This window comes from Streptococcus huangxiaojuni, assembly GCF_040930515.1.
GTDB classification, from domain to species: Bacteria; Bacillota; Bacilli; order Lactobacillales; family Streptococcaceae; genus Streptococcus; species Streptococcus huangxiaojuni.
In genome coordinates, this window is the sequence record NZ_JBFQEG010000005.1 from 1 (window position 1) to 115,343 (window position 115,343).

General features: G+C 41.4%; 99 protein-coding genes, 4 tRNA genes, 2 other RNA genes, 2 pseudogenes and 1 riboswitch (1 of these 108 running past the window's edge). Of the genes and pseudogenes, 89 read left to right on the top strand and 18 right to left on the bottom strand.

Translation table 11 applies throughout. The features are described 5' to 3' along the window. A pseudogene (locus AB3329_RS04415) lies at positions 1–200 on the top strand (IS110 family transposase); the annotation flags it as partial. 302 nt (positions 201–502) lie between these two features. Here the strand turns inward: AB3329_RS04415 and AB3329_RS04420 are convergent. Next, complete coding sequence (locus AB3329_RS04420) at positions 503–943, bottom strand: LytTR family DNA-binding domain-containing protein (protein WP_368394537.1); 441 nt, start codon at positions 941–943, stop codon at positions 503–505. A gap of 263 nt (positions 944–1,206) precedes the next feature. Here AB3329_RS04420 and AB3329_RS04425 point away from each other — a divergent pair, with 263 nt between their 5' ends. The 8 genes from AB3329_RS04425 (at position 1,207) to nrdG (ending at position 8,936) form a co-directional block, all read left to right on the top strand. After that, positions 1,207–1,476 carry an IreB family regulatory phosphoprotein gene (locus AB3329_RS04425; RefSeq protein ID WP_067064526.1) on the top strand — a complete coding sequence of 90 codons (270 nt, stop codon included), beginning with the start codon at positions 1,207–1,209 and terminating at the stop codon, positions 1,474–1,476. Then, the gene (ruvX, locus tag AB3329_RS04430) at positions 1,473–1,892 is read left to right on the top strand and encodes a Holliday junction resolvase RuvX (protein WP_368394538.1); all 420 of its coding nucleotides are present in this window, start codon (positions 1,473–1,475) and stop codon (positions 1,890–1,892) included. Before AB3329_RS04425 ends, ruvX begins: the two co-directional genes overlap by 4 nt. 55 nt (positions 1,893–1,947) lie before the next feature. After that, the gene (locus AB3329_RS04435) at positions 1,948–2,247 is read left to right on the top strand and encodes a DUF1292 domain-containing protein (RefSeq protein WP_368394539.1); all 300 of its coding nucleotides are present in this window, start codon (positions 1,948–1,950) and stop codon (positions 2,245–2,247) included. Positions 2,248–2,393: 146 nt separating this feature from the next. Further along, positions 2,394–3,974: a glycosyltransferase family protein gene (locus AB3329_RS04440; RefSeq protein WP_368394540.1), complete on the top strand. Its 1,581-nt coding sequence runs from the start codon at positions 2,394–2,396 to the stop codon at positions 3,972–3,974. A gap of 97 nt (positions 3,975–4,071) precedes the next feature. After that, positions 4,072–6,270, top strand: a complete 2,199-nt coding sequence (nrdD, locus tag AB3329_RS04445) for an anaerobic ribonucleoside-triphosphate reductase (protein ID WP_368394541.1) — start codon at positions 4,072–4,074, stop codon at positions 6,268–6,270. Between the two features lie 386 nt (positions 6,271–6,656). Further along, on the top strand, positions 6,657–7,610 hold the full coding sequence (locus tag AB3329_RS04450) for a Gfo/Idh/MocA family protein (RefSeq protein WP_368394542.1): 954 nt from the start codon (positions 6,657–6,659) through the stop codon (positions 7,608–7,610). A gap of 11 nt (positions 7,611–7,621) precedes the next feature. Further along, positions 7,622–8,119, top strand: coding sequence for a GNAT family N-acetyltransferase (locus AB3329_RS04455; protein WP_368394543.1), 498 nt, complete (start codon positions 7,622–7,624; stop codon positions 8,117–8,119). Between the two features lie 202 nt (positions 8,120–8,321). Continuing rightward, positions 8,322–8,936: an anaerobic ribonucleoside-triphosphate reductase activating protein gene (gene nrdG / locus AB3329_RS04460; protein ID WP_368394653.1), complete on the top strand. Its 615-nt coding sequence runs from the start codon at positions 8,322–8,324 to the stop codon at positions 8,934–8,936. Positions 8,937–9,045: 109 nt separating this feature from the next. On the opposite strand, the gene yaaA is transcribed toward nrdG, so the two are convergent. Together yaaA and AB3329_RS04470 are read right to left on the bottom strand one after the other, a co-directional pair. Then, complete coding sequence (gene yaaA / locus AB3329_RS04465) at positions 9,046–9,792, bottom strand: peroxide stress protein YaaA (protein WP_438272893.1); 747 nt, start codon at positions 9,790–9,792, stop codon at positions 9,046–9,048. 68 nt (positions 9,793–9,860) lie between these two features. Continuing rightward, positions 9,861–10,817, bottom strand: a complete 957-nt coding sequence (locus AB3329_RS04470) for a LuxR C-terminal-related transcriptional regulator (RefSeq protein ID WP_368394544.1) — start codon at positions 10,815–10,817, stop codon at positions 9,861–9,863. Positions 10,818–11,041: 224 nt separating this feature from the next. Here AB3329_RS04470 and ptcA point away from each other — a divergent pair, with 224 nt between their 5' ends. From ptcA to AB3329_RS04520, 10 genes are all read left to right on the top strand, one after another. Continuing rightward, positions 11,042–12,055, top strand: a complete 1,014-nt coding sequence (gene ptcA, locus AB3329_RS04475; protein ID WP_368394655.1) for a putrescine carbamoyltransferase — start codon at positions 11,042–11,044, stop codon at positions 12,053–12,055. A 112-nt stretch (positions 12,056–12,167) separates the two neighbouring features. Further along, entirely contained in the window at positions 12,168–13,526 is a 1,359-nt protein-coding gene (locus AB3329_RS04480) for an APC family permease (RefSeq protein ID WP_368394545.1), read from the top strand. Between the two features lie 225 nt (positions 13,527–13,751). Beyond that, a complete protein-coding gene (aguA, locus tag AB3329_RS04485) occupies positions 13,752–14,849 on the top strand; it encodes an agmatine deiminase (protein ID WP_368394546.1) in 1,098 nt (365 codons plus the stop codon). Positions 14,850–14,997: 148 nt separating this feature from the next. Beyond that, positions 14,998–15,948: a carbamate kinase gene (arcC, locus tag AB3329_RS04490; RefSeq protein WP_368394656.1), complete on the top strand. Its 951-nt coding sequence runs from the start codon at positions 14,998–15,000 to the stop codon at positions 15,946–15,948. A gap of 352 nt (positions 15,949–16,300) precedes the next feature. Beyond that, positions 16,301–18,094 carry an Ig-like domain-containing protein gene (locus AB3329_RS04495; protein ID WP_368394547.1) on the top strand — a complete coding sequence of 598 codons (1,794 nt, stop codon included), beginning with the start codon at positions 16,301–16,303 and terminating at the stop codon, positions 18,092–18,094. 967 nt (positions 18,095–19,061) lie between these two features. After that, positions 19,062–23,393 (top strand): G5 domain-containing protein, encoded by a 4,332-nt coding sequence (locus tag AB3329_RS04500; RefSeq protein ID WP_368394548.1) that lies wholly within the window; start codon positions 19,062–19,064, stop codon positions 23,391–23,393. Positions 23,394–23,461: 68 nt separating this feature from the next. After that, positions 23,462–23,821, top strand: coding sequence for a PepSY domain-containing protein (locus AB3329_RS04505; RefSeq protein WP_368394549.1), 360 nt, complete (start codon positions 23,462–23,464; stop codon positions 23,819–23,821). 83 nt (positions 23,822–23,904) lie between these two features. Next, on the top strand, positions 23,905–26,523 hold the full coding sequence (locus tag AB3329_RS04510) for a Spy0128 family protein (RefSeq protein ID WP_368394550.1): 2,619 nt from the start codon (positions 23,905–23,907) through the stop codon (positions 26,521–26,523). Positions 26,524–27,225: 702 nt separating this feature from the next. Then, positions 27,226–28,464, top strand: a complete 1,239-nt coding sequence (locus AB3329_RS04515) for an Ig-like domain-containing protein (protein ID WP_368394551.1) — start codon at positions 27,226–27,228, stop codon at positions 28,462–28,464. A 955-nt stretch (positions 28,465–29,419) separates the two neighbouring features. Then, positions 29,420–29,524 (top strand): putative holin-like toxin, encoded by a 105-nt coding sequence (locus AB3329_RS04520; RefSeq protein WP_368394552.1) that lies wholly within the window; start codon positions 29,420–29,422, stop codon positions 29,522–29,524. A 380-nt stretch (positions 29,525–29,904) separates the two neighbouring features. Here the strand turns inward: AB3329_RS04520 and AB3329_RS04525 are convergent. The 3 genes from AB3329_RS04525 to AB3329_RS04535 all read right to left on the bottom strand — a co-directional run bounded on the left by AB3329_RS04525 (position 29,905) and on the right by AB3329_RS04535 (position 31,511). Further along, positions 29,905–29,977, bottom strand: a tRNA-Lys gene (locus AB3329_RS04525). Positions 29,978–29,980: 3 nt separating this feature from the next. After that, a non-coding RNA gene (ssrS, locus tag AB3329_RS04530) (6S RNA) lies at positions 29,981–30,176 on the bottom strand. A gap of 66 nt (positions 30,177–30,242) precedes the next feature. Continuing rightward, positions 30,243–31,511 (bottom strand): replication-associated recombination protein A, encoded by a 1,269-nt coding sequence (locus AB3329_RS04535; RefSeq protein WP_368394553.1) that lies wholly within the window; start codon positions 31,509–31,511, stop codon positions 30,243–30,245. 321 nt (positions 31,512–31,832) lie between these two features. Here AB3329_RS04535 and AB3329_RS04540 point away from each other — a divergent pair, with 321 nt between their 5' ends. The 6 genes from AB3329_RS04540 (at position 31,833) to AB3329_RS04565 (ending at position 39,612) form a co-directional block, all read left to right on the top strand. Further along, positions 31,833–32,264 (top strand): DUF3013 family protein, encoded by a 432-nt coding sequence (locus tag AB3329_RS04540; protein ID WP_368394554.1) that lies wholly within the window; start codon positions 31,833–31,835, stop codon positions 32,262–32,264. Positions 32,265–32,422: 158 nt separating this feature from the next. Then, on the top strand, positions 32,423–33,376 hold the full coding sequence (prmA, locus tag AB3329_RS04545; RefSeq protein WP_368394657.1) for a 50S ribosomal protein L11 methyltransferase: 954 nt from the start codon (positions 32,423–32,425) through the stop codon (positions 33,374–33,376). Beyond that, entirely contained in the window at positions 33,377–34,120 is a 744-nt protein-coding gene (locus AB3329_RS04550; RefSeq protein WP_368394555.1) for a 16S rRNA (uracil(1498)-N(3))-methyltransferase, read from the top strand. It abuts the gene before it with no gap. A gap of 911 nt (positions 34,121–35,031) precedes the next feature. After that, a complete protein-coding gene (locus AB3329_RS04555; protein ID WP_368394556.1) occupies positions 35,032–36,057 on the top strand; it encodes a LacI family DNA-binding transcriptional regulator in 1,026 nt (341 codons plus the stop codon). A 319-nt stretch (positions 36,058–36,376) separates the two neighbouring features. Then, positions 36,377–38,566, top strand: coding sequence for a PTS transporter subunit IIBC (locus AB3329_RS04560; RefSeq protein WP_368394557.1), 2,190 nt, complete (start codon positions 36,377–36,379; stop codon positions 38,564–38,566). Positions 38,567–38,781: 215 nt separating this feature from the next. Beyond that, positions 38,782–39,612 (top strand): endonuclease/exonuclease/phosphatase family protein, encoded by an 831-nt coding sequence (locus AB3329_RS04565; protein WP_368394558.1) that lies wholly within the window; start codon positions 38,782–38,784, stop codon positions 39,610–39,612. Between the two features lie 126 nt (positions 39,613–39,738). Here the strand turns inward: AB3329_RS04565 and AB3329_RS04570 are convergent, their stop codons facing one another. After that, positions 39,739–40,305, bottom strand: coding sequence for an STM3941 family protein (locus tag AB3329_RS04570; protein WP_368394559.1), 567 nt, complete (start codon positions 40,303–40,305; stop codon positions 39,739–39,741). 184 nt (positions 40,306–40,489) lie between these two features. Beyond that, entirely contained in the window at positions 40,490–40,945 is a 456-nt protein-coding gene (gene nrdI, locus AB3329_RS04575) for a class Ib ribonucleoside-diphosphate reductase assembly flavoprotein NrdI (RefSeq protein WP_368394560.1), read from the bottom strand. Between the two features lie 186 nt (positions 40,946–41,131). Here nrdI and AB3329_RS04580 point away from each other — a divergent pair, with 186 nt between their 5' ends. The 19 genes from AB3329_RS04580 (at position 41,132) to AB3329_RS04670 (ending at position 60,962) form a co-directional block, all read left to right on the top strand. Continuing rightward, entirely contained in the window at positions 41,132–43,354 is a 2,223-nt protein-coding gene (locus AB3329_RS04580) for a RelA/SpoT family protein (RefSeq protein WP_368394561.1), read from the top strand. A 5-nt stretch (positions 43,355–43,359) separates the two neighbouring features. Beyond that, positions 43,360–43,803 (top strand): D-aminoacyl-tRNA deacylase, encoded by a 444-nt coding sequence (gene dtd / locus AB3329_RS04585; RefSeq protein ID WP_368394562.1) that lies wholly within the window; start codon positions 43,360–43,362, stop codon positions 43,801–43,803. A 191-nt stretch (positions 43,804–43,994) separates the two neighbouring features. Next, positions 43,995–44,864: an Rgg/GadR/MutR family transcriptional regulator gene (locus tag AB3329_RS04590; protein ID WP_368394563.1), complete on the top strand. Its 870-nt coding sequence runs from the start codon at positions 43,995–43,997 to the stop codon at positions 44,862–44,864. 1,604 nt (positions 44,865–46,468) lie between these two features. Beyond that, entirely contained in the window at positions 46,469–49,369 is a 2,901-nt protein-coding gene (lanM, locus tag AB3329_RS04595) for a type 2 lanthipeptide synthetase LanM (protein ID WP_368394564.1), read from the top strand. A 12-nt stretch (positions 49,370–49,381) separates the two neighbouring features. After that, the gene (locus AB3329_RS04600; RefSeq protein ID WP_368394565.1) at positions 49,382–52,024 is read left to right on the top strand and encodes a DUF4135 domain-containing protein; all 2,643 of its coding nucleotides are present in this window, start codon (positions 49,382–49,384) and stop codon (positions 52,022–52,024) included. Positions 52,025–52,029: 5 nt separating this feature from the next. Further along, positions 52,030–54,174 carry a peptidase domain-containing ABC transporter gene (locus tag AB3329_RS04605; RefSeq protein ID WP_368394566.1) on the top strand — a complete coding sequence of 715 codons (2,145 nt, stop codon included), beginning with the start codon at positions 52,030–52,032 and terminating at the stop codon, positions 54,172–54,174. Beyond that, on the top strand, positions 54,171–54,884 hold the full coding sequence (locus tag AB3329_RS04610) for an NAD(P)H-dependent oxidoreductase (RefSeq protein WP_368394567.1): 714 nt from the start codon (positions 54,171–54,173) through the stop codon (positions 54,882–54,884). The genes AB3329_RS04605 and AB3329_RS04610 overlap by 4 nt, the downstream gene beginning before the upstream one ends. A gap of 111 nt (positions 54,885–54,995) precedes the next feature. Further along, positions 54,996–55,181, top strand: coding sequence for a hypothetical protein (locus AB3329_RS04615; protein WP_368394568.1), 186 nt, complete (start codon positions 54,996–54,998; stop codon positions 55,179–55,181). A 29-nt stretch (positions 55,182–55,210) separates the two neighbouring features. Beyond that, on the top strand, positions 55,211–55,393 hold the full coding sequence (locus AB3329_RS04620; protein ID WP_368394569.1) for a lichenicidin alpha family lanthipeptide: 183 nt from the start codon (positions 55,211–55,213) through the stop codon (positions 55,391–55,393). 193 nt (positions 55,394–55,586) lie between these two features. Then, positions 55,587–55,715 carry a hypothetical protein gene (locus AB3329_RS04625; protein ID WP_368394570.1) on the top strand — a complete coding sequence of 43 codons (129 nt, stop codon included), beginning with the start codon at positions 55,587–55,589 and terminating at the stop codon, positions 55,713–55,715. Positions 55,716–55,820: 105 nt separating this feature from the next. Then, positions 55,821–56,021: a lichenicidin alpha family lanthipeptide gene (locus AB3329_RS04630; protein WP_368394571.1), complete on the top strand. Its 201-nt coding sequence runs from the start codon at positions 55,821–55,823 to the stop codon at positions 56,019–56,021. Positions 56,022–56,184: 163 nt separating this feature from the next. Then, the gene (locus AB3329_RS04635) at positions 56,185–56,385 is read left to right on the top strand and encodes a hypothetical protein (RefSeq protein WP_368394572.1); all 201 of its coding nucleotides are present in this window, start codon (positions 56,185–56,187) and stop codon (positions 56,383–56,385) included. 61 nt (positions 56,386–56,446) lie between these two features. Then, positions 56,447–56,599 carry a hypothetical protein gene (locus tag AB3329_RS04640; protein ID WP_368394573.1) on the top strand — a complete coding sequence of 51 codons (153 nt, stop codon included), beginning with the start codon at positions 56,447–56,449 and terminating at the stop codon, positions 56,597–56,599. A gap of 214 nt (positions 56,600–56,813) precedes the next feature. Continuing rightward, positions 56,814–57,005 carry a hypothetical protein gene (locus tag AB3329_RS04645; protein WP_368394574.1) on the top strand — a complete coding sequence of 64 codons (192 nt, stop codon included), beginning with the start codon at positions 56,814–56,816 and terminating at the stop codon, positions 57,003–57,005. Between the two features lie 32 nt (positions 57,006–57,037). Further along, positions 57,038–57,193 carry a hypothetical protein gene (locus tag AB3329_RS04650; protein ID WP_368394575.1) on the top strand — a complete coding sequence of 52 codons (156 nt, stop codon included), beginning with the start codon at positions 57,038–57,040 and terminating at the stop codon, positions 57,191–57,193. 742 nt (positions 57,194–57,935) lie between these two features. After that, positions 57,936–58,085, top strand: coding sequence for a hypothetical protein (locus AB3329_RS04655; RefSeq protein ID WP_368394576.1), 150 nt, complete (start codon positions 57,936–57,938; stop codon positions 58,083–58,085). 47 nt (positions 58,086–58,132) lie between these two features. Continuing rightward, entirely contained in the window at positions 58,133–58,285 is a 153-nt protein-coding gene (locus AB3329_RS04660; RefSeq protein ID WP_368394577.1) for a hypothetical protein, read from the top strand. A 32-nt stretch (positions 58,286–58,317) separates the two neighbouring features. Continuing rightward, positions 58,318–58,473, top strand: a complete 156-nt coding sequence (locus tag AB3329_RS04665) for a hypothetical protein (protein ID WP_368394578.1) — start codon at positions 58,318–58,320, stop codon at positions 58,471–58,473. Between the two features lie 323 nt (positions 58,474–58,796). Continuing rightward, positions 58,797–60,962, top strand: coding sequence for a peptide cleavage/export ABC transporter (locus AB3329_RS04670; RefSeq protein ID WP_368394579.1), 2,166 nt, complete (start codon positions 58,797–58,799; stop codon positions 60,960–60,962). Between the two features lie 200 nt (positions 60,963–61,162). Here AB3329_RS04670 and treR read toward each other — a convergent pair whose 3' ends face one another. Further along, the gene (gene treR / locus AB3329_RS04675; RefSeq protein ID WP_067064417.1) at positions 61,163–61,873 is read right to left on the bottom strand and encodes a trehalose operon repressor; all 711 of its coding nucleotides are present in this window, start codon (positions 61,871–61,873) and stop codon (positions 61,163–61,165) included. 353 nt (positions 61,874–62,226) lie between these two features. On the opposite strand from treR, the gene treP reads away from it, so the two are divergent. From treP to AB3329_RS04695, 4 genes are all read left to right on the top strand, one after another. Next, complete coding sequence (gene treP / locus AB3329_RS04680) at positions 62,227–64,191, top strand: PTS system trehalose-specific EIIBC component (RefSeq protein ID WP_368394580.1); 1,965 nt, start codon at positions 62,227–62,229, stop codon at positions 64,189–64,191. A 144-nt stretch (positions 64,192–64,335) separates the two neighbouring features. Continuing rightward, positions 64,336–65,967 carry an alpha,alpha-phosphotrehalase gene (treC, locus tag AB3329_RS04685; protein WP_368394581.1) on the top strand — a complete coding sequence of 544 codons (1,632 nt, stop codon included), beginning with the start codon at positions 64,336–64,338 and terminating at the stop codon, positions 65,965–65,967. Between the two features lie 222 nt (positions 65,968–66,189). Continuing rightward, a complete protein-coding gene (locus tag AB3329_RS04690; protein WP_368394582.1) occupies positions 66,190–68,082 on the top strand; it encodes a M13 family metallopeptidase in 1,893 nt (630 codons plus the stop codon). Positions 68,083–68,261: 179 nt separating this feature from the next. Then, positions 68,262–69,386, top strand: a complete 1,125-nt coding sequence (locus AB3329_RS04695; protein WP_368394583.1) for a Fic family protein — start codon at positions 68,262–68,264, stop codon at positions 69,384–69,386. A gap of 209 nt (positions 69,387–69,595) precedes the next feature. On the opposite strand, the gene AB3329_RS04700 is transcribed toward AB3329_RS04695, so the two are convergent. Then, a tRNA-Cys gene (locus AB3329_RS04700) sits at positions 69,596–69,666 on the bottom strand. Positions 69,667–69,893: 227 nt separating this feature from the next. Between AB3329_RS04700 and rpsB the strand changes: the two genes are divergently transcribed. Both rpsB and tsf read left to right on the top strand, forming a co-directional pair. Beyond that, positions 69,894–70,670, top strand: a complete 777-nt coding sequence (gene rpsB / locus AB3329_RS04705) for a 30S ribosomal protein S2 (protein WP_368394584.1) — start codon at positions 69,894–69,896, stop codon at positions 70,668–70,670. A 99-nt stretch (positions 70,671–70,769) separates the two neighbouring features. Beyond that, positions 70,770–71,810: a translation elongation factor Ts gene (gene tsf / locus AB3329_RS04710; protein WP_067064399.1), complete on the top strand. Its 1,041-nt coding sequence runs from the start codon at positions 70,770–70,772 to the stop codon at positions 71,808–71,810. Between the two features lie 140 nt (positions 71,811–71,950). On the opposite strand, the gene AB3329_RS04715 is transcribed toward tsf, so the two are convergent. Continuing rightward, a complete protein-coding gene (locus AB3329_RS04715; RefSeq protein ID WP_368394658.1) occupies positions 71,951–72,415 on the bottom strand; it encodes a COG2426 family protein in 465 nt (154 codons plus the stop codon). A 217-nt stretch (positions 72,416–72,632) separates the two neighbouring features. On the opposite strand from AB3329_RS04715, the gene AB3329_RS04720 reads away from it, so the two are divergent. From AB3329_RS04720 to ffs, 5 genes are all read left to right on the top strand, one after another. Then, complete coding sequence (locus tag AB3329_RS04720) at positions 72,633–73,088, top strand: CtsR family transcriptional regulator (RefSeq protein WP_067064395.1); 456 nt, start codon at positions 72,633–72,635, stop codon at positions 73,086–73,088. Between the two features lie 4 nt (positions 73,089–73,092). After that, the gene (locus tag AB3329_RS04725) at positions 73,093–75,534 is read left to right on the top strand and encodes an ATP-dependent Clp protease ATP-binding subunit (protein ID WP_368394585.1); all 2,442 of its coding nucleotides are present in this window, start codon (positions 73,093–73,095) and stop codon (positions 75,532–75,534) included. A gap of 153 nt (positions 75,535–75,687) precedes the next feature. After that, on the top strand, positions 75,688–76,464 hold the full coding sequence (locus AB3329_RS04730; protein ID WP_368394586.1) for an MBL fold metallo-hydrolase: 777 nt from the start codon (positions 75,688–75,690) through the stop codon (positions 76,462–76,464). After that, positions 76,464–76,937 (top strand): tRNA adenosine(34) deaminase TadA, encoded by a 474-nt coding sequence (gene tadA / locus AB3329_RS04735; protein ID WP_368394587.1) that lies wholly within the window; start codon positions 76,464–76,466, stop codon positions 76,935–76,937. The genes AB3329_RS04730 and tadA overlap by 1 nt, the downstream gene beginning before the upstream one ends. 61 nt (positions 76,938–76,998) lie before the next feature. Continuing rightward, positions 76,999–77,095, top strand: an RNA gene (gene ffs / locus AB3329_RS04740) — signal recognition particle sRNA small type. Between the two features lie 116 nt (positions 77,096–77,211). On the opposite strand, the gene AB3329_RS04745 is transcribed toward ffs, so the two are convergent. Continuing rightward, on the bottom strand, positions 77,212–77,430 hold the full coding sequence (locus AB3329_RS04745) for a hypothetical protein (protein WP_368394588.1): 219 nt from the start codon (positions 77,428–77,430) through the stop codon (positions 77,212–77,214). A gap of 704 nt (positions 77,431–78,134) precedes the next feature. On the opposite strand from AB3329_RS04745, the gene AB3329_RS04750 reads away from it, so the two are divergent. The 28 genes and pseudogenes from AB3329_RS04750 (at position 78,135) to AB3329_RS04885 (ending at position 103,963) form a co-directional block, all read left to right on the top strand. After that, a complete protein-coding gene (locus AB3329_RS04750; protein WP_368394589.1) occupies positions 78,135–79,382 on the top strand; it encodes an NAD(P)H-dependent oxidoreductase in 1,248 nt (415 codons plus the stop codon). A 76-nt stretch (positions 79,383–79,458) separates the two neighbouring features. Beyond that, positions 79,459–79,830, top strand: coding sequence for a transcriptional regulator GutM (locus tag AB3329_RS04755; RefSeq protein WP_368394590.1), 372 nt, complete (start codon positions 79,459–79,461; stop codon positions 79,828–79,830). Between the two features lie 14 nt (positions 79,831–79,844). After that, complete coding sequence (locus AB3329_RS04760) at positions 79,845–80,204, top strand: PTS glucitol/sorbitol transporter subunit IIA (protein ID WP_368394591.1); 360 nt, start codon at positions 79,845–79,847, stop codon at positions 80,202–80,204. A 42-nt stretch (positions 80,205–80,246) separates the two neighbouring features. After that, complete coding sequence (locus AB3329_RS04765) at positions 80,247–81,200, top strand: sugar-binding transcriptional regulator (RefSeq protein WP_368394592.1); 954 nt, start codon at positions 80,247–80,249, stop codon at positions 81,198–81,200. Between the two features lie 110 nt (positions 81,201–81,310). Further along, positions 81,311–81,829: a PTS glucitol/sorbitol transporter subunit IIC gene (gene srlA, locus AB3329_RS04770; protein ID WP_368394593.1), complete on the top strand. Its 519-nt coding sequence runs from the start codon at positions 81,311–81,313 to the stop codon at positions 81,827–81,829. Positions 81,830–81,856: 27 nt separating this feature from the next. Then, a complete protein-coding gene (srlE, locus tag AB3329_RS04775) occupies positions 81,857–82,870 on the top strand; it encodes a PTS glucitol/sorbitol transporter subunit IIB (protein ID WP_368394594.1) in 1,014 nt (337 codons plus the stop codon). A 42-nt stretch (positions 82,871–82,912) separates the two neighbouring features. Next, complete coding sequence (locus AB3329_RS04780) at positions 82,913–83,746, top strand: class II fructose-bisphosphate aldolase (RefSeq protein WP_368394595.1); 834 nt, start codon at positions 82,913–82,915, stop codon at positions 83,744–83,746. Between the two features lie 9 nt (positions 83,747–83,755). After that, positions 83,756–84,463: a triose-phosphate isomerase gene (locus AB3329_RS04785; protein WP_368394596.1), complete on the top strand. Its 708-nt coding sequence runs from the start codon at positions 83,756–83,758 to the stop codon at positions 84,461–84,463. Beyond that, positions 84,460–84,981: a YjbQ family protein gene (locus AB3329_RS04790; protein ID WP_368394597.1), complete on the top strand. Its 522-nt coding sequence runs from the start codon at positions 84,460–84,462 to the stop codon at positions 84,979–84,981. The genes AB3329_RS04785 and AB3329_RS04790 overlap by 4 nt, the downstream gene beginning before the upstream one ends. 226 nt (positions 84,982–85,207) lie before the next feature. Beyond that, the gene (locus tag AB3329_RS04795) at positions 85,208–86,107 is read left to right on the top strand and encodes a helix-turn-helix domain-containing protein (RefSeq protein WP_368394598.1); all 900 of its coding nucleotides are present in this window, start codon (positions 85,208–85,210) and stop codon (positions 86,105–86,107) included. A gap of 161 nt (positions 86,108–86,268) precedes the next feature. Beyond that, on the top strand, positions 86,269–87,105 hold the full coding sequence (locus AB3329_RS04800; RefSeq protein WP_368394599.1) for an ABC transporter ATP-binding protein: 837 nt from the start codon (positions 86,269–86,271) through the stop codon (positions 87,103–87,105). After that, positions 87,098–87,817, top strand: coding sequence for an ABC transporter permease (locus AB3329_RS04805; protein ID WP_368394600.1), 720 nt, complete (start codon positions 87,098–87,100; stop codon positions 87,815–87,817). Before AB3329_RS04800 ends, AB3329_RS04805 begins: the two co-directional genes overlap by 8 nt. 183 nt (positions 87,818–88,000) lie before the next feature. After that, positions 88,001–88,302, top strand: a pseudogene (locus AB3329_RS04810) (IS4 family transposase); the annotation flags it as partial. Between the two features lie 70 nt (positions 88,303–88,372). After that, complete coding sequence (locus AB3329_RS04815; protein WP_368394601.1) at positions 88,373–89,275, top strand: helix-turn-helix domain-containing protein; 903 nt, start codon at positions 88,373–88,375, stop codon at positions 89,273–89,275. A 252-nt stretch (positions 89,276–89,527) separates the two neighbouring features. Beyond that, positions 89,528–90,871, top strand: coding sequence for a glucose-6-phosphate isomerase (locus AB3329_RS04820; protein WP_067064378.1), 1,344 nt, complete (start codon positions 89,528–89,530; stop codon positions 90,869–90,871). Positions 90,872–91,221: 350 nt separating this feature from the next. Further along, complete coding sequence (locus AB3329_RS04825; RefSeq protein WP_368394602.1) at positions 91,222–92,022, top strand: SDR family oxidoreductase; 801 nt, start codon at positions 91,222–91,224, stop codon at positions 92,020–92,022. A 678-nt stretch (positions 92,023–92,700) separates the two neighbouring features. After that, positions 92,701–94,563 carry a BglG family transcription antiterminator gene (locus AB3329_RS04830; protein WP_368394603.1) on the top strand — a complete coding sequence of 621 codons (1,863 nt, stop codon included), beginning with the start codon at positions 92,701–92,703 and terminating at the stop codon, positions 94,561–94,563. After that, the gene (locus AB3329_RS04835) at positions 94,563–95,054 is read left to right on the top strand and encodes a transcriptional regulator GutM (RefSeq protein ID WP_368394604.1); all 492 of its coding nucleotides are present in this window, start codon (positions 94,563–94,565) and stop codon (positions 95,052–95,054) included. Before AB3329_RS04830 ends, AB3329_RS04835 begins: the two co-directional genes overlap by 1 nt. Positions 95,055–95,077: 23 nt before the next feature. Further along, positions 95,078–95,623, top strand: a complete 546-nt coding sequence (gene srlA / locus AB3329_RS04840) for a PTS glucitol/sorbitol transporter subunit IIC (RefSeq protein WP_067064371.1) — start codon at positions 95,078–95,080, stop codon at positions 95,621–95,623. A gap of 35 nt (positions 95,624–95,658) precedes the next feature. Continuing rightward, positions 95,659–96,675 carry a PTS glucitol/sorbitol transporter subunit IIB gene (gene srlE / locus AB3329_RS04845; RefSeq protein ID WP_368394605.1) on the top strand — a complete coding sequence of 339 codons (1,017 nt, stop codon included), beginning with the start codon at positions 95,659–95,661 and terminating at the stop codon, positions 96,673–96,675. 33 nt (positions 96,676–96,708) lie between these two features. Further along, positions 96,709–97,074: a PTS glucitol/sorbitol transporter subunit IIA gene (locus AB3329_RS04850; protein WP_368394606.1), complete on the top strand. Its 366-nt coding sequence runs from the start codon at positions 96,709–96,711 to the stop codon at positions 97,072–97,074. Positions 97,075–97,566: 492 nt separating this feature from the next. Next, a complete protein-coding gene (locus AB3329_RS04855; protein ID WP_368394607.1) occupies positions 97,567–98,247 on the top strand; it encodes a fructose-6-phosphate aldolase in 681 nt (226 codons plus the stop codon). A 240-nt stretch (positions 98,248–98,487) separates the two neighbouring features. Continuing rightward, on the top strand, positions 98,488–99,519 hold the full coding sequence (locus AB3329_RS04860; protein WP_368394608.1) for a glycoside hydrolase family 3 N-terminal domain-containing protein: 1,032 nt from the start codon (positions 98,488–98,490) through the stop codon (positions 99,517–99,519). Between the two features lie 199 nt (positions 99,520–99,718). Then, positions 99,719–100,066, top strand: a complete 348-nt coding sequence (locus AB3329_RS04865; RefSeq protein ID WP_368394609.1) for a hypothetical protein — start codon at positions 99,719–99,721, stop codon at positions 100,064–100,066. Positions 100,067–100,510: 444 nt separating this feature from the next. Further along, positions 100,511–101,209, top strand: coding sequence for a 2,3,4,5-tetrahydropyridine-2,6-dicarboxylate N-acetyltransferase (dapD, locus tag AB3329_RS04870; RefSeq protein ID WP_368394610.1), 699 nt, complete (start codon positions 100,511–100,513; stop codon positions 101,207–101,209). A 90-nt stretch (positions 101,210–101,299) separates the two neighbouring features. Further along, a complete protein-coding gene (locus AB3329_RS04875) occupies positions 101,300–102,427 on the top strand; it encodes an N-acetyldiaminopimelate deacetylase (protein WP_368394611.1) in 1,128 nt (375 codons plus the stop codon). A 331-nt stretch (positions 102,428–102,758) separates the two neighbouring features. Beyond that, positions 102,759–103,289, top strand: a complete 531-nt coding sequence (locus AB3329_RS04880) for a 5-formyltetrahydrofolate cyclo-ligase (RefSeq protein ID WP_368394612.1) — start codon at positions 102,759–102,761, stop codon at positions 103,287–103,289. Next, complete coding sequence (locus tag AB3329_RS04885; RefSeq protein WP_368394613.1) at positions 103,286–103,963, top strand: rhomboid family intramembrane serine protease; 678 nt, start codon at positions 103,286–103,288, stop codon at positions 103,961–103,963. The genes AB3329_RS04880 and AB3329_RS04885 overlap by 4 nt, the downstream gene beginning before the upstream one ends. Before the next feature lie 79 nt (positions 103,964–104,042). Here the strand turns inward: AB3329_RS04885 and galU are convergent, their stop codons facing one another. Beyond that, the gene (galU, locus tag AB3329_RS04890) at positions 104,043–104,939 is read right to left on the bottom strand and encodes a UTP--glucose-1-phosphate uridylyltransferase GalU (RefSeq protein ID WP_368394614.1); all 897 of its coding nucleotides are present in this window, start codon (positions 104,937–104,939) and stop codon (positions 104,043–104,045) included. 69 nt (positions 104,940–105,008) lie between these two features. Further along, the gene (locus tag AB3329_RS04895; protein ID WP_368394615.1) at positions 105,009–106,025 is read right to left on the bottom strand and encodes an NAD(P)H-dependent glycerol-3-phosphate dehydrogenase; all 1,017 of its coding nucleotides are present in this window, start codon (positions 106,023–106,025) and stop codon (positions 105,009–105,011) included. 1,339 nt (positions 106,026–107,364) lie between these two features. Next, positions 107,365–107,568: riboswitch (FMN riboswitch) on the top strand. Between the two features lie 76 nt (positions 107,569–107,644). Between AB3329_RS04895 and AB3329_RS04900 the strand changes: the two genes are divergently transcribed. From AB3329_RS04900 to mnmM, 4 genes are all read left to right on the top strand, one after another. Beyond that, the gene (locus AB3329_RS04900) at positions 107,645–108,202 is read left to right on the top strand and encodes an ECF transporter S component (RefSeq protein ID WP_368394616.1); all 558 of its coding nucleotides are present in this window, start codon (positions 107,645–107,647) and stop codon (positions 108,200–108,202) included. A 23-nt stretch (positions 108,203–108,225) separates the two neighbouring features. Next, entirely contained in the window at positions 108,226–108,882 is a 657-nt protein-coding gene (locus tag AB3329_RS04905) for a phosphatase PAP2 family protein (RefSeq protein ID WP_368394617.1), read from the top strand. A 180-nt stretch (positions 108,883–109,062) separates the two neighbouring features. Continuing rightward, complete coding sequence (gene mnmL, locus AB3329_RS04910) at positions 109,063–109,980, top strand: tRNA modification radical SAM protein MnmL/YtqA (RefSeq protein WP_368394618.1); 918 nt, start codon at positions 109,063–109,065, stop codon at positions 109,978–109,980. Between the two features lie 68 nt (positions 109,981–110,048). After that, positions 110,049–110,594, top strand: a complete 546-nt coding sequence (mnmM, locus tag AB3329_RS04915) for a tRNA 5-(aminomethyl)-2-thiouridylate-methyltransferase MnmM (RefSeq protein ID WP_368394619.1) — start codon at positions 110,049–110,051, stop codon at positions 110,592–110,594. Positions 110,595–110,756: 162 nt separating this feature from the next. On the opposite strand, the gene AB3329_RS04920 is transcribed toward mnmM, so the two are convergent. Beyond that, positions 110,757–111,542, bottom strand: coding sequence for an ABC transporter ATP-binding protein (locus AB3329_RS04920; RefSeq protein WP_368394620.1), 786 nt, complete (start codon positions 111,540–111,542; stop codon positions 110,757–110,759). 582 nt (positions 111,543–112,124) lie between these two features. Between AB3329_RS04920 and AB3329_RS04925 the strand changes: the two genes are divergently transcribed. Continuing rightward, positions 112,125–113,459 carry a hemolysin family protein gene (locus AB3329_RS04925; protein WP_368394621.1) on the top strand — a complete coding sequence of 445 codons (1,335 nt, stop codon included), beginning with the start codon at positions 112,125–112,127 and terminating at the stop codon, positions 113,457–113,459. 69 nt (positions 113,460–113,528) lie between these two features. Then, positions 113,529–114,320 carry a pyruvate formate-lyase-activating protein gene (gene pflA / locus AB3329_RS04930; protein ID WP_368394659.1) on the top strand — a complete coding sequence of 264 codons (792 nt, stop codon included), beginning with the start codon at positions 113,529–113,531 and terminating at the stop codon, positions 114,318–114,320. A 144-nt stretch (positions 114,321–114,464) separates the two neighbouring features. On the opposite strand, the gene AB3329_RS04935 is transcribed toward pflA, so the two are convergent. The 3 genes from AB3329_RS04935 to AB3329_RS04945 form a co-directional block, all read right to left on the bottom strand. Then, positions 114,465–114,553 (bottom strand) — tRNA-Ser (locus AB3329_RS04935). Between the two features lie 60 nt (positions 114,554–114,613). Further along, positions 114,614–114,696: transfer RNA gene (locus tag AB3329_RS04940), tRNA-Leu, on the bottom strand. 183 nt (positions 114,697–114,879) lie between these two features. Next, positions 114,880–115,343, bottom strand: the 3' portion of a protein-coding gene (locus AB3329_RS04945) for an alpha/beta fold hydrolase (protein ID WP_368394622.1). 379 nt of this gene lie beyond the right edge of the window; the window shows 464 of its 843 coding nt (coding positions 380–843); its start codon lies off the right edge, out of view; its stop codon occupies positions 114,880–114,882.

Sequence of the window (115,343 nt, forward strand, 5' to 3'; positions counted from 1 at the left end):
GTGCTTCTAAAATCAAGAAGCAGATTCTTGAACTCAATGAAGTGTACGATTTTGAACGCATCGTCATTGGCATGGAAGCCACCAGCCTCTATAGCTTTCACCCTGCCATGTTCTTTCATGAAGACAGCGATTTAAAAGCTCTAAAGGTTGAAGTCTTGGTGGAACAGCCCAACAAAATCAAGAAGTACCGCGAAGCCTATTAAGATACAAAGTCCGTTAAAAAAGCGGGGCCCAACCGATGTGTTGTAAAACACGAGGGAAAGACAACTTTTTTCCGAGCTTTTAGGGCGTAATCAATTCATCAAGATACAAAGCCCGTGAAAAGAACAAAAGAAAAATGATGGTAAGCCAGAAATCTCTGATTTCGTCTGCGCACCCCTGCCAGGACGACAAAGCCTTCAGACGTGTAGGCCCGAAATCTTTGATTTCGCAGACGCCCCTCTGTCAGCCTGCAGCTCTTAGGGTGTGTTCAATTTAACAAAAATCGTGCAGTATTTTAGCATTAAAGTCCCAGTGCTTTTTTAAAGTTAGGGATAGAACGGCGGGAAACGAAAGTGTTTTGGCCAGTTTTAAAAATAACTTGTATGGTGCCTTTAAAACTGAGATTGAGTTCTTTAATCTGTTTGATATTGACAATTTCACTATAGGAGATTCTGATGAAATATTCAGGAAGCAGTTCTTCTAACTGATAAAGACGGTATTTAGACTGATAAATTGACTGCGCTGTTTCAATAAAGACTTTTTTATTTTCTGTGTAGAATCGGACAATCAGGTCAGGTTCCAGCAGATAAATTTTGCTGTTCCGGCTGCCATAAAGGTAATTACAGTCAGAATCTTGCTTTATAAAATCAATAATTCTCTGATTTTTAGGATTAATATGACTGAGATAGATTTTAATAAATGTCTCTTTGAGACTTAGATCTTTAATGATTTCAAGTTTCATTTTCAGTCCTCCTTTGTAATTAGTATAGTTGATTTTAGGAGGTTTTTCTAGGAACTTAGGACAAGTGGCCGTTTTAAGCGGCTAAGTGGCTTATTTTATGAGAAATGACACGGATATAAAGGGCTAAGGTGAGGAGGCTATCCTTTTTTTCATTTTTTTCCATTTTAGCTCGAAAAAGCCTGTATTTCAGTATTAAAATCTTGTTTAATTGCCGGGAATAAGTTATAATAAAGGATAAAGTTATTTAGAAAGAGGGTGTCAGTATGGGGTTTACAGATGAGACTGTCCGCTTTAACTTAGATGATAGTAATAAAAAAGAAATCAGTGAGACGCTGACAGCAGTTTACCGTTCTTTAGAAGAAAAGGGCTATAATCCGATTAACCAGATTGTTGGTTATGTATTGAGCGGCGATCCTGCTTATGTGCCGCGTTATAATGATGCCAGAAATCAGATTCGCAAGTATGAACGAGATGAAATTGTTGAGGAATTGGTTCGTTATTATCTCCAAGGAAATGGAATTGATCTGAAATGAGAATAATGGGTCTCGACGTGGGTTCGAAAACAGTTGGAGTCGCGGTCAGCGATCTTTTGGGCATGACAGCTCAAGGTCTGGAAATTATTAAAATCAATGAAGAAGCAGGGGAGTTTGGTTTTGACCGATTAAATGAGTTAGTAAAAGAATATAAGGTGGATAAATTTGTCATCGGTCTTCCCAAAAATATGAATAATACTAGCGGTCCGCGTGTTGCAGCCAGCAGAGCCTATGGTGATCAGCTAAAAAGCTTATTTAAGCTCCCGGTTGACTATCAAGATGAGCGTCTGACTACTATGCAGGCGGAACGGATGCTGGTTGAGGAAGCTGATCTTAGCCGCGGGAAACGAAAAAAAGTCATTGATAAAATTGCTGCTCAGCTGATTTTACAGAATTATCTTGATCGTAACTATTAAGACTGGAACCGGATGACTTTTAAATCTAAAAACAGATAGAATTGAGGAGAAATGAATGGCGCATAACCATAAGCATGAGCATGAAGTGATTACACTTGTTGATGAACAGGGAAATGAGACTTTATTTGAAATTTTGCTGACCATTGACGGACAGGAAGAGTTTGGAAAAAATTATGTTCTCTTAGTTCCGGCCGGTGCAGAAGAAGCTGATCAGGATGAAATTGAAATTCAGGCTTACTCCTACACCGAAAATGAGGATGGAACAGAAGGGGACCTGCAGCCGATTCCGGAAGATTCAGAGGCTGAATGGAATATGATTGAGGAAGTCTTTAACAGTTTTTTAGATGATAATTAATCGGTATTTTCAGCAGTTATCAATTTTGAGAAGAGCATAGCTCTTTTTTTATTGCTGAGAAGGATTGTGTCTCAGCTCTATGATAAATTGACTATACCGCATATTTTGATATACTGGAAGTAGACTAATCAAGGAGACATAGAGTAATGCCAAAAGAAAATGACTTGGCTAACAAGATATACAGCCGTGTTGAGCGTTATGATCAGAAAGAACCAGAGAAGAAGGTATCTGTTGCTAAATCTAAAAAGCCAAATACCAAGGTTTTAAACAAGTATAAATTTTCTATCTTGCTGTTCAGCCTCATTTTGGCTGTGTGTACAGTGGCTCTGCCCTTATTTGCTGATTTGGCAAACAATGTTCAGTCACAAAATCTTTACACTGGCCTAATGCTGACAAAGGGGGAACTTCCTTACACTGATATTTTTGCAACAGGTGGTTTCTTTTATTATGTCCTTATTGCTTTAGGCTATCTTTTAGGATCGACTGTCTGGTTAATTCCTGTACAGTTTTTAGCCATGTATATCTCAGGTATTTATCTTTATAAAATTATTAGATTTTTAACTGCCAGTGCGGAAGTAGCCTACAGTTTTATCTGTCTTTTTTACCTTTTAAACGGGACACTGGGTTTTGGAGGTTTGTACCCTGTACAGTGGGCGATGCCTTTTGTACTGATTGGTCTCTGGTTTCTGACTAAGTACTTTGCGGGAATAATTAGAGATGAAGCGTTTATTCTGTATGGCTTTGCCGGAGCACTCTCTATTTTATTTGAGCCTAGGACTTTGGTCTTCTGGGTTCTGTCCTTTTTGACTATTGCTGTCTATAATTTAGCACAGAGGCATATGGCCAGAGGCTTTTATCAGCTTTTATGCATTATTTTCGGTGTCATTTTAGTCATCTATTTTGCTGTCTATTTCCTTTTAAATCTTCAAATTTTATCAGCTTATATTGCACAGGCTGTTATCTATCAGTTTACTTTCTTTGCCAGCGGGAATGCCAACCTGTGGCTGTCTCTGCTTTTTCAGCTGTTTTTAGTTCTTGCTTCAGGTCTTCTTCTCGGAGTTTTTGCTCTGCCTAAAGAATTAGACAAGCAGTCAGAAGATAAGGTGATTAAATGGCTGATTTTGCTGGTCTTTTTGTGTGAAATCACAATGGCTTGTCTTGCTCAGGATTTTCAGTTTTATCATTTACTGAGTCTTCTGCCTTTTGGCCTTATCTTAACAGCTTTATGGATTAACAGAGCTTATCAGGCAAAGCGCAGACGCAGGTCGCACCGCCGTAAAAAAGCAACAGGTACCGGTAAAGTCTTTGGGCTTTTTTTCGCCCGCCATGCCTATTTGCCCCTGCTGGTTATTTTGCTGGCTTTTGCTCTGCCTTTAGGATCGTATGCGATCAGCTACCGTACGCATCAGGAGCGTCATACTGTTGCCAAATACCTTAAAAAAGCGGTATCTGATGATGGAACTGTCTATGTCTGGGATAGGACAGCCGGTATTTATTTGGCCGGAGAATTAAACAGCAGTTCGCAGTTTTCCTCACCGACCGTCTACACAGCAAAGGCATCCAATGCCAAAATTTTAGAAGATGAGCTGCTGCAAAATGGGGCCAGTTATGTCGTTGTCAATAACAGTCAGACCATATCTGAGACTTTGAGAAATCACCTGCTTGCTAATTATGAAGCCCTATCTATGGATGGTCTCTCTGCCTTTACTGTCTACCAGATAAAATAAGAAAAAAATCAATATGTTGTGTCTAAATAAAAAAATCGGCACAACATATTGATTTTTTTTTGCTGCGTGTTATAATAGACGAGTAAGGAGAAAAGATATGATTACACTGGAAAAAGAAAAAATTGTTACGCAGCCAAGTATTAAAGTCATCAAACGTGATGGCCGTCTGGTAGCTTTTGATGCTAATAAAATTTATAGTGCGCTTTTAAAAGCCAGCAATACTGTGACAAAAATTTCGCCGCTTGTAGAAGCTAAGTTAGAGGCAATATCAGATCGCATCATAGCTGAGATTTACGAGCGTTTTAGTGATGATATCAAAATCTATGAAATCCAGAATATTGTTGAGCATGAGCTTCTGGCTGCAGGTGAATATGCTATTGCCAAAGAGTATATCAATTACCGGACTCAGCGTGATTTTGAGCGTTCTCAGGCTACAGATATTAATTTTACGATTGATAAGCTGATTAATAAAGATCAAACTGTCGTTAATGAGAATGCCAATAAAGACAGCGATGTTTTCAATACCCAGCGTGACCTTACTGCCGGCATTGTCGGAAAGTCGCTCGGTCTGAAAATGCTGCCGCCTCATGTCTCCAATGCCCATCAAAAGGGGGACATTCATTATCATGATTTAGACTACAGTCCTTATACACCGATGACAAACTGCTGTCTGATTGATTTTAAGGGAATGCTGGCCAATGGTTTTAAAATCGGCAATGCAGAGGTGGAAAGTCCTAAATCTATCCAAACTGCGACAGCACAGATTTCGCAAATTATTGCCAATGTGGCTTCCAGCCAGTACGGCGGTTGTTCAGCTGACCGTATTGATGAAACGCTGGCTCCCTACGCTGAGCTCAATTATCAAAAACATCTTCGGGATGCAGAAGCATGGGTGCTGGAAGATAAGCGTCAAGAGTATGCGCGTGCCAAAACGAAAAAAGATATTTATGATGCTATGCAGTCCTTAGAATATGAAATTAATACTTTGTTTACTTCTAATGGTCAGACACCTTTCACTTCACTTGGTTTTGGTCTGGGGACATCCTGGTTTGAACGTGAAATCCAAAAAGCAATTCTCAATATTCGTATTAAAGGGCTTGGCAGCGAACACAGAACAGCTATTTTCCCTAAACTGATTTTTACCTTAAAACGCGGCCTGAATTTAGAGCCGGGAACGCCTAACTATGACATTAAAGAGTTAGCCATTGAATGTGCAACTAAGCGGATGTATCCGGATGTCCTTTCCTATGATAAAATTGTTGATTTAACAGGTTCTTTTAAGGTTCCTATGGGCTGCCGCTCTTTCCTGCAAGGCTGGAAAGATGAAGAGGGCAATGAAGTCAACTCCGGCCGTATGAATTTGGGTGTTGTGACTGTCAATCTGCCGCGTATTGCCATGGAAGCAAATGGTGATATGGACAAGTTCTGGGAAATCTTTAATGAACGGATGGGGATTGCCAAAGATGCTCTTGTTTACCGTGTTGAACGTGTAAAAGAAGCAACTCCTTCAAATGCCCCTATCCTTTACCAATATGGTGCTTTCGGTCAGCGTCTTGGCAAGTATGATAATGTTGATGAGCTCTTTAAACATCGTCGTGCGACCGTTTCTCTCGGTTATATCGGACTTTATGAAGTTGCTACGGTCTTTTACGGCGGTAATTGGGAAAATAATCCTGAGGCCAAAGCCTTTACGGTTAATATTGTCAAAGCTATGAAGAATTACTGTAATGACTGGTCAGATGAATATGATTACCATTTTTCTGTTTACTCTACGCCGTCAGAAAGTCTGACAGATCGCTTCTGTCGTCTGGATCTTGAGAAATTCGGTCCAGTGACTGACATTACAGATAAGGAATATTACACCAACTCTTTCCATTACGATGTGCGAAAAAATCCTACACCATTTGAAAAGTTAGATTTTGAAAAAGTGTATCCAGAAGCCGGAGCAACTGGCGGTTTCATCCATTACTGCGAGTACCCTGTGCTGCAGCAAAATCCTAAAGCGCTGGAAGCTGTCTGGGATTATGCCTATGATCGGGTAGGCTATCTTGGAACAAATACACCAATTGATAAATGTTATGAATGCGGTTTTGAAGGAGATTTTCAGCCAACTGAGCGCGGTTTTACCTGTCCTAACTGTGGAAACTGCGATCCCAAAACGGTCGATGTCGTTAAGCGCACCTGTGGTTATTTAGGCAACCCGCAGGCCCGTCCGATGGTTAACGGCCGTCATAAGGAAATTTCGGCACGAGTTAAACATATGAATGGCTCGACGATTAAAAATCCAGGCCAATAAACAAGCGATTTGGACATCCGGAAAAAGAGTATGAAGGCTTGGCTGGCATAAAAAATTGGCCTGCTGTCCTGTTTCTAAATTAAATACAGCTTGAAATTACCTGCCGGATGGGCTTCTCTGACTGGAGGAGGTTTCCTAACTTTTGCTTAGCAAGGGATGAGGGTTCCCAGTAAACTGCTGTGTTTTAATAAAGAATATCTTGTCAGAGTCTGGGAGATTTTTGTCCCAGACCCTTCTTATCTAGAAAAAGACAGAGAACAGAAGCGTGTAACCAGACAAAAAATCCTGCCCGGGTGTCTTTGCTGGAATTTCAACATATAGGTATATACAGCAAGCAAGGCCTAAGATTGTTTCAGGCGAAAGCACAAAAAGATGAGGAGACTGCGATGCTTAATATTGGAATTGTTGGTTTAGGCGGAATTGCACAGAAAGCTTATTTGCCTTATATGCGCCAGCTTTCCGGGATTTACTGGCATCTCTTTACCAGAAAGGAAAAGGTGTTAGAGGAGACCTCGGCTCTCTTTGGTCAGGCCAAAGGCTATGATTCCTTGGAGGAGCTGGCAAGGGCTCCCTTAGATGGTGTTTTTGTTCATGCGGCGACTGAGGCTCATAGGACAATAGCAGAGCTTTTTCTCAAACGCAGTATTCCGGTGTACATGGATAAACCCTTGACGGAGTCTTATGAGACCAGTAAAGCTCTTTATGATTTGGCAGCAAAAAATGGGACATTTTTGATGGCAGGCTTTAATCGGCGTTTTGCACCTAGAATTGCTGAAATGAAAACTGTTTCAAATAAAACTCAGATTATCGCTAGCAAAAACGATGTCAATGCACCGGCTGATTTCCAGTATAAGCTCTTTGATCTTTTTATTCATCCTTTGGATACAGTTCTTTTCCTTATGGATCAGCAGCCGGTAAGCGGTTATTTCAGTTGCAAGAAGCAAGATGACAAACTGATTCAAGTTAAGGTTATTCTTGAAAGTAAGGCCGAATTTGCGGAGGCTTCTATGAATTTGCAGGCAGGTTCTCGTAAAGAAAATATTGAAATACAATGTCCACAAGGGACATACAGCCTAGTTAACTTGACAGAGCTGTCAATCTACCAAGGTGATGAGATCTATAGCAAAGCTTTCGGGTCTTGGGCGTCAACTCTTTATAAAAGGGGGTTTGAGGGAGCTGTTGATAGCTTTTTACAAGTTCTCAAAGACTGTAAAGAAGGTGTCAAGGATTTTGACAATCCTGTAAAGGAGCAGTCAAGTTTACTCAGTCACTGGATCTGCGATCAAATTAATCGGTCTGCACATAATTCTGGAAATCTCAGTGTCATTTTACCAAAATAGAAAGGGTAGGTATGCAGCTCAGACGCCCCAATCAAGCAGATAAAGAAGCTGTTTTAGATTTAATGACAGAATTTAGCCAAACCGGATCAGTGCATGATGGCGGCTTTTGGGAGGCTGACAGCTTTGATTATGATAATTGGCTGGAAAATAACCTGCAAAGTGAGATGGGAATTAATATCCCAGAGCATTTTGTACCGGCTATCCAGTTTGTTTCTTTTGACGAAACTGGCAGAGCCTTAGGCTTTTTGCATTTACGTTTGCGGCTTAATGATTATTTGCTCAATCAGGGCGGCCATATTGGTTATTCGATTCGCCCGTCCGAGCGCGGCAAAGGATATGCTAAAGAGCAGCTGCGCTTAGGCCTGAAAGAAGCTGGAAAGAAAAATATCAATCCGGTACTCGTGACCTGTCATAAAACTAATGATGCCAGCCAAAAAATTATATTGGCTAACGGCGGCATTTACGAAGATACAAGAGAAGCGGTAGAACGTTTCTGGATTCATTTATAAGGCAGTAGCCATCCGGAGGTCAGTCTCCTATTTTTGCTGTGAGCTTTAGATGACCTTTGTATCTTGTTGGAATTGAACACGGCCTAAACGCTTCGGGAAAAAGATAGCCTGACCTCGAATCTTTATGATTCATCAGTCAGTCCCCTATTTTCCTTTTGCGTTCTTCACGGCCTTTGTATCTTGTTATAAGGAGGTGATGGTGGTGAGTGAGGCAACTTGGAATACTCCGAAGCCAAAAGAGTGGAAATCAGAAGAATTGAGTCAGGGGCGCATTATCGATTATAAGGCTTTTAACTTTGTCGATGGTGAAGGGGTTCGAAATTCATTGTATGTCTCTGGCTGTATGTTTCATTGTCAGGGCTGCTATAATGCGGCAACCTGGTCTTTTAAAGCCGGCATTCCTTATACGCAGGAGCTCGAAGAGCAGATTATGGAGGATTTGGCCCAGCCTTATGTTCAGGGGCTGACGCTTCTTGGCGGTGAACCCTTCTTAAATACTGGTATCCTTTTGCAGCTTATTAAGCGTGTCCGCAGAGAACTTCCTGCAAAGGATATCTGGTCTTGGACCGGTTATACCTGGGAAGAATTAATGGAAGAAACACCTGATAAGCTTGAAATGCTTCGTTTGGTTGATATCTTAGTCGATGGACGTTTTGATATAAAGAAAAAGAACCTGATGCTGCAGTTTCGTGGGTCATCTAATCAACGGATTATTGATGTTCAAAAGTCTCTGGAGGCTGGACAGGTTGTTATTTGGGACAAACTTAATGACGGTGAAGAAAACTTCGAACAGGTCAGCCGTGATAAGCTTATTTGATAGTATCCCATAGAATAAATTTCCACAGCCTGTTGACAATTCAGTTCTGTAAACGATATTTTTACTGAAATATAAAAACCACCTAAAATAAGGTTAAAATGGCCTTGTTTTAGGTGGTTTTTTGCATATTGGAAGCAGCTGCTGCTTTGATAAAAACCAGCTGTTTGTTTGTGGATAAATGGGGACAGTAAGAAAAGCCAAAAAAATTTAATCCTTTGAGTTCTTCTACAGTTTGGCAGTTTTTCTTAAGGGCCTGAGTTAAAAACTGTCCGCGTGCTTTTTTAGAAATGGTTGAATGCTTTTTTAAGTGCCCGCCCTTTTCTTCCATGAACTCAAGGCTGATAAACTGTTTTCTTTGCTCAGGTGAGAAAACAGCTGTAAATTCAGCTGAGATCAGAGAGATGATAATATCCTGTTTTTGAGCAAAATGGTCATATTCAGCGCGCCAATAATTTTTTAAAGAGGAGTCCTCAATCTTTAATTTCAGGTTAAAATCTAAGCGGTGGGGGACAATCGGCTGTTCAGCGGGAATTACCCCATATAAAGCTGAGGTAATATAAACACGGCTTAACCTCTCCTGCTTGGCAGTAAAGTCAGTTTTAATCTGACGGTACATGAGTCCATTGAATAATTCAATTGCAGGGTAGGCAGCAGCTTTCCCTGTTTGGGCAGCCTGCCAATGTTCAAATTCAAGAAGGGCAGCAGCCGGCTGGATTTGGTACAGCTCAGCCAGCTCTTCAGGGGATTTTTTGCTGAGATATGTAATGAGGGTTTGTGTTTTAACTGAAGCATGGTGTGGATAGGTCTGCTCAGGAGCAGCCATTTCTTTTGCTGTGGGGATTAAAAATGTCAACATAGCTCTATTATAAAAATCAGCGGTAAGGCTTGTCAAATAATTGCTTTCAGATATAAAGAACGGGCATGTCAGTCTTTTGTTTTTTGGCAGTACTGCTCATACAATTGGCTGATAGCCTCACGTCTGTTGACATTTAGTTTGACATAAATATTGTGAATATGGGTTTTTACTGTTCCTAAAGATAAAAATAAGGCATCTGCAATTTCCTGATTATGCCGATGTTCAAGGAGGAGCAGAAAAATTTCTTTTTCTCTTTTAGTCAGCTGGTAGTCTTGACAAAAAGCATCGATATAGCGCTTAGCTTGTTCTTCTTCAGAGAGTTTCCTTTTTTCTGTCTGCTTATAGAGAGGATAGTCTCTTATCAGATAGTAAATGGTAAAAACGCTGGCACAAACGGAAAAGAGAACTTCGGAAAAATTGCGGTTTTGAATGCGCATATCCAGACGATCGTAATTATCGATATTAAAAATCACAAAACTGTCCTCTAAGAAAATGAAAAAGGCAGACAGAGCCATCAGCAAAGCTATCTTCTTCAAATATTTTTGTCCGACTTGACTGACAGAGACTGTACTTTTTTGGGCAGCTAAAAATCCATAATAAGCTAAAAACAGCTGATTGGGCAGATAGTAGAGATAGACTTGTATTTGTGAACTAGGAAACAGAGGCATGATAAGCATCCAGACAGCATTTCCTGCCAATATGCTATAGTCAGCAGTCAGCGGTTTTTCCTGCCGCAAAAGCCTGATTATTAAGAGCATGCAATAGTTTCTTACAAGAAAAATGACGGTTTTAATAAAGGAAAGTCCTGAAAAGGTTTGATTATAATATTTTTCAAAGGAAGCAATCAGCTCTGTCATGGAAATGATCCAATTATCCAGAGTAAAAAAGATAAAGAATACGGCTAAGGCCAACAGTATTTTCTTGATACGCTGGTTCCGCTCAAAAAGGAAGTTATGGAAACACAGTGCCAGAGTGATAGCATACAGAATAGTCAGCAAAAGATTACAAATGTAAATCAAAGTCATACAGCATCACCTCCTATCCTTTACTACTACCTAAATTATATCACAGACAAATAAACTCTTTAGGTTGAACCTTATAAACCTTGGTCTAAACCTTTTGTAAACCCTTTCTTGGATTAGCCTTTTTCTGTATTTTGAGATTAGATCTCAAAGATTATTGTAAACGCTTTCTCATTAGCTGTATACTCTTGCTGAAAGTTGTCAATTGATGTAATAGGAGGGCAGTGATTATGACGAAAACAGATTATATTACAACAGAAAACTTCAGCAAAGAGGAGCTGCTGAGCATAGCTGATTTATCTCTTAAGATTAAGGTCTGCATTAAAAACGGTTATTATCCTCCCTTGCTCAGGCATAAAACGCTAGGCATGATTTTTCAGCAGTCTTCCACCCGAACGCGTGTTTCATTTGAAACAGCAATGACGCAGCTTGGAGGGCATGCCCAGTATCTGGCTCCCGGGCAGATTCAGCTCGGCGGCCATGAGACAATTGAAGATACAAGCACTGTTTTATCCCGTTTAGATGATATTTTAATGGCGCGTGTAGAGCGCCATCAAAGTGTTGTTGATTTAGCGCGCTGTGCCTCTGTTCCGGTGATTAACGGGATGTCAGACTATAATCATCCGACTCAAGAGCTCGGCGACTTATGTACGATACTGGAACATTTACCGGCCGGTAAAAAATTAGAAGACTGTAAGGTTGTCTTTGTAGGCGATGCGACTCAGGTCTGCTTTTCACTTGGCTTGATAACAACTAAAATGGGAATGGAATTCATTCATTTCGGCCCGAAAGGTTTCCAGCTAAACGAGAAGCATAGGGCTGTATTAGATGATATTTGTGCACAATCCGAAGGCCGGTATACTGTCACGGATAATGAAGAAGCCGTTACAGGAGCCGATTTTCTCTATACTGACGTGTGGTACGGCCTATATGAGGCTGAACTGTCAGAAGAGGAGCGTATGCAAATTTTTTATCCTAAGTATCAAGTCAATCAGACCCTCTTAAATAAAGCCGGCAGCCAGTGTCAATTTATGCACTGCCTGCCTGCCACTAGGGGTGAAGAAGTGACAGATCAAGTTATTGACGGTCCGCAGTCTATCTGCTTTGATCAGGCAGAAAACCGCCTGACTTCAATTCGCGGTTTATTGGTATATTTGATGCGGGATTTTGCACAGCGAAATCCTTATGATACAGCAAAACAGAATAAAGCTAAATTAGAGCTGGAAGAGCTGCTGTCATAAGCAGTCCAAACAGCTGTAAAGGAAAATAGCAGAGAATTTGCTGTTTTAACTACTGTTAAAAGTCAGCACATCCCCTGACCTTCTCCTTCAAGCTGCAGGAAAGGACAATTTTATGGGAAAAAAGAAAAAATTTAGTTTGTTCAGTGCGGTACTGTCTGTTATTTGTGTAGTTTTTGTTGCTGAGGCAGCTGCTCCGGTAGCTGCGATTGGAAATTCCCAGTTCTTTTGGTGGACTTTCCTTCTACTGGCTTTTCTCCTTCCTTACGGCTTAATTGCTGCTGAGTTAGGGACAAGCTATATTGGAGAAGGCGGTATCTACGATTGGGTAACGAAGGCTTTCGGTCATAAATGGGGATCGCGGGTTTCTTGGTATTACTGGATTAATTATCCTCTCTGGCTGGCTTCATTGGCTGTTATGACACCTGGTTTAGTGACCACTATTACTGGTTTTCAATTTACAGCATTATCAGCGCTGGTTTTAGAGCTGCTGTTTATTTGGCTTATTGTCTGGATTAGTTTTTATCCGGTGAGTGACAGTATCTGGATTTTAAACGGAGTGGCCCTCATCAAGATGATTTTAGCTTTATTGGTCGGTGGACTGGGACTTTATGTTGCTTTCACTAAAGGAATGGCAAATGAAATGACGCTTGCTTCTCTGATGCCTTCTTTTAATTTGAACAGTCTGTCTTATATCTCTGTTATCATTTTTAATCTGCTGGGCTTTGAAGTTATCTGCACCTTTGCAGATGATATGGAAAATCCTAAAAAACAAATTCCTCAGTCGATTATTGTAGCAGGTTTGGTGATTGCGGCTATCTATATCTTTTCTGCCTTTGGTATTGGTGTTGCTATTCCTGTAGAGGAAATTTCTACAAGCAGCGGCATGATGGATAGCTTTCAGTTGCTGACTGGTTCAAGTACAGGCTGGTTTATTATCCTGATGGCCTTTTTATTCCTGCTGACCCTTTTTGGCAATATGATTTCTTGGTCTCTGGGAGTTAACAATACAGCATCCTATGCAGCACAAAACGGAGATATGCCGGCTTTCTTTGCTAAAAGAAGTACAAAAAACAATATGCCTGTTGGCGCAGCAATTGCTAATGGTTTAGTTGCCAGTTTGGTTGTGGCTGTGGCTCCGCTGCTGCCTAATCAGGATTTATTCTGGTCCTTTTTCTCACTGAATTTAGTGATGTTTTTACTGTCTTACGTACCAGTCTTTCCGGCCTTTTATAAATTAAGAAGGATCGATCCCGATCATCCTCGTCCTTTTAAAGTTGGTGGCAGCAAACTTCTGTTAAAATTCTTGGTTATTGTGCCCATGCTGTTAATTATCATTTCTCTTATTTTTACAGCACTGCCTCTATCCTTTGATTCTGCCACCCTAGCTTCTCAGCTGCCGATTACCATCGGCTCGATTATTTTTATCCTCGCTGGAGAAGTCATTATCCTGATTAAAAAAATAAAAAAATAATGGACAAAATAAAGAAGCGGCCTGAAAACTTAAAAGAGCTGCCGTGCCACACTTGCCGGCTCATCTTATTATAAGGAACTTTGTATCTTATTTGAACTGAACACGCCCTAAGAGCTGTGCAAAAAAGACAGCCCTCCCTTGAGTCTTTAGTGACTCGGCGGTCAGGCTCCTATTTTTGCTTTGCTCTTTTGACGGGCTTTGTATCTTATTTGGAGGAAAATGATTATGGCAAAACGTGTATTAAATACAACTCCCAAGCAAGATGGCTTCCGGATGCCGGGAGAATTTGAAGAACAGCAGCAAGTCTGGATGATTTGGCCGGAACGGCCGGACAACTGGCGAAACGGTGCAAAGCCAGCTCAGAAAACCTTTGTTAATGTTGCTAAAGCAATCAGCCGCTTTGAACCGGTAACAATGTGTGTCAGTGCCGCCCAGTATCAAAATGCCCGAGTACAACTGCCGGCAGAGATACGTTTGGTTGAAATGGCTTCAGATGATTCTTGGGTGCGGGACTGTGGTCCAACCTTTCTGGTTGATGATAAAGGGGATTTGAGGGCTAATGACTGGGTTTTTAATGCCTGGGGCGGTTTAGTTGACGGACTTTATTTTCCTTGGGACAAGGATGATCAAGTGGCACAGAAAATTTGTGAAATTGAAGGTGTGGATTCCTATCGAACAGATAACTTTGTGCTGGAGGGCGGCTCTATTACTGTAGATGGCGAAGGAACACTTATTACGACTGAAATGTGCTTGCTGAGTGAAGGGCGCAATCCCCATATGAGTAAAGCTGCTATTGAAGATAAACTGAAAGAGCATCTAAATCTCGAAAAAATTATTTGGATCAAAGATGGCATAGACCCTGATGAAACAAATGGGCACATTGACGATGTGGCTTGTTTTATCAAACCTGGAGAAGTAGCTTGTATCTACACAGAAGATAAGAATCACCCTTTTTATGCAGAAGCTCAGGCAGCCTATCAAACTTTGATCAACGCCGTAGACGCTAAAGGCCGTCAGCTCAAAGTGCATAAACTGTGTGTTACTCAAAAACCGTGCTATCTTAAGGGAGCAGATACAATTGATTTTGTTGAGGGAACCCTGCCGCGCAAAGAAGGTGAGCTGTCCATTGCTTCCTATATGAACTTTTTGATTGTTAATGGCGGTATTATTTTACCTCAATATGGTGACGAAAATGATGGACTGGCTATGCAGCAAGTTGCGGCTATGTTTCCGGGCCGCAGTGTAGTCGGTGTCAGAACGGAAGAAATTGCTTATGGCGGCGGTAATATTCACTGTATTACTCAGCATCAGCCTAAAATTTGAGAAAAGGACAGTTTGCAAGCTTTTAAGGTCTCACTAATTCTTTACAATGTTTCTCATGACAATCAGCAGGCTATTTGATACCTAATCTCTAAAAATTTAGCATACCGCCTGCTTCCCTTACTTAAAAAATAAAAGAGAGAAGAAAATGATGGTAAAACGAAGAATTGTTATTGCTTTAGGGGGGAATGCGATTTTGTCTGCTGACAGCTCAGCTGAGGCACAGCAGCAGGCTTTGGCCAATACAGCAAAGCATCTGGTGGACTTTATTAAAAACGGGGATGACATTATTATCACTCATGGCAACGGACCGCAAGTCGGTAATCTTTTGCTGCAGCAGAAAGCTGCAGATTCCCCCGAAAATCCAGCCATGCCTTTAGATACTTTAGTCGCCATGACAGAAGGCAGCATCAGTTACTGGCTGCAAACAGCTCTTATTAATGAGTTAAACCGTCAGGGAATTGATAAAAATGTTGCCTCACTTGTTACCGAAATTGTTGTAGACCCTAATGATCCGGCTTTTACTGCCCCATCAAAACCAATTGGTCCTTTTTTAAGCAAAGAGGAGGCAGCTGAGCAGCAAGAGAAAACAAAAGATATTTTCAAGGAAGATGCCGGCAGAGGCTGGCGTAAAGTCGTTCCCTCACCCAAACCGATCAGCATTAAAGAAACGGCTACTATTAAAAAGCTTCTTGAAGCCGGTACCATTGTTATTACAGCCGGCGGCGGGGGAATACCGGTTGTTGAAGATCAAAAAACAGGGAATGTATCCGGTATTGAGGCCGTAGTAGATAAAGATTTTGCCAGCAGCTTGCTGTCTGATTTAATTGCTGCTGATTTATTTATTCTCTTGACTGGTGTAACGCATGTCTATGTTAATTTTAATACCCCCAAGCAAAAGAAACTGGAGACAGTAACAATCGATGAACTCCAAGACTATATTGCTGAAGGGCAGTTTGCATCAGGCAGTATGCTGCCTAAAGTAGAGGCTGCCATGGCCTTTGTTGAGTCACATCCCCAAGCACAGGCAATCATCACTTCCTTAGATAATCTAGCCAATATTTTTACAGGGTCAGGAACAGTCATTGTTAAGGGAGAATAACCGATTTCTCATTGATTTTTCCTATAATCCTTCAATCCTTCAAATTTAAACCTGTTGTCTCTATGAGATGTCATTTTTATCTAATAAATATCCGTTTTTTCTGTAAAGAAAGGGTTCAAAAGTCGCAACAAACATTAGGCATATAGCAAAGATATTCAGCTAATCCAGTGGCTAAAGAACTGATATCACTGCTGTTAGCTTTGTTTTCAAGTCAGATGAAGAGTTTTTACAATAATGGAAATAAAAGAACTCTGAGAATGTTGACAAAAACCTTTAATTGAGATATAATTTTAACGCTATATACGAAGTACAGAGCGGTATAATAGTAATAAACATTAATTAAAAGAGGTTTATGATGAAAAAAAGCAAGCTAATGACAGCAGTGGCATCTCTGCTATTTATGTCAGCACTTCTGCTTGCTGGCTTTTGGCTTAAAAGTCAGCAAGTCTCTGCTGCAGCTCAGGATAATGTCATTACATCCTTAAGTATTACTGATGAACGCGGGGTTGTTTTAGACCATGGCTTAAATCGTTATGAAAGATTTAGGATTAATGCTAATTTCAGCCTGCCGAACGGCCAAGTAAAAGCTGGAGACACCACAACGATGCATCTGCCGACGAACCTAGCCTTTGGTGACTCAAAAGCATTTGAAATTCGTGATACTGATGGCAATGTTGTAGCAAATGCAGTGATCGACCCTTCCAGCAGACAGGTTGTACTGACTTACACAGACTATGTGGAAACTCATTCAGACATAACAGGATCATTCTTTTTCTATGCTTATGTTAACCACAATGTGGTGACGCAAGCAGGGACAGTCCCGGTTGTGATGGATATAGAAGGCAAAACATTTGATGCAGGTTCTGTAGAGTATAACGGTGTCGGAGAGGCAAGGCAGACAACACTGACAAAATCTGGCTGGATCAGCTCTGACGATGTTATTCACTATCAAGTGCCGATTAACCGTGCCGGTGTTGGCCTTTTATCAGCTGTTGTGACGGACAGTTTACAGTCAGTCGGAGTCAGCTATCTGCCTGAGACATTAAAAATTGAAAAAGGAACCTGGGTAGCACAGAACGGAAGCTGGGTCTTTCAAAACGGAATTGATGTGACCAGTGACTTTACAGTTAATTATACTGAAGACGGCAGGGGATTCTCTATTGATTTTGGGAATATTAATCCAGAAGATGGATATTATCTCACTTATGATGTTGTACCGTCTTACAAGCCGGCAGATGGGGAAAACTTTTTCAACAGGGCCATTCTGGTAGCAAACGGGACTGAATTAGCCCGTGTCAATTACCGAGAAACTTATAAAGAAGCCGGCGGCAGTGCAGAAGGTTATGTTTATTCTATTAATCTGCGTAAAACAGCTGCTGATGGTTCTGCTCTTTCAGGCGCTATTTTCAGAGTAACACGCGATGCTAACGGTGAAGTCCTTGGTGATTATGGAACTGATTCAGAGGGCAATGTGACTATTACTGGTCTGCTAAAAGGGGACTATACGATCACAGAAATACAAGCCCCTGATGGTTACCAGCCCTTAGCTGAACCGATTAAAATTTCAGAAAATGATTTTGGCAGTGACAAATCTGTGTCGAGGGATATTGTTAACGAACCTGTTGTGACGACGACCACTACAGAAGCAACAACGACAGAAAGCCCTACTACGACCACTACCGCAGCATCAACAACAACGGCTGCAGCGACGACAACAGAAAGTCCGACGACAACTGCACAGTCTACAACAGAAAGTGCAACGACCACAGCTGTTCCGACTAGCACGACAACGACAACAACTACACAGTCTACAACGACTACTGTTCAGTCTACAACAGAAAGTACAACGACCACAGCTGATCCAACTAGCACGACGACTACAACGACCACGACAACAGAAAGTCCGACAACAACTAGCACAACGACTACGACTTCAGGAGAAACAACTACGCCTGCCGACAGCCAAGAATCGAGCACTAATACAACACCTGCCCCGGTTACAAGCACAAGTGCAGATAAAGGCGGCAAGGGTAAGAAAAAACTGCCAAGCACAGGTGAGCAGGAAAATACAGTTGTTATTTTAGCAGGCGTTGCTGTACTTTCCGTAGCAGGATTGTTCTTGGTCAATCGTAAAAAAGAAGCCTAAAATAAGAGAGAACAGCAGTTAAAGTATCTAATGAAGAAGAATCTGAGTTAAAAACTCGGATTCTTTTTTTATTAAGACACAAAGCCCGTCAAAAGAGCAAAAAAATGGCGGTAAGCCAGAAATCTATGATTTCGTTTGCGCCCCCTGCCAGAACGACTAGGGAGTGGGACAGAACCCCAGACCAGAAAGTTCGTTGTCCCACCCCCGCAAAGCCTAGTAGGCAATTTAAAGCTTTGAAAAAGTGAATAAAGTGCCACTAGGCTACTGCGTCTTGCACATAACACTATAACAAACATTAAGGCCTATTTTTAAAATCGCCCTTCAGACGTTTACGGCTGGCGGTAACTAGGTAACGATACTGATTTCCAGCCCCCTTACTCTCCCTTTTCTAGGTTCGGGCTGACATCATCCACTGGATGATGTCACTGCATAGCCCTTAGGGTGTATTCAATTATTAGAAAAAGCTTTAAAAAGAAAAGTGCTTGCATAAGCAGCCGTCTTGAAGGTCGAAGTCCTGATTAAAAAAGCAGCTGATGACTATTTTGAACAATAAATAAGATTTAAATGTTATTTCATTTGAAAAAAAGTTCAAATCCCTTGACTTTACAGGGGGGTATATAATATTGTTAGTCGTTTATGATGCTAAAGTGAAAAGCTAATAAGGAGTTGCACAGTTGAACAAATGTGTTTTTTGTTAATTTTAAATTAAGTTGTTGAAATTTTATAATGTTAATGATAGAATAATCTAGTAAGGTTAGATTGAAGACATTCTTTATAGAATTTTCTTTGTGAAGAGACAAAGATGTAAAGTTGCCTCTTTTCATGTTATACCGCCAAACTCAAGAAAATATGTTAGAGAATTTCTAACCCCTTGTCTTCAGTCTAATCTTTTTTTATGAGATAAAATGAAAAAATCAACTATCTAATTTTTTAATAGAGATTAAATGGGGAAAATTAGAGGGCAAAAGTGAAACTACTAAGAAAAGTTAAAAAATACTGGGTGGCTGTTTCTATCGGGGCAATTGCTGTAATCCTGCCTTCCAATGTAAGCACAGTCAGTGCTGAAGTGACCCAAAATCCAGAAAATATTCCGACTGATACTGTAGCATCTGCTGTCTATGCATCTGAGACCGAAAGAGCTGCCGAAAATTCGGAAACAATAACAGTTCCTGAAGTGTCTGACCTAGTATCTACAGATCAGAAAACAGCCGAAGCAGTGAGTGACAGCACTGCTGACACTGTCTCAGTGCTGCCTGCCTCTTTTAACACAGGATCTTCAGAAGTTTTGAACACCCACAATACAGCTGATGAAGCTGCTCTCCAAGAAAAGGCCGCTCCTGTTATTTCCGGGGAAAATACCTCTGTTAAACTCCTTAATGCTGTAACTGCTGATAATCGGACAGTTGTTAGTCAGCCTGCTTCCGAAAATGCTTATACTGTAAAATATGATGAAAACAACCAATGGTACTATATTGATGCTATCGATTTTGGTTTAAATGTCCAAGACAGCGGAGACGATACAGCAGCTATTAACAAAGCCTTAGCAGCTGCTAACGATATCATTATGGAGGATGCTGATGGGAACCACTATACAGGTGTTGCAGTTAAATTAACAGGTGTTGTCAATGTCGCTCGGGAACAAGGTGTGATTGATCACTATGAGCTGCGTACTTATGGCGACGGCATTTCCTATCTTGTAAACGGAGTAGCGATTTCCGGAATAAATGATACCAAGAGTATAACAGAATCGGAATACAAACAGCTGGCAGTGGACAGCGATGGTTTAATCTCCTATGTAGCGGCAGATGGTACTGTCCAAATGGGGGTTATCCTTCCAATTTATAAACAAGATGGGGGCTTCAATCAAATTAAGATTGATTCTGACTTTTCAAATGTAACGGCTCTATTTGGGGACGGAGCGGGAAGTACAGATATTCGTACCAATCTTGTTCAGCTTGGAGAACCTTGGAATTCTGATGACAATGATACTGACAGCCGTGACCATGCAGTCGTTTTAGTTGAAGGACTTGACGGTTTTATTATTAAAGATTTATCTGTAACAATTAAAGGTTTAGATGAAGCTTTTGGCAACGGCAATGATGGTTTTTATGTTAAAGGGATGCCTTACTATGGTAAAGTTAATGCCATTCAAATAGATGATTCCAGTAATGTTACAGTGGATAATGTTGAGGCATTCGGAGCAAATAAGGCCGGTATCTATTTCACATCATCCTATAATAGTGTATCGAATATTCAGCTGGATGCCGATACGTGGAATGGGAAAAATTTTGGGACGACTAAATTACGGTCAGTTAATTATTTAGTCAGCCATAATGCAGAAGGCTACAGTTTTGACAGCCTTCATTTAGGCGTTAATAATAAAGTCATCAATAGTAATTTACATACTAATCGAGTTGCCGGAGTCCAATTTGCCTACCAAACAAGTTTTCTTGTTGAAGGGACTACACTTTCAGAGAACGGTCATTATCTAAGCGGAAGTACAGGCTATGGTGTTGCATCTTCTGCCGGTTCTTATAACTCTCAAATTGTTTTCCGTGATAATGTGTCAACATATAATTACCGAAAAGGATTTGATATTCATGACGGTGATTATATCTTGATTGAAAATAACATTTCTTATGGGGACAGGCTGCTGGGGATATCAGTTTATAACAGGACCTATCCTATGGAAAATGTGATTATTCGAAACAATGTCGTGACTCAGGATAAGGACAACCGCTTAGCTCAAAATGATTTGACAGCTGATGGCAGTTTTTCATCAAATTCAGATTATAAACAATATGAAGCTATTCATCTTCAGACAAATGAAAAAGCCGGAGACTTAAGCAAAGACGGCAGTGTTGGTTACTTTGAGATCAGTAATAATATCATTCAAGGATTAGATGCATCGGGGACCTTGTCCAATGGGGAAAATTATGTGACTAATGCTGTCATGGTGCGGATGCAGGAGCCTTATTTAGATTACCTTCTTAATATTAATAATAATACGATTCAAGGCGACAGCGCATCCACCATTTTAAAAATTATTAGCAGTGCCAATGACAATCTTAATAATTCCGGCAGTCAGACTGACACTACTGCTTTTGCCAATGGTTTAGGCTACGGATCGGGAGCTGTGAATATCAGCGGCAACAAGGTGAATGTCGGGACAGTTACTGGTGAACCGGATAAAAGTCTTTCACCTATCCATATCTCAGAAGACATAATGAATACGCTTATCAGGGACATTGATGATAAGGATTATGCCTATCAGGATAAGTTCAGAGGTTCTCTGGTTATTGAAAATAATGAATTCAATTTTGGCAATACCAATGTTAGCGGCAACACTTATACGGTAGCTCCTGTCAGCATAGCAACAAATGCAGAAGGGATTGTCATAAAAGATAATACTTTTGATTTTGGCAGTGTTAATCAGTCTTATACTTCTAATGCAGGGATGCAAAAGCCCTTGATTCAAGTTTCAGGGTTAAACGGTCCGACTGTTCAGCCGGCGGTTAACCATCTGGCAATAAATACTTCTATTCAAGCATCGAATTTGCCAAGTACACTGCGTTATACTCAGCCGTTTGTCTTTCTGAATAACGATATCAGTATTACTGATATCAGTTACCATGCCAGAGGTCAAAATCTTCCGATGCGCGTTTTGACTTCGACTTCTGTGATTCGTTATATTGACAATAACACATTTACATCTCGGACAGAAATAAATGTCAATCCGGTCGAAGAAGCTTCGGATGCTAATGGTAATACAGTTTATGAGACAGCAAAAATAGAAAAAGCCAATCCTGCAGGCGAGTTAAACAGCAGAGTATATAATTTAGCTGTTGAACGCTTTTCAACAGAGGATCCGTCCCTGATTTCTTCAATAAGCGAAACGCTTGAGCGTGAGACAATCTATATTAATGACAGTAATTTAGCTGCCGGAGAAATGATTGTTGATGCTGAAGGGCAGGACGGGATAAAACAGGTTGATACATATGCTGTCGGTATTAATAACACAGTTTACGATGCCAGAGGTGATATTAATGTTTATGACCCTTATCCAAGTTTAAAAACAAGATTTTTTACTTTGGAGAATTTGGAAGATGCCAATGATAATAACCGGGTCTTAGGATTACAGCGCGGAGATTACATCACCACGAACGGAGAGAATCTCGTTGCCTCAAAGACTTACCACTATCTCTCCTCGGCAAATGAGACGCTGACTGCCGATATTTCCTATAGTTATGCTAATATGCCGGTAATGCTCGCAGATGATACTGTTTATACCTATACAGAAGAAACAGTTTTGGCACCGGCTTTCGCCCGAGTGGTTCGCATCGGCACAAATACAAGTACCGCTGTAGGTATCGTTGAGACAGAGATTATTCCATTTGAAACTGTCTACATTGAGTCTGATAGCCTTTTTGACGGAGAAACAGTGATGGATACAGCTGGTGTTGACGGTGAGAGAGTACTGATTTACCGCGAAATACGTGATACAGATGATGCCAGTGTTTTAGGTGACAGAGTTTTGGTTTCCACTACTGTTACACAGCAACCAGTCAATGAGATTATTCTTATTGGAGCTAAAGCCTTGATGTCAGCAGTTGAGCGTATCGAAACAAGGAGTCTTCCGTACACAAGTATTGTTCAAGAAACAGCTGAGCTGTTTCTTGGGGAAAGCAGGCTTCAGACTGCAGGTGCTTACGGAGTAGAAGTAACTGTTTACCGTGATGTGGTTGACAACCGTACAGGAGAAATTATTTCTACTGAAGTCATTAACTCTTCTGTTACAGTCGAACCTGTTGATGAAATCATTATGGTGGGAACTAGAAGCAGGCAGACCGCTCCTGTTGTGAGAACCGTGACTGAAACGATTCCATACGGCAGATACTTCATAGAAGATAGTAGCTTGCCTGCTGGTCAAGAGCTGGTTCAGGTAGTCGGCCAAAATGGGGTCCGTACCCTTGTTTATCACGAGATGTATGATGAACAAGGCAATCTGCTATCCTCAGTTCTTGTATCCAGTAAAATAACGGCCGAAGTCATTGATGAAGTGGTATTAATTGGCAGCAAAGCTGAACAGCAGGCAGTTCCTGCCGAGCAGATAGCTGAAACTGCTCAAAGGGAAGAGAAAGTATCTTATCAGATCTCATCAATCCAAACAGAAGGAGAAACAGCAGCCTTTGACAGGACCCTCCCTGCTACTGGAGACTCTTCAAATCCAGCTGCATTATTAGGCTTTTTAATAGCCGGTCTAGGCTTCTCTTATATTCCGCGTAAGAGGAAAAAGTAAAAATGAGGGAAGTCTGATAAACCGGGCATAAAAAGTTTATTAAATATAGAGAGAAAAGAGAGGGATTTATGGCGAAAAAACAAAAAATAGTTTCCTTTATTTTGTTAATTCTTGCTGTTGGTCTGCTGACTTCTTGTCAAAATAATACAGCATCTGCACCTGCCGGTTCTTCTTCGAGTCAAGTGACAACCGATAACAACAGTCCGACAGGAGAAGTAGCTGTTCCAGAGGATGAAGCTGTTGATATCGTTTTGGGTGAAGCGGGTGTCACAAAAGAGGAAGCAAAAGATATGCAGGTTAAATCGTCTGTTGCTGACAGCGGAGAAGCTGCATATGATATCAGTTTTATTTACAACTCAGCGACCTACAGATATCTCATTAGTGCAGAGACTGGCGGTATACTTGAGCAAACTATTCAAAAAGATTAATGTGATACAGATAACTGGTGAGTCAAGCACCAGAATTATAACCAAAATATTATTTATAAAATAACAATAGGAGTATATAGGAAATGAAAAAAATGCATCATTTAGGTGATTCTTTGAAAACATTCTTAGTTATCTTTGCTGCTGTATTTGGACTATCTTTTGTCTCATTGGGCTCAGCACGCACTGTTGAAGCTAAGGAACTGACAGATGTTATCACCAGTGTAGACTTATTAAATGCCAGCGATACAAGGCTGACAACAGACTCAGAGGGTGTTTATCAGCTGAGAACGTCCACTGCTTATAAACTGAGAGCTCTTTTTGACCTAAAAAATTATAATGGCAATCTTGAAAATGGTGATTATTTTACCTTTGATATCCCTGCTCCCTTGGATGTCTATGAAAGGACGCTGCAACTCACTGATACTGACACAGGAGTTACTATTGCAGAAGCAAGAATTACCAAAAACGGTAACGGCACCGGCGGTACTGTGACAGTTACTTTGAAAAATCTTGACATCTATCTAGAAGCAACTGGCGGCGATGTTGTTAAAGACGTTTCTGGGAATTTTGCAGCTTCTTTTAAAATAGACAGTGATATTACAAAGGAAGATGTGACCTATAATTCAGCAGGAATGGCATCTGCCGTGACACATACCTACACAACAACAACGAATTCAGGAACAGTGGAAGGTTATGAAAACTTTGCTAAGGCTGGCGGACAAGCAATCAGTGAAGCATGGAATTCTCCTCGTCTGGCCTCTATTGGATCGGTATCAAGCGGAAATTATGCTTCAGCCTGGCGCGTACGTGTCAACACTGGCGGACAAGATTATGGTTCTAATTTGGTTCTGACCGATACTATTCCAAGCAGTGAGTCCTATGCTGCTATTCAGTATATTCCGGAAAGTTTGGCGGTATACTCTGCGCCATCAATGACTTCCAGCACTTCTGCAACAGCTTCTGATTTTGTTTTATTGACGGAAGGCACAGACTATACTGTTCAATGGAATGCCAATTATACGAATTTTACCGTTACTTTTGCAGATGGGTCGCAAAAATATTGGGTAACTTATAAAACGACTACTCCAAACGACGGCAGCACAGTTGCTAACAGTGTATCTGTAGCAACAGCAGATGGGACTGATTTAACACAACGCAGCAACAATACAAGAACATCAATAACTGCTTCAGCTACTTCTTTGTATTCTGGGACGATTGTTGCTTCTACAGCTTACAGGATAAAAATTAATAAAACAGACTCATTTACACTTGCTCCTGTTACAGGCGCAGTTTATACAGTAACTGCACCAGATGGTTCAACACAAGATATTACAACCAATGATAACGGGATTGCCTTAACTGACGAATACGATGCTTCTTTAGTCGGACAAACATTTACAGTTAAAGAGAAAACAGCTCCTGCAGGCTACCAGACAGATGATACGGAGTATACTATCACTCTTGGAGCCGCTGGAAGTTCTATAAATCTTAAAGACAATCCTATTCCGGCTACAGTAGATATCACGGCAACTAAGGCACTTGCAGGCCGTACATTGGCTGATGGTGAATTTACATTTAATCTTTATGATACTAATGGGAATCTTATAGGCACAGCTAAAAATGACAGCAATGGTTCAATTGTATTTAAAGATGTTGAATTTTTAGGAATTGGAACCTATAATTATACTATTAAAGAAGATACCGGCACTGCGGCTTCTGGCATAACATTTGATGAGAATAGCTATCCTGTTACAGTTGAAGTCAAACGTGAAAATAATTTGCTGATGGCAAAAGTGACATCGGAAACAGCTACACTAACAAATCGTTATGAAGCAAATCCGGCAACAATTACGCTTTCAGCAACAAAAGTACTTACAGGCCGTACCCTAACAGCTGATGAATTTGAATTTGTACTGACTGGTCAAGATGGTACAGAGATTGAAACCGTTAAAAATGCTGCAGATGGTTCTATCACTTTCTCAGAACTGACTTTTAACACAGCCGGTACTTATACTTACACCATCAGTGAAGAATCAGGTTCAGCAGCTGGAATAACCTATGATGATTCGACGGTTGCAGTAACTGTCACAGTGACAGATAATGGGAAAGGACAATTAGAGGCGGAAGCTGTTTATGCAGACGGTGACCAAGCATTTGAAAATACTTATGTAGAACCGACAACGACCACCACAACCACTACAACTGAGGCTACGACGACTGCAAGTTCTTCAACGACTACAGAATCTGCTGCTACGACTGAGCCTGCTACCACAACCGAAGCTTCGACTACGACTGAAAGAGCTACCACGACGAACGCAGCAACTACAACTGAGAATGCAGGAACTACAGAAACGCCTGCTGTCACAGAAAGTACAACTGCTGCACAAGCTTCGACCACCACAGAAAATACAACTGTAACAACTGAAGCTGGAACGATTACGACAACTCCGACCTTAACGGACAGCACAAGTGCTGAAACTCCTACTACAGATCCTGCAACAACTTCGACGACTACTAGCACAAGCACCAGTACAACAGCTGATCCAAGCGGAAAAGGCTCTAATAATAAAAATGGCAAATCAAACTCTGGCAAAGGCTTGCCAAGTACAGGTGAACAAGCTGGCATGTTCTTAACAGTTATTGGTTTTGCGGTTCTTGCAGTAGCCGGCGGTTACCTATTTGTCTTAAAAAGACGCAGCTGATACTGATAAGGCAGAATAACTATCTAAAGATAAGTCTAGGACGAAAGTCCTAGGCTTTTTGCTGATCAAAATTTTGAAAAATATTACCATAGACAGGCTCTTCACTTAAAAGTTTGCTCAATTTGTGAATACGGACTAATAGATAGAGGTCAGTCCTAATCAAGAAGAATAGAAAAAAGCAGAGAGCAGAGGCTGGTAAACAAATTATAAAAAGATGATAATGACATCATTTTGTAAGAAGACATGGATGTTTATTACTTTATTGTCACTAAGAAATAACCTGTTCTTTATTGTAATATAAAGGCTTTTACAATAAAATAAAGGCAAATGCTACTGAGAGAGGTCTGAACCCGCAAGAGGAGCCAGTGTTTGCCTCCCAATGAAGAAATATCTTTTGAGATACTGGTCCACTTTTCTTTGCTTACCGTAAGCCGTAAACGACTGAAAGCTTTGTCGCCTTAACAGTCGACCGCACCTCTCTAGTCGTTCTGGCAGGGGTGCGCAGACAAAATCAAAGATTTCGGGCTTACCGCCTTTTGCTGTGGGCTTGAACGGCTTTTGTATTTTGTTGAGGCTGAGTATGGCCTGAAGGCTTGGGAAAGGGTCCTTCCCTCATGTTTTCAGCACACCGGTCGAGCTCTTGACTTTCAGTCGCTTTTTTAACTTTAACGGTCTTTATATTTTGGGAAAGGAGATGATAGTATGAAAGGTTTTGGACACAAATGCAGTTATTTGGCAATTACAGCAGGTCTCGCATTTACTTTGATAATGGGCTTTGCCAATCAAGGAATCCTGAAGGCAGAAACAGTCCATGCAGAAGAATCAGTGGAGTTTGAGGATAGGATTGAATCAGAGGCAGCAGACACTGTTACCCAAGTTGATACTTATTACTGGCTAATGCATACTGAAAATTTATCTGGGATAGTACAAACTCTTGGTCACATGTCGATTGATGATGGCGCTGGTATGACTTATATAATAAAAGAAGAGCGGCCAACGGGTGTTTCAGAAAATATTGCTGTTCCTACCATAGATGGGAAATGGGCTGTTCCTATAAATTTAAGAACAGAACCGACTGGTGACTATGATTCAGAAGCAGCAGAAGATGCTTTGAGGCGTGCTCAAACTTTTGCTGATGCAGGAAGTCAGCTGAAGTGGGACCCTGAGAGATGGCCGCCATTAAAAAATGTTATTGTCCACCAAGAATATACTTCACCTTACCCTATAACCTGTTCCTCTTTTGTGGGTCAGGTTCTCGCCGGCTTTGATTTTAGCCATACAACGTATGTAGAAGACGAAAATACTCTTGTTGGCGATTATGTTGACTTTGGGGCCCCGACTGACAGTTTTAGCTGGCAGGCTTGGCGCTTAGCTAAATGGCTGACCACTGAAAGCAGTCAGACAGATGTTTGGCTGAATGATCCTGATAATCCGCAGTATCAAAAAGGTGATATCCTTTTCTTTTCTAAACAGGATCCGGAGGGCAATGATACAACGGGTAAATATTATGGCAATATTTTTCATACCGCTATTTACCTTGGAGATGGAAAAATCATACATTCTCATGATAAGGAAAATGCTGAAAACTACCCGGGTGTGGTTGTAGAGGAGTTAAACAGTTATTTGCAGTCGAAACTGAGTTTTGTAGCGCGGCCAAAATATACAGATTATCAAAAGCCTACCCTTTCACCGGTGACAGCAGGAGACAGGACTGTTTCCGGCCAGGCTCAGCCGAATGTCAAAGTGACTGTATCTTTCGCTGATGACAGCACCGTTGAGACAGTCTCTGATAATGCTGGGCATTATAGGGCAGAGGTTCCAGAAACAGTTGCCATCAATGAGAATGATGAAATGACAGTCTACAGCACTAATACTGCACAAAACAAGTCAGAAAAAAATACTGTTCGAGCTGTTTCCAAAGCTGCAGCAGAAGCTTTTTGATTTCTTACCTGCCATAGCTGCAATGATAAATCAGCGGATTTCTGCTGTCATGCGTGCCATTGATCTTTAGTATAAAGAGTGGGACAAAAATCAGTAAATCGTCATAAAATGCCGATTTCGATTTTCTTGTCCCACCTCCGCACAGTTGATTAGGGAGGTCACTATCCCTTGCTCGACAAGGGATAAGAACTTCCAATCAACCACTGCGTCAAACGCATCCATCTAAAAAAGTTAAAGAGGCAGGAACTTTTGTCCCAGCCTCTTTTCATGTCTTTTATTCTAAATTCAATTCATTATTTAAAATATTATCTTTTGCAAAAAATTCCGCTGTCTCTTGATTTTTCTAAGCACTGACGAGCGGGCTGATAACCATTTCAGCTGATGCAGATTATTTAAACAATTATTTTATGATTTAAGCTAGGTTTAAGGTCTGATCTATATACTATGAATATCCCCAGTAAAGCTTATCAGTTAACTATCGTTTTCCTAGATAGGCTTTGCACCGATATCTGCTGCCTGCCCTGGCGGCAGATATCCCCCTAAAACTTTTCTTTTTCATAAATCTCCTAAAAACCAAGATTTTAAATCTTGGTTTTTTTGTACGGCAGTAAAAGCTGGTTTTCAGAAAAAATCAGATCAGAAGACAGCAAAAAAGCCTTAAAAATAAGGCTTTAGGCTCGTCTAAACATCCCCCCTACAACCTGAATGTTTAGATGTTTAAAGGTGGTATTTTTGATAAAAAGTATTAAAAAGTTTATTTTTTATTGAAGTGGGCAAAAGAGGGTAAATAAAAATTTATAAACTAAACTATAAATTATTTTTATTACTTTAGTTTATAAATTTTTATGTAATAAATCCGCAGAAAGTTAAGACGATGGCTGCTTTTATTTTTTAGAAGGGTGGTGGTGCTTATGAGAATGAGTGCTAAAATCTGGATAGAAAGGAGAGCAGTAAATTGTTAATTTATGAGGCATTACAGCTAATGTTAACATTTGGCAGCTTTGTTGTTGCTTTTGTTAGTTTAGTGGTACTACTCGTAAATTTGTACAATAAAAAATAACCGTTCTTAACTTTGGCGAGTTAACGGTTATTTTAATAATTGTTGACAGCCACCGTCTTAAACGGTCTGCACAAGGAGCTGTTAAACAGCTCCTTTTTATTTACACTATTATTCTATATTTTTTGGTGTATGTTGTCAAGAATTCATTTGGCTGTACAAAGACCAAATAAATAAAGGTTGACCAAAACAGCAAAAAAGCCTTAAACATAAGGCTTTAGGCTTATCTTATCATATCCTATATATAATATGTGCATTTGTTAGATGAAACACGTGATGAGTGGTTTGAGCGGGAGAAAAAAAGCATGGGCCAAAACATGGGCCAGAGGAAAAAAGCACAAAGAAAAGCCCGAAATGACGGGCTTTTTGGCGATAATATACCATACCCCCTACAGGGCTCGAACCTGTGACCCATGGATTAAGAGTCCACTGCTCTACCAACTGAGCTAAGGAGGCAATAAAAAAGCTGTATTGGTACCGGTGGTCCACGTTTTGTATTGAACCCGCATAATTAAAGCAGGTGGGCAACGCGCTTCTCACTTAGCTGCTTCCGCGTGAAACGGCTTGCATACTGTCAGAAAGACTTTTGTTTCCCAAAAATACAAAGATTTAGTCGGTCAACACATTGATGTGGACTCGTATACCACAGCATTTATTCTATGGTTTTATCATACCATTTTTTTAAAATTTTTCAAGTCTAAATGTTTTATTTTCCGATAACTTATTTTGACAGTCGGTCAATACGGTCTTTGTTGCTGGCTAAAGCCCGCTCATATTTACCAGTATCATTGGGAACGAAATAATTTTTGTTTTGGAGTTTATCAGGCAGATACTGCTGCTTGACCCATTTTTCAGGGTAGTTATGGGGATAAAGATAACCCTTGGCATTCCCCAGTTCTTTGCTGCCAGCATAATGTCCGTCCCGCAGATGGCGAGGAACCGGAAGAGTTCCTGATGTTCGTAAATCAGTCAGAGCTGCTTCTATAGCGGTGTAGGCAGAATTGGATTTTGGTGAAAGAGCCAAATCAATAACGACATTAGCAATGAGGATACGGGCTTCTGGGAAACCGACACGCTGAGCCGCTTCAAGGGCTGTGACTGTATGGATTTGTGCATCGGGATTAGCCAAGCCGATATCCTCGTAGGCGATGACCGTCAGCCTGCGGGCCAGACTGGGGAGGTCGCCTGCTTCAATAAGACGTGCAGCGTAATGGAGGCTTGCATTGACATCAGAGCCACGAATAGACTTTTGCAAAGCGGATAAAATATCATAGTGTCCATCTCCGTTCTTATCCATAGTCAGATAGCTGCGCTGGAGGCTGTTTTCCAAAATATCAAGAGTGATGTGGCGTGTACCGTTTTCCTCGGGCTGTGTTGACAGGACTGCCAGTTCTAGAGAATTAAAGGCTGATCGTAAATCTCCGTTGGTAGCTGCTGCGATGAAATCGAGTGCGTCATCATCTAAGCGGACATCAAAATCAAAACCGCGTTCTTTATCTGTCAATAGGTTTTGAATGGCCTGTTTGATTTCGGCATTCGTCAGTGGTTCTAATTCAAAAATCTGAACACGGGAACGAACTGCCGGAGTAACGGAAAAGAAAGGATTTTCAGTAGTTGCCCCAATCATGATAATATGGCCATTTTCCAGAAGAGGCAGCAAAAAATCCTGCTTAGTCTTATCCAAACGGTGGATTTCATCCAGCAGAAGGACCAGGCCGCCGGAAAATTTTGCTTCCTCTGCGATCTCCTGCAGGCGCTTTTTAGTATCTGTTGTTGCGTTAAAGGTACGGAAAGCGTATTTGCTTGTGCCGGCTATAGCTGAGGCGATAGATGTTTTTCCTATCCCTGGCGGTCCGTAAAGGATCATTGACGACAGCCTGTTGGCCTCTGTCATTCGCCGGATAATTTTTCCTGGACCGACCAGATGCGTTTGGCCGATGACTTGGTCAATAGTTTTTGGACGCATGCGCAAGGCGAGATTATCAGGCATTGGTTTCCTCCGATTTGTTTTCACTTTAACTAAGCAAAGTATTGAAATGGTTATCAAAATAAGCAGTCATTCTTTTGGATAAAATGTCAAACCATTAGCTGCTATGACTTGAAGCCGCCTGGACCTGAATACAGAAGCTTAATAAGACTCTTTGTGAAATTTTGTCAGTATCAACAGTTTTTGAGTTAAGGTAAAAGCTCTGTCGGCTTGATTTCCATGTTTTTCTTTGCTAAGTATGTTAAAATAATTGTAACATAAATGATGTAAGGAATTGATTTTTAAATGGCTGACTATGGTTTTTTATCTGTTCTTGAAGAATAAATGACGGTTAACTGCGATTACGATTTTGCCATAAACTGGGATAAGCGCCGCCATGCGGTAGAAGTCAGTTTTATTTTGCAGGCGCAGAATAAGGCAGGAATAAGAACAGTTGATACTAAAGGGAACAGTAGCGGTGATGATATCCTTTTTGAGGATTGTGTCTTGTTTTATAATCCTCAAAAAACAGTATTTAACAAAGAAGATTATTTAGCCGCCATCCCCTATGAGCCCAAAAAAGGACTGTCGCGGGAATTCTTAGCTTTTTTTGCCCGGTTTTTAAATGATACAGCAGACAAAGGTTTAGGTGCTCTTATTGATTTTCTGGAAAATCCGGAAACCCAAGAATTTTTCATTGTTTGGGACAGGCAGGCTTTTGCTGAAGGCAGAGCAGCACTGGAAGAAAAGGAATTTTACAGCTACCCCAGATATTAATAAGAAAGAGCGGTTCCTTTTACTGGAAAAGTACCGGCCTCATATTTACTCAAAATAGAAGGGAGAAAGGCTGATTTTGATGGTGAGAGAATGAGCTGATGGCTGACGGGACAGTCTCGGCTACGGAATCTGCTGTCAATCTGCGGCTCAATAGTATTATGAATATCTGGCAAGAATTAAACTTAGAAATTAATCGTGAGGCAGAAGAAGCAGCTGCTGATATTTTAGTGGAATCAGGCAGTCAGGGGGTTGCGATCAAAGACAGTGCCGACTATCTGGGAGCAGTCGGCAGATATGGGGAACTGTTCCCGGAAGTCGAGCAGCTTGATAAGGTAATCATTACTGCCTATTACCCTGAAACAGCGGATATGAATCATATCAGGCAGACTGTTAATGAGCGTTTGGCTAAGTTAGCAGACTTTGGCCTGCAGACGGGACAGTTTGTCCTGACTACTCGGCTTTTAGCTGAAGAAGACTGGGCAGAAAACTGGAAGAAATATTATCAGCCGGTTCGTATCACCCATGATTTGACAATCGTACCAAGCTGGACGGACTATAAAGCTGGAGAAAGGGAAAAAGTCATTAAACTGGATCCTGGCATGGCTTTTGGTACCGGCACACACCCGACAACCAAAATGAGTCTTTTTGCCTTGGAGCAGGTGCTGCGTGGAGGAGAGACAGTTATAGACGTTGGTACCGGCTCAGGCGTGCTGTCGATTGCCAGCTCTCTTCTTGGTGCTCAGGCGGTCTTTGCCTACGATTTAGATGATACGGCAGTGCGGGTAGCCCGAGAAAATATTGCCTTAAATAAGGGGACAACAGCTATCCGGGTTGCCTCAGGAGACCTGCTGAAAGGCGTTGAGATCGCTGCTGATGTTATTGTAGCCAATATTTTGGCCGATATTTTGCTACATGTGGTTGAGGATGCTTACCGTCTGGTTAAGAATGAAGGCTATCTTATTATGTCCGGTATTATCTCAGAAAAACTCAATCTCGTGCTGGAAGCATCTGAAGATGCCGGCTTTTTCCTCGAGACCCATATGATTCAAGGAGAGTGGCATACACTAGTCTTTAGGAAAACAAATACCCCAGAAGGGGTTATAGGAGGGTAAATGCAGCAGTATTTTGTGAGCGGTAAGGCTGAACACTTTGTGACGATCAAAGATGAAGCCAGTATTAAACATATGTTTTCTGTTATGCGTCTGCAGGATAATGATAAAGCAGTCTTAGTATTTGATGACAAAGTTAAGCGCCTGGCAAGAGTTGCTGATCGCTTGACACACACATTTGAAATTCTTGAAAAACTGCCTGATAATGCTGAACTGCCGGTTGATGTAACAATTGCTTCAGGATTCCTGAAAGGAGATAAGCTAGAATTTTTAGTTCAGAAGACCAGTGAGCTGGGTGTCCATACTGTTTGGGGATTTCCGGCAGACTATTCAGTTGTTAAATGGGCGGGCACAAAACTTGCCAAAAAAACGGATAAGTTAAACAAAATTGCTCAGGGTGCTGCTGAGCAGAGCAAGCGCAATCGGATTCCCACTGTTAAGCTTTTTGAGAAAAAAAAGGATTTTCTTAGCTCTTTAAGTGGTTTTGACCGGATTTTTATAGCCTATGAGGAAGCTGCTAAAGCAGGAGAAAATTCGGCTCTGGCGCAGGAATTGGCTCTGCTTTCTAAAGGGTGTAAAATTCTCTTTATCTTTGGCCCGGAAGGAGGAATCAGTCCTTCAGAACTAGCTGCTTTAGAATCAAATGGCGGTTTGAAGGTTGGTCTCGGTCCGCGAATCATGAGGGCTGAAACAGCACCTCTATTTGCTTTGAGCAGTGTAGCTTATGTTTTTGAATTGATGTCATAAAACTGTTTATCAGAAAAAAGCACCTCTATTAAGATACAAAGCCTGTTAAGAACGCAAAAGGAAGGAAAATAGGTAAGTCCGAAATCTCTGATTTCGCAGACGCACCCCCGCCAGAACGACTAGAAGGGTGCGGCAGGCTGTAAAGACTGCAAACCCTTCAGACGTTTACGGCTGGATAGTAATGAAAACAGCACTCAGCTTGACTAGTCTTTTCCCGCAGCGTTTAGGACGTGTTCAATTCCAACAAGATACAAAGCCCGTTAAAAGAGCAAAGCAAAAATAGGAGCCTAACCGATGAGTCACTAAAGACTCAAGGGAAGGCTATCTTTTTTGCACAGCTCTTAGGGCGTGTTCAATTCCAACAAGATACAAAGCCCGTTAAGAACGCAAAAGGAAGGAAAATAGGTAAGTCCGAAATCTCTGATTTCGCAGACGCACCCCCGCCAGAACGACTAGAAGGGTGCGGCAGGCTGTAAAGACTGCAAACCCTTCAGACGTTTACGGCTGGATAGTAATGAAAACAGCACTCAGCTTGACTAGTCTTTTCCCGCAGCGTTTAGGACGTGTTCAATTCCAACAAGATACAAAGCCCGTTAAAAGCTCACAGCAAAAATGACGGTAAGCCAGAAATCTTTGATTTCGTCTACGCACCCCCGCCAGAACGACTAGAAAGGTGCGGTCGGCTGTAAAGACTGCAAAGCCTTCAGACGGCTACGGCTGGCGGTAACTAGGTAACGATACAGATTTCCAGCCCCCTCACTCTCCCTTTTCTGGGTTCGGGCTGAAATCATCCACTGGATGATTTCACTGCACAGCTCTTAGGGTGTGTTCAGTTAATCTGAAAAACAGTTGACAGAAACTTGTAAAATGGTATGCTAAAGACAAATAGAAGAGCTGGGAAGGACAAAATAATGGCAACCATCAAAGATGTCGCAAAATTAGCAGGGGTTTCTGCATCAACAGCTTCGCGGGCTCTGCATGACAGCAGCATGATTAGCGAGGCGACTAAGGAGCGGGTCCGCCAAGCCATGGCTGAATTGGATTATTCTCCTAATTATTCTGCTCGGAATTTAGTCAACAGACAGACAAATACTGTTGGAATTGTTTTACCAGTTCGTGAGAGCCAGGATTCTCTTGGCAACAACCCTTTTTTTATGCAGATTATTCAGGGGATCTCCAGTATTTGCAGTGAAAACAATTATATGGTCAGTTTGGCCAGCGGACGAACCAATGAGGAGCTGAAAAAAAATATTGAGACTTTAATACGCAGCGGAAATATCCGCAAAATTATTTTTCTGTACTCCAAAAAAGGCGACCCTGTTTTTCACTATGTCAAAAAGCAACAGAATGTGACCTGTGTTGTGGTGGGTGAGGCTTATGAAAAATCAGGCAGCAATATTCGCTATGTCGATAATAATAATATCCAGGCGGGTCAAGATGCTGGAGACTTTTTAATAGCTAAGGGCTATCGTGAAATTGTTTTTGCCTCTACAGATATGGCTGAGCTGGTTCAGGCACAGCGCTATCAGGGGTATTGTCAAAGTCTTGCGGCACTTGGTCTAAAAGAAGAAAATCTGACACTTTCACGCATTGATGCACAGGGCAACATCCGCCACCTGCAGAAATTTTTAGCTGTTTATCCCAATGTTCAGGCTTTTGTAGCATGCGATGATATTATGGCCATTCGCCTGCAGCGTCTCTTTAAAGAGACTGACCAATCTGCAGCAGACTATGCCATTATAGGTTTCAACAATTCATGGGTGGCAGAAATAGCCAGTCCTGCACTGACTTCTGTGGATATTTTTCCCTATGAATTAGGAGAAAAAGCAGCCAACCTGCTGCTAAAACCGCTAAAAAAAGAAAATAAAGAAAAAGAACCGGTCATCATTCCCCATCAAATTGTTGAAAGAGAATCCACACCGACAAGAGTGGAATAAGCATCCACATGCAAAGCTCTTAATCACTTAAATCCCATTCCAACAAACGAAGCTGAAACACTTTTTGTGTCTCAGCTTCATTTTTGATAATGGCCGAAAAGAAGAACACAAGGCACAGCCTGATGAAAGCACAAGCTGCTTAATCCAGAGGAAGGCACTGGTCGGCTTGCATTTGCTGGCATGTCAGGGTGTCCGAGTAATATTGGCCCCTCTGTAAAATATTTTTTTGAGAAAACGCTTTACAAACTCAAAATAAGTGCTATAATAGGATTGTTGAAACGCAAACGTTTGCGTAAATTTTATACTCAGGAGGCTTCAAATGAAAAAAACAGTTAAACAATTTTTCAGTTTTGAGTTCTGGCAAAAATTTGGAAAATGTTTGATGGTTGTTATTGCAGTCATGCCGGCAGCCGGCTTGATGGTCAGCATCGGGAACTCTATTCCTTTGATCAATCCGGATTCTGCTGTGCTGACAACTATCGGTACGGTCGTTGCTCAGATTGGCTGGGCAGTTATTGGCAATCTCCATTTGTTTTTTGCTTTAGCTATTGGCGGGAGCTGGGCTAAGGAACGTGCCGGGGGCGCTTTTGCGGCCGGTCTATCCTTCTTGCTGATTAATCGCATTACCGGCGCCGTTTATGGAATTTCGAGCGAAATGCTGGCCGATTCTGATGCGGTTGTCAAAAGCTTTTTAGGAACAAAAATGGTGGTTGCTGACTATTTTACCAGTGTTTTGGAGTATCCAGCTCTTAATATGGGGGTTTTTGTCGGAATTATTGCCGGATTTGTCGGGGCAACGGCTTATAATAAATACTACAATTACAGAAAGCTTCCAGAGGTTTTGTCATTCTTCAACGGTAAACGCTTTGTACCTTTTGTTGTTATGGTGCGTTCGGCTGCTGTAGCACTTACCTTGGCACTTATTTGGCCAGTCATACAGTCTGGTATTAATGGTTTTGGAATGTGGATTGCCAGTTCACAGGACACAGCACCGATTTTAGCACCGTTCTTATACGGCACACTGGAACGTCTCCTGCTGCCTTTTGGTTTGCACCATATGCTGACTATCCCTATGAATTATACTTCTTTAGGAGGAACTTATGAAGTGCTGACTGGTTCCGGTGCCGGTTCGCAGGTCTTCGGTCAAGATCCGCTGTGGCTGGCTTGGGTAACGGACCTGATTAATCTTAAAGGCGCCGGGGATACTGCAGCTTATCAGGAACTGTTTACCAGCATTACTCCGGCCCGCTTCAAAGTAGGGCAAATGATTGGCGCAACCGGTATCTTGATGGGCGTAACCTTTGCTATGTACCGTAATGTTGATGCCGACAAGAAGAAAAAATACAGAGCGATGTTTATTTCAGCGGCAGTAGCTGTCTTCTTAACGGGTGTAACCGAACCTTTAGAGTATATGTTTATGTTTGCTGCTATGCCGCTTTATATTGTTTATGCTTTGGTACAGGGTGCGGCTTTTGCTATGGCTGATGTCGTTAATCTGCGTATCCATTCTTTTGGCAATATTGAGCTTTTGACACGTACTCCTATGGCAGTCAAAGCCGGTCTCGGCTGGGATTTGATTAACTTTATCTGGGTATCGCTTCTTTTTGCTGTTATCATGTACTTTATTACTGATTTCATGATTAGAAAAATGAATCTGGCAACAGCTGGGCGTAATGGCAATTATGATTCTGACCTTTTGGAAGATGGCGGAGCCGTATCCGCTGGAGCTGGCAGCAGCCCTTCTACAAATTCACAAATTGTACAGATTATCAGCCTGCTTGGGGGCCGTGATAATATTGAAGATGTTGATGCCTGTATGACGCGTTTGCGTGTCACGGTGAAAGATCCTGCACAGGTTGGCAGTGAAGATTTATGGAAAAAAGCAGGAGCCATGGGCTTAATTACCAAGGGGACAGGTGTTCAGGCCGTTTATGGCCCTAAGGCTGATATCCTGAAGTCCGATATCCAGGACTTGCTGGATTCGGGCGCTGAAATTCCGCAGGTTGATATAAAAGCAGCCAATCATGATCAGCAAGCAGTGTCATTTAAAGATATTACCGCCAGTGTTCGTTCTGCTGCTGCGGGGACCCTTATACCAATTACAGCTGTTAAAGATCCTGTCTTTTCACAAAAAATGATGGGGGATGGCTTTGCTCTAGAGCCGGAAGACGGAAAAGTTTATGCACCAGTTTCCGGCATTGTCACAAGTGTCTTTCCGACCAAACATGCACTTGGATTACTAACAGATGACGGACTGGAAGTTTTAATTCATGTTGGTTTAGACACTGTTGCTCTTAATGGTGTGCCGTTCTCCATAAAAGTTTCTGAAGGGCAGCGTGTTCAGGCCGGAGACTTGCTGCTGGTTGCGGATTTAGCAGCTATTGAATCTGCCGGCAGAGAAAAAACCATCATTGTCGCTTTCACAAATACAGCAGATATTCGAGAAGTTCGTCTGCTGAAAACAGGGCAAGTTTCAGCTGACAGCCTTGTGGCAGAAGTCGACCTTTAAGTATTTGCTGATGCTTAGCTGATTAAGCTAACTGGCAGCCTGATTGATCTACCAAATGTCTGTTGAGAAGCATGGTGAAACAAAAAAATGAGTTTTATGGGCAAGCAGACCGATATACTTAGGGCTGTTTACAGGAGGGAGTATAAAATGCCAATTTTGGCTAGCCTCAAGGGCCGTTATACCTGTTTTTGGACCTTTAATTTAATGGAGGGCAAATGGCAAAGTATTTGACACTTAACACACATTCATGGCTTGAGAATAAGGCCTTAACAAAATTGTCCGACTTGGCGGAACACATTGCCAATGAAAATTATGATCTCATCAGTCTGCAGGAGGTTAATCAGAGCTTAGAGGCTCCTTTAGCTGACAAAGCTCTTGGTTACGTAAAATTGAGAAAAAGCCCTGAACTGCGCAAGGATAATTATGCCTTGCAGCTGACTGACTGCCTGAGAGCAAAGGGGAAAGCCTATTATTGGTCATGGACTTATAACCATATTGGCTACGGCAAATATCAAGAAGGGGTAGCGATGCTGTCTAAGACACCCCTCAAAGTTCAGGACCTCCTGATTTCAAAAACTGCGGACGAGACAGATTATCATACCAGACGTGCTCTAATAGCTCAAACACAGATTGACGGCCAAGAGCTGACAGCAGTCAGTCTTCATATGTCCTGGTTTGGCAAAGGTTTTGAAGGGGAATGGAAAAAACTGGAGACAGCTTTGCTGGCTCATTCATCTCCCTTGATTGTAATGGGTGATTTTAATAACCCAACTGGTACAGAAGGCTATCAGCTGGTTTTAGACAGTCCCTTGCAGCTGCAGGACAGCCATGTAGCTGCGCAGCATTCAGCAGGCACTTATACGATTTCAGCAGCTATTGACGGCTGGGAAGGTAATCGGCAGGCTTTAAAGGTGGACCATATTTTTGCCAGCCCGACAGTTTGTTTTAACAGTTCTCAGGTTGTTCTTGACGGCCGAAGCACACCTGTAGTTAGTGACCATTTTGGCCTAACGGCAGAAACTGATACAAGGCTAACAAAAAGGTAAAAAAGAGCTGAACTCTCAGTCTCCAATTATCAAGCTTCAGAGCTTGTTGGAGAGTGGGGGTTCAGCTTTTTTGAAAAATACAGGCTTAACCTATCTCAGCTGTGTGCCAATTTTTGCTTTGTCGGTCTATCGATAGTTTGCATAGATGTTTTTTACTTGTCGGAAAATAGTTTCCGGATCGTCCTTGCTGATGGAAAGTGAGATAAAGATTAGCGGCGCTGCTGCATCAGCTTCAGACGAGACCAGAGCTTGATTGGCTTTTGCCAGACGTTTTTTCATCCAGTTCATTTTGGCCAAATAAGGTTCATCGTCCTTTAAGACAAGTGAGAGAAACTGCTGATTAGAGTAGTTTGTCAGCTGTATATCTGCAATATCTTCCCAAGGGATAAGACCAAGGGCGCTCGGGCTGCTGTAGTCGCTGATACCTTCGTGATTAACCAGAAGGAGCGGTTTTGACGATAAAAGGAATTTCGACTGCCTAAGGGCAGCAGCACCGAAAAAGAGAAAGCCCAGCCCCCCAATAATTCTAATCAAAAGTGATGAGCTCAATAAAAAAATACGGACAAATGCCAAATTTTGCAAATATTCTGCATCAACAAAAATGAAAAGCCCTGCTGCCATCAGGAGCAAAGAAGCTAAAAGATAGAGGACCTTTTTTCCTTTTTGTGGGTAGAAAATAATAGAATCAGTCATGGTGCCTGCTGAAACCTCCTGCCTATAAAACCAACTGTTTCTGCCTGTCAGCAGCAAAAGGATTGTCAACATATGTCTATATTACTTTTTTTCAGTAACAGATCCTTTGCAGTTTTATTGTTCTTTTCTAACAGCATTTAAAAAATAAAAGCCAGCTCTTTGAAGCGGATTTCGATTGTCCCTGCTAATTTGTAAAAGCAGCCTGAGCGTGCAGGATTTTTTCGGCAATACGTTCGATATCGCTGCTTGTTCCCCGCAGTTCAAATTCATCCAGCACTGGGAAGCCGAAGCGTTCGGCATACTGTTTGGCTGTGAGACAGAATTGATTGTTAAAATTCCGATTACCGGAGCCAATGATACCAAAGCAATATTTATAGTTATCATGGGAGGCCATAAAATCACCCAGAGGTGTTGTCAGGATTTCCTGATCGCCATTATCTAAACCATTGCCGCCTTCAAGGTAGGTTGGCAGCAGAGCAACGAAAGGTTCAGACAGAGCAAAAGTCTCATGGCGCAGTTCCTTGACATTAATCAGGCGGGGAGTGATATTATGATTGAGGCTGAGGTAATCACTTAGACGCGAAACAAAGCTGTGGGTATTGCCGCTGAGGCTGATATAAAGGATGGTTAATTGAGACATGAAAACTCCTTATACTATATGTTGTGATAATATATCAAGTTTAACACAATATATAGTGATAAACAAGTATGAAAGAGCTAGATAGCTGGGGCCCTTTCATCAAAGTGCGACTATAAGGAAACTTTTTTATTTTTAATCCAAAAAGTGTTAAAATAAAGATAGTATATACTATTAAAAGAGGTCCCTATGGCTAAAGAAGTAAAATTAAGCGGAGAAGAGGTTATTGCTCTTGCCAGACAGTATATGAATGATGCAGATGTTGCCTTTGTTCAAAAAGCTTTGGACTATGCGACAGCTGCACATTTTTATCAGGCCAGAAAGTCTGGGGAGCCTTATATTGTGCACCCTATTCAGGTTGCCGGAATTTTGGCAGAACTGCACTTGGATGCGGTGACAGTTGCCTGCGGCTTTCTGCATGATGTGGTGGAAGACACAGATATTACACTGGAAAATATTGAGTTTGATTTTGGCAGAGATGTTCGGGATATTGTCGATGGTGTTACCAAGCTGGGTAAGGTGGAGTATAAATCGCATGAAGAGCAGCTGGCTGAGAATCATCGCAAAATGCTGATGGCCATGTCAAAAGATATTCGTGTCATATTGGTTAAACTGGCTGACCGTCTGCACAATATGCGAACCTTGAGGCATCTGCGCAAGGAAAAACAGGAGCGGATTTCGCGTGAGACAATGGAAATCTATGCTCCTTTGGCCCATCGTTTGGGTATCAGCCGCATTAAATGGGAACTGGAAGATTTAGCTTTTCGTTATTTAAATGAAGTGGAATTTTATAAAATTTCCCATATGATGAATGAGAAGAGGCGGGAACGTGAAGCACTGGTAGATGACATTGTTGCTAAAATCAAGGCTTATACTGCGGAACAGGGACTTTACGGCGATATTTACGGCAGGCCAAAGCATATCTATTCTATTTACCGTAAAATGCGGGACAAGAAAAAGCGATTTGATCAGATTTATGATCTGATAGCTATCCGCTGCATTATGAACACTCCCAGTGATGTCTATGCCATGGTGGGTTATATTCATGAACTGTGGCGGCCTATGCCCGGCCGCTTTAAGGACTATATTGCTGCTCCCAAAGCTAATGGCTATCAGTCCATTCACACCACAGTCTACGGTCCTAAAGGACCGATTGAAATTCAGATTCGGACGAAAGAAATGCATGAAGTGGCTGAATACGGTGTCGCTGCTCATTGGGCTTACAAAAAAGGCATCAAGGGCAAAGTCAGTCAGTCTGAGCAGGCTCTGGGTATGAACTGGATTAAAGAGCTGGTGGAACTGCAAGATGCTTCTAACGGCGATGCAAAGGAGTTTGTGGATTCCGTCAAGGAAGATATCTTTACCGAACGAATCTATGTCTTTACACCGACAGGGGCAGTCAAAGAACTTCCAAAAGATTCCGGACCTATCGATTTTGCCTATGCTATCCATACGCAGGTGGGTGAAAAAGCAACCGGTGCCAAGGTCAATGGACGGATGGTCCCTTTAACAGCCAAACTTAAGACCGGTGATGTTGTTGAAATTGTCACCAATCCTAATTCTTTTGGGCCAAGTCGAGACTGGATTAAGATTGTTAAGACCAATAAAGCCAGAAATAAAATTCGGCAGTTCTTTAAGAATCAAGACAAGGAAATGTCCGTCAATAAAGGCCGAGAAATGCTGGTTGATTATTTTCAGGAACAAGGCTATGTCGCTAATAAGTATTTGGACAAAAAGCATATTGAAGAAATTTTACCGCGAATCAGCGCCCGCAGTGAAGAGGCTTTATATGCTGCTGTTGGTTTTGGTGATATCAGTCCGGTCAGTATTTTTAATAAATTAACGGAAAAAGAACGCCGGGAAGAAGAACGAGCAAAAGCAAGAGCAGAGGCAGATGAACTGATTAACGGCGGCGAAGTTAAGACAGAGAAAAAAGATGTCCTGAAAATCAAAAGTGAAGACGGTGTGATTATTCAAGGAGCTTCAGGTCTGCTTATGCGGATTGCCAAATGCTGCAATCCTGTCCCAGGAGATAAGATTGAAGGCTACATCACAAAGGGCCGCGGGGTTGCTATCCACCGGGCGGACTGCCATAATATCAAAAGCCAGTCCGGCTATGAGCAGCGTTTGATCGATGTGGAATGGGAAGACGACAGCTACAGCAACAAGGATTATCTGGCCGAAATTGACATTTACGGTCTGAATCGGAGCGGCCTGCTCAACGATATTCTGCAGATTTTATCCAATACCAGTAAAAACATTTCCACTGTCAATGCTCAGCCGACCAAGGATCGAAAATTTGCTAACATTCACATCACTTTTGGCATCCCCAATCTTGCCACGCTGACAACAGTGGTTGATAAAATCAAGGTTGTTCCGGATGTCTATTCAGTTAAACGAACAAATGGGTAAATCAAATGAAGCTAGTGATACAGCGTGTCCGCAGTGCCAGTATTTCGATTGACAGCAGCCAGACAGCCGCTGTCGGCCAGGGTCTTCTTCTTTTAGTGGGGATTGGACCTGATGATAACCAGACCGATCTGGATTATGCCGTTCGTAAGATAGTTCAGATGCGGATTTTTGCTGATGATAAGGGCAAGATGAATCTTTCCGTTCAGGATATAAAAGGGGAGATCCTCTCTGTTTCTCAGTTCACCCTATTTGCCAGCACTAAAAAGGGCAATCGGCCCGCTTTCACGGAAGCCGCTCCACCTCAGCTGGCTGAACAACTCTATAAAAGCTTTAATCAGATGCTGCAGCAGCATGTCCCGGTTCAAACCGGCCGATTTGGAGCGGATATGCAGATTACCCTGACTAATGACGGTCCTGTAACCATTATTTTAGATACTAAAAACCGCTGACATTAAACGGCACCCCATAGTTGGCTTTTTCGCCAGCTTAGGGGTGCTTTTTTGAATGGATATGAACAATAGATATAAGAATCCTAAAAATAGTTTACAAAAAATAGCAGCAATGTAAAATAATGTCAATTTTTTTGCAAATCAACTGTGTTAAACTTTTACATGCTAGTATGCTTGTCAGAGGGAGATTTATGAACGAAAAGAAATCAATGGCTTTAGGAGAGCTCTATAAAGAACTGCGTATGGCCAGAGGCCTGCGTTTAAAGGACATTGCTCAGGATAATTTGTCAATGCCGCAGCTGTCCAGATTTGAGAATGGTCAGACCATGCTGGCAGCTGACAAACTGCTTCTGGCCATTTCGGCGATTCACATGAGTTTTGCGGAATTCGGCCATGCTGTCAATAACTATGAGACGACCGATTTTTTCAGAATGGGCAGCCGGATTATGAATCTGCACCAAACTCAGGATATTGAAGGTTTAAAGCAGCTTTTGCAGGATTACAAGGATTATGAAACTTATGACGTATACAACCGTCTGAACCTGCTGGTCATTAAGGACAGCATCCATTCGCTGGATAATTCCTATACTATTGAAAAGGAAGAGGAAGAATTTTTAACTCAGTATCTCTACAGTATTGAAGAATGGACAGAATATGAACTCTATATTTTTGGCAATACTATGAGTTTTCTGTCCGACGAAGACTTAATTTTTTTAGCTAAAGCTTTTGTAGAGCGCGATAAATTTTATAAGTCCATTCCCAGCCACGACAGCACTGCCAAGCTAACCCTTTTAAACGTTATTGCAGAACTGGTCGAAAGAGAAGCCTTTTACTATGTCTCCTATTTTACAGATATTTTGGAGGGGCTTGCCAACTATCAGGATATGTTTATCACAACAACAGTCCGTTTTTTTAAATTGACAGTGACTTATATGAAGGGAGAACAAAAAGACAAACAAAAAATAAGTGACTGCCTGTCAGCTCTTAAAACACTGGGGGATACGCAATTATCAGATTTTTTTGCTGTCAAGTTTAGACATTACACCAAAATGTCAGTTTGAATATAACAGTCGATAAAAAGCAAGCAGCCGGAAAGCTGCTTGCTTTTTTAGGTCCAAAAATGAAGAAAAGTCTGTTAACAGGATTGAATAAAGAAAAATCCAGCAGGAAAGATATTTAAAAGCATTAATTTACCTCCTTACACATAAGATACAGCCCTCATTATATCATTGGAAATAGCAGAAATAGTTTTTTTTCAGATATGAAATTAATTGAAGACTTATTTTCATATTTGAGAAAAAACGGTAATGAGGATTGGAGATGTTATGATAATGATGTCATCATTTTTGAGTAAAAAATAGTTACAAATAATTCTATTTTATCAAAAACCTAAAGAGACTCTGCGAGGGAATTAAGATGCTTAGAGGTAAAAGCAATGATTTCCGATATAGAGTCCGTCTTATTTTTGTTTTGCACTTTAAATGTGCTTTGTATCTGGGTAAAGGAGGATATTATGTCTAATTCATTTTGGTTTCTTTTCATTATCTTACTGATTAGCGGATCGTTCGGAACTGTCAAATTACATAGTAATAGGAAGAAGAAAAAGGACAAATCTAAATAGCTATAGTGTAATGGCACTTGCTGAGGATGGTAGTGGCTGCTTATAAGATGTTTTCTTTCAAACTAAAAACTATGAAGCAGTTATCCAGCGGAATGCTAGCAAATGCTGAGGTTAAAAAGAAACAAATTCAGGAAGTTTTAAATGTGGCTTCTTATTATCGCAGCGACTTTAGGCGCGGTTTTTGCATCCAGTGAAGATTTACGTAAAAAATCAAACAAACATAAAAACAAAAACTAACAATCTTATACTTAATGATTTGGATGCAATAGGTTTGTAAAAATTAGTGATTATAAGGCGATGAATTATTTTCCTGATCTATCCCAATAAATACCTCAAAATCTTTCTAAAGTTTCAGACTTGCAAAAAGCAAGCAGCCTTTAGGCTGTTTGCTTTTTAAGGTTAAAAAATGGAGAAAAGTTCCGCCTTAATGAATACCAATTAGTATAAATTTACCTTCTTAAACACAGATAGGGAGTAAAAGGCTAAGAGTTTTTAGACATGGAATGAAGAACCAATAAAGTGAATTTTTTTGATAGTAAGGGTGATAATGATTTATACAATCTGATGAAAAAGCTGAAAAAAGTGAATCAGCTGAATAATAGCCAAATGGATTTGAAAACATTGATTGCTTAGTGCACTGGTCATTTGGCTGGAGACTATTGATGTTTTGCAGCAAGGTATTTATTTAGGAGGACTGATTATTTATAATCAATTTTAAGGCAGTGATTTTACGGAATATAAGGAATTATTAATTCCGAACGTATTTGTTTAACAACTCTAGGATTCTATGATATAAAAAATGCCAGAATCAAGAGATTGGTCAGAATTTTTAGTATTCTATTTTAGAAAAAGTACGCAGATGAAATTTATCAGTAAGTATATGTAGTGTCAGCAATGTGGTTTTTACTGAATTACAGCAACAAAGTTGCAAATCTGTAATTAATTCTGCTTTTTATTTCAGATTTGAAAATATCCAGAAAAAGAAAAAATCCATGATAAACTGGAAAATATATTAGCAAGATATCTATAAGAGGTGATTGATTTATGGATTTGGATAATATAAGCCAGCTCAAGGAATTAAGCAATAGAGATGACATAGGAGACTTGTACCAAAATTATGCCACACGGAAAGAATTGTCTTTCATTCGTGAGGCTGTCGTCAGTACTGATAGTTATCAAATGTGGGAACACTTTCATAAGACAAAAGAAAAAACTGTAAAAAAATTCTATGGCAGTATTATAGCAGCAGCTTTTACAGAGGTTCAGACAGTTCTTAAGAGCTGTGATAAGATACTTGATATTGCTGCCATCACTGATACTGTTGAAGAATATATGGCAGTCAATATTGCTTTGCTGTCGGATGCTCTTTTGCAGGCAGAAATTAGAATTTTTGACCAAGGAACAGATGCTTATATGTCTTTTTTAGCCGGCAGCTATGATGAATTTAAAGCCTTGATTAACAAATACCCATACTGGTACCGTCTGGTTGAAATTTTTCTTAGAGACACCAAAGATTTCTTGAAGGATTTCTTTGAGCAGCTGACCAAGGATAGAAGCGCTGTCATGGAACAATTTTTTGGTCAGGCAAGTCAAATTAATAATATAGCGCTGTCAATGGGAGACCGTCACAGAGGCCGTTTTGTCATTGAAGTTGAAACTGATTTAGGGAATTTCTTTTATAAACCAAGAAAAGCTGAAGTTGATAAAGCTTTCAAGCAGTGCTTGGACAAGCTGTCCGAAAGCAGTGCTGTTTTAAATATGGAGAGTCCTGACTTTGTTAGTAATAATGACTATTCTTGGTTTAAAAAGATAACGTATTCACCCCTTAGTAATAAAGATAATCCGCACCATTATTATCAGCGTTTGGGACAATTACTTGCTCTTATTTATATTCTTAATGGCAATGATATTCATTATGAAAATTTAATTTCTCAGGGGGAACAGCCGATTATTGTAGATATTGAAACACTTCTGACTAATCGTTTAATATTTAAAAAAGCTTCAACATCGCTGCTGTTGCAGAAAGACGAGAGCTCCTATATTTTTGATTCTGTCAAAAATTCATTGATTTTACCAAACCTTATTAGGGTAAAAGATCAGCATTTTGACCTGAGTCCTTTGCATATTTCCGATCAAACAGATGTTGTTGAAATCGATAAAGCTGGTAATCATTCTGTCAGAAGGGAAGACTTAAAAACTATTTTAGCGGATGTTTGTCAAGGCTTTACAGCAGTTTATCAGGAAATTTGTCAGCATAAAGAAATGTACTATACATATTTTACTAAGGTTTTTAAAGAAATCACTTTACGGTTTCTGAATAAACCTACTGATGAATATGGTAGTATTCGTAATCTGCTGACAAATCCGGTCTGTCTGTTTGATTCAACCTATGCTTTTGCTATCTCGACACGACTTTATGAAACAGGAGAGAGTGAAGCCAAAGACGAGGAGCTATTTGAGCAAGAAGAACTGTTGCGGTTTAATATACCCTATTTTGAGGTTAAGGCAGACTCCAAAGATTTGATATTATCGCATCAGAGAATTTTAAAAGATTTCTTTATTGAAACACCTTTAGAGAGTCTTTATACAAAATTATCTTTTTTAGGGGATAAAGATTTTCACAGGCAGCTAAATACTATTCAGAAAATGTTCAAATTGGTTTCACCAGATTTTGCTGTTAAAGATTTATTGGAAGTCAGAAAAGAAATTCCGGAACTGGCTGTTCCAGTATCCTCTGCTTCCATCAAACAATTTAATCATCAAGCTATTGAAGCTATTTTTAAAGGGGCTTTGTTTCACCCTTTAACAGATCAATATTTGTGGGCAGATCCGATTTTAGAAGGAGATAATGAAATTAAAGAAACTGCTTATCAAATTGGTGAACTTCCTAATAGCTATTATGCTGGAAATATAGGAATCTTACGCACCTTGCTCAGCCTTCACAATACTGCAGCATACCAAGGCTATATTGATAAACTAAGAGGGGATATCGAAAAAGATTTGGTCTTAACTCTTACTTATAACCGTGGAGAAATGAATATAGGTGCGTTTAATGGATTAGCAGCTTTCATTCGTTATTATTTAGACCTTTATGATTATGATTATATTAATCAAAGTATTTTGGAGAAAACAACCTCTCCTCTTTTAGACCAGCTGGAATTAGGGCTAGATCAGGATGAAAAACTAGATGTTTTAGATGGTACAGCCGGAGTCGTTTTGACTTTACTGACTTTAAAAAACTGTATTTCCGATTCAGCATTATCAGAAAAAGTTTTTAAGCTACTTAAACACTGTCGTACGCATTTATTGGGGGCGATTATTCGGCAAGGAGGGCAAACATTCTTCCCAGTTGAGTTCGAAAAAGACCGCTACTATACAGGTTTTTCGCATGGATCAGCAGGGATTATTTTGGCTCTGTATAAGCTCAGTCAGTATTTAGGAACTGACGACAGCACTATTATTGCTCAACTTTTGGCAACAGAGCGAAATCTTTACGATAAAAAGAAACAAGTGTGGTACCGTGATAATAAAAAAGATGGTTATTCCTGGGGCTGGTGTCATGGAATTCCGGGTATTCTATTGTCAAGGGTGGAGCTTTATACAGCTGGTTATCGGGATGATGAATTAACGGAGGAATTAGAGGAGCTTTATGAACTAACAGTAAGTAAGTCTTTCGGATCTAACCTGACTCTATGTCATGGTGATTTGAGCAATATTTTGATTTGTAAATATGCTCAGAAAGTTCTTGCTCTTGATGATTCACGGATTGATCAGTATTTAGAGACCCTTCTTCCTTACATCCTAGCTTCTAGAGATTATCAGATCCGAGGGACTGAAGCCAATGGACTAATGTATGGACTAGCAGGTATCGTTATCTTTTTGGACAGTTTCGTTGTGCAAGAGAAACTAGATGTTTTGAACATTATCAAAATAACAGCTGTTTAGGAGAATTGAATTATGCTAACAAAAGTACAATCTCGGTTTTTTTCTAGCATTGAAGGGCTATTTGAAAATTATTATCAACCGTACATTGAATTTTTAAATATCAAACTTTCTGCCTACGAGTACGCAGATTTACTTTTTTCAAATCAGGAGAATAAGGAATTTTGTTTGCATCAGTTGATAGACGGAGTTCTTTTGCAGTTATCTGATGTAGCAATGTATTCTTTACTTGATTTCTACTATGATAAAAAAGCAAAGGATGCTATGACCTATAAGTCCTTTAATAATTTATTATTGGATGATTCTTTTGTTGCAGACTTTCACACAGCCTACCCTCTTGTTAAAGAAAGATGTCATATTGTCCTAAAAAATTATCTTAAGCGGATTTTGGAAGTTTTTGATAAACTCAAGGATTACCAATCAGCGTTATTAAACTTTATAAATGTTCAGAATGTGGAAAATCTTGATATTTCCAGTCTTGATATTTTTCAGGGAGATTTCCATAAGCAGACGTTTGTTGCGATTGTCGAGCTTCATCAACATAAAATAGTATTTAAGCGCCGTCCTAACATAGGAGAGCAACTTTTGGAAATTTTCTCTTACCAATTCCAAAATGCTGGACTCAATCTTCCTGTAATTAAATCGAAACTTTTAAATGAGGAGTTGACTATTCAAGAATTTATTGAGCCAACAGCTTCAGAGTTAACTGATGAAGAAATCGAAAACTTTTATTTTAAATTTGGTATGATGACTGCTGTTTTTACGATTTTGGGGAGTAAGGATTTACATCAGGAAAATCTTATTGCTACCAGAAAAGGTCCTTATTTTATTGATTTAGAGGCAGCCATTACTGGGCAAAGGCTACTGAATGACTATTCCCTATTAAAGACAAGTCATCTTTTTAACTGCAATGAAAAGCAGTATGTCAACAAAGATATAGATTTAAGTGCCTTTAGTGGAAAAACAGCTTCTTTTTCAACTTATCAGGTTATTAATAAAGGAACTGATGAAATTAGGATGGGTTATAATGAAATGACCAAAAAACAATACAATATTCCTAATAATCAGCAGGGGGAAGAAGTTAATCCAGAAGATTATGCAGAATTCTTGATTCGAGGATTTGATCAAGCTATCACTGTTTTTCAGAAATTTCGCTCAAGTTTTATGGAGGCTTTTAACAAACTTGATTACTACAATTATCGTCTTGTTCTCCGTAATACTGCGTTCTATGGAATCTATTTACATCATCTCAATCTACCTATTTATACCAAAGATAAAGCACGAACTGAACATCTTCTGTCTTTGCTGGAAAAGAACAGTACTCGTGACACTAAGATTATTCAAGAAGAGATAAAACATCTTAGACAAATGGAAGTTCCTTATTTTACTATCAGCCAGTTTGGAGAATTAAAAAAAATTAAAGAACTATTTCTAAAGCGACTAATGAATTTGAATTCTAGTGATTTTGCCAGAGAAAAACATTATTTGCTGATGGCCTTAAAGGTTGATGCATACGAGGAGGGATGTGGGCGGCAAGAAAATTTTGAAAGTACTGATGATCGGCTGAGTCATGAAATTTCAACTTTTGAATCCCTTAGTCTATTAGAGCAACAGTTTTCTTACGGTGCAGTAGATCTATCCGTTCAAGGTAGAATTCTTAACTATTGTAATGATCTCTTTGTCTTTGGTGGCAGTATGTTATTTCTCTATCGGATTAGAACAAATAGACATAAAGAAATCAAGCAGACCATAAATCAAAATAACTTCCGACCTTATATATCAGGTCTGACTGGGTATCAATCGAGTTTGCTACTTAAATACTATTTTAAAGCCAATGTTGAAAATCAGGAAGGGGATGGCCTATCAATTCAAGATATGATTCATAAAGAAGATATTGTTGATTTTTCAACATATGGCAGCGCAATTTTGGTTCTACATTATCTTTACCAGAAAACTAAAAAAAACCTTTATTTATCTGATCTCAAATTTCTTGGTGAAATCTATCTGGATAAATCTGAGAATCAGACTCTCACGGGACTTTTTCATGGCTATGCAGGAGATAGTCTAGTTTTTAGCGTTTTAAGTAATTATTTCGAAGAAAATCTTATCTACCAACGTTTAGAAAGTGCACTTCTTAAAGAGAATGAACATTTTCTTGAAAATAAGAATTGGCAGGATATGAGAGAGGGAATTTCAGACTCTCGCAGTTTCTTTGCATTTTCGTATGGAGCTGTTGGGATAGTACTCAGCAGGCTCCTGCTCTATCTTAAAGCTAATACACCAACTGTCGTAAAAAAAATAGCGAAAAAAGATATCCAAAGGGGAGTAGATGGTATCCTTCTCCAAAGAGAGCAGGACTTTGCAGATGACAGTCTACTTAATGGCTATGCGGGAGCTTTGTTTCTTCTAAAAATAGTGTTATCATCAGATCTTTTCAGAGAGGATAAAGCAAGAACTAAAAAGGTGCAGAATTATATTAGTGAAGGGAAAGAGTATTTAATACAGCATTCTTGGCATTATCAAAATTTAAAACAGTTTTTTAATCCGGCGTTTGCTAACGGCCAGATGGGAGTTGCTTTTGCACTTTGGTACATTAGCCGAGAAGAAACTTTTCTACTGTCAACTCTGTTGGAATTTATAGAAAGGGGATACAAATGAGGTTTATGAGAAAAGTAGTCCCTGTTTTGCAAATGAGTCAGACAGAATGCGGTCTTTGTGCAGCTGCTATGCTTATGGATTTTTATGACGTGTCCGTCAATATCCATGATATCACATCTATTTTTGCTGTAGGTCGTGATGGCGCCAGTATTGCTGATTTGCGGAAAATTTTTGAGTATTATCGTTTCGATACGAATCTTTATGAAGTTCAAGGTGGTTTAATTAATTTAACTAACGCTGCTCTTCCTTGTATCGCTTACCATACTCGAGGGCATTTTGTAGTGATTGAAGCAGCTGATGACAGACAGGTTACGATTTTAGATCCAGCTGTCGGGCGAATGAAAATTAGTAAGATAGAGTTAATAGAAGATTATAAAAATGTCATTGTAAAAGTAGCTCCAAGAGACGATTTTGAGAAGGTTAATACTCGCGGCAATGAATTTGCTCTGCTGAAGACCGCGATGTTGGAAAATAAAACGTTAGTCTTCAAAGCTGCCTTAGGTGCTGTGCTAGTCTATGGGATTATGCTTATGGTGCCGATGCTGCTTAAGGTTATTGTTGACAACTATCTGAAAGCAGGTGTTTTGAATGACCAGATTAGGATGGCTTCCCTTGCTGTTCTGTTGAGCAGTTTGGTTTACTTTGTTATCAATCGTTTCAAACTAACCATTGGGATTCAGTTATCCATAGCTCTGGACAAATTTCTGACGAAACGGGTTATTGATAAACTTTTTAAAAATAAATTTGAATATTTTCTTAACCGAACCAGTTCAGACATCCAATACCGACTTGCCTTACTGAAAAGCTTGAATACCGTTATTAGCGATGTTTTGATACAAACAGTACTAGATGTAGGGTCTATGATTGTTATCTTTATCTATATCTTACAGCTTCAAACTGGATATGCTCTTCTGCTAAGCTTCATTACTATTTTTGTTTTAGGGTTTAGTGTTTTAATTCGAGATCGTATGCTGCTATATAAGAATGAAGAATTGACCAAGGATAATAAACTGCAAATCTTGCAATACGATGTTTTTCGCTCCATTTTTGATGTTAAGGTCTTAGGTTTGAGCCAAACTAAACATAAAGTCTGGAGGGATTATTATGAGGATTATTTAGTCTCCCATCGAAAGAGTCAGCTTTTTTCCTCCTTTTATAAAAACATTCTGGCTTATATTACCCTCTATGTTCCTATTTTTATTCCTCTTCTAGGGATTTGGCTGAGTGGAATTGCTAGCAGCAATGAAATCGGTACGATTATCTCCCTGCAATCATTAACTGGGATTTATATCACAGGTTTGGTATCGATATCAGAACTAGCGGATAATATTACCAGCGTTAAGTCCTATATTGTTAGAGTTGAAGACGTTCTTGTTCAAGAAGATGAGCGCGATGGCAAAGAAAAAGTAGAATTGCATGGGAATCTTGAGATCAGCCACTTATCCTTCACTTATCCAGGAGCCAAGGAGAAAGTGCTCTCGGATGTCAGTTTTCAGATCAAAGCCGGTCAAAGCGTCGCTATCGTCGGTGAAAGTGGCTCAGGTAAGTCAACTCTCTTTTATATTTTGCTGGGAGCATATGAAGATTATCAGGGGAGTGTAAGTTATGAAGGGAGAGAATTGAAAAACTTGCAAAAAGATCAGTTACGTCAGCAGATAGGGGTTGTCCCTCAAAATGCTCTGCTTTTTAACGGCAGCATCAAAGAAAATCTCAGTCAAGATCCTAACATCACGGATGAACGAATTTATGAGGTGCTAAAAGAAGTATCCATGTATGATTTCGTTCAAGAGTTGCCTATGGGAGTCAATACACAGATTTCCGAAAATGGCTTTAACCTATCGGGCGGTCAAAAGCAGCGTTTAGCCTTAGCTCGGGCCATTATTGAAAAAAAATCGATTCTTTTCTTAGATGAAGCGACCAGCTCATTGGATAATCTGACAGAGCAGCGGGTTGTGGATTATTTAGGGGAGGTGTCACAAACTAAAATTGTTATTGCTCATCGGCTTAGTACTATAAGGGACAGTGATCAAATCATTGTGATGAGAGATGGAGAAATTGCCGAAATTGGCAGCCACAATCAGCTGATGGATCAAAAAGGAGTTTATTATCAAATGTACTTTAAAGATACAGAAGGAGTGATGACAGCGTGACAGGAACTATGAAATTATTACTAATCAAGGCGAGCCCAAATGATAGCGGTATTGGATGGCAAATAAAAGAAGAGCTCAAAAAATTTATTTCTGAGCAATTTCCAGATTTTCAGTTGAGTATTTTTGATCAGGCGAAAGAAAATGACAGCCCAGTTTATCGTCATAATAGCCTTAAACAATTTGTGAAAGCTGATAATCGTGAGATAACTCTATTTGAAAGATTAATCACAGAAAATGATGGGATTATTCTTTTTTCACCTGTTTACATTCGCCATACGCCTGGAGAATTCAAACTAACATTAGATAGCTTTGCCTATCGTCTTCATGAATTCCCATTAGTAGGAAAAAAAATTATAATTTTAACCTATGCCATGTCAACCGGAGCAGATGATTTAGCACATTATTTTAGGAATACTTTTATGGCAGCAGGCGCTGAAGTTATTGCTGCTCAGCCTATTATTTTAGTGCCAGGAACTTTAGAAGGACAACTTGAAATTTTTGAAGAGCAAATAAAAAAAATGATTTATAAAATTAAGAATAATATTTATACTGTCACTAAAAGTCAAGAGAAACTTTTTCAATATTATAAAGGAGTGGTTAGAGACGAAATTTCTCAGGGTGTAATAACCAACAAGCAAAAAAAGTGGGAAAGTTTGCTCCCTTATAAAAGTTTGTGTGCTTATTTAGAAAGTATAAATGTTAAAGAATAGAGTTCAAAAATTTTAAGGAGATGGGTGGGTAGGGGTAAATTAGTTAAGACAACGCTGGTGATAAGAAGATTTATAGGCTGTCTATAATCTATTATAGAAAGGAAGTTTTATATGAAAAATGATTTATTAAATATAGAAAATACAGAAGAAATCGAAAAAAACATAGTCAGACTTATTGATGATGAGGATACAGGGATAGTAGGGGCATCAACTCCTGCAGTCATTTCTGCTGCTACAGCTGTTTCTGCTTTGCTTCAAGTCACAACAGCATGTACAAAAGATTGCCGCCATCGTTAACTACTTTTAGTAAGAGAAGGGGGGAGACTATGAAATCATTGAAGAATGCAGGTTTACAAACAGAGTTGTTTCAACTAGTTGAATCAAGTGAAAAATTAGAATCCTATACCGCAGGTAAACTCAAGGGGACTAATGGGCTTGGCAGTTGGGCTCTTGGCAATAAGGGATGGCTTTGTACTGTAACGCGTGAGTGTATAAATAACTGTAGATAAGTTTTTATAATACGAATGATTTTACTTTATCACCAGCAGTCTTGATTATTGTTTATTTGGAGAAAGGGAGTAAATTAGTTTCAAAACAGTCTATTATGAAACTTTATTTTTGAAATGATTGTTTTGTATCAATTTATAAATGCTTTAATGAGTAGTAGTTAATAATTGATATATGCTACCGAAAGGAGAAACTATGGACTTTAGTAAACTGGCTTTAATAATAGCTATAATAGTTGCAATAATAGCTGATGATTATAGAAAAAGGGGCAAATACGATAGGAAACAAAATCAAGATAGTAAATTTAAATTAAATAAAGAATGATTGTTAAAAAATATTTTATTTAGGTGTACACTTCCAATTATGCTTTATTAAATAATTCAATATTTCTTAGCAAAATAGAATCGAAAACAAGGAAAGGATCAAATAATGAAAGCAATAAAAAATGCAGGTCTACAGACTGAACTATCACAACTAGTTAAATTAAGTAAAGAGTTAGAAAACTATTCTGTTGGTGCAGATAAATCATGGACACCGTTTCTTCCAGGCTCTCCTGTAAGCTGGTATATTGGAAATAAAGGATGGGGTTGTACCATAACACGTGAATGTATAAATAACTGCAGAAGATAGCTAAATTTAACTAGCACTAAAGTAATAGAGAGATTACTTTAGTGCTGTTATCAGTTTGCCTATGAATCTGTTATAAAGAAGATAAGAAATAGATTGTTAGATTGTAAAATTTATTTTCTTATTTTGATAATCAAGCGTAACTAATTAAGTTGGGGGAGAAAATATGAAAAATTTACAAAAAAATGGTCTGAAACCAGACTATCTTCAATTACTAGAAGAAACAGAAGATTTAAAAGCATCATACAAAGAAGATGTGATTTTTGGCGGTTTAGGTGGTCCAACAGTAACAATGCGGTCCAGTACAAATTGTATTGTTAAAACAAAACAATTGAACAAAAAAAATTTCATCAGATATAGAGGGTAAAGGCAGTCACAATTCTTGCTCATACTATACTGTAACAAGTAAAAATAAAGGAGGAAGTCTTATGAAAACCATTAAACAAGCTGGATTAGAAGCTGACTATTTGAAATTAATCGAAGAGACAAGTGACCTTGAAACTTCATACAATGGTGGTACTCACCCCGCTATTACTTTGACTACCACAACTCTTTTGTTAATTGCTCCGCCGGCATATTAATTGAAGTAAGCTGTGAAGAAATACAAACTGCTAACCTTCAGCAGAATTATTATCAATTACTGGCAGATTGTAGAAAATATAGGAGTCCGTTTACTCCTATTTCATCGCTTGCTGTCAAAAAGAGAAACTAATCTTCAAGGATGTACTTAGTGCAGTTTTTGAAGATTACTTGTTGAGAGATTATATTGCAAAAAGCCAAATGGAGGAAATAGTTATGAAAAAATTAAATAAAGCTGGTTTGGAAGCTAATTACTTACAATTATTGGAAGGCACAAAGAAACTTAAAATGGATCAGTCGCTTAGCGGTGGTTATGGTCTTATTAGTAAGCTATTAGGTAATAGGGCAGGACGTATCTGTACAGTCACTGCAGAATGTCCCGGTATTTTTCCCGGTTTATGTAGATAAAAGGTTATATTGACTAAAAAAGAGGTGCTCTTATGAAAACTATTAAACAACTTGGACTGGAAGCTGATTATCTGAAATTAATTGAAGAAACAAATGATTTTGAAACATCATATAGAGGCGGGGGTGCGCCTTATAAGAACATAACAGGAAATTGGATTTGCCGAACTGTGATTAAGGTTCGTTATTAAATTCAAAAGGAACAGGAAAGGAAAGTTGTTAAATATGCTGGACTGGAGGCAGATTACCTGAAATTACTGAGGAATGTTAAAAATCTCGATCTATCACCTAGCAGGGGAATTTTTACTTCCGTTCCGTTGTGCCAAATTACACTAAGATGATGGTAAATGGGGAATCTGTACGATGAGTTTATATGGTAAATAATGATTTAACTTATCCTGCTATATTATTTAACTGGTATTTTAAATAAACTGTTCTTACTAAAAGTTTCGATATTTGAAGCAAAGGGTGTTTCCCTTGCCCCTAAAAAAGCAAGCAGCTGAAGGCTGCTTGCTTTTTTAGGTCCAAAAATGAAGAAAAGAAAAATTTGTTAACAGGATTGAATAAAGAAAAATCCAACCTCAACGAGATCCATAAGCATAAATTTACCTCCTTACACATAGGATATGTTTTTCATTATAGCATTGGAAACAGCAGAAACAGATTTTTTTCAGATATGCAATTTATTTATTATTTTTTTCCATATATGAAAAAAATCAATAAAGGGAATTATATGTGTTACGATAATGGTGTAAATTTTTAAATCCTGAATTAAAAATTTACACTTGCAACAAGACTAATGATTGTGCAAAAAAGAATTCGCAGAAATGCGGGTGATTGGCAAAGCAAGGCTGTCTTGATATATACCTGCCCTAGAGTTTTGTAGGTTTTGCACTTCTGACGGTCTTTATATTTTGAGAAAGGAGAAACATAATGACAAACACTCAGAATTTAACAAAGTTGTTTACTCATTTAGATGATCAAGAATCTGCTCTGATTATTGGCGGCGATGGGGGTAAACGCTGGGGAAGGGAAATGCAGAAGAACCGAAAAAGAATTGTCTATAAAGAATATTATATTTAATGGATACAAAAGAAATTAAGCTGCTTAGCTTTCAAAGGAGGTTTACAATGAAACATACTCAAGATTTAACAAAGGTATTCACTTCTTTAAATGATCAAGAAGCTGCAAATATTATTGGTGGAGGTAATGATTTAGACTGGTACTTGAAAGTCAGAAAAAAATACCGCTATGATTATCGAAAGCATACCTATTATGTATAGTAAAAGAAGAATGAATTTTTAGGAAGTAAGTTATGAAAGATACTCAAAATTTAACAAAGGCATTTGACTTGTTAACAGAACACGAAGCCTCAGCTGTCATCGGCGGCGGATCTGCTGATGATTTAAAGAGGTATTTCGAAGAACCTAGAGGAAAAAGAATAGGAAGACTTCGTCGTTATTATACTTAAGATTTAAATGTATTCTATAAAAGAGTTTAATAATACTGCTATTCTTAAATAGATTGGGAAAACGGAGAATTATGAAAACATTTCGGTCAGTGTATTAGCACACTGACCGAAACAGCCGCTGTGTATGATATTCAGAGACAATACGCTATATGTTTTGGCTTGATTGCAGGGAATGTTTTTTCAGCGACTAAGTCAAAGCGACCGACAAGAGTCATCTATTATCAATAGAAATAAAAGCTTGAATTAGCTGCTGCTATTCAAGCTTTTATCTTTTTTGATAAAACTTAATAGAAAAGAAGAATTTAAAATAGAAAGGAAATCCTGTGTTGTTTAGAAAAAACCGAAAAAGAATTCGAGCGATTAAGCAGCAGGAACAAATGGACTGCGGGGTGACCTGCCTGCAGATGCTTTTAGACTATTACGGATCGGCCAGACCTCTTTATCAGCTCAGAGAAATGACAGGAACTGACCGTGAGGGGGTCTCTGCTTTAGGTTTGAAAAAAGGACTTGAGGCCTTAGGTTTTGATTGTCTGGTCCTGAAAGCAGATGACAGAGTTTGGGGACACTCGGAACTTTTTTATCCTTTAATTGCCAATATACTGACTGATAAATCTGCTCTTCATTATGTAGTGGTTTACGGCAAGAATGGGTCCGACTTGCTGATAGCTGATCCGGCTAAAGGAAAATATAGGCAAAGTATTGATTCTTTCGCTGAGGTTTGGACGGGCGCCCTCATTTTAGCTCAGCCTAATGAAAGCTATCAGGCACATGTAGAACAGGTTGGAGGTCTTTTATCCTTCCTGCCTTTACTTTTGCGATTTAGAAAGTTAGTTCTGCAAGCTGTTTTAGCATCTTTAGCGGTCACTCTTTTAAGTATCGGCGGCTCTTACTATTTTCAGGAAATGATTGATAATGTTCTGCCTCAACAAAATTTGAGCCTGATCAACTTATTATCTATCAGTTTAGTCTGCAGCTATATTTTTCGCACCTTGTTTGAATGGATTAAAGACAATTTGCTGCTCAATTTAGGACAGAAGCTGAATTTAGAGATTATTCTGGCTTATTTCCGTCACCTTATTCATTTACCTGCTGCCTTTTTTTCCAGCCGTAAATCAGGAGATCTTATTTCGCGCTTCTTAGATGGCAGCCGGATTATTGATGCTTTAGCCAGCGCTGCTCTATCTCTTTTTCTTGATGTTAGTATGTTTATAGCAGTGGGTTTCGTTTTATTTATACAAAATACAAGTATGTTTTTAATAACTTGCCTGTCTTTGCCGGTTTATTTGCTGACAATTCTTTTTTTCAGCAAATGGTTTGAAAAGGCCAGTGAAAAGGAGATGCAGGCTTCAGCAGTTTTGAATTCAGATGTTATTGAAAGTTTAAACGGGATAGAAACAGTTAAATCTTATCAGAGTGAGGATTATATTGGCAGCAAGATAGAGAAGGGCCTGCGTGATCTGATGGAAAAGATGAAAAAAGCCGATCGGCTGAATAATAGCCAAATGGCTTTAAAAACGCTGACTGATTTACTGACCAGTGCATTGGTAGTTTGGCTGGGGGCCATTTATGTTTTGCATCAAGATATCTATTTAGGAGAGCTGATTACCTATAATGCTTTGCTGACTTTCTTTATAACTCCTCTGCAGAATATTGTTAATCTTCAGGTTAAACTGCAGGAAGCTCAGGTAGCCAGTAAGAGGCTTAATGAAGTTTTAGCTGTGGAGACGGAGAGCAGTTTCCCTAATCAAACCGCTATTGAAGATTTAAAACAAGAAATTACTATTTCAGACGTGACTTTTTCTTATAATCTTAAAGCACCGATTTTGCAGAATGTGACGCTGAAAATCCCTAGGGCTTGTAAAATGGCTTTAGTTGGGACAAGCGGATCGGGGAAGTCAACTCTGGCCAAACTATTAGTCAAATTTTATGAGGCTCAAAGCGGGCAGATTTATTATGACAATCAGCCCGTGACAGCTATTAGTAGTGACTCACTGCGAAAAGTCACCACTTATGTGCCTCAGGAAACATTTTTCTTTAACGGCAGTATTTATGATAACTTAATTTTTGGACAAAAAAGGCAGATATCGCAATCAGAAATAAAGGCAGCCTGTGCTAAAGCGCAAATTTTAGATTATATTCAAAGTTTACCATTGGGGTTTGAAACGATGGTTGAAGAGGGTGGAGCTAATCTGTCAGGCGGTCAGAAGAAACGTCTGTCCATTGCTAGAGCCTTGCTATCTGAGGCTCAAATTTATATTTTTGATGAAGTGACCAGCGGGATGGATCCTTTTTTAGAAAAAACTATCACTGAGGAACTTTTGGCTTTAAAGGAGAAAATGATAATTTTTATTACACACAGCCTGCCTTTGTCTAAAAGCTGTGATAGCATTGCTGTTTTGGAGGACGGTCAGATAGTTGAAATAGGAAGCTACAGGGAATTATGGCAAAAGAAGGGTGTCTATCACAAAATGTGGCAGACTATTTATTAGGCGGATACAGCCATTCTGCTGAGAGTATGATATGACAGGGTGGAGATCGTCTGTTTGAATCGCTGCAAAATAAGGCTGTAAACTGCTGGTTTACTATTAATTGGGAAATTTCGAGGATAAAAAATAGTTATAATGTATGAAGCTGGCTTTATAGCCTTTAGCCTGTCATCATGGAGAATAGGACAGGTGCAGCTGCTTTTTCATCGTTTGCGCTGGGCGTAGTCGACAAAACGGAATTTATCCAATTTGTGGCGGCTGTCTGTGAATTGGAATTGCCGGCCGTCTCTCAGGTATCCTTTGGACTTAACGGAGACGACATGGTGTTCTGAGCCGATATCCAGCAAGAGCTTATCTCGGTCAGTAATCTGGTCAATCGTAATTTCTTTTTTTGTATAGGCAATATCCAGTAGGAGCTGTTTTTCCAGATAGTGATAGATAGAATAGGCAGCAGCTGTTCGGCTGATTTCAGGGACAATTGTTTTGCTGAGATAATCAATATCTAAGATAGAAGCGACATCATCAACAATACGCTGGCGGATTAGGCGCCAAACGAGACTGTTGCGCTTAAAACCGGTCAAAAGGGCGAGTTTTTCATCAACAATCAGTTTATCAATAGCAATCAGATTCGTCCGGGAATTGATGGCTAATCGCTCGACTAATTCTTGATAGCTGGTCAGCGCTGAGACAGGAAAATTAATCGGTTCATGCTTGATAATCTGCGAGCCTGAGCCGTGTTTTTTTTTGATTAAGCCGTTTTCAGCTAAAAGTGCCAGTGCTTTGCGGATGGTATCGCGGCTGACGCTATGCGCGGCAGCCAGTTCGGCTTCGCTGGGGAGATAGTCGCCAATCGCATAAGAGCCTTTTAGAATGTCAGCTTCCAGCTGCTGATAAATCTGTTCGTATTTTTTCATTAATTGCTTTCCTTTGCTAAGTTGTTTTGAAATAAGCAGACAAGTCACTTTATTTTAACAAAAAAAGGACTAAATTGCTCCAAACGACTTGCAGACAAATTTGCAATCGATTACAATCAAGTTATAAATCACATGTGCATAGGATTTCAAAAAGAAAATAGGTGGCTGGGGAAACACTGAGATGATGCCTAGGTCCGTCACTCATCTTGAAAGAGTCTCTCTTTAGGGAGGTGACAGGGAGTTAACTTATTTTCGGTGATTTTGTCCGCAGTATCGGGGGCATAAGCTGCTAGGCAGTTCGTTCCCGCTTCTCACATTTTAATAAGGAGGGCTAGTTGTTCTAGCGAGTTATTATGGGAAAATTTGAAAAAGAGGCCCGCGATTTGCTGTCAGCAATCGGGGGTAAAGAGAATGTTTCAGCAGTGACGCATTGTGCGACTCGGATGCGTTTTGTTTTAAATGATGAAAGCAAGGCTGATGTTCAGGCGATTGAAGCAATTCCTGCTGTCAAGGGAACATTTACAAATGCCGGACAGTTTCAGGTCATTATCGGTAATGATGTTCCGATTTTTTATAATGATTTTAGTGCTGTTTCCGGTATTGAAGGGGTATCCAAAGAGGCGGCTAAATCTGCTGCTGCGGGCAAGCAAAATCCTGTCCAGCGTGCAGTAGCTATGCTGGCTGAAATTTTTACGCCGATTATTCCTGCCATCATTGTCGGAGGTCTGATTCTGGGCTTCCGAAATATTCTTGAGGGTGTGGCTTGGTCAGCCTTGGATGGTAAAACCATTGTTGAAGTATCGCAGTTTTGGAGCGGCGTTAATAGCTTTCTCTGGCTGCCGGGTGAAGCTATCTTTCATTATCTTCCGGTCGGTATTACCTGGTCTGTTTCCCGTAAAATGGGGACATCACAGATTTTGGGAATCGTTCTTGGGATCTGTCTGATTTCACCCAATCAGCTGCTTAATGCTTATAATGTAGCCAGCACACCGGCTGCAGAAATTGCTAAGGACTGGGTTTGGGATTTTGGTTTTTTCACAGTTAACAAAATTGGTTACCAGGCTCAGGTTATTCCTGCTCTTCTTGCTGGGTTGTCTCTGGCTTACTTGGAGCGCTTCTGGCGTAAAGTTATCCCAGAAGTTGTCTCGATGATTTTTGTGCCGTTCCTCTCTCTGCTTCCCGCTTTGATTTTGGCTCATACGGTTTTAGGGCCAGTCGGCTGGGTTATCGGACAGTGGATTTCTACGATTGTTCTTGCTGGCTTGACCGGTTCCTTCAAATGGCTGTTCGGTGCCATTTTCGGTACACTGTATGCACCGCTGGTAATTACTGGGCTCCATCACATGACTAATGCCATTGATACACAGCTGATTGCTGACAGCGGCGGTACGGTACTGTGGCCAATGATTGCTCTTTCCAATATTGCTCAAGGCTCAGCTGTTTTAGCTTATTACTGGATGAACCGTCACGATGAGCGTGAGGCACAGATTGCTTTGCCGGCAAGTATCTCTGCTTATCTTGGTGTTACAGAGCCGGCACTCTTTGGGGTTAATCTGAAGTATGTTTATCCTTTTATAGCCGGAATGATTGGCTCTGGTATTGCAGGTCTTCTATCAACAACATTCAATGTGACAGCTAACGCTATCGGTGTCGGGGGACTTCCGGGGATTCTTTCCATTCAGGCACGCTATATGGGAATCTTTGCTCTGCTGATGCTGGTTGCGATTGTTGTTCCGTTTGCCTTAACGCTCTTTTTCCGCAAAGCAGGCTTTTTCACTAAAGCAGAAGACCAAACGGTCAAGGCCCCTCAGGCAGAGGCGCTGGCTCAGGCTGCAGAAGCGGAGTCTCCTAAAGGGACACTGATTGCTATTCAAAGTCCTCTGGCAGGCCAGGCTAAAGTTTTGGCTGAAGCAACGGACCCTGTTTTTGCCCAAGGTGTTATGGGACAAGGTATTGTCATTGACCCTAGTGAGGGTGAGCTGATAGCTCCGGTAGACGGTGAGATATCCGTTCTGTTTCCGACCAAACACGCAGTCGGTTTAGTGACAGCTCAAGGGCTGGAGCTATTAATCCATATCGGTATGGATACGGTCAATTTGGAAGGCCAAGGTTTTACAGCTCATGTTAAACAGGGCGACAGCGTTCAAGCTGGCGACAGACTGATTAGTTTTGATATCAAACAACTTAAGGCAGCGGGCTACGTGGTTGAAACACCTGTTATTGTCACCAATCAGAATGATTTTCAGGCAGATGCAGCTCTTGATTTGCCGCAAACAGTCAAGAGGGGCGATGATTTGCTGACAGCTACTAAAATCTAAGGATTAAGAGTCTACTGATTAAGTAAAGAAGACGGACAAAACAGATTTACCGAGGATTTGTCCGTCTTTGCTTTTACTATAAGTTTTTCTGATGAATTTAACAGGGGACCTTGAGGTCCAGGCAGACAAAAGAAAGGGGAAACAATGAGTTTTGATAAAAGACAAGTCGTTTATCAAATCTATCCAAAGTCCTTCAAAGATACAACAGGCAATGGAATTGGCGATTTACGCGGTATTATTGAAAAGCTGCCCTATTTAGTGGAGCTGGGAGTTGACGTGATTTGGCTCAATCCTTTTTACCCCAGTCCTCAGCGTGACAACGGCTACGATGTTTCTGATTACAAAGCCGTTAACCCTTTGTTTGGGACAATGGCCGATTTTGAAGAATTATCCCAGCAGGCCAAGGACAATGGAATTGAGATAATGCTGGATATGGTGCTGAATCACTGCTCGACAGATCACGAATGGTTTCAAAAAGCTCTGGCAGGCGACCGTTTTTATCAGGAATTCTTTATTCTGCGGGACGAGCCAACCAACTGGCAGTCGAAATTTGGAGGAAATGCCTGGGCCCCTTTTGGGACAACAGGGAAATATTATCTCCATCTTTTTGATAAAACGCAGGCAGACCTTAATTGGCGCAATCCTCATGTCCGTGAGGAGCTTTTTAAAGTCGTTAATTTTTGGCGCAGTAAAGGCGTAAAAGGTTTTCGTTTCGATGTGATCAACTTAATCGGCAAGGATGAAGTCCTTAAGGACAATGCGGATTTTGACGGCAAACCGGAATATACTGACCGGCCGGTTAATCATACCTACCTGCAAATGCTTAATAAAGCCACATTTGGCCAAGATGAAGACGGGATAACCGTTGGTGAAATGAGTTTTACAGATATACCAAACTGTGTGCAGTACAGCAATCCTTCCAGCCACGAATTGGATATGGTTTTTAATTTTCACCATCTTAAAGTGGATTATGAGAATGGACAAAAATGGACACGCAAGCCCTTTGATTTTATAGAATTGAAAAAACTCTTTCATACTTGGGGCGAGGGCATGAGTCAAGGCAGTGGATGGAATGCTTTATTTTGGAATAACCACGACCAGCCGCGGGCTCTTAACCGCTTCATTGATGTTGAAAAATTTCGCAATGAAGGGGCCACAATGCTGGCAGCCAGTATTCACCTATCGCGTGGAACACCCTATATTTATATGGGTGAGGAAATCGGCATGCTTGACCCAGATTATGACTCTATGGCAGATTATACAGATGTGGAAAGTCTCAATGCTTATCAAGAGCTGCTGGCATCTGGAAAACCTCAGGACGAGGCCTTTGCCATTATCAAAGCCAAATCAAGGGATAACTCCCGGACGCCTATGCAGTGGGACAGCAGCCGCAATGCTGGCTTTTCCAATGCTGTCCCTTGGCTTAAAGTCGGAAAAACTTACGCCGAGATTAATGTTGAAAAAGAAAAAACAGGGAAGATTTTCCCTTTCTATCAAAAACTGATTCATCTGCGTAAAACCCTGCCTATCATCGCTGAGGGCACTTATCGGGCGGCCTATCAGGAAAGTGACAGGGTATATGCTTTTGAACGTTTGCATGGTTCTGACAGATTGCTGGTCGTCAATAATTTCTTTGCTCAAGAGGCTACAATTAAGCTTTCTGCCGCCTATCAGGATGGGGAGATTCTGCTCAGCAATTATGCTAAACAGCCTTTAGACAAGGAACTGACCTTAAAGCCCTATCAGACTTTAGCGATTTTGGCCAAGAAACCATAAAAGCAGAACTTCAGAAGAATGAACAGCCTAAGAAATGCTTTTCTTAGGCTTTTTTGGTACAATGTAAGGAGTTACAAAAAAGCAGCGCAATGATGTTTTGCTGCTTTTCTCAGATTTTTAAGCAGATTTTTCTGCTGCCTTTAAGTCCATGAATATAAGGTTTAGTTTAAGAAAAGCGGAATAAAAGACAAGCTGGTTTTCAATATAAGGAGCAAGTAAGTTATGACAAACTATCAAGACGATTTTTACCAAGCCGTGAACGGCGAATGGGAAAAAACAGCTAAAATTCCGGATGATAAACCGCGTACGGGCGGCTTTTCCGACTTAGCAGATGAGATTGAAGAGCTGATGCTGGAGACGACCGACCGCTGGTTAGCCGGCAAGGAGCTTCCTGATAACACGATCCTGCAGAATTTTATCAAGTTTCACCGGATGACGGCTGACTATACTAAGCGTGATGAGGTAGGGGTAAGCCCTGTTCTGCCTCTGATTGAAGAATACAAGAGTCTCTCTTCTTTCAAAGCATTCACAAAAAAGTTGGCAGAATATGAATTGGCTGGTCAGCCTAACTTGATGCCTTTTGGCGTAGCCCCTGACTTTATGAACGCTCAGATGAATGTCTTATGGGCTGAAGCACCGAGTATTATTCTGCCGGATACCAGTTATTATGCTGAAGATAATGAGAAAGGCCGTGAGCTTCTTGCTATTTGGAGGCAGACACAAGAAGAACTTCTGCCGCAATTCGGATTTTCAAAAGCAGAAATCAAAGATATGCTGGATAAGATTATTGCCTTGGATGCCAAACTGGCCCGCTTAGTTCTCTCCAGTGAAGAAAGCTCCGAATATGTCAAGCTCTACCGTCCATATGCTTGGGAGGACTTTAAAAAACTGGTTCCTGAGCTTCCTTTGGATGATTTCTTCAGTCAGATTCTGGGCCGGATTCCCGATCAGATTATTGTTCCGGAAGAGCGTTTCTGGCAGGCTGCAGCTGATTTCTATACAGAAGATAATTGGGATCTGCTCAAAGCTTATCTGGTTCACAGTGCGGCAACCAGCTTTAATGCCTATCTGACTGATGATATTCGGATTGTATCCGGCACATACAGCCGTGCCTTATCAGGAACACCTAAAGCTCAGGACAAGAAAAAAGCGGCTTTCTACTTGGCACAAGGGCCTTATAATCAGGCTCTGGGACTGTGGTATGCCGGTGAAAAATTTTCGCCTCAGGCCAAAGCTGATGTGGAACAAAAGGTAGCCAGCATGATTGAAGTCTATAAGTCCCGCTTAGAAACAGCGGACTGGCTGGCGCCAGCGACACGGGAAAAAGCGATTACCAAACTCAATGTCATCAGGCCGCATATCGGTTACCCAGAAAAACTGCCGGAAACCTATGAGCAAAAAATCATTGATGAAGAGCTGAGCTTGGTCGAAAATGCTCAGAATCTGGCCAAAATTTCCATTGCCTACAGCTGGAGTAAGTGGAATAAGCCGGTTGACCGCGATGAATGGCATATGCCAGCGCATATGGTCAACGCTTACTACGATCCCCAGCAAAATCAGATTGTCTTTCCGGCAGCCATTCTGCAAGCTCCGTTTTATTCACTAAAACAGAGCTCTTCAGCCAATTACGGCGGCATCGGTGCAGTTATCGCGCACGAAATATCACACGCTTTTGATACGAACGGCGCTTCATTTGATGAAAACGGCAGTCTTAACAACTGGTGGACAGATGCGGACTACAAAGCCTTTGAAGCAAGGACAGATCGGGTTGTTGAGCAGTTTGACGGCCTGAATTCTTACGGGGCTAAGGTCAATGGGAAACTGACTGTATCAGAAAACGTTGCTGACCTCGGCGGTTTAGCCTGTGCCTTAGAAGCGGCCAAGGCTGAAAAGGATTTCTCCGCCCGCGAATTCTTTATCAACTTTGCGACGATTTGGCGAATGAAAGCCCGTCAGGAATACATGCAAATGCTGGCTGCAGTTGATGTCCACGCACCAGCAGCTTGGCGAACCAATATAACCGTTACTAACTTTGAGGATTTTCATAAAACCTTCGGTGTAAAAGAAGGCGATGGGATGTGGCGGGCTCCGCAAGACCGTGTCATCATTTGGTAGACTTATCAGTCTGTTTCTGTGGCTGCCTCTGAACAAAAACCTGATTTTTTTATAATTTTATACAAATAAAAAAACCTGACTTAACAGGTTTTTTGGTTTTAATATATTTTTGATTGTTTTTTATACTAATAAAGCATATAATATATTTATCTAACAAAAATATATTAAGGAGTTCTATAATGGCAGTAAAAGGTGTTAATAAACTTCCAGTAAAAATGAACGAAAAAGATGCATTATCACTTTATAAAAGACTCGCCGAAGTTAATAAAACCCTTGGGAAGCTTGACGCTGTTTTGCTTTCTTCTGTTGTTAATACCTCAATTCTAAGCCTGTTATCTTATAATGAGTCGGTTCAATCCACTAGGATTGAAGGAACACAGGTAACTTTCCATGAAATTATGGAGTCATCTAGGAGTGGAGCTAAAAATTGGCAACAAAGAGAAGTGTTAAACTATAAACAGGCTATTGATGAGGGGTTCACAAGTATTCGTGATGGAGATGTCATTAGTACGCGTTTATTAAAAGAATTACATAAAATCCTTATGTCCGATGAAGCAAGAGGAACAACAGCAGACGGAGGAGAGTTTAGAAAAGTTCAAAATTTTATTGGCCCAGATAATAAAATCGAAAATGCATCATATATACCTATTAGCGCAAATGAAATTGCTGATTATATGACTAACTTAGAATTTTTTGCTAATGGGGAGCCGCATAGAAGTTTAAAAATTGACGAAGGAAACGAATATATTAATTATAATAGTGATGCTCTGCTCAGAATAGCAGTTGTGCATGCCCAATTTGAGTCTATTCACCCATTCTTAGATGGAAACGGCAGACTTGGTCGAATTTTAATTGCTTTGATGGCAGTTAAAGAAAAATTGCTCGATTATCCCGTTTTTTTTGTTAGTGAAGAATTAGAAAAGGAACGCATACGATACTATAATGCGTTAAATGCTGTCAGAGGTGATACACCAGATTGGAACCCATGGTTGATGTTGTTTTTAAATGCTAGTGAACAAATGGCTATTAATATTCTTAAGAAAATAGGTAATGCTGATAAACATGCTAGAAATGGTTTGGAAGTATGTAAAACTCAGGCACAAAAAGATGTTTGGTTAAGCACATTTAATCTGCCTGTAGCAACACCAAAACAACTTGCCGAATTAACTGGACATCATCCTGCTACCGTCAAGAAGTCGCTTGAATATCTTGTTGAAAAGAAGTTGCTAGATAAGGACAACGCTGCTAAAAGAAATATTCCATACTACAATTATGACTTAATCAGAGTTATTTCAAGTTCTTAAATCGTCAAGTTATCTTTATATCTTGATTTCATAATAAAAGCTCCAAAAGTTAGACATAAAAATCTAACTTTTTTTGGTTCAGTTCAGAATAGGTTGGGACTTGTCCAAAATAAAATTTATTTTTATGCTGATTTATCCTAATACAAAATAAAAAAGCCTGTAAAATCAGGCTTTTTAAACTGTAGTATAGGGATAAAGTCGCCGATTTAAGGCGGTAGACGGATTTGAACCGACGATCAAGCTTTTGCAGAGCCATGCCTTACCACTTGGCTATACCGCCGTAGATAAGTAGTATTCTACCTTAAAAAAAGTGATTCGTCAAGCCACTACCCCTTGCATTTTTTTCTTAAATTTGATATAGTAAAAAGGCTGTTATGAACAGCAAATACTCATTTTAGATGGATTGTGGGTCTGTTGCTCTTTTAGAGTGGGCCTGCAAGAAGATATCTGAAAGAGGTCAGGCAGGATTAATCTGCCGCAAAAAACATTTTTAAAGGAGAAATACTCATGGCAGTTATTTCAATGAAACAACTTCTTGAGGCCGGTGTTCATTTCGGCCACCAAACACGCCGCTGGAATCCTAAGATGGCAAAATACATCTTTACTGAGCGTAACGGGATTCATGTTATTGACTTGCAGCAAACTGTAAAGTTAGCTGACCAAGCCTATGATTTTGTCCGTGATGCAGCAGCTAATGATGCAGTTATCCTTTTTGTAGGAACGAAAAAACAAGCTGCTGATGCTGTTAAAGAAGAAGCAGAACGTGCCGGACAGTTTTATATTAACCATCGCTGGCTGGGCGGAACGCTGACCAACTGGGATACTATCCAAAAACGAATTGCCCGTCTTAAAGAAATTAAGACAATGGAAGAAGACGGCACATTTGATGTCCTTCCAAAAAAAGAGGTGGCTCTTCTTAACAAACAGCGGGCTCGTCTGGAAAAATTCTTGGGCGGAATCGAAGACATGCCGCGGATTCCGGATGTCATCTATGTTGTTGACCCGCATAAGGAACAAATTGCAGTTAAGGAAGCTAAAAAGCTGGGTATTCCTGTTGTCGCTATGGTTGACACTAATGCGGATCCTGATGATATCGATGTCATCATTCCGGCTAATGACGATGCGATTCGCGCTGTTAAACTGATTACTTCTAAGTTGGCCGATGCTGTTATTGAAGGCCGCCAAGGTGAAGATGCAGAAGTTGACTTTGCTGAAGCACAGGCGGATACTCAAGCTGATTCGATTGAAGACATCGTTGAGGTTGTTGAAGGAACAAACGAATAAGACAAAACAGTATTCAGACTGTATCGTCAAAAGGGGCAGCAGGGAAACTGCTCTGCCCCTTTTTTTATAAAAGGAACTAATTTTTGGAGGAAACCACAAATGGCAAATATTACTGCAGCCCTTGTAAAAGAATTGCGTGAAAAGTCCGGCGCCGGTGTCATGGATGCCAAAAAAGCATTGGTTGAAACCGATGGTGATATGGATAAGGCCATCGAGCTGCTCCGCGAAAAAGGAATGGCTAAGGCGGCTAAAAAAGCTGATCGGGTGGCAGCTGAAGGCTTGACCGGTGTTTATGTTGACGGCAATGTTGCAGCAGTTGTAGAAGTGAATGCTGAAACGGACTTTGTAGCGAAAAATGCGCAGTTTACTGAATTGGTTAATGAAACAGCCAAAGTTATTGCTGAAGGCAAACCGGCTAATAATGAAGAGGCCTTAGCCTTGACAACAGCTTCAGGTGAAACATTAGAAGCAGCCTATGTTAATGCGACAGCAACTATCGGTGAAAAGATTTCTTTCCGCCGCTTTGCACTTTTGGAAAAAACTGACGGGCAGTCTTTCGGAGCTTACCAGCATAATGGCGGCCGAATTGGTGTTATCAGTGTGCTTGATGGCGGTGACGAAGCTTTGGCTAAACAAGTATCCATGCATATTGCTGCGATGAAACCAAAAGTTTTATCCTATAAGGAATTGGACCCACAGTTTGTCCGCGATGAATTGGCCCAAATGAATCATAAGATTGAACAGGACAATGAAAGCCGGGCACTGGTTGACAAGCCAGCTCTTCCGCTCCTAAAATACGGTTCAAAAGCTGAATTGACTGATGATGTGCTGGCTCAGGCTGAAGCAGATATCAAAGCAGAACTGCAGGCTGAAGGCAAACCTGAAAAAATTTGGGATAAAATTATTCCCGGCAAGATGGCGCGCTTTCTGCTTGATAACACTAAGGTTGACCAAGAATATACCTTGCTGGCTCAGGTTTATATCATGGATGACAGTAAGACGGTCGAAGCTTACCTAGATTCCGTTAATGCTAAAGTTGTAGACTTTGCCCGTTTTGAAGTCGGAGAAGGTATCGAAAAAGCTGCTAATGACTTTGAATCAGAAGTTGCTGCAACCATGGCAGAAGCCCTGAACAGCTGATAAAAAAACTCTTACAGGCACAAGTCCCGTAAGAGTTTTTTTGGGGCTGAGTGAACTGTTTATTTTTCTGACTTCAAATAAAAAAACACCTAAAGCTGGGGACAGCCCCAATTTTAGGTGCTTTTTAATACCGTTTTTAGTTACAGGAAAGCTGAAAGCCCCAGTACAGTAAGTGAGGCCATAATAAAGCCTGCCAGAATAACCCCCAGCATAACCGCGACAACACTGCGTTTAAAGTCCCAGTCTAAAATACTGGCTGCCAAGGTTCCGGTCCAGGCACCGGTTCCTGGAATAGGTATCCCAACAAAGAGGAGCAGGGCCAAGAAGAGTCCTTTTTCTCCGGCTGCTTTGCTCAGCTTTTGCCCCCCGCTGTGGCCTTTCTTCAAACACCAAGTGAAAAAGCCGCCGATAACAGGCTTATCTGTTCCCCATTCTAAGACACGGCGAGCAAAGAAAAAGATAACAGGGACCGGCAGCATATTGCCGATAACACCGATTGTGATAGCCTGCCACATGGGGATACCCGCAGCAATTGCATAAGGGACAGCGCCTCTGAGCTCAATTAGAGGGACCATTGAAATGAGAAATGTAATAAAATAATGCATGAACTTGTGACCTTTCTTTTCGTTCATGTTCCATTTTATCCTAAGCGGTGAATATTCTCAACTAAAAGCCCCTTAAATAAGCGAGACAATGCAGATACGGTCTTTTCTGCTTTTTCAGACAGGCCCAGATGAAATAAACGGTTTTCATTTTAAATTACTGTAAATTTTGGTATAATAAAAGTCAGTTATAGTCAAACGGCTGGGAGGAAGTAATACCATGGCATCAAAAAATACGTCTGATAGTATTGAAGAATATATCAAACAACTATTGGCTCAATCAGGGATTGCTGAAATAAAGCGTTCTAATTTAGCAGATGCCTTCCGTGTTGTTCCCAGTCAGATTAATTATGTTATCAAAACCCGTTTCACTGAGAGCCGCGGATATGTTGTTGAGAGTAAGCGGGGCGGCGGCGGCTACATTCGTATTGAAAAAGTTTGTTTTTCTGATCAGCACCAGATGCTGGGCAGTTTGTTGGCTACTATTGGTGATCGGATCAGTGAACAAGTCTTTACAGATTTGATTCAGCTCTTATTTGAAGAAAAGATTATCAGCAGGCGGGAAGGTCAGATTATTTTGGCCACATCATCTGATGATGTTTTAGGCCAGGAGGGTCCGGAGATTCGTGCCCGGATGCTGCGTAAAATTTTACAAAGATTGGACAGAAAAGGGTAAGGAAATGAGTAATTATTCGTTTAAAATGCAGGAAGTATTCAGACTGGCCCTCTATCAGGCTGCACGTTATGACAGCCAATATCTTGAAAGCTGGCATATCTTGCTGGCCATGGCTTTTACTCCTGATTCTGTTGCAGGTCTCAGTCTTGCGGAGTATGAAGCTGATGTCAGTCTGGAGGAATACGAAGCTGCTGCTATTTTGGCTCTTGGAAAAATTCCTAGAGAACAAGTAGAGGAAGTTGAATTTATAGAGCAGTCTCCGGCTTTAAAGCGCCTGCTGCAGACGGCTGACGGAATCAGTCAGGTGACTGGAGCCAAAGAGATCGGTACAGAGCATGTTTTATTTGCTATGCTGCTGAATATGGATCTCCTTGCTACCCGACTTTTGGAAATAGTCGGCTTCAAATTGAAGGATGATGGCGAATCTGTCCGTTTACTGGATTTACGTAAATCTTTAGAGAGACAGGCAGGCTTCACCAAAGAAGATCTTAAGGCTATCCATAGTTTGCGTAAGCCTAAAAAAGCAAGGCCGAACAATAGTTTTTCTGATATGATGAAGCCGCCGGGAACAGCAGGCGAGCTCTCTGATTTCACGCGCGATTTGACAGAAATGGCCCGCCAAGGGCGGCTGGAGCCTGTTATCGGCCGGGAAAAGGAAATCTCCCGTATGGTACAGATTCTCAGCCGGAAAACGAAAAACAATCCGGTCCTAGTCGGTGATGCCGGAGTTGGGAAAACAGCCCTTGCTTACGGCTTAGCTCAGCGCATCGTAAGCGGAGCCATTCCGTATGAACTGCAGGATATGAAAGTTCTTGAGCTGGATATGATGAGTGTGGTTGCCGGGACACGTTTCCGCGGGGACTTTGAAGAACGGATGAACCAAATCATTGCGGATATTGAAGCAGATGGGCACATTATTCTTTTTATTGATGAGCTGCATACAATTATGGGGTCTGGCAGTGGGATTGACAGCACGCTTGATGCAGCCAATATCCTTAAACCTGCTCTTGCACGGGGGAGTCTACGGACACTTGGCGCCACAACCCAAGAGGAATATCAGAAGCATATCGAAAAGGACGCGGCTCTGTCCCGGCGCTTTGCCAGAGTACTAATTGAAGAGCCTAGTGTAGAGGCAGCTTATGAGATTGTGCTTGGACTCAAGAAATCTTACGAAGATTATCACAATGTCGTTATTTCAGATGCAGCTGCTCTGGCAGCGGTTAAAGCAGCCCGCCGCTATTTGACAGGAAAACATTTGCCTGATTCAGCGATTGACCTGTTGGACGAAGCGAGCGCACAGGTGCAAAACATGGTCAAAAAAGAAGCGCCTGCCTACTTAACTCCTGCTGATGAAGCGATTCTGCAAGGAGATTTCAAAAAAGCTTCACAGCATTTAAAAGAGGCTGCAGCCGTTCATTTGCTGGAGCCTACACCGGTGACAGAAGATGATATTATGAGTACACTCAGCAAGCTGTCCGGAATTCCGGTCGAAAAACTGACTCAGGCTGACAGCAAAAAATATCTTAATCTGGAAAAAGAGCTGCACAAGCGAGTTATTGGACAGGATGCTGCTGTTTCAGCCATTAGCCGGGCTATTCGCCGCAACCAGTCTGGGATTCGGACTGGCCGCCGTCCCATTGGTTCTTTTATGTTTTTAGGGCCGACAGGTGTTGGGAAGACAGAGCTGGCCAAAGCTTTAGCACAGGTTCTTTTTGATGATGAGTCGGCTCTTATTCGCTTTGATATGTCGGAATATATGGAAAAATTTGCAGCCAGCCGGCTCAACGGGGCACCTCCCGGCTATGTTGGCTATGAAGAAGGCGGAGAGCTGACTGAAAAAGTCCGCAACAAGCCTTATTCGGTCCTCCTTTTTGACGAGGTGGAAAAAGCCCATCCGGATATTTTTAATGTTTTGCTGCAGGTTCTTGATGATGGCATGCTGACAGATAGCCGCGGCCGTCAGGTCGACTTCTCCAATACCATTATCATTATGACCAGCAACTTAGGAGCAACTGCCTTGCGTGATGACAAGACTGTCGGATTTGGGGCAAGGTCGGTCAGTCAGGACTATCAAGCAATGCAGAGCCGGATTTTGGAAGAGCTCAAACACGCCTACCGTCCTGAATTTTTGAATCGTATTGATGAAACAGTGGTCTTCCACAGCCTGAGTCAGGATGACATGCGGCAAATTGTTAAGATTATGGTGTCCCCTCTTATCCGCAATCTGGCAGAAAAAGGAATTACTCTTAAATTCCAGCCTTCTGCCTTGAAGTATCTGGCGCAGGATGGTTATGATAGTGAAATGGGAGCCCGGCCTCTGCGCAGAGCGCTGCAGACCCAAGTTGAAGACAGGCTGTCTGAGTTAGTGCTCTCAGGCGAGGTAACCAGCGGCAGGACTGTTAAAATCGGCCTCTCTAAAGGGAAATTAGCATTTGCTCTTGCTTGATAAAACAGCTGACCTGCTTCAGGGATATATGGTGAGTTTTAGGGGTTAGTCTCAGGGATAAGTCTTTGGAAAGTTTCTTTCTAAAGGCTTTTTATTTTGGGACGGTCCTTTTTTTGTTATAATAAAGCTAAGAAAAGCAAAGAAGGTACTGCTATGAAATTAACAACAATAGGATGCTGGGGAGGTTATCCCTACCAGAATCAAGGGACGACCTCTTACCTGCTGACTGGAGAAGATGGTTTTCAGCTTTTGATGGATGTTGGGAGCCGTGCTCTTAACGAGCTTGAAAAGGAAATCAGTCCTTTGGATTTGGATGCTGTCATCATCAGCCATTACCATCCGGATCATGTGGCTGATTTAGGTGTTCTTCGCCATTACCGCCAGCTGTATCCCAAAAATCTCTGGCAGCCTAGAGTTCTGCCAACTTATGGACACGATGAAGATGAAGGAGAGTTTGCAAAACTGACTTTAGAAGGTGTTTCCCAAGGAATCGCTTATGATGTGAACGGGACTGAAACAATTGGACCTTTTACCATCAGTTTTATTAAGACTGTACACCCGGTTGTCTGCTATGCCATGCGTATTGTGGAGCGTGAGAGCGGTCAGGTACTGGTTTTTACCGGAGACAGCGGCTATTTTGAAGAGCTGCTCCCATTTACTGCAGGAGCCGATCTCTTTTTAGCGGATGTCTATCTTTACGCAGGTCAGGAAAGGCACCCTGCCCATCTGACTTCTAAGGAGGCTGGGGAAATCGCGGCTCAGGCCGGAGTTAAGAAACTGGTTTTAACCCACCTGCCTCAGTTCGGTCCTGAAAACACAGAGTCGGATAACCATTTAGAACTTCTGCGTCAGCAGGCGGCAGATTATGCCCCAGGTGTTTCGGTTGATTTGGCAGAACCGCACAAGTTTTGGGACTTAGGGAAATTGTAATGTCGGACTTAACACAGGAAGAAAAAACCTATTTTATGCAGGAGGCGCTTAAAGAAGCCCGCCTTTCTCTAGCCAAAGAAGATATCCCGATTGGCTGTGTGATTGTCAAAAAGGGAGAAATTATTGGACGCGGCCACAATGCCCGGGAAGAATTAAATCAGGCTGTAATGCATGCTGAGATTATGGCTATTAATGCAGCCAACCGCCATGAAGGCAATTGGCGGCTGCTGGACAGTACACTCTTTGTTACAATCGAACCTTGTGTAATGTGCAGCGGAGCTATCGGTCTTGCCCGGATTCCTCAGGTTATTTACGGTGCAGAAAATCAAAAATTTGGAGCGGGAGGCAGTCTCTATAATGTTTTGCAGGACAAACGGCTTAACCACCGTGTCAGTCTTGAGAGCGGGATCCTGGCTGCGGAATGTGCTCAGCTGATGCAGGATTTTTTCAGACAGAGGCGCACTAAGCAGTGAAAGCCGTGTCGGCTGTTTGCCTGAACTTCAGGGGCTTGGCAGAAGTTACAGAAAGTGATATAATAAACAGTGGAGCAACAGTCTTGCGTGAAGTGGGTCAGGGGAGGAATCCAGCAGCCCTAAGCGAGTTAGGCTGTGTGCTCTTTTTGTCTATATACAACAACCCCTTTGAAATCAACGTTTCAAAGGGGTTATTTGTGTTTATAATACCAAAAAGGGGCAAAAAAGGGGCATTGGGCCGCAAAGTGCATAAAACTGTACTTAATTATTAAATTCAATTCATACTTTTTCGCTGCTCGGCTATCAAGGCTTCAAGTTCAGCCAAATCATCGGCAGTCGCTTTTGTACGGATAAAAGACCGGGCAGAGTTTCTGCTGGCTAGGTAGTTAGTACGCTCTCTATTTTTTTCTTTCCACTTTTGATTCGCTCTTTGTTGTGCTTCGCTTACTGGCATTTTATTACCTCTTAAAATAATGACTCTTGCTTCTGTCATTTAAGAAGAAATCCTGTTAAAGTTAGTTACTGCAAAGAATCAGTGTTTAAAGCGCTAAGAAGACATTACTTCAAAAAACTGATGATAAGATTAATAAGTGACAGCACAACATTGATAGTCAGCAAAATATTAAGTCGTTTTTCGTCTTTCATTGTTTGTTCACCTCAAAACATGTTTTAATTCATTAACTGATAGGCTGCTGCCCCTGTTTAACAAGTCAAAGAAGCTTTTGGTTAAGTATCATAAGTTGATCATTAATATGACATTTCAGCTTACTGCTCACCGAAAGCTTTTCTTTTTATTTGCAGGGACTGCCTTCTCTATTGTTATTTTACATAAAAACGGGCTATAGTCAATAGTTTGCGTAGTTTTAAGCAGTGCAGTTATATCAGCGCCCCTTTTCAAAGCTTAAAAAGTAAAAATATCCCATAGTTTCCATTGATATTGTCTTTATTTTTGTCATAAAGGGGCCGCTTTTGTTTGGTATTTCTCTGAATCAGAAAAGAAACCTGTTTCAAAGAAGGTATTTTTGGTGAACATAAAGCTATGGGATGTCAAACAAAGCACAGATTTTAGCGAAAGCATTTGTGAAAAAAATAATTTATAAAACATTTGACAAAACTATTGACAAATGCCAAAAAAGCGTTTACAATGTTTCGTAACAAATGGTAAATATATTGTCAAATGACAGAAGGGGGGGAGTTATGACATTATATGGCAAGTTGTTAGAACGTGAAGCGCAGCACAACCCTATTAAGGTTGGAGTTATCGGTGCCGGACAGATGGGAACTGGCATGGTTTCGCAGATGTCGACCATTCCAGGAATGGAAGTTCGCGGAATCAGTGACATTCGGCTGGAAAATGCTCAGAAGGCGGCGCAGGCATACAATGCTTCTGCTAATGAGCCTGTTGACATTTTAACCAGTACAGATTTTAAGGAAATCATTGATTCTGATGATGTGGAAGTTCTTGTTGATGCAACAGGTGTTCCTGAGGTTGGTGCTAAGATAGCTTTAGCTACTCTGATTGCCAAAAAGCATCTGGTTCTGCTCAATGTTGAAGTGGATATTACCATCGGCCCTTTGATGAAAAAAATGTATGATGCTGCAGGGCTTGTTTATACGGGTTCAGACGGTGACGAACCGGCTGCGACTGCCCAGCTTTATGAGTTTGCTAAGAGTATGGGCATGAATGTCCTTGTCGCAGGGAAAGGTAAAAACAATGCTTTGAGAGTCAGTGCTAATCCGGATACAGCAGCCGAAGAAGCTGCATCCAAACAGATGAATGCCCATATGTTGGCTGCTTTTCAGGATGGCACCAAGACAATGGCTGAGATGAACCTTTTGGCTAATGCTATTGGTTTTGTGCCTGACGTGACAGGGATGCATGGCATTTCTGCTGATCTTCAGGAGACAATTGTGAAATTGGATTTACAAGACAAAGGTGGTGTTCTGAATCATTACGGGGTTGTAGAGTATGTTGATGGTATTGCTCCGGGTGTATTTGTCATTGTTGAAGGGCAAAATGCCGGTGTTAAGCACGAGATGAACTACCTTATGAAAGTTGGTGAGCGCGATCACCATATCCTCTACCGTCCTTATCATTTATGCAGCTTAGAAACACCGCTGACAGCAGCACGTGCAGTTCTAGAACATGATCATGCCATCGTTCCTTTAGGAGCTCCTGTAGCCGAAACGGTAGCTGTTGCTAAACGTGACATTAAGGCCGGTGAACGGATTGATGGTATCGGAGGCTACTGTGTTCGCGGTGTTATTGAAAGCCACAGTAACACGCGCAAACACCATCATATCCCCATCGGTCTTGTAGGCGGTGCCTCTGTCGCTAAACGCAATATTAAAGACGGGACTTTCCTGACTGATGATGATATCGCTATTGATGAGACAACAACTGTCTATAAACTGCGTAAACTGCAAGATGAAACTTTCGGCTGATGATGCAGCTTTTACAGGCCCGCCTATCTGCTTTTATAAGGCAATATATTGGACTTGGTAAAAAAAGGAGACACAGATGGCCAATTTAGTTATTATCCTGACACTTGTTATACTTTTACAGCTTATTTTCAGTCTCTACCAGCTGCGGTATTATCAGCGTTTTATGCGGCGGCTATTGGACAAGTATCAGGATAGGCCGGGCTTCCGTCTTGTTTCAGAAATTATCAAAACAGGTTTATCATCGCATGTTCTTGTCGTGATTTACAATGGTGAAAAAAAGATATCAGAAGCCTATTATTTAGACGGCGTCATGGTTTTTTCACGGTTCAAGCCTTATGATGCTATTGTCGGTTTGTCTTTAGATGAATGTTTGGCAGCAGTTGCTGAAGCAAAAAAACAAACAGCAAAAACCAGAGCCCTGGCTAATCTGGTTACTAAATACAAATGATTGGAGTTGAAGGAATGCCGGAATTTAAGGTTGTTGAAATCGGAGAAATGGTTCCTGATTTTGCAGAAGAAATGCTTCTTGTTCTGTTTGGTGAGTCTGCCCCGCCAGAATTGCGAATGATTTCTGTTATTCATGATTATCAGGCAAATCAGAAAAATGTTCTCAAAACAGGAACCCGCCTTGTTATGGGAAAGCAGACATACACAGTGACAAAAGTCGGCAGTGCAGCCAATGCTAACTTTGAGGAATTAGGGCATGTTGCCATTTATTTCCGGGAAGGCAACAGCGATATTCTGCCCGGTTCAATTACGGCCCGCCCTGTTGTTTTCCCAAAACTTAAAGCAGGAGATTCAATCCAGATTATCAATGAATAGCAAATGTGGTATAATTCTCATATACTGTATATAAGAAGGCATATGATGGATAATTATACTGAAAAAGATTATGTAAAAGTTGCGGTCATGTACTATGATGAAGGCATGACACAGGCTGAGATTGCTAAGAAAATCGGTGTTTCACGCTCTCTGGTATCTAAAATGCTTATTGATGCCAGAGAAGCTAAGATTGTTGAAGTATTTATCAACAGCCCGTCGGTTTTTACTACAAAACTTGAACGTGAATTAGAAAAGACCTATGAGCTGCAGGATGCTGTAGTCATTGATACGGTGGGTCTAACAGCGGTGGAAGTCAAGCGCAAAGTTAGCAGAGCTGCAGCTCAATATCTTGAAACTTATCTCAAGAAACATCCGAAACTTAAGCGTCTGGGGATATCATGGGGGGAAACCTTGCGACATGCAATCGATTATTTCCCTTATACCAATCATTCACAGCTCCATGTCTACCCTTTGATTGGCGGTATGGGCAATGAGCACTTTTACCTCCATTCCAACCAGATTGTTCAGACGCTGGCTCAGAGAATGCGGGCTGAAGCCCACTATCTTTATGTTCCTGCTATGGTTTCCAGTGTAGCTTTAAAAAAAGAGTTAGAACAAGATGCAACCATTTCTTCTGTCTTAAATGAAAGCAAGCAGGTGGATCTTGCTCTTCTGGGTATGGCTCCGCTGGAGGAAGAAAGCACAATGGCTGTTACGGGTTATATTAATTCAAAAGATATCAAGCGCTTCAAGTCTTTGGGAATTATCGGCGATATCAATTCACAGTTTTTTGATGCCAAAGGGGCTCCTGCTTTGGAAGTAAACCAGCGTGTTATGGGGCTTAATTTAGAAGAGCTGCGCCAAATTCCGTCAAGACTTGTGCTGGCCTACGGTGAAAAAAAGGCGGGTGCAATTAGAGTTGGGCTGGAACACCAGATGCTGGATATCCTTATTACAACAGATGTGACAGCACAGGCTATATTGGCAGGTGTTTAAGTATCATCGCTGAGAGATTTTATGAATGGGGCTGAGTTTTTCTCAGTCCCATTCTTTAAAAATATATTGCAAACGCTTACCAAATGAGTAAGTAAGAAAGAGAGTGAGAAATGAATTATATAGAATGGTTTGGCGAAAATTTTATTGGAATCTTTCAAGCTGGGGGCGAGCAGTTCGTCAGCTATCTGACCGGTATTATTCCTTTGCTAGTGGCATTGTTGACGTTTACTAATGCCCTTATTGCTCTTATTGGCCGTGAACGTGTCAATCAATTTATGAGAGCTAGCGCTAAATATACGGTGCTGCGCTATAGTCTGATGCCTCTATTGGCTGTCTTGATTTTGACTAATCCTATGGCATACACATTCGGGCAGTTTCTGCAGGAAGAAGAAAAACCGGCTTTTTATGATGCCACTGTCAGTATGGTGCACCCTGTAACGGGTCTGTTTCCTTATGCTAATGCAGGAGAATTGTTTGTTTTTCTTGGTATTGCCAATGGTGTTGTTGAAGCTGGTTATTCTCAAGGGAGCCTAGCGGTACGGTATTTTCTTGCCGGCCTGGTTGTTATTCTGCTTCGGGGGATTGTCACTGAACGGATGACTAAATTTTTGACGAAGCGTACTGCCTAAGAAAAACCATTTAGAAAGGAAGAAAAGATGACAGAATTTAAGACAGCATTTGTCAGACCTGGTGATAATGGCTGGGGCAAGGGTCTGCTGATTCAGCCTGTTCCCGGCAAAAATAAAATTGTTTCTGTAACTGGCGGGGGAATCCATCCAGTAGCTCAGCGTGTCGCAGATTTAACAGGAGGAGAAGCCATAGATGGGTTTAAGAACACGGTACCTGACAGCGAAATTGCAGCTGCGGTTATTGATTGCGGCGGTACAGCTCGGATTGGTGTTTACCCTATGAAGAATATCCTGACATTGGATATCCTGCCGTCCTCTCCATCAGGGCCTTTATCAAAACATATTACAGAGGAAAACTTCGTATCCGGCGTTACACCTGAATGCGTAGAATTACAGGAGGAGAACGAGAGTGCGGAACTGTTTTCCGCAGAAGAATCCCAGACGAAGACTGAAGAGACTTTTCAAGAAAAATATGCAGCCAGCAAAGAAAATCATGAGGCTGAGCAGGCTGCAAGCGACAGCTTTATTGTCCGTTTTTCCCGCGGTATCGGCAATGTGATGGGAATCTTTTATCAAGCGGGGCGTGATACTGTTGATATGCTGATAAAAAATATTATTCCCTTCATGGCCTTTATGAGTACTATTATCGGTATTATCAATTATACTGGTGTAGGCAATATCATTGCCAATTTGCTGGAGCCCCTATCAGGGTCGGTGTTTGGCTTTATCCTGATAGCTTTTATCTGCAGTATTCCGTTTATTTCCCCAGTGCTTGGCCCCGGTGCCGTGATTGCTCAAGTTATCGGAGTGCTGATTGGAACACAGATTGCTCGCGGAACGATTCCGGTTAGCTATGCTCTGCCTGCTTTATTTGCTATTAACGCTCAAGTCGGCTGTGACTTTATTCCTGTCGGCCTTTCTTTAGGAGAAGCTAAACCGGAAACTGTTTCTGTCGGTGTTCCGGCCATCTTATACAGCCGTGTGGTAACAGGGGCATTGGCTGTTGTTATTGGCTGGGTGTTCAGTATCGGTATGTATTAAATTTTAACACTGTTCAGTCTATGAGTTGGAAAGGGGAATCTAATGAAAGTTGATTCAAAACAATTATATGATGCAGCCAGACGAGGGCGGTTTGCTGTTCCACATGCTAATTTTATTGATTCTCATTCGGCAAGAGCCTATGCTGCCGCAGCAGAAGAGCGCCAGCTTCCTTTTCTATTGGCTTATGCCCAGTCTCACAGCGCAATATTACCATTAGAAGAAGCTGCAGCAATCGGTAATTATTTTGCTGAGGCTGTCTCAGTACCAGTTGTACTGCACCTCGATCATGGGGAGGATATGGAGTTTATCAAGCGTGCGATTGAGCTGGGATTTACCTCTGTCATGATAGACGCTTCACAGAAATCCTTTGCTGAAAATGTTGCCATTACCCAGCAGGTGGTTCGTTATGCCCATAATCACGGTGTAGTCGTTGAAGCAGAGCTGGGACATGTCGGAGCCAATGAGACTTCTGAAGCCGATGAGCTTACAGAGTCTGTTTACACAGAGGTTGATAAAGTACAAGAATTTGTCGCTGCGACTCATGTCGATTCTTTGGCAGTCTCTATTGGAACTGCCCACGGTGTTTATAAAGGTAGTCCCAAGATTAATTTTGAACGGCTCCATGAAATTGCTGCTCTAACTGATGTACCGCTAGTTCTGCATGGCGGTTCGTCTTCGGGAGATGAAAACCTTAGCCGCTGTGCCAGAGAAGGGATTACTAAGATTAATATCTATACTGACTTTATTGTTGAAGCATACCAAGCGATAGCAAAAACACAGCCAAAAGATTATATCAGTTTGCAGCAGATAGCTGAAAAAGCTATGGCTGCTGTGCTGAATCATTATTTTGATGTTTTCGGCACACAAAAAATTTAGGAGAGAATTATGGGTAAAAGAAAAGTTCAAGCACCGTTTTTTATGTTTAATCCAAAGTCTTACTTATACGGCGAGGATTTAATTGCTATGGCCCAGACTGCTGAGAAAGCCGCTGCTGCCCACCCAGATGTTTCAGTTTTTATTACCTGTCCTTTTGCAGATCTTTCTCGTGTAGCAGGCATAACTGACAGAGTAATTGTGACAGCGCAGCATATAGATGGCATTAAACCCGGACGCGGAATGGGACATGTTTTGCCTGAAGCAGTAAAAGAAGCAGGGGCTGTTGCGACGTTTTTGAACCATGCCGAGCGGCCGCTGACGTTTGAAGCAATCATTAAAGCTATGGAACGGGCGGACGAACTGGATATAGTGACAATTGTTTGTGCTGACTCTCTTAAGGAAGCACGAGCCATTGCAACCCTTAAGCCAGATATTATCCTGTGTGAACCAACAGAATTGATTGGGACAGGCAATACCAGTGATGCTTCTTATATTACAGCTACTAATGATGCTATTAAAGCTGTTTCACCTAAAACACTGATTATGCAGGCAGCAGGTATCTCAAGTGCACAAGATGTCTTTGATGTGATTAAACTGGGAGCTGACGGGACCGGCTGTACCAGTGGAATTACAGCAGCACCAGACCCTAAGCAAATGCTGGCTGATATGGTGGCTGCAGCCTCTGAGGCCGGTCATTCAGAAAGGAGCAGTCAATGAAGTGTTATAAAGCAAGGTTTTCAGTGGAAACACAAGCTGGAAAAGCTACTTATGTTAATATTACAGAGAAACTTCGAGATATTATCAAGGAAAGCGGTATTCAAAACGGCCTGCTGGCGATGATTTCTCCCCATACGACTTGCGCAGTCTTCTTTGAAGAATTTGCACACGATTATACTGCAGACGGCGATGAATCACTGCAGGCTGATTTAAATACGGTTCTGGCAAAGATTATTCCGGATCACACAGGGAGCGACAGCTACATCTATCCCGGGGAGGCTCATTATCAGGCAGTTGAATCTTGGCCTGATGCTGCAGCTTACCTGCCAGGCGGCGACCGCACAGCCTTATGGAACGGTGATGCCCACCTTAAGGCAACTATGGTCGGTTCCAGTCAGTTAGCTGATGTGAGCAATGGTGATTTGGGTGTCGGCAGCACAGGATATTTTTACTTTGTTGATTATGATAAAACACGCGCCCGTACGCGAACCTGTCAGGTAACAGTGTTTGGAGAATAACAGGCTGGTGCTGTTTTTAATAGAAATCGAAAAATCTGGGAATGTTTATTCCCGGATTTTTCTTCTGAAAGCCATAGAAAAATTCTCATATTTGAGAATTTTCACAAATGGAAAATTGAACTGGTATACTTTATAATAGATTATTAACAAAAAAGTCATTATCATATTAAACTAAAAATGGTATACTGGTAAGAAAAAATGTTGGGTTAAGAGTGAAGGAGTCTTCATGAAGACAAAAGAAATTATAGGAGCTAACATTAGAGCCGAACGGGAAAGGCAAGGGTTATCGCGAGAGCAGGTTTGCGGGCTAGAGTCAGAACTGACTATCAGACAGCTGGTGCGTATCGAGCTGGGCCAGTCTCTGCCGACGATTGTCAAACTGGAATATTTGGCAGATACATTAAACGTTGATATGGCCAGCCTTTTGGGAGAACAAAGTTTGGAGATTCCACAGGCCTATTTTGAACAAAAATATAAGCTGATAAAATTTCCCTCTTATGGTGACGCTGAGCGTTTAGCCCAAAAAACGCAGCTGCTAGTAGATATTTACAATCAATATTTTGACTATCTGCCGGAAGAAGAACTCTTTACTTTAGATTTACTTGAAAAATCTTTTGACCATATGACCGTAGGGGAATCCGAATCAGCAGAACAGATTTATGAAGATTCCTTTAAACAGCTCTTATCAAAAGAAACCTATTCCTTAAATGATGTTTTACTTGCTAAGTACTATTTTATACAGTGCCAGGATTCTGTTTTTGACAGAGATACTTTCCAGCATCTTGTAGCCAGACTGTTAAAACAAGAAATAACTGGTGATGAATATTATAATGTTGAACTTTTAGGTGCCTTGTCTGCATTGGCCGGTGTCTATGTTGTATCAGCTGATTATTCTGATATGAAGCCGACTCTTGATAAAATGGACGATGTGGTTAATCAAACCATGCAGCATGTTTACAAACCAATCTTATTAATGCTTGAAGCCAAATACCATCTCTATCAGGGGCATAACTTTCAGAAAGCTAAGTCCTGCTACGATTTAGCGCTGACTTTAGCAGAAAATTTTGGCGACACGGTTTTGATAAATAATCTAAAAAAAGAAAGAGCAAACAATTTACAAGAATAAGAAGAATAGTGACATGGATGTCCTGTTCTTCTTTTTTTCTTTGCTTTATAATAGGGACATAAAGTTTGAGAGGAGATGAAAAAGTGACTTGGAAATCAGTATTAGGATTGGCACTTACAGTATAGTTTATGATTGGCACTTAAAAATAGGGAAGTATGGTAATGAATAAAATTATTGAAGTTAAAAATATTAGCAAAATATTTAATCATACTAAAGCTATAGACGGCCTTAACTTTTCAATTAATCAAGGAGAGATATTTGGTTTTCTTGGACCATCGGGCTCAGGTAAAACAACAACCATTAATATCTTAACAGGTCAGCTCCTTCCAGAAACAGGAGAAGCTTTGGTTCTGGGAAAGAAACCGCAATTTTTAACGCCGGAAGAATTAGCTGAAATTGGTTTAGTGACTGACAACAGCGGCTTCTATGAAAAATTAACATTATATCAAAACGTCCTTTTTTATAGTAAATTTTACGGTGTTAGCAAAGAGGCTGTTGATGATTTATTGAAGATGGTAGGTTTATATGATAGTCGAAAAACGATTGCTGAAAAATTATCTACTGGGATGCGGCAGCGCATGCACCTTACTAGAGCCCTGATTAATCAGCCCAAGATTATCTTTTTGGATGAACCAACTTCTGGTTTGGATCCAGCAACATCAAGAGCCATTCATAGCCTGATTTTGGATTTAAAAGCAAAAGGAACAACTATTTTCCTAACAACCCATGATATGCATGAAGCAACTCTGCTGTGTGATAATCTCGCTTTATTGAACAAAGGTAAGTTGGTGGAGCAGGGGAATCCTTATGATCTTATTCAGAAATACAATGTGAACAAAGCAGTTAAAATTATTTATCAGGATGGGCAGACGACTGTAGTTCCATTTACAGAACTTACAAAGATAACAAAAGTAGATGAAATTTCGTCGCTTCACTCTTGTGAGCCTAGTTTAGAAGATATTTTCATTGAATTGACAGGAGGGAAATTAAATGTCTAGACGCTTGGCAGCTCTAATTTGGCTTCGAGGACAGGTGATTTTATCCAATAAAAGCATTTTATTACAAATTCTTATCCCCCTTGCCTTCACTTATTTTTATAAATATTTATATGGCATGGACGGAGGAGCCAACACGGAACAAATGCGGATGTTACTCATGCTGTGTTTGCCTTTCTCACTGACATTAGCAGTCGGTAACCCTATCAGTGCTATCCTGTCTGAAGAAAAGGAAAAAAATAACCTTCGCACTTTATTATTGAGTGGGGTTAGAAATGGTGAATATATTGCTGCAACTATTGCTTTTCCGCTTGTTTTGACTTTTTTGGTTCTTCTAGCGATACCAATGATATTAGAGGTTAGCCTATCGGGGCAGTTACTCAACTACATAGGCATACTATTTCTTACAGCACTGGCAGTTATCTTGCTTTATTTGTTGATCGGTTTGGTCAGTAGGAATCAAGTTACTGCACAAGTAATTAGTTTACCTGCTATGCTATTTATTATCTTTTTGCCCATGGTTTCAACGATAGATAAAACAGTTACTAAATTAACGGATTATAGCTTTATGGGTTTAATGACTAAACTTTTTTCTGACTGGGACGACTTTACTTGGGATAGGAGTCTGCTTCAGATTTTATCATTATTTTCTTGGATTATATTATTGATAATTTTGAATAGTCTAGCTATTAAAAATAACAAAAAAATAAAGTAAGAACTGTGACTAGCAGGTAGCTGAATTGGATGAAAAATCTTATCTAAAAAGACTCTCGCTTTATGTAGGCCTCTATCGCATGTATCACTAGTATATTATAAATATTAAGTTAACTAACCTATCACATTTTTTGTGATAGGTTAGTTTTTTCTATGCTACACTAAAAATAAAAGAGGAAAAATCATGCTAAATCAGGTTAAATCTCACTTACTTGAAGTATTAGTGACATTGTTGCAGCTGCCAATCAGTTTGTGCTTAATCCAGAAAAAGATTTCAGTCGGAAGAGCCAGTTGACCATGAAGATGGTGATTCAGGGTATTCTTGCCACGGGTGGCAAGACCTTAGCTAAAGAACTGCTTGATTTGGACTTACCTGTCTCTCAGTCTGCCCTTGTTCAGCGACGTTACCAGATTAGACATCAAGCTTTTAAAACACTTTTTAGCGCTATCACTTCTAAGATCCCAAACTCTAGTTATTTCCCTGTCTGGCAAAAATTTGGAATATTTTTGAAATTTGTGTTAAAATGAATCTAAAATTTTGGAAAGAGATAAATCGATGAATCAGGCAATCAAAGAAGGTATTGGGCGGCGGATAAGGCAGGCAAGGGAAGAAAGAGGGCTGACACGTGAAGAATTCTGCGGTACAGAGGATGAATTAACGGTCCGTCAGCTGCAGCGAATTGAGCTGGGGAAATCGCAGCCCAGTCTTTTAAAGCTGGACTATATTGCTGGTGTTTTAAATGTAGATTTAACAGCTTTGCTGGCAGGAGACGGTATGCTGCTTCCTGACAGCTATTTTCGGATGAAGTACCGGCTTTTTAAAATCCCCAGCTACAGCGACCCTCAGCGTTTGGACGAAAAGATACAGCTGATCGAAACGATTTATGACCATTATTTTAACTTGCTGCCGGAAGAAGAGCTTTTTACTCTGGATTTGCTGGATAATATTTTTGACTATTTGAGAAAGGGACAGAGACCGGCTGCAGAAGACAGTTTTGCGGAAGCTTTTAAAGAGCTTCTGCTTAAGCCCAGATATTCACTGAATGATTTGCTGCTGGCCAAGTATTATCTGATTCAGCATCACAGCGGGGCTTATAATAAGGCTCTGGTTCAAAAGATGGAAACAAGGGCATTGAAGCAGGAAATTTCCGGAGATGAATACTATAATCTGGAATTGATTAATTTTTTCTCAGATTTATCAGCTCTGTATACGTCCCATGCTGAATACCCAAAATTAGATGTACCAGTGAAGCGAATGCATGATTTGATTAGAGAAACACGGCAGGACAGCATGATTCCTTTAACGCTGATGTTTGAGGCCAAATATTATATCTATGTCAAACAATGCAGAACCAAGGCAGAAGAGCTGTACAATGCAGCTGTTTGGCTGGCAGAAAGTTTTGATGATGTCCTCTTAAAAAGAAAGCTTATCCATGAGAGAAACGGGGATCGTGTTTAAAAGGTAATAAAAAACATGCTTCCTGTCTGCCTGCGACTCTGTCAGTTTCTTATCTTTGCTGCAGTTAAGATATTATATTTCAAACAGATTGACCCGGCATTTTTTGTAAAACCGGCGGGGAAGCAGTCAGAAGGATTTGCAGAATAATTTGAAAAAGAAGGGTCTTTTGTGAAATTTTACCCAAATCATTGAAAAAAGAGGCGCAAAGAGGTATGATAGTAAAGAGACTGAAACGCAAAAAGGAGGACTCAGATGACCCATATTACATTTGACTATTCAAAAGTGACGGATCGTTTTATGGCAGCCCATGAGCTGGACTATATGCAGGTGCAGGTTTCGGCTGCTGATGCTGCACTGCGGCAGGGGACGGGCCCCGGTGCGGAGATGACCGGCTGGCTGAATCTCCCGGAAAATTACGATAAAGAAGAGTTTGCCCGGATTCAAAAAGCGGCCGCAAAAATTCAATCTGACAGCCAGGTACTGATTGTTATCGGTATCGGCGGCTCTTACTTAGGAGCGCGTGCGGCTATTGATTTTTTGAACAGCTCGTTTGTTAATTTACAAGCTGATCATAAGGCGCCAAAAATTCTTTATGCCGGCAACTCGATTTCGGCCAACTATTTGGCTGATCTTGTAGATTATGTGGCAGATAAAGATTTTTCTGTCAATGTGATTTCAAAATCAGGAACAACTACAGAACCAGCTATTGCTTTTCGAGTTTTTAAAGAGCTTTTGGTAAAAAAATACGGACAGGAAGAAGCTAACAAGCGGATTTATGCGACGACTGACCGGCAAAAAGGAGCGGTTAAAGTAGAAGCAGATGCCAATGGCTGGGAAACTTTTGTTGTACCGGATAATGTCGGCGGCCGTTTTACTGTACTGACAGCAGTGGGGCTTTTGCCTATTGCGGCTTCAGGTGCAGATATCAGTCAGCTGATGGCAGGAGCAGCAGCAGCTCGCAAAGATTACGCTTCTGATAAACTGGCTGACAATGCGGCTTACCAATATGCAGCTATCCGGAATATTCTTTACCGCAAAGGCTATATCACTGAGGTTTTAGCTAACTATGAACCGTCGCTCCAGTATTTCAGCGAATGGTGGAAACAGCTGGCCGGTGAATCTGAAGGAAAGGATCAAAAAGGGATTTATCCAACTTCAGCTAACTTTTCCACGGATTTACATTCACTTGGTCAATTTATTCAGGAAGGTTACCGCAATTTATTTGAAACCGTTATTCGTGTAGATAAGCCGCGCAAAAACATCACTATTCCGACAGAATCAGCTGACCTTGACGGCTTGGGCTATCTGCAAGGCAAAGATGTTGATTTTGTTAATAAAAAGGCAACAGATGGCGTGCTTCTTGCTCATACAGACGGCGGTGTCCCTAATCTCTTCCTGACTCTCCCTGAACAGGATGAATTCACGCTTGGTTACACCATTTATTTCTTTGAGCTGGCTATTGCGCTTTCCGGCTATCTCAACGGGGTTAATCCGTTTGATCAGCCAGGTGTTGAGGCTTATAAGAAAAATATGTTTGCTCTGTTGGGCAAACCGGGCTTTGAAGACTTAGCAGAAGACTTGAATTCACGCCTATAGTTCAACACTGTTATAATTAAAGAAACCGAACTTCAGCACTGAGGTTCGGTTTTTTGGGACTAAAATTAGTACACATTTTTTCGCTCCAAAAGAAAAAAGGCCGTCTTAATTTTTTCTGTAAGCGCTTTATAATAAAGCTATAAAATAAAAATAAACTAATGCAGAACAAAGGACTGTGCAAAAAACGGATTTTTTACGGGCTTTGTTTCTTAGTGGAACTGAACACGGCTTAAACGCTGTATAAAAAAGATAGACTTCCCTAGAGTCTTTGGTGCCTCAGCGGTCAGTCTCCTATTTTTACTTTGCGTTTTTAACGGCCTTTGTTTCTTAGTTTAGTAAAGGAGTTTTTTATGGCAGATTGGTTAAATATTGCGGGAAAAACGGTTATCGTTACCGGAGCTTCATCGGGAATCGGCAGAGCGATTGTGGAAGAATTGCTGGCTTTGGATGTCAATGTGGCTAATTTTGATATTGCAGACAATGAGCTTAAACATGATAATCTTCTTTTTGTTAAGGTTGATGTGACATCGCGGGATGAAGTTGAAGCGGGAGTTGCTGCTGTTGTTGAACGTTTTGGCACAGTTGATGCTGTAGTCAATAATGCCGGTATCAATATTCCCAGACTTCTGGTTGATCCTAAAGATCCTCACGGCCAATATGAACTGGACGATGCTGTTTTCGAAAAAATTACCATGATTAATCAGAAAGGACTGTATTTGGTCAGCCAGGCTGTCGGCAGAATCTTAGTTGACAAGCGAAAGGGAGTTATTATTAATATGGCTTCAGAGGCTGGTCTGGAAGGTTCGGAAGGTCAGAGTGCTTATGCTGCTACAAAAGCTGCCGTATACAGCTATACACGATCTTGGGCAAAAGAGCTGGGGAAATACGGTGTACGTGTTGTCGGAATTGCTCCGGGGATTATGGAAGCAACTGGTCTGAGAACGCTTGCATATGAAGAGGCGCTCGGTTATACTAGAGGAAAAACAGTTGATGAGATTCGTGCAGGCTATGCATCAATCAGCACCACACCGCTTGGCCGCAGCGGTAAATTGAGTGAGGTTGCTGATCTGGTGGCCTACTACCTGTCAGACCGTTCAAGCTATATTACGGGGATTACAACTAATGTAGCCGGCGGTAAAACGCGCGGGTAAGATCAGCTGTTAAATTGAACACGCCCTAAAATCCTAGTGAAAAAGATGGCTGTCATCGTGATGCTTAGGCATCACTTGCCATCCCTTATTTTCATACGGATTTTTAAACGGGCTTTGTATCTTGTGAATTGAACACGCCCTAAACGCTGCGGGAAAAAACTAGTAAAGCTGAGTGCTGATTTCATTACTATCCAGCCGTAAACGTCTGAAGGCTTTGCAGTCTTTACAGCCTGCCGCACCCTTCAAGTCGTTCTGGCAGGGGTGCGTCTGCGAAATCACAGATTTCGGACTTACCGCCTATTTTCCTTTTGCGTTCTTAACGGGCTTTGTATCTTGTGAATTGAACACGCCCTAAACGCTGCGGGAAAAAACTAGTAAAGCTGAGTGCTGATTTCATTACTATCCAGCCGTAAACATCTGAAGGCTTTGCAGTCTTTACAGCCTGCCGCACCCTTCAAGTCGTTCTGGCAGGGGTGCGTCTGCGAAATCAGAGATTTCGGACTTACCGCCTATTTTCCTTTTGCGTTTTTAACGGGCTTTGTATCTTGATGAACTGAACGCGCCCTAAACGCTGCGGGAAAAAGATGTCCTGACTTAGAATCTGGCGATTCGTCAGTCAGTCCCCTATTTTCCTTTTGCGTTCTTAACGGGCTTTGTATCTTGGTTAAGGAGGTAGATGTGGCATTAGTTAATCGTTGGTATCAGATTTTAAACGCATTGGCTGCGCAGCCCCAGCTTTCGATTGACGATATGCTTGATTTATTAGACATCAGTTATAAAACTTTGCAGACGAGTATTAGACAGTTAAATGATGTTTTAGACGGGGATGTGCAAATCAGACAGACAGGCAGTCAGCTTTATATTGATGTTCTGGACTATACACGATTAGAAGAAATCTTATCAGGAAGTTTGCGCAAGGAAAGTGATTTTAATTCATCGGGGAAACGGGTCTCTTATATTATTAAAAGATTGCTGAAAAGTTCTGAACCACTTTTGATTGATGATTTAGCAGAAGAAATTGCGGTCAGCCGTACGACTATTAACAAAGATCTCAAACAGGTTAAGGATTTGGCTGCCGATTATCGTATTTCAGTTAAAGGAAGGCCGAATCGCGGGATTGAGATTGAAGGAGATGAACTGAATTTGCGTCTCTTTTACTGTCATAATGTCTATGCTTATTTTGATACTGCCATTTTAAAGCAGGATACGCGGATTTTTCTGCAGGATCTTTATCATCAGTATCAGCTGCCCAGAAGGACACAGGACTTGCTGGCTAAAGTTATAGCTATTACTGTTGGCAGGATTAAGCATAAGAAGCACTTGAATCAAGCAATTCCTTATTACAGCAATGGGTTAAAGGATGCTGAAATCATTGAGAAATTAGTTTATCACATCGAATTGGTTTATCAGATTTCTCTCAGTCAGCTTGAGCAGGATTTTCTGGCTTTTCCGCTCAATATACAGTTTATTTCCGGTCTGCCATACCAGAACGTCAATGATCCAGCTTTGCAGACTTTTTTTCAAACTGTGATTAGGCGAGTTCAAACAGCTTTGAATGTGGATTTTAATGTCGAAAAATTATATCAGGAGATATGGGGGCATTTAACATTTTTAATTAACCGTTTGATTTTTCATGTGCAAATCACTGACATTTTTCATGGCGAGGTTAAAAGTAAATATCCTTTGGCTTTTGAAATGGCAAAGATTGCCGCGGGTGAACTTCAGGATTACTTTGGCTACCCGCTTTCAGCAGCTGAAATAAGCTATTTAGCTCTCTATTTTGAAATGGCCGTGCGGGAGCAAGAGACTGCTCAGTCAAGACTACCTAAGAAAATAGCGGTGGTCTGTACGACAGGAAGAGGGACTGCAGCCATGATTCATCGCCAGCTGAGCCGGGTATTGGGGAGTGACATTGAGATTGTACATTATTCGGAAGAGAGTTTTAATCCTCAGTCGGATGATAACTATTTTGCTATTTTTACAACGGTTCCGCTCAAATTTCCTCAGCTTCGTTCACCGGTTATTCACATTACTAATCTTTTTGATGACCAGTGGCTGCAGACAGAATGGCAAAGGGTTAATGCTTTGCAGCAAAAGAATCTTGAAACGGTTATGCTAAAATATATCCGTTTGCCTAAAGGGCGTCCCTATAAGGATTATCTGAGAGAGATGGCTGCTTTGCTGTCCGAACAGAATCTGGTTGATCAGGATTTTAGCAGCCGGCTGCTGGAAAGGGAAAACAAGCAGCCAACAGTATTTGGCGGCGGCATTGCTTTTCCGCACACAATCAACCGTCTTAAACAGAAGACAATTATGATGCTGGGAGTTGTAGAAGGTCAGAAGCCGCACGATAAAGAAGCTGAATTTATTTTCATGGTTGCTATCCCTGATACTGTGGAAAAGGAAACAGAAGCAGAGCTGCTGACTTTATATGACGATATTTTCAGAGCAGCCAATGATAATCAGCTGAAAGAGGCCTTGCGTCAAATACAGACAGAAGACGATTTGCTGGCTTTATCGAAAAATAAAGGAGTGTTTTAATGAATCCAATCATTACCTTAGGTTTATTGATTACGACGGCCTATATTATCCAAATTTTTCTTGGTTTGAGACAAATTAAGCATTTTAATCAGGTTTATGCAGCTATGCGGCGTCAAGGACGCGTGGCTATCGGACGCCGGGCTGGTAAAATCAGATCAGGCACTATTGTTCTCTTTGCTATTGATAAAACAGGCAAGGTGCTGGATGCTAAAAGGATGCAGGGGGTGACAATCGCTGCACACTTCAAACCAATGCCGGCTTATATTGGTCAGGATATCCACTACTTTGACCGCTACAACCCGCTTGTCCGGCAGGAAAATAAACTGCTGCAGACAGCTATTGAAGATGCACGAGAAATCTTTTTGAGGACAGAAGCCGGTAATTATGAAGAAACACCTCAGCCGGCACCGCTGTCCAATTTAGCGGCTCAGGTTAAATTACTGCCGGCGCAGTTAAAATTACATTTAAAAAATAAAAAAAGATCGGGCTAAAAGCCTGAAATAAGGAGGATATAATGCATTATATTACAGATTTTGCTGAAGGCTTTATGAATCTCTTCACGCTGGGCGGAGAGAACTTTATCGGCTGGATGACTAGTATTGTACCGGTTGTTCTTATGCTACTTGTTGCCATGAATGCGATTATCGCTTTAATTGGTGAAGAAAGGATGAATAAGCTGGGAGAACTGTCAGCTAAGAATCCGCTGACCCGTTATATGATTTTGCCCTTTATAGCTGCTTTTATGCTGGGGAACCCGATGGCTATGAGTATGGGACGTTTCCTGCCTGAATATTATAAACCTAGCTTTATTGCAGCTCAAATGCAGTTCTGCCACACTTCAAATGGTGTTTTCCCCCATATTAACCCAGGGGAACTGTTTGTTTGGATGGGGATTGCCTCAGGTATTAAAACTTTAGGTCTGAATGAAATGGAATTAGCAATTCGCTATCTTTTGGTTGGTTTGATTATGAATTTTGTCGGCGGCTGGGTGACAGACTTTACGACCGCCTTTGTAGCAAAACAGCAGGGCGTGACTCTGAGTAAAACGGTTGAACTGTAAAAGACAGCACTAAAGAAAGGAAAGCGAGCAAAAACATGGCATATAAAAGTATAAAAGTTGTTAAAGGCAACGGCGGCTTTGGCGGTCCCTTAACCATTACACCGACAGAAGAAAAACACAAATTTATCTATGTAACTGGCGGGGGTGAAAAGCCGGATATTGTGGATAAAATTGCTGAATTGACCGGCATGGAAGCCGTAAATGGATTTAAGACTTCCATTCCTGATGAAGAAATTGCCTTAGCGATTATTGACTGCGGCGGAACTTTGCGCTGCGGTATCTATCCAAAGAAAAATATTCCTACTATCAATATTGTGCCGACTGGTAAAAGCGGACCGCTGGCACAGTACATTACAGAAGATATCTATGTATCGGCAGTCGGTCTTGAACAGATTTCCCTGGCTGATGCTGATGCTAAAGCCTCTGCACCATCATCTCAAGCAGAGGAAGAAAAAGAGGCAGATCAGGCGGAGGCAGGGTCTGGCTATGATACAAGTAAAAAAATTACCGAACAGCGAGCTGAATCGAGTTTTATTGCCCGCATTGGTATGGGAGCCGGCAAGGTTGTTGCGACCTTTAATCAGGCGGCGCGTGAAGCGATTCAGACCATGCTTAATACCATTTTGCCTTTCATGGCCTTTGTATCACTGATTATCGGTGTTATTAACGGATCCGGTGTCGGCGATTGGATCGCCAACCTCCTTGCTCCGCTTGCCGGTAATATTTGGGGCTTGATTTTGGTCGGTTTTGTCTGTTCCCTGCCGTTTTTATCGCCGCTCTTAGGACCGGGCGCTGTTATTTCACAAATCGTCGGAACCTTGATTGGTGTAGAAATCGGCAAAGGCAATATTCCGCCGCAAATGGCCTTGCCTGCTCTGTTTGCTATTAATACGCAAAATGGCTGTGATTTTATCCCTGTTGGCCTTGGTCTGACTGAAGCAAAATCAGAAACAGTTGAAGTTGGTGTGCCGTCCGTATTGTATTCTCGCTTTTTAAACGGCGTGCCTCGTGTTATTGTGGCTTGGATTGCCAGCATTGGCCTTTACCAATAGAATGAGCTTAAATGATGAGAAAGGATGAAAGAGATGACAAAAATTTTTGAAGCAACTGTACTTGCAGTCGGTCCGGAAGCTGCAGGAATGATTACCGATGCTAACATGCTGATTCTTTTCGGGGAGGAAGCACCTGATGATTTAGCAGAATACTGCTATAAAATTGATAATAAAAATTTAACCGGCTCTATCCCCGTTGGCGGCCGTCTGGTTGTTGACGGTGTTAACTGCGAGATTACAGCTGTTGGCAGCGTTGTTGAGAAAAATTTACGCGGCCTTGGCCATATTACTGTTTCCTTGGACGGGTCGCCTCAAGAAAGTCTTCCTGGAACCCTGCATGTTGCACCTCAGGCAGAACTAGAACTCAAGGAAGGCACTGTCATTCAGCTGTTTGCATAAATAAAACAGAAGCCAAGTATTAGCGAAACGTACACTCGGTTTAGTTCCGGATGTTAATTTAGGAGCTGTAACCGTCTGAAGGCTTTGTCGTCTTAGGAGCCGACCGCACCCTTCTAGTCGTTCTGGCAGGGGTGCGTCTGCGAAATCAAAGATTTCGGACTTACCGACAGCCGTAAACGTCTGAAAGCTTTATCGCCTTAACAGTCGACCGCACCTTTCTAGTCGTTCTGGCAGGGGTGCGCCTACGAAATCAAAGATTTCTGGCTTACCGTCATTTTCATACGGATTTTTAAACCGGCTTTGTATCTTGTTGGAACTGGACACGGGCTAAACGCTGCAGGAAAAGAGACGCAGTCGCAGGAAGCGTAAGCTGACCTACGAATGTGACTGCTCTGTGAGTATGGTCTGTCTCAGAGTCTTTGGTGACTCAGCGGTCAGTCCCCTATTTCCTTTTGCGTTTTATACGCTCTTTGTATCTTTAGGAGGAACGGAATGAAATTAATGCTGGATACAGCCAATTTGGAGGCCATCCGCTTGTATCAGGATTTTTTGCCTCTATCAGGAGTAACAACAAACCCTTCTATTATAAAAAAAGAGGGACGAATAAATTTCTTTGCTCATTTGCGTCAGATTCGCCAGATTATTGGCAGAGGCCAGTCTTTGCATGTTCAAGTTGTCGCTTTAACAGCTCAAGAGATGCTGGCAGAAGCAGATGCTGTTTTAGATAAGGTTGACAGAGATGTTTACATTAAAGTGCCTGTAACTGCCGAAGGTCTAAAAGTGATTAAACTACTGCGTAAATCTGGTGTTCATACCACGGCTACGGCCGTTTATTCTAAAATGCAGGCTTATCTGGCTATTGCAGCAGGTGCGGATTATGTAGCGCCTTATTATAACCGCATGGAAAACCTAAATAGTGATGCAGCCGCAACGATTGCTGCAATAGCAGATGAGATTAACCGGACAGCTTCTTCAGCACAGATTTTAGGAGCCAGTTACAAAAATATCGAGCAAATCAATCGAACTTTGGAAGCTGGAGGGCAGGCTGTTACCGTGGCACCAGAGCTCCTCGAACAGGCCTTGACTCTTCCTTCAGTCAATCAGGCTGTACAGGCCTTCAGAAATGATTGGTTTGCTGTTTTTGGTGTGGGAAAAATAATTGCAGATTTATAAAGCTTCTCTGTCTAGAGTATTGGTGCCTCAGTATATTAGATAAGCTTAAATCAAGAATAAGAATAGAGCCGGCCGACTGTGGGCCGGCTTTATTGGCCTGTTGTGTGAATTTGTATATTTTCTGTTATACTAATAGCTATGAAGAGGATAATAACACTAGTCAGCATCTTCAGTTTGATTAGCCTAGGCTATATAGGCCTTCGGTTTTGTCAAACACCTGCCGGGACATCAAGACTTCCTGTGCAGCCTGATGTAGAATCAGCCAAAACAAAGACCGTTGCTGCTTATCTTGCAGAAATGTCCGTTGAGGAGAAAGTCGGTCAGCTTTTCTTTGCCAGAGTACCAGAAGAGTCAGCTCTCGATGATATCAGAACTTACCATTTGGGGGCCTACCTCTTGTTTAGCCGCGATTTTGAAGGACGCCACTTAGATGATATTCGGGCGTTGACAGCTTCCTATCAGGAAGTTTCGGCTATCCCTATGATTATCGCTTCAGATGAAGAGGGCGGGCTTGTAACACGGATTAGTCCTATTTTGTCTGAAGATTTCGAATCGCCTATGGTTCTTTATCAAACAGGCGGGCTGCCCGCTGTTGTTGATGATGCAGTTGCTAAAGCCCAGCTTTTAAAATCAGTCGGCATAACGGCTGGCTTGTTTCCTGTTGCTGATGTTGCAACTGAAAGAGAGGCTTTTATCTATGAACGAACTTTGGGGCAGGATGAACAAACGACAGCCAACTATGTTGCAGCAGTTGTGGAAACTCTAAAAAAGGAGCAGTTTGCTTCAACACTGAAACATTTTCCCGGTTATGGCAATAATGCTGACACGCATACTGATCTTGTTTATGACCAGCGCAGCCTTGAAGAGCTTGAATCAGCTGACTTTTTACCATTTGCTGCTGGGATTGAGCAGGGAGCAGACAGCGTTCTGATGAGCCATCACATAGTCACATCTATTGATGATGTTCCGGCTTCTCTATCTGAAAAGATGTATACTATTCTAAGAAAAGACCTGAATTTTGACGGCGTAACCATTACAGATGATATGGACATGGCTGCTTTAAATAAATTCACCAGTCAGGAAGAAGCCGCTTATCAAGTTGTCCAAGCTGGCGGAGATATGATTATGAGTTCCAAATATCCCAGTCAAATCGCCTATCTTCTTGCAAAAGTTAAAGCGGGAGATCTAAGCGAAGACCGACTTGATGAATCTGTCAGCCGCATTTTAGCGTGGAAGTACGATTTGGGCCTGCTTAAAAGGCGAGGGAAGTAGCTTTGCTTATTCGGCTGATTTAAAACGTAATTGACAATTCCCCCGACTCCTTATATAATAGCTTTTATAGATATTTAGCATAATGGGACTCAGTCGGTTTGTTAGTTTAATATCTTAACGCAAACTATTGGCCAGAAGGCTTAACAGTTTTAAAATGATAAGCTGCCCACTGCAGGCGGCTATAAGGAGGTTTACTACTTTGGATGCAAAAACACTGGCATTAATAAACGGTATTGTAGGATTAGTCGGAGGTATTGTTCTCTTGCTTGGTATTTGGTTTGTTTTTGGAGCTGCTGCGACAGGTTCAGATACTCTGATGGGGATTGTTACGGCGCTTATTTTCCTGCTGAAACTGGCTATTCTTATCTTAGGAATTGTAGGAGCGGTTTACTATAAAGATGATGCCAGAGTCGGCAATGCGCCCAATGTGCTGATGATTGTCGGCGGCGCTCTAGCTCTTATCCCACTTTTTGGCTGGATAGGCGGTATTCTCGCTATTATCGGTGGTTCACTGTATCTGGGGACACTGAAAAAATTTGCAGCCTAGCTTAAACTGTCAGTCCTAATTTGAGGCTGACTTTTTTTATTTATGATTTTTTAAATTATAATCTAAAATCCCAAGTAAATTGTCGGAATTTTGATATAATAGAGATATTGTTTAGCAAGGTTTGTTTAAACTGTAAAATGGCTGAGGCTGGACGAGAGCGCAGCCTCCCTTTGTATCCTTGGCTGCTGCTTTTTTCAGACAGCCTTTATATCTTATTTGAACTGAACACGCCCTAAGAGCTGTGCAAAAAAGACATGCTAAGTTTAGAATTGATTTCAAGTTAGCTAGCCGTAGCCGTCTGAAGGCTTTGTCGTCTTAGCAGCCGACCGCACCCTTCTAGCCGTCCTGGCAGAGGTGCGCCTACGAAATCGAAGATTTCTGGCTTACCGTCATTTTTGCTTTGTTCTTTTTATGGGCTTTGTATCTTGTTTTTGAGGAGGAGTTATGACTGCACAAAAGATGACTGCACAGGAAATTATCGCGTTTATTGGGAATGCCAAGAAGCACACACGGGTCAAAGTGACCTTTGAAGGTGAATTAGCTGCTGCTGTGCCGGACAATGTTCTTAAGTTAGGCAATGTCCTTTTTGGAGATTGGCAGGATATTGTTCCTTTGTTAGCAAATTTGACTGAAAATCAGGATTACGTGGTTGAGCAGGACGGGCGAAACACGGCTGTTCCGCTTTTGGACACACGTCACATTAATGCCCGCATTGAGCCAGGAGCTATTATTCGAGATCAGGTTACAATCGAAGATAATGCTGTTATTATGATGGGTGCCGTCATCAATATTGGTGCTGAAATCGGTTCCGGTAGTATGATTGATATGGGTGCAGTTCTTGGAGGCCGTGCTTATGTTGGGAAAAACAGTCATATCGGTGCCGGTGCTGTCCTTGCCGGAGTAATTGAGCCTGCCAGTGCCGAGCCTGTCCGTGTTGGTGATAACGTTCTTGTGGGGGCAAATGCGGTTGTGCTTGAAGGAGTTCAAGTCGGCAGCGGGTCGGTAGTTGCTGCTGGTGCCATAGTCACTCAGGATGTACCGGAAAATACTGTTGTGGCCGGTGTACCGGCACGTGTTATCAAAAAAATTGATAAGCAAACCCAGCAAAAAACAGCCTTGGAGGATGCTTTACGCAGCCTTTAAATTTCGCTGTCTTTACTTAGTTAAGCTAAAAAGCTGTCAGAACAGGAAAAATCAGGCTGATGCCCTTGATTTTACCGGAGGATGTAAAAAATGATTGATTTAAAAGCGACCCGGCGTGCCCTTCATCAAATACCAGAGATTGGCCTGCAAGAATTTAAAACCCATGATTTTTTGCTCAAAAGGATTAAGGATTTAACAGCCTCTAAGGATTTTGTGCATATCAAAACATGGCAGACAGGGATTCTGGTATTTCTGGAAGGTCATCAGCCGGGCAAAATAATCGGCTGGCGGACGGATATTGATGGTCTGCCGATTGTTGAGGAGACCGGTCTTAAATTTAAATCACTTCATGCCGACCGTATGCATGCCTGCGGTCATGATATGCATATGACAATAGCCCTGGGGCTGTTAGATGATTTGGTGCAGGCTCAGCCAAAGCATCACCTGCTTTTTCTTTTTCAGCCTGCAGAAGAGAATGCGGCCGGCGGGATGCTGATGTATGAAGACGGCGCATTTGGTGACTGGCTGCCGGATGAATTTTACGGCCTGCATGTGCGTCCTGATCTGAAGGTCGGAGATATAGCCACTAACCGCAGTACCTTATTTGCCGGTACTTGTGAGGTGAAAATCACTTTTACCGGTCAGAGCGGTCATGCGGCTTTTCCGCATACGGCTAACGATGCCTTGGTTGCAGCAAGTTATTTTATCACTCAGGTTCAATCGGTAGTCAGCCGCAGTGTTGATCCGATTGAAGGAGCAGTAGTAACCTTTGGCTCTATGCATGCCGGGACAACTAATAATGTTATCGCCGGAACAGCCTCCCTGCACGGAACAATTCGAGCTTTAACTCAAGAAATGAGTTTACATGTTCAAAAGCGGGTTCGTGATATAGCAGAAGGGATTGCTGCCTCTTTTGGCCTTAAACTGGATTTGGAGCTTAACCCCTTAGGTTATCTGCCAGTAGAGAATGACCCTGAATTGGCTGACCGGCTGATGGCATATTTCTCTGCTCAGGAAGGGGTCAATCTGATTGACTGTGCCCCTGCTATGACTGGTGAGGATTTTGGCTACCTTCTGAATAAAGTGCCCGGTGTTATGTTCTGGCTGGGGGTTGATACGCCCTATCCACTGCACCATCCTAAAATGAGTCCAAAAGAAGACGCCTTATCTTTTGCCGTTCAAACAATTGCTCCTTTTTTAAGAAGCAAGGCAAATTAAACAGCGCTCTAAAGAGAAATAAAGGGAAGTCTTAGAGCTATCGAGCTGTCTTTCTAACAGCTCTTTATACGACAAAAAAGCATCCCTGACAGCTATTGCTGTCAGGGATGCTTCAAAGATAAAAGGGAAGGGCGTAAGCATGTCTGCTTACGCCCAGGAGATTTATGAAAAAGGAAATAACTAGGGTAAGGTTATTCCCTTCCCGGCAGCTTTTTCAAGCCGCCGTTTTAGGATAACTATATATTATCAGGGAAAGCTTAAAGAAACCTTAAAATAAACTGTTAGATTATATTTTTTTAAAATCAAACAGACTTTATGTTATGATATTATCATGAACAAAAAAGAAATCAGACAGCAACTCATTGAGGAATTAAAAGCTCAGGGCCGAAAAGAAAAAGCAGGGCTTGATAAGCTGCTGCTGGAAAAGGTCATACGGTCAAAAGCCTACCAAGACAGCAGAGTTATCGCGACCTATATGGCTTTAGCTTTTGAATACAACACCCAGCTCCTGATAGAAAGAGCTGTCAAAGATGGCAAAAAAATTCTTGTCCCTCGGACTCAGCCGCAGGGAGAAATGGTGTTTGCTCCTTATCATCCCGATCGTCTGGTGAAAAGTCAATTTGGTATTCTGGAGCCGGACAACAGCCAGAAGGCAGTTGCTTCTTCAGAGATCGATTTGATACATGTTCCCGGGCTGGCCTTTAATCTGAAAGGTTTTCGTATCGGCTACGGTAAGGGTTACTATGACCGCTATTTGGCGGATTTTAAGGGCAGGACATTCAGTACGATATATGCCCGGCAAAGGATTGAATTTCAAGAAGATGAGCATGATATTGCAGTAATGGAGGTTTTTTCTCAATGAAAGAAGAATTTAAAAGAAATCCAGTTACCTTATTTTTATTGTCACTGACTTGTTTGCTGTTTGTATTGATGCAGCTGCTGTATTTTGGACAGGCAACTTCAGTGCAGGCGGTGATAACGTTTGGCGGTCTGTACGGGGAAATTCTGAAAATTTTTCCGAGTCAGGCATGGCGCTTAATCACACCGATTTTTGTCCATATCGGCTGGGAGCATTTCATCTTTAATGCCCTGTCTCTCTATTTTATCGGCAGGATAGCTGAACAGATTTGGGGTTCGGGCCGTTTCTTGCTGCTCTATATTCTAGCAGGTCTTTCCGGCAATATTTTTGTTTTCTTTTTTGAACCGTCAGTAGTTGAAGCGGGAGCATCAACTTCTTTATTTGGTCTGTTTGCAGCGGTTGCCATTATTGGTTATTTTGGAGCTAACCCGATGCTGCGCCAGCTGGGACGTTCTTATGTTGTATTGATAGTGCTGAATCTGGTTTTTAACCTAATCACCCCAGGTATTAGCTTATCAGGCCATCTGGGTGGTTTGATAGGCGGCGCTTTGTGTGCTGTTTTTCTGCCAACCCTTTATGAGGCAAATGCTTTCAGCAGAACTCAGCGCCTATCAGCTCTTTTAGTTTATCTGGTTTTGATGGTCGTTATGCTTTTTGCTGCCTTTTCTCAGGGATAATGCCTTGCCCTTTTACAAAAAAAAGCCTCTTTGGAGATCAGACGGTAGTTCTGATTCCCAAAGAGGCTTTTTATAAAGATTAGGCCTGATCCGACAGGCTTTGTCCTAAACTGATAATATAGTCTTTTAAATCATCTTTAACTTGAGGATGCTGCAAAGCATAATCAATAGAGGTTTTCATAAAACCAAATTTATCACCGACATCGTAACGGTTGCCGGTAAATTCACGAGCAAAAACACGCTGAGTTTTGTTGAGCGTATCGATAGCATCGGTCAGCTGAACTTCATTTCCGGCACCTGGTTTTTGGGTTTCCAGAATATCAAAGATTTCAGGAGTCAGCAAGTAGCGGCCGATAATAGCTAAATCACTCGGCGCCTCTTCCGGCAGAGGTTTTTCAACAAAAGTTGCCACACTGTACAGTCCGTTGACCCCTTCGCCTTGAGGAGCGATAACGCCGTAAGCAGCTGTTTCTTCATGAGGGACTTGCATGACAGCAATAGTAGAGGCATGGGTTGCTTCATAGTCCTCTATGAGCTGTTTGGTTAAAGGGACAGCCTGACTGCTGGTGATATCCATCAGATCATCGCCCAGCATGACCACAAAAGGTTCATTGCCGACAAAGGCCTTAGCCTGCAGAACGGCATCGCCCAGTCCGCGCGGATGGCTCTGGCGGATGAAGTGGAGGCGGATACCAGTGGTTTCATCGACCAATTTTAATAAATCATTTTTTCCTTTTTCTTTGAGGTTGTATTCTAATTCAAAATTGGAATCAAAGTGGTCTTCGATAGAACGCTTTGACTTACCGGTAACAACTAAAATGTCTTCAATACCTGATTTCAAGGCTTCTTCAACAATAAACTGAATAGTTGGCTTATCCACAATAGGCAGCATCTCTTTGGCGAGGGCTTTGGTTGCAGGTAAGAAACGTGTTCCAAGACCAGCTGCAGGAATCACTGCTTTTCTGACTTTTTTCATAAAAAACTCCTTTAAACTGCTAGGCTTATTATACCATATTTCTCATTTTTTCAGTAGCTGTCTTACAATTTAGTGCCATTCATTCTCTGAACGAAATTCATTGGACATCATGCCGAGAATGCTTTCTTTAACATCAGCTCCTTCATAAATGGCCTTGTAGATAGCTGTTGTAATAGGCATATAAACCCCAAGTTCTTGGGAGATTTCATAAGCAACCTTAGTAGTTGAGATTCCTTCAATAACCATCCCCATATTGCGTTCAATATCTTCCAATTTTTCTCCGCGCCCCAGTGCATCTCCTGCCCGCCAGTTGCGGGAATGAACCGAGGTTCCGGTAACAATCAGGTCGCCCACTCCGGAAAGACCGCTGTAAGTCAGAGGATCAGCGCCCAGTTTGACACCAAGTCTGGTAATTTCTGCTAAGCCGCGAGTAATGACAGCTGCCTTGGCATTGTCCCCATAACCGAGACCGTGCAGAGCTCCTGCTCCGACAGCAATAATATTTTTCAGTGCCCCTGCTGTTTCAACTCCGATAACATCAGTATTGGTATAAAGCCGGAAATAACTGTTGCTGAAAAGTTTTTGCACATATTTAGCGGCCTCTAAATCTTTTGAAGCAGCAGTGATTAAGGTGATATCCCGGACAATGGTCTCTTCTGCATGGCTGGGACCGGAAACAACGACAATGTCACTGCGAAGGTCGGATGGAATTTCTTCTTCTAAAATAACGGATAAGCGCTCATGAGTTCCAGGCTCCAGACCTTTAGACGCATGCATCATGACGACCTTGTGATCTAAACATTCGGCGACTTGTTTGGCAACCAGTCGAGTAACTTTTGTTGGGACTACAAAAAGAACAGCATCTGCATCACGGAGGGCTTCTTCTAAATCAAGGGTTGCTTTAATTTTGTCATCCAGTACGATATCTTTAAAGTACAGCGTATTTTTATGCTGACTGTTTAACTCTTCAATCTGTTCCGGCAGGTTTCCCCAGAGGCAAACCTCATGACCATTGTCATTAAGGACCTGCGCCAGGGCTGTTCCCCACGAACCGGGACCTAAAACGGCAATTTTCTGTTTAGACATCTCTACACTCCTTATATTAAGATACAAAGCCCGTATAAAAATCCGTATGAAAATAGGGACTGACAAGTGATGCTGGCATCACGATGGCAGGCATCTTTTTCATTAGGATTTTAGGGCGTGTTCAATTAACAAGATACAAAGCCCGTGAAAAGAGCAAAGCAAAAATAGGAGACTGACCGCTGAGTCATTAAAGACTCTAGGGAAGTCTATCTTTTTTGCACAGCTCTTGGGGCGTGTTCAGTTCCACCAAGCTACAAAACCCGTATAAAAATCCGTATGAAAATGACGGTAAGCCAGAAATCTTTGATTTCGTAGGCGCCCCTCTGCCAGAACGACTAGAAAGGTGCGGTCGACTGTTAAGGCGACAAAGCTTTCAGACGTTTACGGCTGACGGTAAGCCAGAAATCTTTGATTTCGTAGGCGCACCCCTGCCAGAACGACTAGAAAGGTGCGGTCGACTGTTAAGGCGATAAAGCTTTCAGACGTTTACGGCTGACGGTAAGCCAGAAATCTTTGATTTCGCAGACGCACCCCTGCCAGAACGACTAGAAAGGTGCGGTCGACTGTTAAGGCGACAAAGCTTTCAGACATTTACGGCTGACGGTAAGCCAGAAATCTTTGATTTCGTAGGCGCCCCTCTGCCAGAACGACTAGAAAGATGCGGTCGACTGTTAAGGCGACAAAGCTTTCAGACGTTTACGGCTGACGGTAAGCCAGAAATCTTTGATTTCGCAGACGCACCCCTGCTAGAACGACTAGGGAGCGAGACAGAACCACAGACCGTAAAGTTCGATGTCTCGCCCCCGCAAGGCCTAGCAGACATTTTAAAGCTTTGAAAAAGCGACTAAAATGCCGCTAGGCTACTGCGTCTTGTTTATATTACAAGCAATGACTTGGGAGACTAGGATTTTTGTCTGCCTTCAGACGTCTATGGCTAGCTAACTTGAAATCAATTCTAAACTTAGCCTTGTCTTTTTCGCTAGGAATTTTAACCCGTGTTCAGTTTCCCAGAATACCTAAGTCTGTATCAATATAGTTGGATACAAAGGTGTCTGATAGTGTTTTTACTAATAATTCCTAAACAGACCGCTTTTCCATTAACTTAGGTTTGGGCTAATAATATCCATGTTTATTTCATTATAACATAGCCGCCGCTTTTGTATGAGATTTTACTGGAAATAAAAAGATATCTGTTTAAGTTGTCAGCGCAAAAGCGTCTAAATTAAGGACCGCCGCTTTTATAGGACAAAACAGCGGTTCCTGACTTCGGCCCGCTTATTTACGCTTCCAATTTTTAGGTCTTAACTATTGCCAACTGTTCCTAATTTTGTTATTCTATAAATGTCTTCAGGGCAGGGTGCAATTCCCGACCGGCGGTGACTTTTCGTTTACTGTTCCTGCTTGATGGCCTGCAGGGTATTTCTGCAGGGCTGATGCTTAAAAATAAGCGGCAGGAATATGAAACGGGAAGAAGTCCGCGAGCGCAAGCTGATGCGGTGCAATTCCGCAACCGACAGTAAAGTCTGGATGGGAGAAGACGAAGGGCTTTTTGTTTTGTCTGCGGCAAAATAATACTCTTTGGGACTTCTTCCAATTGTTAAAAATTGGAGGAATTTTTTATGACTAAAACACGGCAAATGGCTTATATTGCCATTCTTTCAGCTCTTTCATTTCTGCTGATGTATATTCAGTTTCCTTTGATTCCGGCGGCTGGTTTTTTGCAGGTTGATTTTTCGATATTGCCTGTTCTGCTCGGTCTGGTCATTTTTGATTTAAGCAGTGCTTACGTGATTTTAATCATCAGGACGCTTCTTAAACTCTTGCTAAATAATGGCGGAGTTTCAACCTTAATCGGTCTGCCAATGAATTTTGTGGCTCTCGGCCTCTTCGTGTTGGCTCTGGCTCTGCTTTGGAATAAAAAGCGGACGGTTAAAAGCTATATTACAGGGTCAGTCGTAGGCACACTCGGCTTGACCGGAGCAATGTTCATTCTCAATTACATTTACGCTGTACCGCTTTATGCCAGATTTGCTCATTTTGATATTGATGCGCTTTTAGGCTTAGGGAATTATCTGTTTGCCATGGTCATTCCATTCAACCTGCTTGAGGGTCTTATTTTTGCTGTGACTTTCTTGCTTTTATATACTTGCTTAGAGCCTGTTTTAAAGAAATTATAGACCTTTATGGTATAATAACAGTTATGAAAAATAAACAGACGTATTTGATGCTGGCTTCCTTTGCTTTGCTTCTTTTTATGGCTTTGGGCTATTTGGTCAGATTTTACCCTGAGACTCTGGCAGAGCTTGACGCCGCTGTTCAGACGGGCTTGCGAGGGGATTTGCCTCATTTTCTGACAGTTTACTTCAAAACAGTGACCGTCGTTGGCAATCCTTCCATTCTTATTGCAGGAACAGTCTTATGTGCTCTTTTCTTTGCTTTGGTTAAAAAATGGCGGACTGAAGCCTGCTTCTTGGCAGGCAATTTGCTGCTGATACTTATTTTCTCAACGGCTTTTAAGTATTTATACCAGCGCCCTCGGCCAGACTTGCTCTATCTGATTGAGAAACCTATGGGTCCTTCCTTTCCCAGCTGGCATGCTGCCTCGACCTGCCTTATTTTGGGGGCATTGATGATTATTGCAGCACAAAGGCTGAAGAACACTTGGCTGAAATATGGCCTAGAGCTGTTTTTAGCCCTGCTGCTGATTAGTGTCGGCCTATCTCGTATCTATTTGGGGGTTCACTATCCTTCAGATATTGTGGGCGGCTGGCTGCTTGCGGCGGCTCTGCTTGCCTTTCTTTATCCTTTTTATGAACAGAGACGCTTCATCTGGCGCTTTCAAAGTAAGCAAAGATAGGGTTGGCAGCTGGAAATTTTCAGCCTGTAAAAGCAGTTCTAAGGCTTAGAATATTTTCCTTTTACAAGGGGACTGCTTCAATGATGATTTCAGTCCAAACCAAAAATTGGAGAGTAAGGACAAATCGGTAACGATTTTCCCTCACTCTCCTTTTTTAAATAGAAGTGCTATAATAAAAATATGAACAAACGCTATCATACATTAAATGCTTATTACCGCCGGCTATTTGGTGAAAAAATTTTCAAAGTTCCTATTGATGCCGGCTTTGACTGTCCCAACCGCGACGGAACGGTAGCGCATGGTGGCTGTACTTTCTGTACAGTATCGGGGTCTGGAGATGCTATCGTGGCACCTGATGCACCAATCCGTGAACAGTTCTACCGCGAGGTGGATTTTATGCACCGTAAATGGCCGGATGTCAGAAAATATTTGGTCTATTTTCAAAATTTTACGAATACGCATGACACTCTTGATGTTATTCGCGAGCGCTATGAGCAGGCTATCAATGAACCGGGTGTGATCGGCATCAACATTGGGACCAGACCGGACTGCCTGCCGGACGAGACGATCGCCTATTTGGCAGAATTATCAGAGCGGATGCATGTGACGGTTGAACTCGGTTTACAGACAACTTATGAAGAAACTTCCCGCCTGATTAACCGGGCTCATTCCTATGATTTGTATGTTGAAACAGTTAAACGGCTTCGCCGCTACCCCAAGATTGAAATTGTATCGCACCTGATTAACGGCCTGCCGGGTGAAACAGCAGAAATGATGGTGGAGAATGTCAGACGCTGTGTGACAGATAATGACATTCAGGGCATCAAACTTCATCTGCTGCATTTGATGACTAATACACGTATGCAGCGCGATTATCATGAAGGGCGCCTGAAGCTTCTCAGTCAAGATGATTATATCAAAATTATCTGCGATCAGCTGGAAATCATTCCTAAACACATTGTGATTCACCGCCTTACCGGGGACGCTCCTCGGCATATGCTGATTGGTCCGATGTGGAGCCTGAATAAATGGGAAGTCCTCAACAGCATAGATCAGGAAATGGAAGCCAGAGGCTCTTATCAAGGCTGTCGCTTATGAGCATGCCGCAATTTGAGAGACCGCAAGAAGGAGAAGAGCTTGCATGGTTTAAACAAAAAGGAGCTTTTATGATTAAAAAACCGCTTGATTTGTCTCATGAATTTTTGGCAGAGGTACTGGATGCGAACAGTACCGCTCTTGATGCGACGATGGGAAATGGGCACGATACGGTCTTTTTAGCCCGTTTAGCTAAGGATGTTTATGCCTTTGATATTCAGGAAGAAGCGGTTGTGCAGACGCAAAGCCGGCTGCAGGAGGCAGGGCTGACGAATGTTCAGCTTATTTTAGACGGGCATGAGCATCTTGACCGTTACGTTGAATCTATCAATGCTGCTATCTTTAATCTGGGCTACCTGCCCAAAACGGATAAATCGATTATGACAAAACCGGCAACAACCCTGCAAGCCCTGCAGAAAACTTTGGACTGTCTGCAGATCGGCGGGAGGGCAGCATTGATGGTTTATCATGGGCACAGAGGCGGTGCTGAAGAAAAAGACGCTGTTTTGACTTTTGTAAAAAGTTTGCCGCAAACCCAATATTCAACTATGCTTTACCAGCCTTTAAACCAAATCAATACCCCGCCTTTTTTAATCATGATTGAAAAGTTAAAATAAGATATAAAATACAGGGCTGCTTCTTATTTTTACATGGACTTAGCCCGTATCAATGCCCAAGATGCAAAACCTGTTTTAATAAAAAGCGACAGTTTTTAAGTAATCTGCACCCATTAGATTTTATGCTTAACTTTTGGGGTGCAGATCAAAGGCTGCCGCTTTTTATTTGATTTCCGGTTTGATAAAGAAACGCTGCTTATCAATGGGCAGAATGCTGACGGGGTTTTCATAAAAATTTTCCAGTACATGAGGAGTAATGACGTCTTCTTTTTTACCCTGAGCAATGATTTCACCTCTGCGCAGCAGAAGGATATGATCCATACTTTTAGTGATTTCTTCGGCATGGTGCGTAACAAAAATCAGAGTCGGTGCCTTGGGCAGGTTGGCAATGCCTTCAATCTGCGACAAGAGTTTTTCCCGGGCAAAGAGATCCAGACCGCTGGTCGCCTCATCTAAAATGATGATTTCCGGTTCTTCCATCAGACTGCGGGCAATGAGCAGGAGCTGCTTTTCGCCTTGTGAGAGACTGGCATAAGGCCGTCCCAGCAAATGCCTGCCGCCGAGCATCGTCAGCATTTCTCTTGCTTCACCGAGCTCTTTTTCGCCGTAGGCTTTATAGAGGATACTGGATTTATATTTACCGGTCAAAACAATTTTTTCTGCCAGCATCTGCTTTGGCAGCCGTTCAGCGATAAAAGAACCGGCAGTACCGATTTTTTTACGGATTTCAGCTATGTCCCCCTGTCCAAAGGACAGCCCTAAAATTTCCATTTCCCCTTCTGAAGGAAAATATTCGGCCATGAGGAGTTTGAGCAATGTCGTTTTTCCAGAACCGTTCAGCCCCAAAACTGCCCAAGTCTGCCCTCTTTCTACTGTCCAGTTAAGATTCTTTAAAAGTGTTTGATTCTGTCTGATAAGGCTGACATTTTTCAGAGAAATAACCGCCATCCTTCCCCTCCTTAAACAAGATACAAAGCCCGTTAAAAGAGCAAAGCAAAAATAGGAGCCTGACCGAGGAGTCACTAAAGACTCAAGGGAGGGCTATCTTTTTTGCACAGCTCTTAGGGCGTGTTCAATTCACAAGATACAAAGCCCGTTAAAAGAGCAAAGCAAAAATGACGGTAAGCCAGAAATCTGTGATTTCGTAGGCGCACCTCTGCCAGGACGGCTAGAAGGGTGCGGTCGGCTGCTAAGACGACAAAGCCTTCAGACGGCTACGGCTAGCTAACTTGAAATCAATTCTAAATTTAGCATATCTTTTTTGCACAGCTCTTAGGGCGTGTTCAATTTAGTCTTTTTCATTATAGCATATCTAAAAAGGTATAGCCAAACAGGAGTTGGTAAGGATTGGCCCTTTAGCTAGAGCAGAGCTGCCTGAAAGGCTGGTTGAAGTTTTAAGTCCAACAGACGGCAGACGAAAAGGCAAAGATGTTTTTTTGATGACAGCAGGATTAAAAATAGCCAGCTTATCGTCAATCTTTAGGAAATGTGCTATAATGGGAATACTATCACTTTTTAGGAGAATAACCAATGGAAGACCCTGGCAGTCAGTCTTTACTTTTTCAATTTATTTTACTACTGATTTTGACGCTTCTAAATGCCTTTTTCTCGGCCAGTGAAATGGCCTTGGTCTCGCTCAACCGTTCGCGTGTAGAGCAAAAAGCAGAAGAAGGCGATAAAAATTATAGCCGCTTGTTGTCAGTCCTTGACAAACCTAATAACTTTTTATCAACCATTCAGGTTGGTATTACTTTTATCGGCCTGCTTTCTGGGGCCAGTTTAGCTGATTCTTTGGGAACACAGGTTGCCGTTTGGTTTGGAAATTCAGCAACTGCCAAAACGGCAGGAAGTCTCATTGCGCTTATTTTTTTAACCTATGTGTCCATCGTCTTGGGAGAACTTTACCCTAAGCGTATCGCAATGAATCTTAAGGACAGATTGGCCATTATTTCAGCGCCTGTCATTATTGTGCTCGGCAAGCTTGTCAGCCCTTTCGTCTGGCTTTTATCGGCTTCGACCAATGTATTGAGCCGGATTACTCCTATGACTTTCGATGATGCTGATGAAAAAATGACACGGGATGAAATTGAGTATATGCTGTCAAACAGTGAGGAAACACTTGATGCAGAAGAGATCGAAATGCTTCAGGGAGTGTTTTCACTGGATGAAATGATGGCGCGTGAGGTTATGGTTCCCCGAACAGATGCCTTCATGATTGACATTAACAATGATACCAGAGAAAATATTGAAGAGATTTTAAAGAAAAACTTCTCCCGTATACCTGTCTATGATGACGACCGCGATAAGGTTATCGGTGTTCTTCATACTAAACGGATTTTAGATGTGGGATTTCGCGACGGCTTTGCCAATATTGTCCTGCGCAAGCTTCTGCAGGAGCCGCTTTTTGTTCCAGAGACAATCTTTATTGATGATTTGCTGAGACAGCTCCGCAATACTCAAAATCAAATGGCTATCTTGCTGGATGAATACGGCGGGGTTGCCGGTTTGGTCACCCTCGAGGATTTATTGGAGGAAATCGTCGGTGAAATCGATGATGAAACGGATAAAGTAGAGCAGTTCGTCCACGCTATCGGGGATAATACCTATATTGTTCAGGGGACGATGACTTTAAATGACTTTAATGAACACTTTGATGTTGAACTGGAAAGCGATGATGTTGACACGATAGCCGGCTACTATCTGACCGGTGTCGGAACGATTCCCAGTCAGGAAGAAAAGGAAAGTTTTGAAGTGGACAGTAAGGAGAAACATCTGCAGATTGTCAATGATAAGGTGAAAGACGGCCGCATTACAAAGCTGAAGGTGCTCATCTCTGATATAGAACAGTATCTTGAAGAAGACTAAGCAAATCTTAGTCTTTTTATGTTGAAAAATGATATAATAGTATTAGGTAAACGATTGCAAAGGAGGGACATCATGACAGAGATTGATTACGGTCAAGTTACAGGAATGGTTCATTCGACTGAAAGTTTCGGATCTGTAGACGGTCCCGGAATTCGTTTTGTCATTTTTATGCAGGGCTGCAAACTGCGCTGTCAATACTGCCATAACCCAGATACGTGGGCCATGGAAACTAATATGTCCCAGGAAAGGACGGTAGATGATGTTTTAAATGAAGCTTTGCGCTATCGCCATTTTTGGGGAAAAAACGGCGGTATTACGGTATCAGGCGGTGAAGCCATGCTGCAGATAGATTTTATTACAGCTCTTTTCACCAAGGCAAAAGAACTGGGGATTCACTGCACTTTAGATACTTGTGGGTTTGCCTATCGGCCTACTCCTGAATATCATAAAATCGTAGACAAACTTTTGGCGGTAACCGATTTAGTGCTTTTGGATATCAAGGAAATCAATCCAGAGCAGCACCTTTTTGTCACACGCCAGCCTAATAAAAATATCCTGCTCTTTGCCCGATATCTTTCAGATAAGGGGATTCCTGTCTGGATTCGCCATGTTCTGGTACCTGGTCTGACAGATATTGATGAACACTTAATTGAGCTGGGAGAGTTTGTGGCAACACTAAAAAATGTCGATAAGTTTGAGATTTTGCCCTATCATACTCTGGGAGAATTTAAATGGCATGAACTGGGTATTCCTTATACGCTTGAAGGGGTTAAGCCGCCGACTAAGGAACGGGTGCAGAACGCTAAAAAGCTGATGCATACAGAAAATTATAAAGATTATATGACGCGCGTGCATGGCTGATAGAGGATGTCAGCTGCTCTTACCGCCGGCTGTCTGCTGGCAGTAAGAGCGGCTTTTTTGTTTCTTGAAAACCGCTGCTGTCTTATTAGTTTTAAAGTACAAAAAACCACCAGCTTTGAAAAAAGCTGATGGCTGTGATATCAAAGGAAAGGACGGGATTTGAACCCGCGTGTGAACAAAGTCCACTTGCCGGATTTCGAGTCCGGTGCCGTACCAAGCTGGGCCACCTTTCCAAAATAAAAGAGCTGCGCTCTACCTAAAGAGGGTTAAAAATAATCGTAGCAATAAAAAAATGCGGAAAAAGGGATTTGAACCCTCACGCCCTTAAGGGCACATGCGCCTGAAGCATGCGTGTCTGCCGTTCCACCATTTCCGCATTAACAGAGACTATTATAACCTAATTTGAAAAAAAATCAAGTGTTTTAGCTAACAGAAATGAGATTAAATTTTCATAAATAGCTCTAAGTCCTGTAAAATCAAGCTATCTCCTGTTTTAAAAAATCAAATTTAAAATAGTTACAGTCGATTGCTGTTATAAAATAAAGGACCTGCAATCGATTCATTTTTTGAAATTCTCCAGGATGAGCTCGGCTATTTCTTTGTAATGACTTTCTAAAACAAAGTGGCCGCCATTTAAAAGAACAGCTTTAGCATTGGGATTATCTCTTTCAAAAGCTAAAGCACCTTGGTAAATAAAACTGGGATCGTTTTTCCCCCACACAGCTAATAATTTGGGCTGATGTTCCCGAATATATGCCTGAAATGCCGGGTACAGTGCAATATTTGACTGATAATCAAAAATAAGATCAGATTGCCGTTCGGCATAATCCTCGCTTTGTGTATAATAAATGTCTAATAAATAGCCGTCCGGCGCAATATTAGCCGTGTTTTCTCCGGTAGTATACTGTCCTATAATGGTCTCAGGAGCAAAGGCTGATTTGTAAGCCTCACGCAGTTCAGGGGTAGGGTTCTTCCAATATTCAGCTCTTGCTGCCCACTTTTCGCCAAGTCCTTCCTGATAAA

Excerpts from the sequence above, each read along its gene's own strand:
- AB3329_RS04420 (WP_368394537.1), bottom strand. The coding sequence starts at position 943 with ATGAAACTTGAAATCATTAAAGATCTAAGTCTCAAAGAGACATTTATT.
- AB3329_RS04425 (WP_067064526.1), top strand. The coding sequence starts at position 1,207 with ATGGGGTTTACAGATGAGACTGTCCGCTTTAACTTAGATGATAGTAAT.
- ruvX (WP_368394538.1), top strand. The coding sequence starts at position 1,473 with ATGAGAATAATGGGTCTCGACGTGGGTTCGAAAACAGTTGGAGTCGCG.
- AB3329_RS04435 (WP_368394539.1), top strand. The coding sequence starts at position 1,948 with ATGGCGCATAACCATAAGCATGAGCATGAAGTGATTACACTTGTTGAT.
- AB3329_RS04440 (WP_368394540.1), top strand. The coding sequence starts at position 2,394 with ATGCCAAAAGAAAATGACTTGGCTAACAAGATATACAGCCGTGTTGAG.
- nrdD (WP_368394541.1), top strand. The coding sequence starts at position 4,072 with ATGATTACACTGGAAAAAGAAAAAATTGTTACGCAGCCAAGTATTAAA.
- AB3329_RS04450 (WP_368394542.1), top strand. The coding sequence starts at position 6,657 with ATGCTTAATATTGGAATTGTTGGTTTAGGCGGAATTGCACAGAAAGCT.
- AB3329_RS04455 (WP_368394543.1), top strand. The coding sequence starts at position 7,622 with ATGCAGCTCAGACGCCCCAATCAAGCAGATAAAGAAGCTGTTTTAGAT.
- yaaA (WP_438272893.1), bottom strand. The coding sequence starts at position 9,792 with ATGTTGACATTTTTAATCCCCACAGCAAAAGAAATGGCTGCTCCTGAG.
- AB3329_RS04470 (WP_368394544.1), bottom strand. The coding sequence starts at position 10,817 with ATGACTTTGATTTACATTTGTAATCTTTTGCTGACTATTCTGTATGCT.
- AB3329_RS04480 (WP_368394545.1), top strand. The coding sequence starts at position 12,168 with ATGGGAAAAAAGAAAAAATTTAGTTTGTTCAGTGCGGTACTGTCTGTT.
- aguA (WP_368394546.1), top strand. The coding sequence starts at position 13,752 with ATGGCAAAACGTGTATTAAATACAACTCCCAAGCAAGATGGCTTCCGG.
- arcC (WP_368394656.1), top strand. The coding sequence starts at position 14,998 with ATGGTAAAACGAAGAATTGTTATTGCTTTAGGGGGGAATGCGATTTTG.
- AB3329_RS04495 (WP_368394547.1), top strand. The coding sequence starts at position 16,301 with ATGATGAAAAAAAGCAAGCTAATGACAGCAGTGGCATCTCTGCTATTT.
- AB3329_RS04505 (WP_368394549.1), top strand. The coding sequence starts at position 23,462 with ATGGCGAAAAAACAAAAAATAGTTTCCTTTATTTTGTTAATTCTTGCT.
- AB3329_RS04510 (WP_368394550.1), top strand. The coding sequence starts at position 23,905 with ATGAAAAAAATGCATCATTTAGGTGATTCTTTGAAAACATTCTTAGTT.
- AB3329_RS04515 (WP_368394551.1), top strand. The coding sequence starts at position 27,226 with ATGAAAGGTTTTGGACACAAATGCAGTTATTTGGCAATTACAGCAGGT.
- AB3329_RS04535 (WP_368394553.1), bottom strand. The coding sequence starts at position 31,511 with ATGCCTGATAATCTCGCCTTGCGCATGCGTCCAAAAACTATTGACCAA.
- AB3329_RS04540 (WP_368394554.1), top strand. The coding sequence starts at position 31,833 with ATGACGGTTAACTGCGATTACGATTTTGCCATAAACTGGGATAAGCGC.
- prmA (WP_368394657.1), top strand. The coding sequence starts at position 32,423 with ATGAATATCTGGCAAGAATTAAACTTAGAAATTAATCGTGAGGCAGAA.
- AB3329_RS04550 (WP_368394555.1), top strand. The coding sequence starts at position 33,377 with ATGCAGCAGTATTTTGTGAGCGGTAAGGCTGAACACTTTGTGACGATC.
- AB3329_RS04555 (WP_368394556.1), top strand. The coding sequence starts at position 35,032 with ATGGCAACCATCAAAGATGTCGCAAAATTAGCAGGGGTTTCTGCATCA.
- AB3329_RS04560 (WP_368394557.1), top strand. The coding sequence starts at position 36,377 with ATGAAAAAAACAGTTAAACAATTTTTCAGTTTTGAGTTCTGGCAAAAA.
- AB3329_RS04565 (WP_368394558.1), top strand. The coding sequence starts at position 38,782 with ATGGCAAAGTATTTGACACTTAACACACATTCATGGCTTGAGAATAAG.
- AB3329_RS04570 (WP_368394559.1), bottom strand. The coding sequence starts at position 40,305 with ATGACTGATTCTATTATTTTCTACCCACAAAAAGGAAAAAAGGTCCTC.
- nrdI (WP_368394560.1), bottom strand. The coding sequence starts at position 40,945 with ATGTCTCAATTAACCATCCTTTATATCAGCCTCAGCGGCAATACCCAC.
- AB3329_RS04580 (WP_368394561.1), top strand. The coding sequence starts at position 41,132 with ATGGCTAAAGAAGTAAAATTAAGCGGAGAAGAGGTTATTGCTCTTGCC.
- dtd (WP_368394562.1), top strand. The coding sequence starts at position 43,360 with ATGAAGCTAGTGATACAGCGTGTCCGCAGTGCCAGTATTTCGATTGAC.
- AB3329_RS04590 (WP_368394563.1), top strand. The coding sequence starts at position 43,995 with ATGAACGAAAAGAAATCAATGGCTTTAGGAGAGCTCTATAAAGAACTG.
- lanM (WP_368394564.1), top strand. The coding sequence starts at position 46,469 with ATGGATTTGGATAATATAAGCCAGCTCAAGGAATTAAGCAATAGAGAT.
- AB3329_RS04600 (WP_368394565.1), top strand. The coding sequence starts at position 49,382 with ATGCTAACAAAAGTACAATCTCGGTTTTTTTCTAGCATTGAAGGGCTA.
- AB3329_RS04605 (WP_368394566.1), top strand. The coding sequence starts at position 52,030 with ATGAGAAAAGTAGTCCCTGTTTTGCAAATGAGTCAGACAGAATGCGGT.
- AB3329_RS04615 (WP_368394568.1), top strand. The coding sequence starts at position 54,996 with ATGAAAAATGATTTATTAAATATAGAAAATACAGAAGAAATCGAAAAA.
- AB3329_RS04620 (WP_368394569.1), top strand. The coding sequence starts at position 55,211 with ATGAAATCATTGAAGAATGCAGGTTTACAAACAGAGTTGTTTCAACTA.
- AB3329_RS04625 (WP_368394570.1), top strand. The coding sequence starts at position 55,587 with ATGGACTTTAGTAAACTGGCTTTAATAATAGCTATAATAGTTGCAATA.
- AB3329_RS04630 (WP_368394571.1), top strand. The coding sequence starts at position 55,821 with ATGAAAGCAATAAAAAATGCAGGTCTACAGACTGAACTATCACAACTA.
- AB3329_RS04635 (WP_368394572.1), top strand. The coding sequence starts at position 56,185 with ATGAAAAATTTACAAAAAAATGGTCTGAAACCAGACTATCTTCAATTA.
- AB3329_RS04640 (WP_368394573.1), top strand. The coding sequence starts at position 56,447 with ATGAAAACCATTAAACAAGCTGGATTAGAAGCTGACTATTTGAAATTA.
- AB3329_RS04645 (WP_368394574.1), top strand. The coding sequence starts at position 56,814 with ATGAAAAAATTAAATAAAGCTGGTTTGGAAGCTAATTACTTACAATTA.
- AB3329_RS04650 (WP_368394575.1), top strand. The coding sequence starts at position 57,038 with ATGAAAACTATTAAACAACTTGGACTGGAAGCTGATTATCTGAAATTA.
- AB3329_RS04655 (WP_368394576.1), top strand. The coding sequence starts at position 57,936 with ATGACAAACACTCAGAATTTAACAAAGTTGTTTACTCATTTAGATGAT.
- AB3329_RS04660 (WP_368394577.1), top strand. The coding sequence starts at position 58,133 with ATGAAACATACTCAAGATTTAACAAAGGTATTCACTTCTTTAAATGAT.
- AB3329_RS04665 (WP_368394578.1), top strand. The coding sequence starts at position 58,318 with ATGAAAGATACTCAAAATTTAACAAAGGCATTTGACTTGTTAACAGAA.
- treR (WP_067064417.1), bottom strand. The coding sequence starts at position 61,873 with ATGAAAAAATACGAACAGATTTATCAGCAGCTGGAAGCTGACATTCTA.
- treP (WP_368394580.1), top strand. The coding sequence starts at position 62,227 with ATGGGAAAATTTGAAAAAGAGGCCCGCGATTTGCTGTCAGCAATCGGG.
- treC (WP_368394581.1), top strand. The coding sequence starts at position 64,336 with ATGAGTTTTGATAAAAGACAAGTCGTTTATCAAATCTATCCAAAGTCC.
- AB3329_RS04690 (WP_368394582.1), top strand. The coding sequence starts at position 66,190 with ATGACAAACTATCAAGACGATTTTTACCAAGCCGTGAACGGCGAATGG.
- AB3329_RS04695 (WP_368394583.1), top strand. The coding sequence starts at position 68,262 with ATGGCAGTAAAAGGTGTTAATAAACTTCCAGTAAAAATGAACGAAAAA.
- rpsB (WP_368394584.1), top strand. The coding sequence starts at position 69,894 with ATGGCAGTTATTTCAATGAAACAACTTCTTGAGGCCGGTGTTCATTTC.
- tsf (WP_067064399.1), top strand. The coding sequence starts at position 70,770 with ATGGCAAATATTACTGCAGCCCTTGTAAAAGAATTGCGTGAAAAGTCC.
- AB3329_RS04715 (WP_368394658.1), bottom strand. The coding sequence starts at position 72,415 with ATGCATTATTTTATTACATTTCTCATTTCAATGGTCCCTCTAATTGAG.
- AB3329_RS04720 (WP_067064395.1), top strand. The coding sequence starts at position 72,633 with ATGGCATCAAAAAATACGTCTGATAGTATTGAAGAATATATCAAACAA.
- AB3329_RS04725 (WP_368394585.1), top strand. The coding sequence starts at position 73,093 with ATGAGTAATTATTCGTTTAAAATGCAGGAAGTATTCAGACTGGCCCTC.
- AB3329_RS04730 (WP_368394586.1), top strand. The coding sequence starts at position 75,688 with ATGAAATTAACAACAATAGGATGCTGGGGAGGTTATCCCTACCAGAAT.
- tadA (WP_368394587.1), top strand. The coding sequence starts at position 76,464 with ATGTCGGACTTAACACAGGAAGAAAAAACCTATTTTATGCAGGAGGCG.
- AB3329_RS04745 (WP_368394588.1), bottom strand. The coding sequence starts at position 77,430 with ATGACAGAAGCAAGAGTCATTATTTTAAGAGGTAATAAAATGCCAGTA.
- AB3329_RS04750 (WP_368394589.1), top strand. The coding sequence starts at position 78,135 with ATGACATTATATGGCAAGTTGTTAGAACGTGAAGCGCAGCACAACCCT.
- AB3329_RS04755 (WP_368394590.1), top strand. The coding sequence starts at position 79,459 with ATGGCCAATTTAGTTATTATCCTGACACTTGTTATACTTTTACAGCTT.
- AB3329_RS04760 (WP_368394591.1), top strand. The coding sequence starts at position 79,845 with ATGCCGGAATTTAAGGTTGTTGAAATCGGAGAAATGGTTCCTGATTTT.
- AB3329_RS04765 (WP_368394592.1), top strand. The coding sequence starts at position 80,247 with ATGATGGATAATTATACTGAAAAAGATTATGTAAAAGTTGCGGTCATG.
- srlA (WP_368394593.1), top strand. The coding sequence starts at position 81,311 with ATGAATTATATAGAATGGTTTGGCGAAAATTTTATTGGAATCTTTCAA.
- srlE (WP_368394594.1), top strand. The coding sequence starts at position 81,857 with ATGACAGAATTTAAGACAGCATTTGTCAGACCTGGTGATAATGGCTGG.
- AB3329_RS04780 (WP_368394595.1), top strand. The coding sequence starts at position 82,913 with ATGAAAGTTGATTCAAAACAATTATATGATGCAGCCAGACGAGGGCGG.
- AB3329_RS04785 (WP_368394596.1), top strand. The coding sequence starts at position 83,756 with ATGGGTAAAAGAAAAGTTCAAGCACCGTTTTTTATGTTTAATCCAAAG.
- AB3329_RS04790 (WP_368394597.1), top strand. The coding sequence starts at position 84,460 with ATGAAGTGTTATAAAGCAAGGTTTTCAGTGGAAACACAAGCTGGAAAA.
- AB3329_RS04795 (WP_368394598.1), top strand. The coding sequence starts at position 85,208 with ATGAAGACAAAAGAAATTATAGGAGCTAACATTAGAGCCGAACGGGAA.
- AB3329_RS04800 (WP_368394599.1), top strand. The coding sequence starts at position 86,269 with ATGAATAAAATTATTGAAGTTAAAAATATTAGCAAAATATTTAATCAT.
- AB3329_RS04805 (WP_368394600.1), top strand. The coding sequence starts at position 87,098 with ATGTCTAGACGCTTGGCAGCTCTAATTTGGCTTCGAGGACAGGTGATT.
- AB3329_RS04815 (WP_368394601.1), top strand. The coding sequence starts at position 88,373 with ATGAATCAGGCAATCAAAGAAGGTATTGGGCGGCGGATAAGGCAGGCA.
- AB3329_RS04820 (WP_067064378.1), top strand. The coding sequence starts at position 89,528 with ATGACCCATATTACATTTGACTATTCAAAAGTGACGGATCGTTTTATG.
- AB3329_RS04825 (WP_368394602.1), top strand. The coding sequence starts at position 91,222 with ATGGCAGATTGGTTAAATATTGCGGGAAAAACGGTTATCGTTACCGGA.
- AB3329_RS04835 (WP_368394604.1), top strand. The coding sequence starts at position 94,563 with ATGAATCCAATCATTACCTTAGGTTTATTGATTACGACGGCCTATATT.
- srlA (WP_067064371.1), top strand. The coding sequence starts at position 95,078 with ATGCATTATATTACAGATTTTGCTGAAGGCTTTATGAATCTCTTCACG.
- srlE (WP_368394605.1), top strand. The coding sequence starts at position 95,659 with ATGGCATATAAAAGTATAAAAGTTGTTAAAGGCAACGGCGGCTTTGGC.
- AB3329_RS04850 (WP_368394606.1), top strand. The coding sequence starts at position 96,709 with ATGACAAAAATTTTTGAAGCAACTGTACTTGCAGTCGGTCCGGAAGCT.
- AB3329_RS04855 (WP_368394607.1), top strand. The coding sequence starts at position 97,567 with ATGAAATTAATGCTGGATACAGCCAATTTGGAGGCCATCCGCTTGTAT.
- dapD (WP_368394610.1), top strand. The coding sequence starts at position 100,511 with ATGACTGCACAAAAGATGACTGCACAGGAAATTATCGCGTTTATTGGG.
- AB3329_RS04875 (WP_368394611.1), top strand. The coding sequence starts at position 101,300 with ATGATTGATTTAAAAGCGACCCGGCGTGCCCTTCATCAAATACCAGAG.
- AB3329_RS04880 (WP_368394612.1), top strand. The coding sequence starts at position 102,759 with ATGAACAAAAAAGAAATCAGACAGCAACTCATTGAGGAATTAAAAGCT.
- AB3329_RS04885 (WP_368394613.1), top strand. The coding sequence starts at position 103,286 with ATGAAAGAAGAATTTAAAAGAAATCCAGTTACCTTATTTTTATTGTCA.
- galU (WP_368394614.1), bottom strand. The coding sequence starts at position 104,939 with ATGAAAAAAGTCAGAAAAGCAGTGATTCCTGCAGCTGGTCTTGGAACA.
- AB3329_RS04895 (WP_368394615.1), bottom strand. The coding sequence starts at position 106,025 with ATGTCTAAACAGAAAATTGCCGTTTTAGGTCCCGGTTCGTGGGGAACA.
- AB3329_RS04900 (WP_368394616.1), top strand. The coding sequence starts at position 107,645 with ATGACTAAAACACGGCAAATGGCTTATATTGCCATTCTTTCAGCTCTT.
- AB3329_RS04905 (WP_368394617.1), top strand. The coding sequence starts at position 108,226 with ATGAAAAATAAACAGACGTATTTGATGCTGGCTTCCTTTGCTTTGCTT.
- mnmL (WP_368394618.1), top strand. The coding sequence starts at position 109,063 with ATGAACAAACGCTATCATACATTAAATGCTTATTACCGCCGGCTATTT.
- mnmM (WP_368394619.1), top strand. The coding sequence starts at position 110,049 with ATGATTAAAAAACCGCTTGATTTGTCTCATGAATTTTTGGCAGAGGTA.
- AB3329_RS04920 (WP_368394620.1), bottom strand. The coding sequence starts at position 111,542 with ATGGCGGTTATTTCTCTGAAAAATGTCAGCCTTATCAGACAGAATCAA.
- AB3329_RS04925 (WP_368394621.1), top strand. The coding sequence starts at position 112,125 with ATGGAAGACCCTGGCAGTCAGTCTTTACTTTTTCAATTTATTTTACTA.